Below are 114,857 nucleotides of genomic sequence, written 5' to 3'. Positions count from 1 at the left end.
GACAGCCTCGGGGTCACCGGCGTCCTGGCCGTCGAGCTGTTCGAGACGACGGACGACCGGATCCTGGTCAACGAGCTGGCCATGCGCCCGCACAACAGCGGCCACTGGACGATGGACGGATCGACCACGTCGCAGTTCGAGCAGCACCTGCGCGCGGTCCTCGACCTGCCGCTCGGCGCGACGGGCTGCCGCGATCCGTGGACCGTGATGGTCAACGTGCTCGGCGGCCCGGTGGGGGAGTCGCTGACCGACCGCTACCCGCGGGTGCTCGCCGATCACCCGGGTGTGAAGGTGCACAACTACGGCAAGGAGCCGCGACCGGGCCGCAAGGTCGGGCACGTGAACGCCGGCGGCGACGACCTCGACCTCGTGGTCTACGAGGCTCGCGCGGCGGCGGCCGTTCTCACGGACTGACCCGTACGATGGTCGCCGTGACGAGCCTGCCGACCTCCCCGACCCCTGCCGGAGCCCTCTCGTGAGCGCGGACGCGCTCGTGAACGGGCCCGCGCCGCTCGTCGGCGTCGTGATGGGGTCGGACTCGGACTGGTCCGTCATGCAGGCGGCGTCCACCGTCCTCGCCGAATTCGGCGTGGCGCACGAGGTCCGGGTCGTCTCCGCGCACCGCACCCCGGAGGCGATGATCGCGTACGGCCGCGAGGCCCGCGGCCGCGGCCTGAAGGTCGTCATCGCCGGGGCGGGCGGAGCCGCCCACCTCCCCGGCATGCTCGCCGCCGTGACCTCGCTCCCCGTCGTCGGAGTGCCGGTCCCGCTCGCCCGCCTCGACGGGCTCGACTCCCTCCTCTCGATCGTGCAGATGCCGGCGGGCGTCCCCGTCGCCGCCGTCTCCATCGGCGGAGCGCGGAACGCCGGACTGCTCGCGGTGAAGATCCTCGCGACCGCGGACGACGCCCTCTCCGCAGCGCTCGACGACTTCGCCGCCGACCTCGAGGTGCAGGTCGCCGCGAAGAACGACGCCCTGGTGGCGGGCCTGTGACGGCCGTCGCCCTGCCGCTGCGGCACCCGGACGTCGCCTCCCGCGCCTTCATGACGCGGCGGGCGTGGTGGCTGCTGATCGTCAACCTGCTGGTGCCCGGGTCCGCTCAGGTCCTCGCGGGCAACCGCCGGCTCGGGCGCCTGGGGCTCGGCTTCACCCTCGGGCTCTGGGTCGCCCTCCTGGTCGCGGTGCTCCTCTACTTCGTCTTCCCGACCGGCCTCTACACGCTCGCGACCTTCGACGTCTCGATGCTCGCGCTCCAGGCCGCGCTCGTCGTCTACGGGGTGGTCTGGGCCGTGCTGACGCTCGACACCCTCCGCCTGATCCGCGTCGTCCGGGTGCGCCCGCGGATGCGCGGCGTGCTCGCGTTCGCGACGATCGCGCTGATGGCGATCTCGGTCGGCACCACCGCCTACGGCACCTACCTGCTCGGCGTGACACGGGGGACGCTGTCGTCGATCTTCGGCGGCGGAGCGATCGAGCAGCCGATCGACGGCCGCTACAACGTGATGCTCCTCGGCGGCGACGCGGGAGAGGACCGCGACGGTCTGCGCCCCGACAGCATCTCGGTGGTCAGCATCGACGCGTCGAGCGGCAAGGCCTCGATCATCGGCGTCTCGCGCGAGTTCGTCGACTTCCCGTTCCCCGAGACCAGCCCGATGCACGAGCTCTACCCCGACGGCTACGACACCGACAACTGCGCCGTCGACGTCTGCAAGCTCAATTCGGTCTACACCGAGGTCGAGCTGAAGCACCCGGAGCTCTACCCCGACGCCGTCGACCACGGCAGCGAGCCCGGCATCGAGGCGATGCGCGACGCGGTCGAGGGCATCCTCGATCTGAGGATCCAGTACTACGCGCTGATCGACATGGAGGGCTTCGCCCAGCTGATCGATGCGCTCGGCGGCATCGACATCGACTACGTCGCCGACGAGCCGCTGCCCCTGGGCGGGCTGCCCGACTCCGACGGCGTGATGCAGGGCGTCAACCAGTGGATCGATCCCGGGCACTGGCACTTCAACGGCGAGCAGGCCCTCGCCTACGCCCGGTCTCGCTACACCACGAGCGACTACGACCGGATGGCGCGCCAGCGGCAGGTGCAGGAGGCGCTGCTCGCCCAGTTCGAGCCGGGCAACGTCCTCGCCAAGTTCCAGGACGTCGCGTCCGCCGGGTCCCAGGTCATCAAGACGGACGTCCCGCAGGGGATGCTCGGCTACTTCGTGCAGCTGGGGCTCAAGACGAAGTCGCAGCCGGTGGATCCGATCGAGCTGGTCCCGCCGGCCGTCGACCCGGAGGACCCGGACTACGACGTCGTGCACTCGCTGGTGAGCGCCGGACTGTCGGGCGACTCCGCGCCGTAGACGGCCGGGTGCCGCACGCCTCAGAGGTCGGCGTGCAGCGCCCAGACGCGCTCGGCGGAGTCGCGCCAGCTGAAGGCGCGGGAGCGGTCGCGGCCGGCCACCGACATCCGCTCGCGCAGCCCGGTGTCGGCGAGCACGCTGCTCATGGCGAGGGCGAGGCGGTCCGGGTAGTCCTTCGCGTCGCCGCGCTCGACGGCGACGCCGGCGTCCGCGGCGACCTCCATCAGCGCGGGGTCGTCGGAGTGCACCACCGGCACTCCGAAGTGCATCGCCTCGAGCACGGGCAGGCCGAAGCCCTCGGCGATGCTCGGGTAGACGAAGAGGGTGGCCCGGGAGAGGACGACGGCGAGGTCGGCGTCGCTGAGGACTCCCAGGGCGCGCACGCGCGTCTCGTCGAGGCCCTGCTCGTCGGCGACGGAGGCCACGTCGAGGTCGCCCCAGCCGGTCGGGCCGACCAGGAGCAGCGGGATCGCCGGCGCGGACGCTCCTCCGAAGGCCGCGATCAGCGAGACCAGGCCCTTGCGCGGCTCCAGCGTGCCGACGCTCAGCACGTACTCCGGGGGGAGGCCCAGCGCCGTGGCGCGCTCGTCGGCGTCCTCCGGGACGACCAGGCCGGAGCCGACGGCTCCGCCGATCACGCGCAGTCGATCGCCGAAGTCCATCAGCTGGGAGAGCTGGTGGGCGACCGCGTGAGTGGGGACGACGACGGCGTCCGCGTGCTTGCGGGCGCGCTTGGCCATCGCCCGGTGCCACTTCGCGCCGTGGGGGGTGAGAGTCTCGGGATGCGTCCACGGCACCGTGTCGTGGATCGTGACGGCGATCTGCTCGCCCTCGCTCCCGTCGTGGCTGCGCAGCGGTGCGAAGAGGCTCGGGGCGTGGATCATGCCGCCGCCGGCCGGGATGGCGATCCCGTACTGCCAGGCGCGCGAGAGCTCGCGGCGCCCGAGCGGCAGCCGGTGGATGCGCGCGAGGCCGGGCAGGCGCAGGCGCAGCTCCTCCTCCTTCTCGGGCGGGTGGGCGGAGACGACGGCCTCCACCTCGCAGTCGCGGGGAGCCGTCGCGATCAGCTCGCGGGTGAGCTCCTCGGTGTAGCGGCCGATGCCGCCGGGCACGCGGGCGAGCATCTGGTCGACGACGACGCGGAGAGTGGTGGTCACGGGGTCACCGCCTCGAGGGGTGCGGCGGCGAGCGCGTCCTGCCAGGAGCGCAGCGGCGGCAGGCCCGCCCGCCTCCAGCCGTCGTGTCCGAGGACCGAGTAGGCCGGACGCGGAGCGGGGCGGACGAACGAGCCGCTGTCGGTCGGGCGCAGGCGCTCGGGATCCAGGCCCGCCTTGGCGAAGACGGCACGGGCGAAGCCGAGCCAGGTCGTCTCGCCGGAGCTGGTGCCGTGGTAGACGCCGGCCGGGGCCTCCGCGTCGACCAGCTCGATCAGGCGCGCGGCGAGGTCGGCGGTCCAGGTGGGCTGGCCGTGCTGGTCGTCGACCACGGTCAGCGTCTCGTGCGCGCCCGCCAGTCGCACCATCGTCTTAGCGAAGTTGCCGCCGTGCTCGCCGTAGAGCCAGGCCGTGCGGACGACGTACCCGCGCTCCGGGTTGGCCTCGAGCACCAGGCGCTCGCCCTCGGCCTTCGTGCGGCCGTAGGCCGAGATCGGGTTCCGGGGGTGGTCCTCGGAGTAGGGGGTCGTCGCGGAGCCGTCGAAGACGTAGTCGGTGGAGACCTGCACGAGTGCGGCTCCCGTCTCGGCGGTGGCGAGGGCGAGGTTGCGCGCTCCGACGGCGTTGACGCGGTGCGCCTCCTCCTCGTCGGTCTCGGCGTCGTCGACGCGGGTGTACGCGGCGCAGTTCACCACGGCGTCGTGTCCCGCGACGGCGGCGCGCACGGCGTCGAGGTCGGTCACGTCGAGGTCGGAGCGGCCGAGGGCGGTGCTGGGGCGGGAGCCGAGGGCCGCGCGCAGGTCGGTGCCGAGCATGCCGGAGGCGCCCGTGAGGAGGAAGGTCACCTCCTCATCATGCCCGAGCGGTCCGTCGGCCGACGGTCGGCGCTCCGGCACGCCGCCGGGTGGCGCAGAGAGGCGTCGCGGGCCCGTGACACGCCGTCGTTAAACTGGCGACCGTGCAGATCCGAGATCTCGACATCCCCGACGTCTACGAAGTGACTCCGCGCCAGTTCCCCGACGATCGCGGGGTCTTCTACGAGTTCTACCGCTTCGACCGCCTGGCCGAGAAGGTCGGGCACCCGCTCTCGCTGCGGCAGGGCAACACCTCCGTCTCGCGGCGCGGCACCGTCCGCGGCATCCACTTCGCGCAGATCCCGCCGTCGCAGGCCAAGTACGTCTCGTGCTTCTCCGGCGCGGTCGTCGACTACGTGATCGACGTGCGCGTCGGGTCGCCGACCTTCGGGCGCTGGGAGTCGATCCTGCTCGACGACGTCGACCGCCGCTCCGTCTACATCGCCGAGGGGGTCGCGCACGCCTTCGTGGCGCTGACCGAGGGCGCCGTGGTCTCGTACCTCGTGAACGCCACCTTCGACCCGGTGCGGGAAAAGGGGATCGACCCGCTCGACGAGCAGATCGGCCTGCGCTTCCCGGAGGAGGCCGGCGAGCTGCTCCTCTCGCCGAAGGACACCGACGCACCGACGCTGGCCGAGGCCGAGGCGCAGGGCCTGCTGCCGACCTGGGACGAGGCGCGGGCCTTCTACACGGAGCTCGACTCCGCGTCCTGACCGCCGATCCGGTGGGCGGGCCGCCCGGCGCCGGCCAGGCGGCCCGCCCGATCGGAGCGGATCAGCTCTTCGAGCGCAGGCGCATCAGCGCGACCCGGGCGCCCAGCCCGGCGCGGACCGCCGCGCGGATCGGCGCCTGATACCAGGCGCCGTACTTCTGCGCGAGGTAGAGGTAGGCGCTGCGGTGGTGGACCGCGAGCATCCGCGCCGAGGCCAGGCGGGTGGAGTGCCCGCCGAGGTGGGAGACGACCGCGTCGGCGAGGTAGACGTTGGTCCACCCGCGCTGTCCGAGCGAGTCGCCCAGCTGGACGTCCTCGAAGTACATGAAGTAGCGGTCGTCGAACCCGCCGATCTCCTCGAAGGCCGTGCGGCGCACCATCACGCAGGCGCCGGAGAGCCAGCCCGCCTCCATCCGGCCGTGGCGGAGGGTCTCGACCGCGCGCGAGCGCCGGTAGGTCGCCGACCACGGGTTGCCGGGCCAGACGTGGGCGAAGACGGCGTGCCCGACGCCCGTGCCGAGCGAGGGCAGAGCGCGGGCGGAGGGGTAGATCGTGCCGTCGGAGTCGAGGATCCGGGGCCCGATCGAGCCGATCCGGTCGTCCGCCGTCGCGGCGGCGTAGAGGGCGTCGATCGAGCCGGGGAGGAAGACCGTGTCCGGGTTGGTCACCAGGATCCACTCCACTTCGGGCCCGAGGCGGTCGACCGCGTAGTTGACGGCCCGGCCGTAGCCGAGGTTCTGCCCGGTCTCGTGGAACTCGACCTGCGGCAGGCGCTCGACGACGCTGCGGACGGAGTCGTCCGTGGTCAGGTTGTCGACCACCACGATGCGCACGTCGTGCTCCGTCGCCTCCGGCACGGACTCGAGGCACGCGCGGAGGACCTCACCCGAGAAGTGGGTGACGACGACGACCGCGATGGGCAACGTCGAGCGGGCGATGGGAGCCTCCGGGTGGTGCGGCGTCGACGGGAGGTGTGCCCCGTCGGAAGAACTCGACGAGGCTAGCACGCGGCTCGAGCGGGGCCCGGGAGCCTGCGGCCCTCAGCGGACGATGTCGACGGGCTCGGTGCTGACGGCCACGGCGGCGGGGGAGACCGTCTCGATCGCGGGCAGCGCATCGTGCGCCGGACGGCGGAAGACGACGAACTTGTACATGCAGAAGTTCCACACCAGTCCCACGAGGACGGCGACGGCCTTGGCGATGTTGATCGCGAGGAAGGCGTTCTCGCCGGAGCTGGGGAGGAAGAGCAGCGAGTTGCCGAAGCGGGTGTCGAAGAAGACCTCGAAGCCGTAGATGATCGCCGACTGCAGGACCAGCGAGCTGAACCCGGTGACGAGGAAGAACTTCGCGAACGTGGCGACCGAGACCCTGCCCGGGTGGCGGAAGACGAAGAAGTGGTTCAGCGCGTACGAGATCGTGATGCCGACCAGGACGGAGAAGACGTTGGCGACGAGGGTCGGCAGACCGAGCAGGAGCACGAGCGTGTTGAGGATGAGGAAGTCGATCGCCGTGTTGGTGCAGCCCGCGATGAGGAAGCGGACCTTCTGCGATTCGAGGAGTCTCTTCATCTGCGGTGCTCTTTCCCGTCCCCCTCTGGCGTCGATGCCCGACCGTCGGGCTCCGACGGGCGTCCATCGGGGCAGGCGAACAAGGGGTGAACCGCCGTGCACTGTCGTCCATCGTAACCGCGGACCCCTGCCGGGCGGTCGAACGGCCGGTGCCATGTTCCTGAGAGAGTGCGCGGGCGGGGCGGCGGGCCGCGGGGCGCGCTCGGAGGCTCGCGAGCACCGCCTCGTTATACTCGCAGGGCTCTCACCGGTCAGCCGGTGCACCGGAAGAACGGATCCTCCCCGCCTCATGCGCTCCCTCGCCGTCGTCGTCCCCACCTACAACGAAGTCGCGAACATCGCGACGGCGCTGCCGCGGGTCGCGCTCGCGGCGTCCCGCAACCCCGACTTCCACGTGACCGTCGCCGTCATCGACGACAGCTCCCCCGACGGCACCGCGGACCGCGCGCGCGAGCTCGCGGCCGAGCTCGGATCGGACACCTTCGAGGTCCTCGTGCTCTCGCGCGAGAAGAAGGAGGGGCTCGGCGCGGCGTACATCTGGGCCTTCCAGCACCTCCTCGCGGCCGAGCGCCGCTACGACTACCTGCTGCAGATGGACGCCGACCTCTCGCACGACCCGGACTACATCGACGCCTTCCTCCGCGAGGTGCGCGCGGGCGCCGACTTCGTGGTCGCCTCCCGCTACATCGCGGGCGGGGGCACTCCCGACTGGACGCTCGACCGCAAGCTGCTGAGCGGTGGCGGCAACCTCTACACGCGCCTCTTCCTCGGCTCGAAGATCACCGACTGGACCGGCGGCTTCAACCTCTTCAGCGCGGACCTCCTGCGCACCCTCCACCTCGAGACGATCCGCGCAGCCGGCTACGGCTTCCAGATCGTGCTCAAGTACCGGGCGCTGCGCCGGGCCCGCGGAGTGAAGGAGATCCCGATCGTCTTCCTCGACCGCACGGTCGGCAACTCCAAGATCCCGAGCGACACCCTCCTGAAGAACCTCCTGCTCGTCCTGGCCATCCGGTTCGGCGGGAAGCACCGGTGACGGCGGGTCCGACGGGATCCCCTCGGACCCGGAGGGCCCTCCTCGAGCTCGCCGCCCTCGCCGTCGTCGTCAGCGGGACCCTGCTCGTGCTCGGATTCATGGTCGGCACGCCGTGGCGGCCGCTGCTCTTCCGCGACGGCGACTCGCTGGCGCTGCCGCTGATCCTGCAGTCCTTCGCCGAGGGCCGCCCGGCGGCGTGGGTGATGACGAGCCAGCTCTTCCTCTTCCCCGAGCTCCCCGTCTTCGGCGTCGCGTGGCTGCTGACCGGTGGCGATCCCGCGGCGGCGCTCGCGGTCAACGCCGTGCTCAACGTCGTCCTCCTCTACGGCGTGCTCCGGATGCTCGCGCGACGGCTCGTCGCGGACCGGCACCGCCGGCTGCGGCCCGCCGCCGCGCTCGCCGGCATCGCCGTGCTGCTGGTGCTCTGCCTGACGGAGGGCCGCGCGCTCAACAACGAGGGCGCCCTGGCGACCACCTTCCTCCTCACGACCTACTACTACGGCGCGGTGCTCACAGGCCTCGCCGGGCTCGCCGTCGCCCTGGGCGCGCTGCGCGAGCGCCGTCCGGCCGCGCGTCCGCTGCTCCTGGTCGGAGCGGCCGTCGCCGCGACGACCCTCTCCGATCCGCTCCTCCTCGTGCAGTTCGTCGGCCCCCTGCTGGTGGTCCTCGTCGTGCTGCTGGTGCTCGCTCTCGCTGCTCCCCGAGCGGTGCTGATCGTCGCGGGAACGGTCCTCGGGGCCGCCGCGCTCGGGGCCGCGCTGCGGGTCCCGCTCGGCTTCCTGATCGGGACCGACGCCGGCGGGTACCTCCGGCTGCCGCTCGCCGGGACGGCACTGGACGACCTGATCGTGCAGTTCCTGGTGCTGAAGGCGCCGCTGATCGGCAAGCTCGAGGTGGCGCTGCTGGGTCTGCTGCTGCTGGCGGCCCTCGCCGTCGTCGTGGCCGGTGCCGCCCGACTGGCGCGGGGAGCCGCCCTCGACGAGGCGGCCCGTGCGCGCTTCGCGGTGTGCGCGTTCCTGCCGGCGCAGACGGCGGTGCTCCTGGTGGTGCAGGTCTTCACCGGCAGCTCGGTCAGCCGCTACCTGATGCCGATCCCGGTGACCGCGACCGTGGTCGTGATCGCCCTGATCGGCGCCGCGGCGGCGCACCGGCGTGCTGCGGGCGCGCGGCTGGCGCCGGTCGTCCGCGTCGTCGCTCCGCTGGCTGCGGCAGGCCTCGTCGTGGCCGCCGTGCCGGCCACAACGGCGGTCGCCTCGGCGGCGGCCGAGGCGCGATCGGACCCGGACGCCGACTGCCTGGAGCGCTGGATCGACGGCCGCGAGCTCGCGGGCGTCGGCTCGTTCTGGTCCACGCGGCCGCTGGACCTCTACGGGCCGGCCTCGCTGCACGTCCAGCAGGTCAACTTCGACTTCACGGTGCAGCTGTGGATGAACAACCTGAGCGACTACCGCGACCGGCAGTACAGCTTCGTCCTGGCCGACCGCTCGCCCGACTGGGCGGGGCTCGCGCGCGGGACGCTCGGCGCTCCCTCCGATATCGTCGCCTGCGGGGGGTTCGACATCTACGACTACGCGGGCACCGACGGCGAGACCGAGCTGAACCGGATCGTCCAGACCAGCGTGGAGGAGCAGCGCCGTGAGCGCGGCTACTGACGTGCGCGGCCCGCGGACGGCGAGTCGGCGGCGCCGGACGCTCGTCGAGCTCGGATGGGCCCTCGTCGCCGCCCTCGTCTCGGTCGTCGCCGCCGTGCTCGCGCTCGGGATCGGGCCGCAGGACCTGACGGCCCGCTGGACCGTGGGCGGCGACGACCAGATCCTGCACTACACGCTCTTCACCAGCGCCACGCAGGCGTTCCCGTTCGACGGCAACGCAGCGCTCGGCTTCCCCGACGGGTTCAACGCCTTCTTCAGCGCGCAGTTCGACGTCGCCTCCGCCCTCGCCGTGTCGGTCCTGGCCCTCGTGGTGCGCGACGGGACGACGCTCCTGAACGTCTTCTACCTGGGCACGTTCGCGACGGTCGCCGTCACCGGCTACGTGTTCTTCCGCGCCCTCCGCACGCGGCCCTGGGTCGCGGCGTTCTCCGCGGTCCTGCTGTCGCTGCTGCCGTACCACTTCCTCCGGATCGGATTCGGCCACGCGTTCCTCGCCAACTACTGGGCGATCCCGCTCCTGGGCGTGATGGTGCTGATGGTCGCCGGACCGCGCACCGATCCTCTCCGAGCCTGGGCCGAGCGGGGCGCGACGCGGAGGAGCCGCGTACTGCGCTCCGTCGTCCCGGGAGTCGTGCTCGGGCTCCTGGTGGCGAGCACGGGCGGCTACTACTACGTCTTCGCGGTCCTGGTCCTCGGAGCGACCTGGGCGGTGAGCACGGCCGCCGGGCTCCTCTCCCGCGAGCGGCTGCGCGTGCTCGCGGTCTCGTCGGTGCCGATCCTCGCGCTCGGCGTGTTCGTCGGGCTCTCGCTGCTGCTGCTCTCGCTCGACTTCGGGGAGCGCTACAGCCCGTACTTCACGTCGCGGACCGTGGGGGAGTCGGAGGCCTACGCCGGCAAGCTCGTGCTGCTGGGCCTGCCCTGGTCGGGGACCGGGCTGCCGCAGGGGTACGGCCTGCTCAACACCTACGCGGGCCAGTCCGGCGTGGCGCCGACGACGGAGCCGCCCGGGTTCTCGATCCTCGCCAGCGTCGCGCTCCTGATCACGCTCGTGGCGCTCCCGATCTCCGCGCTCGGCGGCGGACGGGCGCTCCGTGCGACCGCGGTCGGCCGGTTCTTCTCGGACGCCCGCGTGCGCGTCCTCGCCGTGGCGACACTGGCCGCGCTCCTCTTCTACACGGTGACGGGCCTGGGCGTCGTGGTCTCGCTGGTGGCGGGGCCGACGATCCGTGCGTGGGCGCGGATGTCGATCGTCATCGCGGTCCTCGTCCTCGGCGTGCTCGCGCTCCTGCTCGATCGGATCACGGCCCGTGGCGGTGTCCGGATCCTCGTGGCGGCGCTGCTCGCCGCCGTCGCCGTCATCGATCAGCTGGCCGGAGTATCGGCCGCGGTGCCGATCGCTCCGACCGACGACTCCGAGATGCGCTCGTTCGTGTCGGAGGCCGACGCGCAGCTGGACGACGGCTGCGGAGTAGTGGAGCTCCCCCTGAAGAGCTTCCCCGACAGCGGGCGGATCGGAGCGCTCTCCGACTACGACGAGGCGCTGCCCTACCTCGCGACCGAGGAGGGACGCCTCCGCTGGAGCTACGGGGCGGTGGAGGGCACCTACGGCTGGGACGTCTGGGGCGACGTCGACGACCCCGCGGAGTTCGCCGACGCCGTGGCGGGCAGCGGCGCCTGCGCCGTCTACGTGGACACCGCCGGCTACACCGACGACCCCGACGGCTGGCGGGCCTACGTCGAGGCGGCGACGGGGGACGTCGAGCCCGAGGTCGCCTCCGTCTCCGGGCGCTGGCTGCTGTTCACGACCCGGCGCTGATCAGCGGTCGTCGAAGGCCAGCTCGAGCAGGCGCCGGGCGGTGCGGTCCCACCCCGGGATGGGCTCCGGTGCGAGTCGCCGGGGACGGCGCAGCGCCTCTCCGATCGCGGCCGACCACCCGGTGCGGTCCGCCGGGTCGATGAAGACGGCGGTGGACTCCCGCCCGGCGAGCGCGTCGCGGAGGCCGGGGATGTCTGCCGCGAGCACCGGAGTGCCGCAGGCGACGGCCTCGAGGGCGGGCAGGCCAAAGCCCTCGTGCCAGGAGGGCATGGCGACGGCGTCGGCCCCCGTGAGCAGGGCCGGCAGATCCTCGTCGGCGACGTAGGAGGAGGCGAAGCGCACGTCGGCTCCTGCGGCCACCGCGCGGGCGACGGCGGAGTGGACGTCCTCGTTGTCCCAGCCGTCCCCGCCCACCAGGAGCAGGGTGTGGTTCTCCGGCCGCTCGGCCTGCCGGTACGCGTCCACCAGGGTGACGAGGTTCTTGCGGCGCTCGATCGATCCGACGAAGAGCAGGTAGGACCCGAGCCCGTGCTGCGCGCGGACCCGCGACACCTCCTCCTCCCCACGGGCATGGAAGAGGTCGGCGTCGATCGTGGTCGGCAGCACGCGGACGCGCTCGAGAGCGACGCCCAGAGCGCTCTCGACCTCGGCTGCGGAGGACGGGGTGCCGGTCAGGACCAGATCGCTGCGCCGGATCCACCGGGGCACCGACCGCGACAGCAGCTCTCGGCGCTCGCGCGGAACGAGCTCGGGCATCACAGCGAAGCAGACGTCGTGCACGAAGGTGAGCGAGCGGGAGCGGGCGAGCGGCCAGCTCCGGAAGTTCGGGAAGAAGTAGGCGCCGCGGCCGAGCAGGAGGTCGATCCCCGGCGCGGGCACTCGGGTCAGTGCGCTCCACACCGGCCGGGGCAGCGGCACCGGTCGGACGCGCAGCGTACGGAAGCCGAAGCGCTCGATCGAGCCCGCCTCGCTCGCCGGCACGACGAGGAGCACCTCGACCTCTGCGGCGGTCGCGTCGGTGTCCAGCGCGTGCAGCAGGCCGAGCAGGACGCGGCCGACCCCGGTCAGGCGCGGCGCCGCGAGGGCGGTCGCGTCGACCAGGAGGCGGCGGCGCCGCGCGGTCACGGCCTGCTGAGGCGGACGGTGGAGTCGATGTCGACGACGCCGTCGTGCACGGAGGCCCGCTCGACCGTGAAGGTCGCGGCGACCGGGATCCGCATGGTCTCGCCCTGCGAGAAGGTGGCCGAGGAGGCGTGCACGGCGTAGTTGCCGGCGCCGAGGTGCAGGTCGGGGAGGGTGAACGTGACCGTCATCTCTCCGTCGACCGCGCTCAGCGGCGTGCCGATGCGCTCGGTGTTCGTCCCGAAGACGCGCTGGCCGAGGGGGGTGTCGATGCCCATACCGATGTTCCAGTCGTCGACCGGGCGGCTGGTGCGCACCGTGACGTCGAACTCGAGGGTCTCGCCGCTGCGGACGACCGTGCCGCCGTGCTCGATCGATCCGCCGCGCAGTCGGCAGCCCAGGATCTCGATGAGCTGGGGGGCGGGCTCGTCCGCGGCCTCGGCGGCCTCGGCCTCGCGCTCCTGGCGGGCGGCCCGCCGGTCCTCGAAGCTCTCGCGGAGGACCTGGAGTCCCTCGGAGGTCTCGCCGTCGAAGACGACGGTGCCCTTCTCGAGGACGATGGTGCGGTCGCAGAGCTCGCCGACCTGCTCGAGCGAGTGGGTGACCAGCACGATGGTCTTCCCCGCGCGCTGGAAGGCGCGGATGCGGTCCATGCACTTGCGCTGGAACGGCTCGTCGCCGACGGCGAGCACCTCGTCGACCAGCAGCAGGTCGGGATCGGTGTGGATCGCGATAGCGAAGGCGAGCCGCACGTACATGCCCGACGAGTAGAACTTGACCTGGGTGTCGATGAACTCGGCGATCTCGGAGAAGTCGACGATCGAGTCGAACTTGCTGTCCAGCTCGCTGCGCGAGAGTCCGAGGATCGCGCCGTTGAGGTAGACGTTCTCGCGCCCGGTGAGGTCGGGGTGGAAGCCCGCTCCGAGCTCGAGGAGCGCGGCGAGGCGTCCGCGGCGCTCCACGGTGCCGGTCGTCGGCTGCACGATGCCGCCGATGAGCTTGAGGAGCGTGCTCTTGCCCGATCCGTTCGCGCCGATGAGGCCGACGGTCGAGCCCAGTGGGATCTCGAGGTCGACGTCGCGGAGTGCCCAGAACTCGTCGCGGTGCTTGCGCCCGCGGCCGAAGTTGACGATCCGCTCCTTGAACGACTTGTCCTTGCGGATGACGAAGCGCTTGGAGGCGTTGCGCACCCGGACGACGGTCGGGGTGCCGGAGGAGGCGGGCACGGACTCCTGCTTGCTGGTGAGGGTCACGATCAGATCTCCTGGGCGAAGTTGCCCTCGAGGCGGCGGAAGATCCGGTGGCCGATCCACACGAACACCAGCCCGACGACGAGGACGATGAGAAGGCGCAGCTCCATGTCCGGCGGCCACACCTGGGGGGCGATCTCGTTGCCGTCGATGATGCTGACGCGCGAGCCGTCTCCCCAGATCGCGCGCTGGAAGGCGAGGATCGCGTTCGAGATCGGGTTGATCAGGTAGAGCTGCTCGGCCCAGCCGTGGCCCGCTCCGGTGGAGGCGGCGACGACGAAGTTCCACGCGTAGACGATGGGGGAGAGCCAGAAGAAGATCTGCAGCCCGACCTCGACGAGGAACTGGACGTCGCGGAGGTAGACGTTGAGGGCCGAGAGGGCCAGGGCCAGAGCGAGGCCGTACACGAGCACGATCGCCAGCGCGGGCACGATGTAGAGGAGCTGGACGCCGAAGATCAGCGAGCCCGTGAGGACGGCTCCCGCGATCAGGACGACGAACTGCACACCGAAGTTGAAGAGGGCCGAGCCGATGGCCGCCACCGGGAAGATCTCCCGCGGCAGGTACACCTTCTTGATCAGTCCGCCGTTGCCGAGGATCGACGTGGTGCCCGCGGTCACGATCTCGCTGAACAGGCCCCAGAGGGTGAGCCCCGAGAAGACGAAGATCGCGAAGTTCGGGACGCCGCGAGAGGCCCCGAGGATCTGGCCGATCGCCACGTAGTAGATGAGGAGCATGATCAGCGGCCGGACGAGGCTCCAGACGAAGCCCAGGCTGCTGTCCTTGTAGCGCGACTTCAGCTCGCGCCCCACGAGCAGGCGGAGCAGCTCGCGGTGCCGCAGGATCTCGGCGAGGGAGGCGACGAAGCCGCCCGAGCCGCCGCCGACGGCCGACGTGGTGCCGGCGATCTGGAACGGCTCGTCGGCGATCGCGCGCGCGCGATCCACAGCTTTGCTGGGCATGGAACTCCAAGCTCTCGGCCTCCGCCGGGCGACGGACCGCATCATTATACGTGCGGCCCACCCTGGAGCCCCCTGGCTGGCGTGCCGGTGCGCGGCGCATGGCGGGTAGTCTTGCTCCCGCTCGCCGACTGAACGACACGAACGAGGTGTTCGCCATGCCCACGCAGCCTTCCGACGTCCCCCTGGACCCGGCGCCGCAGAGCGCTGGGGACCCCGCCCCCGTCCTCGGCGGCACGGGCGAGGACGCTCCTCCCGCTCCCGACCCGAGCCTCGAGTCGGCCGTCGGCGACGCCGCTCCCGCCGCCGTCCCGGCCGAGCCCGCCCGCACGTCCGGGGCTCCCATCGAGCCCCGTCTCGCCGAGCCCGAGTCCCCGGACGAGGAGCTCGCCCGCCTGCGCGCGCAGGTCGACTCCCTTCTCAACGACCCCTTCGACGAGTGGGTCGAGCGGATCCAGGTGGGCGGAGTGACCGCCTCCGGCTTCGAGCGCACCCTCTCCTGGCGGGTGACGAAGCCGCTCCGCCTGGTGCGCACCTTCCAGATCCGCGTCGAGCAGCTCGGGCTGTCGGGCGCCGTCGGCCACAGCGCGCGCTTCGTGAAGCGCCGCCTGTCCGGTCGGGCGCGATGAGCGACCGGTCGCAGGTCTCGGCCGCCGGCTCGGCCGCCGCGCGCGCCCACCGCACGGAGGCGATGCTGCAGCGCCTGGAGCAGATCGGCGCGCTCCTCTTCGACGAGGAGCGCCGCGCCTCGCTGCGCACCCGCGGGCCCGGCCCGTACCTCGACGAGGTGGCCCGAGAGATCCGCTCGCGCCAGGACGACGAGCTGACCTGGGTCGCGCTGGTGTCGTTCACGGCCGCGTACCCGACGAGCGAGCTGTTCGACTGGTTCCGCCGCGCCCTCGAGCTCGCCCCCGAGGAGGCGGCGCTGCGCATCTTCCTCGAGGCCGGCTCCCGCACCGCGACCGGGTTCGCCGATCTGGACGCCCGCGTCGAGGTCGTCACCGGGGCCGTCCTGATCGACGTCGACTTCCCCGCCCGCCACGGGCACAACACCGGCGTCCAGCGGGTCGTGCGCCAGACCGTGTCCCGCTGGGACGCCGAGCACGAGATCGTCCCGGTCGCCTGGGTCCACGGATCGATGTCCTTCCGGCGGCTGAGCGCGATCGAGCACGAGCGCGTCGTCGACTGGTCCTCCGCCGGGCGGCGCGACTGGGAGCACGGCGATCCGGAGCGCATCGAGTTCGTCGTGCCCTACCGCAGCGTCGTCGTCATCCCCTCGGTGCCCGACTACAACCAGTGCGGGCCGCTCGCGGCCCTCGCCGAGTACTCCGGCAACGAGGTCGTCGTCCTCGGCCACGACGCGATCCCCGTCGTCAGCGCCGACACGGTGCCGCCGGAGGAGACGGTGCGCTTCGTCAACTTCCTCTCCGTGGTCAAGCACGCCGAGCGCGTCGCCACGGTGAGCGCCGCGGCCGCGCTGGAGTTCGAGGGCTTCGTGCGAGCGCTCCCCGCTCAGGGCCTCACCGGCCCGACCGTCGTCCCGGTCCCGCTGCCCGTGGAGCTCCCGGACGGCCTGCGCTCCGAGGGCCGGAGCGCGTCCGGCCTGCCGCTCGTGCTCTGCGTCGGCAGCCAGGAGCCCCGCAAGAACCACCTCGCGGTGCTGCACGCCGCCGAGGTCCTCTGGCGCGAGGGCCTGCGCTTCCGCGTCCGCTTCATCGGCGGGGCCAACCCGTGGGCGCACCAGGTCTTCGATCCCCGCGTGCGCGAGCTGGTCGCCGCCGGACGCCCGGTCGAGGTGCTCCGCGGAGCCGACGACGACGTCCTGATCGCGAGCTACCGGGAGGCGCTGTTCCTGGCGTTCCCGTCGCTGCACGAGGGGTACGGCCTGCCGGTCGCCGAGGCGCTGTCGATCGGGCTCCCCGTGCTGACCTCGCGCTACGGCAGCACGGCGCAGATCGCCGAGCACGGCGGATGCGTCCTGATCGACCCGGAGTCCGACGAGGAGATCACCGACGGCATGCGCCGCCTGCTGACGTCGCCGGAGCTTGTCGACGAGCTCCGCCTCGAGGCGGCCGAGCGGCCCGAGCGCACCTGGGACGACTACGCCCGGGAGCTGTGGGCCGCCCTGATCGGCCCCTCGGCCCTCATCGAGCACGAGGAGGCGCCCCGTGCGCTCTAAGCAGTACCTGGTCGACCGTCTCGCCACCCTGGTGCGCACCCTGGCCCCCTCCGTGGAGCCGCTGGGCAGCGTCGACGCCCTCACCGGACAGCTGAGCGTTCTGCTGCCCGCCCCCACCGACCGCGAGGTCTGGCTGGTGCTCGCCGTCCTCCGCGGCACGCTCCCGCGCCGGGAGGACGTCGTCGACGGCCGCCGCCGGGCCCGGCTGGACGGCACCGCCGGTCTGCTCACCCACGCCGCGTCCACCATCGCCTCGAACCGGGTCTTCGCCCGCTTCCACCACCCCGAGGTCGAGGTGGTCGTCGGCGCGGTCGTCGTCGACGTGCACCACACCGCGCGCACGGGGCTGGCCACGGGCATCCAGCGCGTGGTGCGCCAGAGCCTCGTCCGATGGACGCGCGACCACGAGATCCTGCTCGCCGGCTGGGACTCGACCCACGAGTCGCTCGTCATGCTCACCCCGGAGCAGAGCCGGAACGCCGTCTCGGGCGACGTGCCCGACGCCGCCGAGGACCGCTCCCGCGTGATCGTCCCGTGGCAGGGCACCTACCTCCTGCCCGAGCTCGCCGTGGAGGACGAGCGGACGTCGCGCGTCTCCGCTCTGGCCGAGTTCAGCGGCAACCGCACGGGCACCATCGGCTTCGACTGCGTGCCGGTCACCACCGCCGAGACGGCGAGCACCGGCATCAGCGCCGCCTTCTCGCGCACGCTCGTCGCCGTGTCGCACATGGACCGCATCGCGACCATCTCCGAGGCGGCCGCGACCGAGTACTCCGGCTGGCGCCACATGCTCGGCAGCGTCGGGATGCAGGGGCCGGACATCCGGCCGATCCTGCTGCCCTCGCAGCCGGAGAGGGTCTCGGACGAGGAGCTGGCCACCGCCGCGCGCTCGCTGGTGACCGGTGACCTCCCGCTCGTCGTCTGCGTCGGCAGCCACGAGCCGCGGAAGAACCACCTGGCGGTGCTCCAGGCCGCCGAGCTGCTCTGGCGCCGGGGCGTGCGCTTCAGCCTGGTCTTCATCGGCGGCAACGCCTGGAGCAGCGCCGAGTTCGAGTACCGACTCGAGGTCCTCGAGGGCCAGGGCCGTCCGGTCCGCTCGCTCTCCAAGATCACCGACGCGCTGCTCTGGAGCGCTTACCGCCTGGCCCGGTGCACCGTGTTCCCCTCGATCAACGAGGGCTACGGTCTCCCGATCGTGGAGTCGATCTCGGTCGGCACCCCGGTCGTGACCTCCGGATTCGGCAGCATGCACGAGGTCTCCGCCTCGGGCGGCGCACTGTTCGTCGATCCGCACGACGACCACGACATCGCCGCGGCCCTCGAGCGGCTGCTGACCGACGACGAGCTGCACGCGCGGCTCTCGGCGGAGGCGCTCGCGATCGACGGCGGCACCTGGGACGAGTACGCCGCCCGCGTCTGGTCGTACCTCGTCGAGGGCGAGGGCGTCGACGAGCGGGCCCGGGCCGAGCAGTCGGACGCGACCGCCTAGGCGTCCTCGATCCACCGCGTGCAGAAGGCCCCCGCTCCAGGAGCGGGGGCCTTCTGCACGCGGTGCGCGCGGCTCAGCGGGAGCGGCGCGCCAGCTCGAGGTCGTTCTCGACCATGCGGGCGACGATCTCCTCGAAGCCGACGGTCGGCGCCCAGCCGAGCACCTCGCGGGCCCGGGAGGCGTCCCCGCGCATCTCGGGGGCGTCCACGGGGCGCGCGAACCGCGGGTCGATCGTGACCCGCTGCTCCCAGTCGTCGATGCCGGCCGCGGTGAAGGCGGCACGGACGAAGTCGCGGACCGAGTGCGCGACTCCGGTCGCCACGACGTAGTCGCCCGCCTCCTCGGCACGCGAGGCGCGCACGAGGGCGTCCACGTAGTCGGGGGCCCAGCCCCAGTCGCGGCGCGCGTCGAGATTGCCGAGCGAGAGCTCCGACTCGGCGCCCGTCGCGATCGCCGCGACTCCGGCGGTGATCTTGCGGGTGACGAAGCCGAGCGGCCGACGCGGCGACTCGTGGTTGTAGAGGATGCCGGACGAGGCGTGGAGCCCTCGGCCGCGGTAGACCGCGACGAGGTGGTGCGCGAACGCCTTCGCGGCTCCGTAAGGGGAGACGGGGCGGATCGGGGTCCGCTCGGTCTGCGGGTTCTCGGTCGCGGCCCCGAAGATCTCGGAGGAGGAGGCCTGGACGAAGCGGACCTCCCGGCCCGCCGACTCCTGGAGCGCCAGCGAGGCCTCCAGGAGCGCGGCGACCGCGGTGCCGGTCACCTCGGCCGTGAGCACGGGCTCCTTCCACGAGAGCGCGACGGAGGAGAGGCCGGCGAGGTGGAAGACCGTGTCCGGCTGCGCCTCCGCGACGATACGGCCGAGGCCGGAGGCGTCGCGGAGATCGCCCTCGAAGGCGCGGACGGCGGCGGGAAGAGCGGCGTCGTCGGTCCCGCGCACGAGCGCGGAGACCTCCCAGCCGTCGGCGAGCAGGCGCTCGACGAGGTAGCCCCCGTCCTGACCGCTCGCTCCGGTGACGAGAGCGGCAGGCATGACTACTTGATCAGCGCGGACTGCTCGGCGAGGTCGTTCTCGACCATCATCGCCACGAGCTCGGGGAACGAGACCTTCGGCTCCCAGCCGAGGACGTCGCGCGCCTTCGCCGGGTCGCCGATCAGCAGGTCCACCTCGGCGGGACGCATGAACGCGGGGTTCTGGGTCACGTACGGGGACCAGTCCTCGATGCCGACGTGGTTGAAGGCGATGTCGAGGTACTCGCGGATCTCGTGGGTCTCGCCGGTCGCGACCACGTAGTCGTCGCCCTCGGGCTGCTGCAGCATGCGCCACATCGCGTCGACGTAGTCGCCGGCGAAGCCCCAGTCGCGCTTCGCGTCGAGGTTGCCGAGCTCCAGCGTCTCCTGGAGGCCGAGCTTGATGCGGGCGACCGCGAGGCTGATCTTGCGGGTGACGAACTCCGGGCCGCGGCGGGGCGACTCGTGGTTGAAGAGGATGCCGGAGGAGGCGTGCATGCCGTACGACTCGCGGTAGTTGATGGTCATGTAGTGGCCGAAGACCTTGGCCACTCCGTAGGGCGAGCGCGGCCAGAGCAGCGTCTCCTCGCTCTGCGGGACCTGCTGGACCTTGCCGAACATCTCGGAGGAGGAGGCCTGGTAGAACTTCACGCGCGACATGTCGGAGCCGGCGTAGAGGCGGGTCGCCTCGAGGATGTTGAGGACGCCCTTGCCGGTCACGTCGGTGGTGAGCGACGCGTTCTCCCACGAGTAGGCGACGAATGAGATCGCACCGAGGTTGTAGACCTCGTCGGGCTGGGCGGCGGCGAGCACGCGCACCAGGCTCGACACGTCGGTCAGGTCGCCGGTGAGCAGGGTCACCTCGGGCACGGTGCGGCGGACCAGCTCGTACTTGGGGTTGTTCTGCCCGCGGACGAGCCCGAAGACCTCGTAGCCCTTCGAGAGGAGGAGCTCGGCGAGGTAGAGGCCGTCCTGGCCGGTGATTCCGGTGATCAAAGCGCGGGGCACGTGGTGGTCCAATTCGTCGGGGTCGATGACAGCGGGACACATACTACCCACGGGCACGGCCGGTCGCCGGGAGCGGTGCGGCCCGCCGGTATCCTGGCCGGGCTTCGGACCGATTGGACGCCATGCCGGAACTCCGCCCCGTCACGCTCGCCGTGCTCACCGTCGACCCGGGCGGGATGGGCGGCGGCGAGACCTACGCGCGCGCGCTCACGCGCCTCCTGGCGCCGCGGCCGGGGGAGGAGGGACCCGCCGTGCAGGTGCTCGTCCCGGAGAACGCCCGCGGCTTCAGCGAGGGCGTGCCCGAGGTCGTGGCCGAGGGGGTCGTCAGCGGGGCGGGCCACCGCCGCCGGGCCGTGGGGATGCTCCAGGCGCTCCTGCGCACGCCGCGCCTGCGCCGGCGCCTCGGCCGGGACGCGGTGCTCTACTTCCCGTTCACGGTCCCGCTCCCGTGGCCGTCGCGGCGGCAGGGGCACGTGCAGATGCTATTCGACCTGCAGCACCGCGACCTCCCGCACCTCTTCCCCCGCGTCGAGCGCGTCTTCCGCCGGCTCGCCTACGAGGCGACCGCTCGCCGCGCCGACGCGGTCATCACCATCAGCGCCTTCACCAAGGGGCGGATCGTCGAGCTGCTGGGCATCCCGGAGGAGCGGATCCACGTGTCGCATCTCGGCGTGGACACCCGGCGCTTCGTCGCGAATCTGGGCACACGCGAGGACTTCGTCTTCTACCCGGCGCGCGCCTGGCCGCACAAGAACCACGCCCGCCTGTTCGAGGCGGTGCGCCTCCTGCGGGAGCAGGGGCACGCCCTCCGGCTCGTGCTGACCGGAGGGGATCTGGACCGCCTCGGCCCGCTGCCGGACTTCGTCGAGTGGCGCGGCCACGTCACTCCGGAGGAGCTCGCCGACCTCTACCGCCGAGCCGCGGTGCTGGCGTTCCCGAGCCTCTACGAGGGCTTCGGCCTCCCTCCCATCGAGGCGATGGCGTCGGGATGCCCGGTCGCCGCGTCCGACGCGGGCTCGCTCCCGGAGATCTGCGGGGACGCCGCGGTCTACGTCGATCCGCTCGAGCCGCGCTCGATCGCGGACGGGATCCTCGAGGCGATCGAGCGGACCGGCGAGCTCGGCCCGCTCGGCGTCGAGCGTGCCCGGTCCTTCAGCTGGGAGCGCTGCCGGGAGGAGCACCTCGCCGTGCTCCGCCAGGTGGCGCGGCGGCGCGGGCGCTGAGGAGTCCGGTCAGTCCCGCGGGTGCAGGAGCCGACGCCAGCTCAGTCCCTGGGCCGCGCGCATCGCGCAGAGCACCACGAGCAGCCAGCCGGCGTCGAGCAGGATCGAGCTCTCGGCCAGCGCGGTGACCATCAGCACGGTCAGCACCAGCACCGGCCAGACGTGCACGACCGCCTTGCGCTCGGAGGCGATCAGCCAGGAGCGCCAGAGCGCGAGGCCGATCAGCACGACGAAGAGGACCACCCCGACCGCGCCGACCTGCAGGGCCACGTCGAAGAGCGCGTTGAGGCTCGACGAGTGCGGGCGGCCCGAGAGGTAGTCGATGGCGGTGAAGGGGTAGAGGTCGGGCCGCCAGTAGCCCACCCAGCCCCAGCCGACGATCGGAGCGAGGTCCGTGAAGCGCCAGACCTGCTGCCAGAGCCGCAGCCGGAACTCGAACTCGCTGCCCGCGTTCAGCAGCTCGATCACCCGGTAGCGCAGGAGCCACACGGTGAGGGAGGCCGCGGCGGCGACGCCGAGCACCGTGAGCTGCCGCCGACGGCGGTGGGTGCCGTCGCCGTGGCGCACCCAGCGCAGAGCGAGGGCGACGACGACGGCCACGGCGAGCACGCCCGCGCTCACGGCGGAGCGCGTGAAGAGGAGGGTGACCGCGGCGAGGGCGATCGAGGCGACGGCCGGCCCGCGGGCGACGGAGCGGGTCATCAGCTCCACCGAGAACGTCACGATCGCCAGCAGGCAGACCAGCCCGAGCTGGTTGCGCGTGCCGACGAGTCCCTGGATCGGCCCGCCGACCGCGAGCAGGCCCTCCACGCCGAGGAAGCGCAGCGGCTGGTCGATCAGCACCCCCGAGAGCACCTCCACGGCCAGCGAGGCGATCAGCACGACCCGCAGCACGTCGCCGACCGAGCGGATGATCTGGATGATGTCGCGCGTGAGGCCGATCGCGATCGCCAGGAACGCCAGGGCGAACTGGTAGACGACGCTCGAGACCGTGGCCCAGGTGTAGTCGCTCCACAGCACGCTGAGCGCGATCCAGCCGAGGAACACCAGGATGCTCGTGGGCAGCAGGCCCTCCCAGTCGAGCCGCCCGCGCCGCAGGACGAGCATGACCGCGGCGAGGGCGGTGAGCGTGGCGACGGCGGCGATGTAGCCGGGCCAGCCGAGGAGTCCGCGGACCGCCGGAGCGCAGAGGACGGTGACGAGAGTGGTCTGCGCGAGGGCCGCCGCGAACTGCGGGGACGCCGTCGCGTCGGCGACGGAGGCGGGGAGCGAGGGGCGGCGGGGCCTCATCGCCTCGGGGAGGCGTCGGCGTGGGGGAGCGGGGTCGCGGCGAGGACCTCGGGCGTCTCGCTCGCCGGCCGCTTGGTCTGCACCGCGAAGAGGACGAGGAGCAGCCAGCCTCCCTCGATCAGGATCCGGCTCTCGAACAGCGACTGCGCCAGGAGGGCGACCACGATCAGCAGCGGAGCGAGGCTGACGGCCGTGTAGGGGAGGGTCGAGGTCGCGTCGCGCCGCGGGCGGTCGACCGCGCGGAACCAGGAGCGCCACAGCGTCGAGACGGCGAGCGCCGCGAAGAGGACGAGGCCGACCGCTCCGAGCTGGAGGGCGACGTCGAGCCAGGCGTCGTGGGCCTGCAGGTAGAGCACGCCCTTGCGCTCGGCGAGGGTGTCGAACGGGGCGACCCAGGGAGCCCAGTAGCTGACCCAGCCCCAGCCGAGGACCGGGCGCTGCAGCGTGAGCGCGATCACCGAGTCCCAGATGTCGAGGCGGCCCGTGGCGTCCTCGCTCTTGCCGAGCAGGCCGAGGAGGGCGCCCCAGCCCGCGGCGCCTCCGGCGACGGCGGCCACCGCCAGCCCCGCGGCGGTCAGGTAGACGGGACGGCGGCGGGACTCGCCCCTCCGGCGAGCCCAGAGCGCGAACGCGGCCGCGAGGACGACGGCGACGAGGCAGAGCAGGACGGTGGCCGAGCGGGTGAGCAGGAGGGTCGCGACGAACAGGGCGACCCAGACCGCTCCCCAGCGGCGCCGGACCGAGTGGGCCGCCAGCTCGATCGCGATCACGATCAGGCCGAGCAGGGCGAGGAAGCCGAGGAGGTTGCGGTTGCCGACGATCCCCTGGACGGGCTCGCCGGTGAAGAGGGCTGCCTGCGACCAGTAGAAGGCGTCGGGCGTCGGTCCGTCGGCGGGAGGCTCGACGCCGAACGGCAGGACGGGCTGCCGCACGACGACCGCGATCACGAGCTCGAAGAGGAGCGAGAGGCCGACGGAGAGGCGCAGGGCCCGTCCGAGAGCCGTGAGCAGCTCCCGGCTGCTCAGCGTGACGGCGAGGACGACGCCGCCGAGCGTCGTCGCGAGCTGCGCCGTGACTCCGATCGCGCTCGCTCCCGGATAGGCGGACCACAGCAGCGAGAGCACCGCGAGCCCGAGGAAGAGGACCAGCGACTTCGGCGTGCGGGCCCAGCGCAGGCGGGGGCGGGCGCGGACGAGCACGGCGATCGAGGCGCCCAGGAGCACCGCGACGACGACGCCCCAGCCCCACCATCCGGCGAGGTTCCGCAGCGACTGGCCGGCCAGCAGCACGGCCAGCACCGCCACCGCGAGCGCTCGGGGAGCGGCGGGGGCGGCGCGTCGGATCATGGCGACCAGTCTAGGGAGCGGGGGCGGCGCGGCGGCGTGCCGGGCGCGCCGCCGCACCCTCCCCGGCCGGGGAGGCTCAGACGAACGCAGCGGTGCCGGTGATCGAGCGGCCGACGATCAGCGTGTTCATCTCGCGGGTGCCCTCGTAGGAGTAAAGGGCCTCCGCGTCGGCGAAGAAGCGGGCGACGCCGTAGTCGAGGACGATGCCGTTGCCGCCCATCACCTCGCGGCACCAGGCGACGGTCTCGCGCATCCGGGCCGTCGCGTAGGCCTTCGCGAGGGCGGAGTGCTCGTCACGCTGCTCGCCGGCGTCGAGCATCTCGGACACGCGGGTCGCCAGGGCGATGCTGGCCGTGATGTTGCCGATGCTCTTGACCAGGAGGTCCTGCACCAGCTGGTGCCCGACGAGCGGCTTGCCGAACTGCACGCGCTCCTTCGCGTAGCGCAGCGCCGCGTCGTAAGCGCCGATCGAGACGCCGATGGCCTGCCAGGCGACCTCGGCGCGGGTGAGCCGGAGCACCTTCGCGGTGTCGCGGAACGAGTTCGCGCCCTGCAGGCGCAGCGACTCCGGGACGCGGACGCCCTCGAGCACGATGTCGGCGTTCTGCACCGTGCGCAGGCTCTGCTTGCGCGCGATGGCGGTGGCGCGGTAGCCCGGTGTCGAGGTGGGGACGAGGAAGCCCTTCACCTGGCCGTCCTCCGCGTCCTTCGCCCAGATCACGGTCACGTCGCTGAAGGTCGCGTTGCCGATCCAGCGCTTCTCGCCGTCGAGGATCCAGTCGTCGCCGTCCCGGCGGGCGGTGGTGCGCAGGCCCTGGGCGGAGTCGGAGCCGGAGTGCGGCTCGGTGAGGCCGAAGGCGCCGACGACCTCGCCCGAGGCGAGCTTCGGCAGCCACTCGGCGCGCTGCTCGTCGGAGCCGGCGACGCCGACCGTGCCCATCACCAGGCCGTTCTGCACGCCGACGTAGGTCGCGATGCCCGCGTCCACCCGGCCCAGCTCGAGCGCCACCCAGCCGCGGAACACGGCGGAGTTCTCTATCGCGCGGGTCTCGGGCCAGGAGAGGCCGATGACGCCGGTGGCGTGGATCCCGGGGATCAGCTGCCGCGGGAACTCCGCGCGCTCCCAGTACTCGTCGGCGATCGGCCGCACCTGCTCCTCGAGGAACGCGCGGACGCCGACCAGCAGCTCCTTCTCGGCGGGCGTGAGCGCCGCCTCGAACCCGTAGAAGTCGGCCCCCAGGGTCTCGAAGGTCGTGCTGTCCATGCTCTGTGCTCCCTCGCTCGTCGGATGCGGCACGGCTACCGCTCCGACGGCGACAGTGCTGCGACTCCCAGCGTACGAAGCGCGCCTGCGAGTGCCGCGTCCGCTGGCGGAGAGCACCAACAGGCGGGCCCTCCTCCCGGGCCCGCGTTGTGGATCCTGCTAGCGTCGCAGCGGAGCGGCCCCGGCGCGACCGGCTGAGCGGCTCGGACCCACCCCTCGGACGGAAGGCCAGCGCTCCCGTGTTCATCCCGATCGGCAACACCCCCCGCGACTACGCCTGGGGCTCGCTCACCGGCATCTCGGAGGCCCTCGGCACCGCGCCCTCCGGCGCCCCTGAGGCCGAGCTCTGGCTCGGCGCGCACCCGGGCTCGCCCGCGCGCATCCTCGACCCCGCCTCGGTCGGCGCCGGCACGCTCGCCGAGTGGATCGCCGATCACCCCGAGGCGGCGCTCGCCGGAGTGGAGGGGTCGGTCGATCCGGTCTCGGGCGCTCCCCGTCTGCCGTTCCTGCTCAAGATCCTCGCGGCGGGCGGGCCGCTGTCGCTCCAGGCCCACCCCTCGTCCGAGCGGGCCCGGCGCCGGTTCGTCGAGGAGGAGGAGGCCGGCATCCTCCGCGACGCCGCCGATCGCAACTACAAGGACCCGTTCCACAAGCCCGAGCTGATCTACGCGCTCAGCGAGAGCTTCGACGCGCTCTGCGGCTTCCGCGAGCCGGCGGACGCCCGGGCGCTGCTCGCCGAGCTGGCCGGGCGCGCCCCGGCGGAGGAGGCGGCCGCGATCGCGCGGTTCGCCCGGACGCTCGAGGGCGAGCCCTCGGAGGTCCTCCGCGGCGCCGTGTCGTGGCTGCTCGCCGACGGCGACCGCGCCGAGGTCGCCGCGCTGGTGTCCGCGGTCGTCGCGGCGTCCGCGGGCGACGACCGCCTCGAGACGACCACGGTCCGGGACCTGGCCGAGAGCTACCCGGGCGACCCCGGCATCGTGCTCTCGCTCCTGCTCAACCGCGTCCGCCTCGCCCGTGGCGAGGTGCTCTACCTCCCCGCCGGCAACATCCACGCCTACCTCGCGGGCACGGGCGTGGAGCTGATGGCCGCCTCCGACAACGTGCTGCGCGGGGGCCTCACGCCCAAGCACATCGACGTGCCCGAGCTGGTGAGCGTGCTCGAGTTCTCGCCGCTGCCCGTGCCCTACCTCCCGGCCGAGCAGGCCGGACCGGGCGTGCGCGCCTACCGTCCGGACGTCCCCGACTTCGTGCTCGCCGTCGTGGAGCCGGAGTCGGAGACGCCGGCCCGCGTCGCCCTGCACGGACCCGCCATCGCGATCGCGACCGAGGGCTCGTTCTCGCTCGAGGGCGCCGAGGGCTCGGTCCGCGTCGAGCGCGGCGGCAGCGTGTTCGTGACCCCGTCGGAGGGCACTCTCGCCGTCACCGGACGGGGCACGCTCTTCGTCGCGACGGTCTGATCCCTCCAGCGATCCCGGTGCCGGCCGCTCAGGCGGCGAACGTGCGGCGGTAGGCCGCCGGCGTGGTCCGCAGGACGCGCGTGAAGTGGTGGCGCATCACCGCGGCCGTGCCGAAGCCGACCCGCGCGGCGACCGCCTCGAGGGTCAGCTCCGTCTCCTCCAGCAGCACCTGCGCCCGGAGGAGGCGCTGGCGGGTGAGCCAGGCGAGCGGAGTCGTGCCGAGGTCGGCCCGGAAGCGGCGCGCGAAGGTGCGGGGGGCCATCACGGCGCGACGGGCCAGCGCCTCGATCGAGAGGTCCTCGTCGAGGTGCTCCAGCATCCACTCGGTGACCTCGGCCAGCGAGTCCGCGCGCGCCTCGGGAACGGGGGTCCGCAGGTACTGCGCCTGCCCGCCGTGGCGCTGCGGGGGCACGACCATCCGCCGGGCGACGACGCTCGCCGCCGTCGCGCCCAGCTCCTCGCGCACCACGTGCAGCGCCGCGTCGATGCCGGCCGCGGTGCCCGCGCTCGTCACGATGCGCCCCTCCTGCACGTAGAGGACCTCGGGGTCCACCGTGACGGAGGGGAAGCGCCGGGCGAGCTCGGCGGCGTGCATCCAGTGGGTGGTCGCGCGCCGGCCGTCGAGCAGGCCCGCCTGCGCCAGGGTGAAGGCCCCGCTGCAGACGCTGAGGATCCACGCGCCGCGCTCGTGAGCCTCGCGGAGGAGGTCGAGCACCTGCTCGTCGGCGGGCCCGCGGCCGTGGGCGGGGACGGCGATCAGGTCCGCGTCCCGGGCCGCGTGGAGACCATCGGCGATCAGCAGGTCGAATCCGAGGCTCGTGCGGACGGGGCCCGGATCGGGAGTGGCGATCCGGAAGTCGAGGGCGGGACCTCCGTCGGCGCCGCGGTCGATCCCGAACACCTCGCAGACGACCCCGAACTCGAACGGCGCGAGGCCGGGCAGGGCGAGGAGGGCGACGGAGCGGAGCACGACGGCAGGATATCGCCACCCGTCGTCATCCGGCCGATCCGCGCCGTCGATCCCCGCCGCTAGGGTGTCTTCCGGCGCGCGCAGTCGCGGGCCCGCACCGAGGAGGATCCACATGGCATGGCTGGTCACCGGGGGAGCCGGGTACATCGGGGCGCACGTGGTGCGCGCGTTCTCGGAGCAGGGCATCGACCCCGTCGTCCTCGACGACCTCTCCTCGGGGCACGCGTCGTTCGTGCCCGAGGGCGTCCCGTTCCACCAGGGCTCGATCCTCGACGAGGCCCTGCTCGACCGCGTGCTCGCCGAGCACGACATCGAGGGCGTCGTCCACGTCGCCGGGTTCAAGTACGCCGGAGTCTCGGTGCAGCGCCCCCTGCACACGTACGAGCAGAACGTCACCGGCACCATGCGCGTGCTGGCGGCGATGGAGCGCGCCGGGGTCTCCTCGATCGTCTTCTCCTCGAGCGCTGCCGTCTACGGCGCGGTCGACGTCGAGATCGTCACCGAGGACACCCCCAAGAGCCCGGAGTCGCCCTACGGCGAGTCGAAGCTGATCGGCGAGTGGCTGCTCGCGGACGCGGGGCGGGCGCACGGCGTCCGGCACGCCTCCCTGCGCTACTTCAACGTCGTCGGGTCCGGCTACCCGGACGTCTACGACACCAGCCCCCACAACCTCTTCCCCCTCGTCTTCGAGGCTCTGCTGGACGGCCGCACGCCCCGGATCAACGGCGACGACTACCCGACGCCGGACGGCACCTGCGTCCGCGACTACATCCACGTCGCCGACCTGGCGCTCGCGCACGTCGCCGCGGCGCGCCGCCTGGCCACGAGCGAGCCGATCGACCCGGTCTACAACCTGGGCAGCGGATCCGGGGCCTCCGTCGGGGAGATCATGCGCGCGATCGCCGACAGCACCGGCATCGCCTTCACGCCCGAGGTCGCCCCGCGGCGGCCGGGCGACCCGCCCCGCATCGTCGCCTCCGGTGAGACGGCGGCCCGCGACCTGGGCTGGGAGATGCGGCACACCGTCGCCGAGATGGTGGAGAGCGCATGGCGCGCACGGAGCGCCGCGACGGCCTGATCGGATCTCACGTTCGCGACACGCCGGTGTGTCGTGAACCCTCCACGGCGGGTTGAGGGTTTATGGTCCGCGACTTGACCTGAGCGAATGACACCGCTGTAATTACCTAGGCAGCGGCTCCGGGAGGAGCGGCCGCCGATCATCGGTTCGCAGGCGGGGTAGGAGACGGCATGACGCTTCCGGAACAGCACTCCGGAGTCCCTGAGGACTGGTTCGTCGATCCGGTCCGTCTGGGCGTGCCCGGGGTCCGACCCGGTATCGACACCGCGACCGAGGCGCCGGGGGGCGCGCTCTCCTGGCAGGTCGACTCGCTGTGCGCGCAGACCGACCCCGAGGCCTTCTTCCCCGAGAAGGGCGGCTCGACCCGCGACGCCAAGAAGATCTGCACCTCGTGCGAGGTCCGGGCGCAGTGCCTCGAGTACGCGCTCGAGAACGACGAGCGCTTCGGCATCTGGGGCGGCCTCTCCGAGCGCGAGCGCCGGAAGCTGCGCCGCCGGGCCTAGTCCCCTCCTCGCCGCGACCCGACCGACGGGGCGGCGAGCCGCAGGCGGGCGGCGCGGCGGCATCGCTTAGGGTGGTCCGCGATGTATCCACGAGTCACCGCCGTCCTCGTCGCGCGCAACGGCGCGGCCTATCTGGAACGAACCCTCGCGGCCCTGCGGGCGCAGACCCGTCAGCCCGACGCGACGGTGTTCGTCGACGGAGGCTCGAAGGACACGACCGACGAGCTCCTCGCGTCCTGGGGTCCGACGCAGCTCGTGCAGGTCGCCGAGCACCTCCCCTTCGGCCAGGCCGTGGCCCGCGCTGTCCGCGTGATGCAGCCGCCGGCCGGAGAGGACGAGTGGCTGTGGCTGCTCGCGCAGGACTCCGCCCCCGAGCCCGGCGCCCTCGCGGCGCTGCTGGGAGCCGTCGAGGTCGCCCCCTCCGTCGCGGTCGCCGGCCCCAAGATCATGGACTGGACGCGCTCCGGCTACATCCGCAGCTACGGCGAGTCGATCACCAAGCACGGCACGACCGTCCACCTCGTCGAGGACGAGCTCGACCAGGGCCAGCACGACTCCACGCCCGACGTCCTGGCCGTCGCCGCCGGCGGCATGCTCGTGCGCCACTCCCTCTGGGAGGAGCTCGGCGGATTCGACCCCGGCCTGCCGGTCGTCGACGACGCGCTCGACTTCTCGATCCGCACCCGGCTCGCCGGACACCGGGTCAGCCGCGTGCCGGACGCCCGCGTCACCACCGCCCGCATCGGGCTGCAGCGCCCCGACGGCCGCCGCATCGACAGCGGCGAGCGGCGCCGGGCGCGCCAGCACCGCACCGCGCAGCTGCACCGCCGGCTCGCCTACGCGCCCGTCGCGCTCCTCCTCCTGCACTGGCTCTCGCTCGTCCCCCTGGCGATCGGCCGCGCGGTCGTGCGCCTGCTGCGCAAGCAGCCCGGGCTGGTCGGAGGGGAGCTGCTGGCGGCCCTCGTCGTCGCCTTCGGGGGGACGAAGGTGCTGCGGGCCCGCACCGTTCTCCGCTCGTCGAAGAACGTGGGCTGGAAGGCGATCGCGCCGCTGCGCATCCCGCTGGACGTGGTGCGGCAGCTGCGCTCGGTGCGCCACGACGCCGTGCGCGTGCAGGCCGGGCGGGACCGTCATCCGCTGCACTTCTTCCAGGGCGGGGGAGTGTGGGTCGTCCTCGTCGCCGCGCTCGCCGGCCTGGTGATCTACACGCCGCTCCTCGCTGCTCCCGCGCTCAGCGGCGGTGGTCTGCTGACGCTCTCGCCGACCGTCGGCGAGCTGTGGCGCAACGCGGCCTACGGCTGGCGCGACCTCGGCTCGGGGTTCATCGGCGCGGCGGACCCGTTCGCCTCCGTCCTCGCCGTGCTCGGCTCGCTGACCTTCTGGTCGCCCAGCTACTCGATGGTGCTGCTCTACCTCGTCGCGCTCCCCGCTGCCGCCCTCGGCGCCTGGCTGATGATCGCCCGGCTCACCCCGCGCGCGACCGCCCGCGCCGCCGGAGCCCTCGTCTACATCCTCGCTCCCGCCTTCTTCGCCGCGCAGGCCGACGGGCGCCCCGCCCCGCTGCTGGTGCACGTGCTGCTGCCCTGGCTCTTCTTCGCCGGGTTCGGCGCGTACCGCTCCTGGTCCGCCTCCGCGAGCGCCTCGATCCTGGCCGCGGCCGTCGTGGCGTGCGCGCCGGTGCTGGCCGTGCCGCTCCTGGTGATCTGGCTCGTCGTCGTCGCCACCTCGGGGCGGCGGATCGGCCGCTTCCTCGGCCTGCCGATCCCCGCGGCCGTCCTGCTCTTCCCGCTGGTGGTCGCCCGCGCACCGCGGGGCGACTGGCTCGGCGTCCTCGCGGATCCGGGCGTCCCGCTGCCCTCCGCGCAGTCGGACCTCGTCGCGCTGCTCGCCGGCTTCCCGGCCGGTCTGCCCGACGGATGGCTCGCGTTCCTCGGCGGTCTGGGGATCGGCGCCTCCGCCGCCCCGCTGGTCACGGCCGTGCTCGTCGTGCCGCTGATCGTCGCGGCGCTGGCCGCCCTCCTCCTCCCGAACAACCTCTCGGCCCTCGGCGGAGTCGGCGTGGCGGCGGCGGGTCTCGTGACCGCCTCGCTCGCCCAGGGCGTGCAGGTCGCGACCACCGGCTCCGAGGCGGTCTCCGTCTGGAGCGGCACCGGTCTCAGCCTCTACTGGCTCGGCCTGGTGATCGGCGCGTCGCTCTCGCTCGCCGCCGTGCGCTCCGTGCGCGTGGTGCCGGCGCTCGTCGTCACGGCCGCGGCGGCAGCACTGGTCGGTCCGCTCGCGGTGGCCTTCCCGACCGGCGCCGGCACGTCGGTGTCGACCACGTCGGACCGCTCGCTCCCCGCCTACGTGGCGGCCGAGGCCCGGAACGACCCGCGGGTGGGCACGATCGTGCTCGTCCCGCAGGCGGACGGCGGCGTCCTCGCCCGGCTGGAGCGCGGAGCGGGCGCGACCCTCGACCAGCAGTCGACCCTCGCGAACACCGGCGCCGAGAGCACGGACGCGATCGACGAGCTGGCGGGCAACCTCGTCTCGCGGACGGGCTACGACGTCCCCTCCGCGCTCGAGAGCCTCGGCGTGCGCTTCGTCGTGCTGACCGAGCCGGCCGGCACCCAGGTCGGCGACGCGGCCGCCGCCGTGCGCGCGCGGGCGGCCGTCTCCCTCGACGGCAACGCGGCGTTCTCGGCCGTCGGCGACACCCGCTACGGGCTCCTCTGGACGGCCGTCGACACCGAGGGGACCCGCACCGAGGCCGCTCCGTCCGGCGTGGTCGGGCCCTTCGGGATCGCCTACACGATCGCCCTCCTCCTCGTCTTCGTCGTCGCCCTCCTGCTGGCGGTGCCCACCGGGCTCTCGCTCGAGCGGGGCCGCTCCAGCGGCGCGGTCGCCGGGATCGACGACGAGCCGGGCGAGGCCACCGGCCAGTTCGACGACGGGAACGACGATGTCTGACCCCGCCGACCAGGAGAAGCAGATGCCCGAGTCCTCCGCCCGCCGCTCCCGCGCGGAGCGCCGCGCCGATCGCGCCGCGGCCTCAACGCCCGATCGCGCACCCTCGGCCGCCCGTCGGCGCCGGACGGCCCTGCGCGGTGCGGTGGGCGCGGCCGGAGTCGTGATCGCCGCGGCCGCCGTGGTCGTGCCCCAGCTCCTCCCGTCCCCCCTGGTCTCGAGCGCCGCGGAGGGCGTCGTCGTGACGCCCGTCGCGGCCGACAGCTCGCTGGTCTGCGGCGGCGATCTGATCGACGCCGGAGAGCCGGAGCAGCTGCGTGCCCTCGACGGCGCGGCGACCGCGGTCCGGCCCGAGGGCTCCACCTCGGACCCCACGGTCCTCGACGAGGACGACGTCGCCGCACCGGGCACCGGCATCACCGGTCTGAGCGTGCCCGCGGGCTCCGACCCCGCTCCCGGCGGAGCCACCGTCCAGGGCATCGGCACGGACACCCTCTCCGGACTGTCGGCCCGCGCCTGCGCCGAGCCCTCGGCCGACAGCTGGCTCGTGGCCGGCTCGACCGACGTCGGGCGCACCTCCGTGCTGATCCTGGCGAACCCGAGCGAGGTCGCCTCCACCGTCGACCTCACGCTCTTCTCCGAGACCGGCACCGTCCAGGCCACCGGCGCCACGGGCATCGTCGTTCCGGCCGGAGCGGTCCGCGCGCTCCCGCTCGCGGGGCTCGCCCCCGGGGTCGTCCAGCCCGTCGTGCACGTGACCGCCCGGGGCGGCGAGGTCGCCGCGAGCATGCAGAGCAGCGCCATCTCCGGCCTCACCCCGGAGGGCGTCGAGACCACCGGCCCCTCCGCCGGCCCGGACACGCTCGCCGTGATCGCCGGCTTCACCGTCACGTCGCCTCCGGCCGAGACCGCGAGCGACGACGGCAGCGGCGGCGCGGGCAGCCCCGTGCTGCGCATCCTCACCCCCGGCGACGCCGACAGCACGGTCTCGGTCGAGGTCACCAACGAGGACCCGAGCGGGTCGGGCGCCTCCACCCAGGTCGTCGTCCCCGCCGGCCTCGTCGGCGAGGTCCCGCTCACGGGCCTGGCGGACGGCTCCTACCGCATCGTCCTGCGGGCCGATCAGCCGATCGTCGCGGCGGGGCGGACGACCTCGACCGGCTCGGCCGGCACGGACTTCGCCTGGTTCGCCTCCGGCACCGCGACCACGACGCCCTTCGGCGTCGCCGGCACGAGCGAGGGCGACGCGCGGCTGCACCTGGTCAACGGCAGCGACTCGACCGCCTCGGTGGAGATCGAGGCCCCGGGCGGCACCCGCACGCTCGAGCTCGGCCCGTTCGCGGCTCTCGCGACCCCGCTGGACGGCGACGGCGCGGTCGTCAGCAGCACCCAGCCGGTGCAGGCCTCGGTCTCGATCGCGCGCGACGGGCGGATCGCCTCGTACACGATCGTCCCGCCGGGACCGCTCTCCTCGCCGATCACGGTCTACTCGCACTGAGACGCGGGGCGGCGGCGCCTCGGCCGTGCCGACGCCTCGGGGGTGCCGGCACCTCAGAGCTGCCGGCGCCTCAGGGGTGCCGGTAGCGGTCCGGGGAGATGTCCCACGGGTCGCGGCCGAGCAGCTCCGCGACGGCGCGGAACACGTAGCTCTCGATCAGCATGCGCTGGTGCCACTCGTCGCGGCGGTGCAGCTTCGCCAGGCGCTCGATCGGCACGCGGTAGAGCGTGATGCGGCGCGCGGCGTGGTCGACGCGCCACCGCGCGATGCCCGTGCCCTGCAGCCGGTCGGGGTCGACGTCGGGAGTCGCCGCGACGTCGACGCGGATGCCGGCGAGCTCCTCCGGCCAGGTGCCGCGGAGGTAGTCGAAGGCCGAGCCGATCGTCGCCTCGAAGAAGTCGGAGCGGGTCTGCAGCAGGGGGAGGTGCGGACCGGTGATCGGCCCTCGTGCGCCGCGGCCGTGCCGGTCGCGGGAGCCTCCGCGCGACCCGCTCGTCGGGCGAGCGGCGGAACGACGAGCACGGGGCATGGCTCCAGCCTATTGCTACTGTGGGCGGCGATGACCGGACGGCACTGCTCGCGGACGGGCTGCCGCGCGCAGGCCGTCGTCACGCTGACCTACGACTACCGCGACTCGCTGGTGGCGGTCGGGCCGCTGAGTCCTGCGCCGGATCCGCACGGCTACGACCTCTGCGCCGAGCACGACCGGCGGCTCCTCGTCCCGCGCGGCTGGGAGACCGTCCGCTACGGCGCGGGGCCCGCCTAGGCCGCTGCCGCGCGCGTCAGGGCCGCTCGGGGAAGCCGCGCGGCGTGCTCGAGAGCACCGGGGCCAGCCGCTCGAGGCGCTGGTCGGAGAGGAGAAGGGCGCGCTCCTCCCGCGCCCGGCGGAGGGCCGCCACGGCGAGGAGGAAGTCCTCCGCGGGCGCGGCGGGCAGCGGGGAGACGTGGACCGCGGTCTCGTCGGCCAGCGCGGCGGCGAGCTGCGAGCGCGAGGGCTCCGTCATGCCGTGGCGCTGACGGAGGAACTGCGCCAGTCGGCGCGCCAGTGCGTCGGGGAGGCGCGCGGTGTCCGCCGTGACGGCCCAGCCCCGCAGCGGCTCCGGGATCTCGACGACCAGCGGCTCCGCGCGGGGAACGCGCTCGAGCTGGCTGTGCGTGCCCGCGAGGACGTCGCCGAGACGGCGCGATCGGCGCGAGAGGAGGCCGACGACCGCGGCGAGCCCGCCGAAGGTCATCAGGATCTCGAGGACGCCGGTGAGGCCGCGCACGAGGGCGTGCCGGAAGCCGATGGAACCGCCGTCGTCGCGGACGACGCGAGCGCCGACGGTGAGCTTCCCGAGCGAGCGGCCGCGACTGGCCGTCTCGACGGTGACCGGCACGATCACCACGGCGATGACGAGGGCCGCGATCGCCACGGCGGCCGAGGCGGCGGGGTCCAGGCCGCCGTCCCCGGAGAGGGAGGAGACCAGCAGGAACAGGCCCAGCGCGAGCAGGAGCTCCGCGATCAGGTCGATGATCGCGCCGACCGCGCGGAGCACGAACGAGGTGACGGGCACCTCGAGCGCGATCGCCTCGCCGGTGACCAGGTCGGCGTCGTCGAACTCGGTGCGCTGCTCCTCCACGGTGCTCCTCCCGGATGCTCGGCCTCGGCGGCGTGCCTGGCTATCCTGTCAGGAGATGGACATCGACGCTCTCTCGGCCGCCCGCACTGCGCAGTGGACCCGCCTCGACGAGCTCTCGCGCAGGCGCCGCCTGACCGGAGCCGAGGCGGACGAGCTGATCGAGCGCTACCAGGCGGCATCCGCGGACCTCGCCACGATCTCCTCCACCGCCGGATCGACGGCCGTCGGCACGCGGCTCGCCGTCTCGCTCTCGCGGGCTCGGGGACGCCTGACCGGCACGCGAGACGAGCCGCTCGCCGCGGTCTCCCGCTTCGTCGTCCTCTCGCTCCCGGCCGCTCTGCACCGGCTGCGCTGGCTGACGCTCGCCGTCGCCCTCGCGACCGCGGTGGTGGCGACGCTCTACGCGCTCTGGATCCTCGGCGACCCGCGCCTGCTCGCCGCGCTGGGCGACGACGAGGAGCTGCGGCGCTTCGCCCGAGGCGACTTCATCGACTACTACTCCGAGAACCCCGCCGCCTCGTTCGCCGGGCAGGTCTGGACCAACAACGCCTGGATCGCGGCGCAGTGCGTGGCCTTCGGGATCGTCGGCGTCTACGTGCCGTACATCCTGCTGCAGAACGCGCAGAACCTCGGCACGTCGATCGCGGTGATGTTCCATGTGGGGGAGGGCGACACGTTCTTCCTCTACATCGCGCCGCACGGCCAGCTCGAGCTGACGGCCGTGTTCGTCGCCGCGGCCGCGGGACTGCGGATCTTCTGGGCCTGGATCGCTCCCGGCGCGCGCACCCGCGGCCAGGCGCTCGCCGAGGACGCGCGGAGCCTGTTCACGGTGGCGATCGGCCTGGTCTTCGTGCTGCTCGTCTCGGGCGTGATCGAGGGGTTCGTCACTCCGGCGCCCTGGCCCTGGTGGCTCAAGATCGGGATCGGGGCGCTCGCCCTCGGCGCGTTCCTCTTCTACATGATCGTCGTCGGCGGGCGCGCGGTGCGGGCGGGGGAGACGGGCGACCTCGACCGGTTCGAGGCCGGGTCGCGGAGCATCGCGGCCGGCTGAGCCGAGCCGGACGAGCACGGCCGTCGAGTCGCGCTCCCGGGAGCGGCGACGGCCCCTCTCGCAGGTCAGAGCCGTCCGGCCGCCTTGAGGGCGAGGTAGCGGTCCGCGAGCGCCGGCGGGAGCGCGGAGGGGCTGCCGAGCACGACGTCCCCGCCGAGACGGCGGACGGCGGCCGAGAGCCGGTCGACGTCCGCGAGCGAGCGCTCCGCGGCGGCGGCGGAGTAGACCGCGGCCCGGTCGCTCCGGTCCTCCGCCATCCGCTGCAGCTCGGGGTCGAGCGCGCAGGCGACCACGACCGTGTGCACGCGGGTGAGCTGCGGGAGCACCGCGAGGAGCCCCTCCGCCGAGCCGACCGAGTCGAGCGCGGTGAGGAGCACCACCAGCGAGCGCTGGGAGACCAGGGTGCGCACCTGCGCGGGGACCGCCGCCCAGTCGGTCTCGATGAGCTGGGGCTGCACGGGGGCGAGGGCGTCCACGACGCGGGTCAGCACCTCCGTGCCGGTGGCGCCGTGCACGCGGGCTCGCCGGGTGCGGTCGAACGCGAGCACGTCGACCCGGTCGCCGGCCGAGGCCGCGAGGGCCGCCAGGAGGAGCGACGCCTCGATCGCCGTGTCCAGGCGCGGCTCGTCCTCGATCCGTGCGGCGGACGTGCGGCCCGTGTCGAGCACGACGATCACGCGCCGGTCGCGCTCCGGGCGCCAGGTGCGGACGACCGGCTCCCGGCGCCGCGCGGTCGCCCGCCAGTCGAGCGAGCGGACGTCGTCGCCGCGGACGTACTCGCGCAGGCTGTCGAACTCGGTCCCCTGGCCGCGGATCATCACGCTGGTCCGCCCCTCCAGCTCACGCAGCCGCGCCAGGCGCGAGGGCAGGTGGCGGCGGGAGCGGAAGGCGGGCAGCACCCGGACGACGGCCGGCGCGGCCCGCGTCGCCTGGCGGCCGGCCATCCCGAGCGGCCCGCGGGAGCGGATGGTGACGTGGAGTGCCCGGCGCTCGCCGCGGCGGATCGGCTCCAGGACCGTGGTCACCGCGCGGCGCTCGCACGGCGGCAGACGCAGGGGCGACCGGGTCTCGAGGGCACCGGCCGAGGGCTCCCAGGCGTCGCGGAGGACCCCCGTGATCCTCCTGCGGCCGGTGCTCGTGACCAGGAGGGTCGCCTCGGCCCTCTCGCCGAGCCGCACCCGGTCCGGCACCCGCCGCTCGAGCACCACGGCCCGGGGCGAGCCCGCGACCGCGACGTCGATCCCGACGAGGACCGCCCAGGCCAGGAGCCAGAGGCCGAGCACGGCGAAGGCGACCTCGGGGCGGCCGCCCAGGAGGACGACCGGCACCAGGCCGACGAGGAGGACGAGGACACTGCGTCCGGTGAGGTGCACGGCTCAGACCGGGACGCGGACCTGCTGCAGGATCCCGCCCAGGACGGCCTCGGTGCGGACGCCCTCGAGCTCCGCCTCCGGCTCCAGCTGGATGCGGTGGCGCAGCACGGGCAGGACCATCGCCTGCACGTGGTCGGGGGTGATCGAGCCGTAGCCGTTGAGCCAGGCCCAGGCGCGGGACGCCGCGAGCAGGGCGGTCGAGCCGCGGGGGCTGGTGCCGAGCTTGACGCTCGGGCTCTCGCGGGTGGCGCGGGCGAGGTCGACGATGTAGCCGAGGACGTCGGGACCGGCTCCGACTCGCCGGGCCGAGGCCTGGGCGGCGCGCAGACGGGCGGCGTCGAGCACGGGTCGCACGCCCGCGGCGTCGAGGTCGCGCGGGTCGAAGCCCGCGGCGTGGCGCGAGAGCACCTCCACCTCGACGTCGCGCGGCGGGATGTCGAGCACGAGCTTGAGCAGGAACCGGTCCAGCTGGGCCTCCGGGAGCACGTAGGTCCCCTCGTACTCGACCGGGTTCTGGGTGGCGGCGACGAGGAACGGGTCCGGCAGAGGCAGGGTGCGCCCGTCGACGCTGACCTGGCGCTCCTCCATCGCCTCGAGGAGCGCGGCCTGGGTCTTCGGCGGCGTGCGGTTGATCTCGTCCGCCAGCAGGAGGTTCGTGAAGACCGGGCCCTCGCGGAAGGCGAAGCCGGAGGTGGAGGCGTCGTAGACGAGGGAGCCGGTGATGTCGCCGGGCATCAGGTCCGGCGTGAACTGCACCCGGCGGGTGTCGAGGCCGAGCGAGACGGACAGGGCGCGCACGAGCAGCGTCTTCGCGACTCCGGGGACGCCCTCGAGCAGGACGTGGCCGCCCGCGAGGAGGGCGATCAGGAGCCCGGAGACGGCGCCGTCCTGGCCGACGACCGCGCGGCCGACCTCGGAGCGGACCCGGTCGAGCTCGGCGCGCAGGTCGTCGTCGGAGACCGGCGCTCCGTCGCGGGCGGAGGGGGTGGTGTCGCTCATCGGGAGGGGCCTTCCGGTCGTCGGGCGGTCGTCGGGGAGAGGGCGGCGCGGAGCGCGCTCTCGAAGCGGAGGAGCTCGTCGGAGGCGGCGACGAGGGCGGCGTCGTCGCCCGGCAGGTCGTCGACGAGCAGACGGCGCAGCGCGGCCTGATCGCGGCCGAGGCGCTCGGCGGCGACGGCGACGATCTCGTCGACCCCGGTCGCCGGAGCGAGTCCCAGGAGCGCGGCCGTCCGCCGGAGGGTGCCGATGCGCAGTGCGTCGAGGGCGCGGGGCCGGAGGGCTCCGCGCGCGTAGAGCCGCGCGCGGCCGCGGGCCGTCTCGCTCGCATGCACGACGACCGGCAGCGGCTCGACCGCGAGCGGGCCGAGCCGGCGGCCGCGCCAGACGGCGGAGGCGACGAACACGGCCACCAGCAGCAGGAGAGCCGGAGTCACCCAGCCGGGGGCGAGGTCGGCGGGTGCAGGGGTGGTGCTCGCCGAGTCGGCGGCTCCGGCGCGGTACCAGACCAGCCGGTCCTCACCGCCGAGCAGTCCGAGTGCGAGAGCGGCGCGGCCGTCCTGGCCGATGGTGCCGTTGCGGAGGAGGTCGGCGTCGCCGATCGCGGTGACGTCGGCGCCCTGCGGGAACCCGGTGCTCACGAGCAGGAAGCCGTCGTCGCCTGAGGGGAAGCAGCCGACCGCGTCGCCGTCGTCGAGGATCCGGTACGTGTTCCCTCCGGCGGGGAGCGTGCCGGCGCGCTCAGCCGCGGGGAGCGGGCACTCGGCGCGGAAGGGGCCGTCGCCGGCTGGGGAGCCGGCGAAGCGGACGTCCGGCAGCAGGGCGTCGAGCGCGGCTCCTCCCGGGGTCACCAGGACGAGCGAGGCCGAGGCGCGGGCGAGCCGGCGGTACTTCCCCTCGTCGAGGGCCACGTCCGGGTCGTCGACGAGCAGTGTCGCGTCCGGGGAGGAGGCGGCGAGAGCGGAGTCCAGGTCGTCGGCGCGGACGACCTCGACGCCCTGATCGCGCAGCACCTGGGCGAGCGCGCGGGCGCCGTCCGGGGTCGCGCTGTCGACGTCGAGGTCCGGGGCGGCCACCCGGGTCCCGGTCGCGACGGTGAGCAGCAGAGTGCCGACCGCGACGATCACGAGCAGGAGCACCCACACCCGTCCGCGGCGCAGCAGCGCGCCGAGGGTCTGGCTGGAGACCGTGTCGGCGCTCACCGGGGCGCCGCCAGGGCGTCCAGGACCGGCGAGGCCGCGGCGAGCTCGCGGTCCAGAGCCGCGACCCGCTCGTACTCGGCCGGGCCGCAGGGCTGCCCGAGGTAGCGCACGCGGTCGAAGTCGTCGGCCGTGCGGCGCAGCGCGGCGGCGGAGGAGGGGAAGGCCGCGGAGGCGCGCGACGCCAGGCCGAGCGCGGTGGTGCCGGGCGAGACCCGCAGGACGGTCCGCTCGTCGAGGGAGCGCACCAGGGCGCGGAAGCGCTCGACGAGCGCCTCGTCCCAGTCCCCGCGGGCGGCCGCGGCCTCGGCGAGCGAGCGGAGGATCGCGGCCGAGCGGGTTTCGTCGTCGGCGAGCACCGCTCCCGTGACGGTGCTGCGGCGACCGGCGCGGGGCCGTCCCGCGATGACGAGCGCGGCGACCACGAGCGCCACCAGCACCAGCACGCCGATCACGGCGGCGATCGGCACCGGCGGGCCGTCGCCCTGCAGCGTGAGGGAGGCGAACCAGTCGCGCACCGCCTGCACCACCCGGTCGAAGAGGGTCGGCTCGGCCGCCCGGTAGCGCGGGTCGGCGAGCTCCTCGAGGAGGAGTCGGCGCGCCTGCTCCGCGTCGGGCTCGAGAGGGGCCGCGGCGAGGATCACGGGCGCTCCGGCACGGGGAAGGGATCGGGGGAGGGGCGGCCCGCCGCGCGCTCCTCGACGTGGCGCATCAGCACCAGGTCGAAGCCCTCGCGGCGCATCCGTCGGTCGAGGTAGACGAGGCCCGTCACGGCCGACTGGAGCACGGTGCCGACGGCGCCGATCACGAAGCCCACGGCGACGGAGGCGATCGTCACCACGAGCGAGGTGACGAGCTGCGCGTCCGGGTCGGTCGGGGCGATCAGGGCGCCGGCGATCGGGATGAGCAGGCTGAACGGCGTGGCCACGATCTGGCCGGCGACCTGGATGATCACGGTCATCAGCGCGAGCGCGCCGAAGGTGCGCCAGAAGCCGCCCGCCACCAGCCGCCAGGAGCGCGCCACCGCACGGCGCAGCGGCAGCCGCTCGACGACGATCAGGCTCGGAACCAGGGCGAGCTTCGTCGACAGCCAGACCCCCAGCCCGAGGGCGACCAGGCCGGAGCCGACGAGCACCAGGATCCCGCCGACGATCGCGCTCGACGTCCCGTCCATCGCTCCGATGACGAACAGCGGCACGGCGAGCGCCACGGCGAGGAGCACCAGGAGGAGGTAGCCGACGCCCTGCAGGACCGTCCAGCCGATCAGCGCCCAGAAGCGGCCCCGCAGCCGGGCGAGCAGCTGTCGGAAGGTCGCCCGCTCGCCGAGGACGCCGCGGGTGACCTCGAGCACGACCACGCCCTGCACGAGGGCACCGCTGGCGAGCGAGACGGCGAGGGGGATGAGGGCGGCCAGGACCACGACCGCGAGGGAGCCCGCGCCGACGGCGTCGCGGTCGGCGGACTCCGCCTGCGCGATGCGCCCGACGGCGAGCACCGCGATCAAGCCGTAGACCGCCAGGGCGAGCACCGACCCGAGGCCCTGCACCAGCAGGGCGACGCCCAGGGTCGTGCGGGGGCTGCGGCGGAGGACCTGGAACGGGGCGCCGAGCAGGGTACCGAAGCCGAGCGGGCGCAGCGGCACGAGACCGGGCTTGGGCGGGGGAGTCCAGCCGGGCGCTGGGCGTCCGGGCGACCAGGGGCCGGCGCCGGCGGGCGACCAGGAGCCCCCGGCGGGACCGGGTGGTACGGGGCCTGCGCTCGGCGGCGCGGGCGACCAGGCCGGGGCGACGGGAGCGGGCAGCGGCCTGCGCCGGTCGCCGTCCTGCGCCGGGACGGCCGCGTCGTCCGGACGCCCTGCGGGCGGGGGCCACTGAGCTGCGTCGGTCATCCCCTCCATGCTGTCACAGGCGTGCGGGCGGGGTCTTCCCCCGAGCGGACCCCCTTCGCCCGCAGAGCCCGCTCCCCGCCCACGGAGAGGTGCGTCGGTTAGCCTGGGTCGGGTCACCGTGCGCGCCGTGGGCGGGCGCGACCCGAGACGAGGAAGAGCAGACCGATGAGCGCGCGCATTCTGGTGGTCGACGACGACGCCGCCCTGGCCGAGATGATCGGCATCGTCCTGCGCGCCGACGGGTACGATGTCTCCTTCTGCGCGGACGGCTCCGGCGCCCTCGAGGCCTTCCGGCGGGCCCGGCCGGACCTGGTCCTGCTCGACCTGATGCTGCCCGGGATCGACGGGATCGAGGTGTGCCGCGCGATCCGCGCCGAGTCCGGAGTCCCCGTCATCATGCTGACGGCCAAGTCCGACACCTCCGACGTCGTGCAGGGCCTCGAGTCCGGCGCCGACGACTACATGGTCAAGCCGTTCGACCCCAAGGAGCTCGTCGCGCGGATCAGGACGCGCCTGCGTCCCGCCACCGCCGCCGCGAACGCGGTGCTGCAGGTCGGGGACCTGAGCCTCGACGTCGCCGGCCACGAGGTCCGCCGCGGCGAGACGCGCATCGGCCTGACCCCGCTCGAGTTCGACCTCCTCCTCGCCCTCGCCTCCAAGCCCCAGCAGGTCTTCACCCGCGAGATGCTGCTCGAGCAGGTCTGGGGCTACCATTACAAGGCCGACACCCGCCTCGTGAACGTGCACGTCCAGCGCCTGCGCGCCAAGGTCGAGAAGGACCCGGACGACCCCCGCATCGTGATGACCGTGCGCGGCGTCGGCTACCGCGCCGGCGCCGTCCTCCCGGGCTGACCGTGCCCCGCCTCGCCGCTCCCGACGTGCGCCGGTGGCCCCGCCGCGTGCTCGGGGTGTGGCGCACGTCGCTGCAGTTCCGCGCGGTCGCGATCACGGTCCTGCTCAGCGGCATCGCCATCGGCTCGACCGGCGTCTACCTCTCGTACAGCATCAGCGACAACCTGTTCCAGTCGCGGCTGACGCAGGTCACGGGCGACACGTCGCGCGCGACCCGGGCCGCGCAGGGCTACCTCGACGCCGCCACCGTCTCCACCCGCCAGGACATGGAGGAGGTGATGAGCTCGGTGCGCACCGCCGTCCGGGACGCCTCCTCCTCCGCGCTGATCGCCGTCGTGCGCTCGCCCGACCAGGAGGCGTCCTCGCTGGCGCCTCAGGACATCTACAACCGCGAGCTGCAGAACGGCGTGATCAGCGACGCGCTGCGCGAGCGGGTGCAGGCGGGCTCCGACGGGCAGTACTGGCAGTCGGTGACGCTCGACGCCTCCGGTCAGCAGCAGCCCGGCATCCTCGTCGGCTCGACCCTCGAGCTGCCGAGCTCGGCCGGGCGCTACGAGCTGTACATCGGCTACTCCCTCGCGGACGCGGAGCGCACGCTCCAGTTCGTGCAGCAGGTGCTCAACGTGGCGGGGATCCTGCTCATCCTGCTGATCGGAGCGGTCAGCTGGGTCGTCGTGCGGATCGTCGTCGCCCCGGTCCGGGTCGCGGCCGAGACGAGCCAGCGCCTCGCCGCCGGCGACTTCGACGTGCGGATCCCCGAGCGGGGCCAGGACGTGATCGCGACCCTCGCCCGGTCCTTCAACGGCATGGCCGACAGCCTGCAGGACCGGATCAGCGAGCTCGCGACGCTCAGCCAGGTCCAGCAGCGCTTCGTCTCGGACGTCTCGCACGAGCTCCGGACGCCGCTGACGACGATGAAGCTGGCCGGGGACGTGCTGTACGACCAGCGCGAGGACTTCGCCCCGGTCGCCGAGCGCACGGTCGAGCTGCTGCACAGCCAGATCGACCGCTTCGAGAGCCTCCTCGCCGACCTGCTCGAGATCTCCCGCCACGACGCGGGATCGGCCGAGCTCGAGCTCGAGCCGGTCAACCTGGTGAAGCTGGCCGGCGACGAGATCGAGGCGATGCGGGGGATCGCGGAGGCGAACGGCTCCCGGCTCACTCTCTCCGCCCCGGGCGGCTACTTCGACGCCGACCTCGATCCGCGCCGCATCCGCCGGATCGTCCGCAACCTGCTGGGCAACGCGATCGAGCACGGCGACGGCCGCGAGGTCGTCGTCACCGTCGACAGCAACGCCAGCGCGGTCGCCCTCGCGGTGCGCGACTACGGGCACGGCATGAGCAGCGAGGAGGTGGTGCGCGTCTTCGACCGCTTCTGGCGCGCCGACCCGTCCCGCCGCCGCACGCTCGGCGGCACCGGCCTCGGCCTCTCCATCGCGCAGGAGGACACCGCCCTGCACCACGGCTGGCTGCAGGTCTGGTCCGTGCCCGATCGCGGCGCCTGCTTCCGCCTGACCGTGCCCCGCCACCGCGGCGAGCGGATCGAGGCCTCGCCGCTCCCGCTGCCCCCGGTCGACGCGGGCGAGCAGGCCTACAGCGGCCCGATCGTCCTCCCGCCGCTGCAGGCTCCTCCGGTCGGGGCCGCGGGGGTGCTCCCGTGAGGCGCGGCGTCCTCCGCGCCGTCGCGGCCGCCGCGCTGCTCGCGCTCGGGCTGGCCGGGTGCGCCGGCATCCCGCGGGACGGCGACGTCGGAGTCGGACGGCCCGACACCGCGCCGCAGGACCTCCAGTACGACTTCCTCCCGTCGGGACCCGCCGTCGGTGCGTCGCAGCGCGACATCCTGACCGGCTTCATCGACGCCGCGTCGAGCCCGCAGAACAACTACAAGATCGCCCGCGAGTTCCTCTCCACCGGAGCCGACTGGACGCCGGGCGAGCACGTCACGGTCGACGAGGGCCAGCGCTCCGCCTCGCCGCAGTCGGGATCCACGCTCTCGCTGACGATCACGCCCGTCGCCGAGGTCGACGCGACCGGCGTCTACACCGACGTCGCCACCACGGCCGGCCTGACCCTCGACTACGGCTTCGTCCAGGAGAACGGCGAGTGGCGCATCAGCGCGCCGCCGAGCGGCGTGGTGATCGACCGCACCACCTTCGAGCAGGTCTTCTCGACGCACGCGCTCTACTTCTTCGACCCCGGATACCAGTACCTCGTGCCGGACCTGCGCTGGTTCGCCTCGCGCGCCGACAGCTCCACCAGCACCACGATCGTCACGGAGCTGCTGCGCGGCCCCACACCGTGGCTGCAGGACTCCGCCGCCGTCGTGTCGGCCTTCCCGACCGGCACGACGCTGGCGGCCGAGACCGTGCCGGTCGAGTCGCAGCGCGCCGTGGTGGACCTGAACCCGGCCGCTCTCGAGGCCGATCCGGCGCAGTGGCGGCTGATGGCGCTGCAGCTGAACCGGAGCCTCGCGAACGTCTCGAACGTCACCGGAGTCGCGCTCTCCGTCGAGCAGAACCCGATCGACGTCCCCTCCGAGGTCACCGGGCTGCCGACCTCGCCCCGCGTCGACACCCGGCCGCTCGTGCTGACCGACGACGCTTTCGGATTCCTCGGCTCCTCCGGGCTGGCCGGCCTCGGGATCTCGGATCGGATCGAGGCGCTGCAGCCGCGGGCCGCGGTCCTCGGCGAGCAGCGCGGGGCCGACTCGGACGCGTCGGCCGCCGTGCTCACCGCCGCGGGCGTGAGCCTCGTGGAGCCCGACGGCGCCGACGTCCTCCTCGACGCGCGGTCGGGCCTCGTCGCGCCGACGATCGATCCGCTCGGGTACGTGTGGTCCGTGCCGTCGGCCTCGCCCGGGCAGCTGGTGGCGTACTCCGCGGACGGCTCGCGCTCGATGCAGGTCGCGACGGCCTGGAGCGAGGTAGAGTCGCTCGCCTCGATCGCCGTGTCGCGCGACGGCACCCGGATGCTGGCGCTCGCCCAGGACGGGCAGCAGGCGACGGTGCTGGTGGCCGGCATCACCCGCTCACGGGACGGCGACCCGGTGGCGGTCGGCGAGCCGGTCGTCCTCCGCTCGACCCTGGGGACCGCGGTCGCCGCGGCCTGGACGGACGAGCTCGACGTGGTGTCGGTCGTGCGCGGCTCGACGGGGGAGGACGCCGTCACGATGAACCTGCTCGGCGGAGGCGCCACGGCGCTCGGCACGACGACGGGCACGGTCCAGATCGCCGCGGGCAACACCTCGACCCAGGTCCGCATCCTCGCCGAGGGCGGGGAGCTCCGGCAGCAGCGGGGCTCGGCCTGGCAGACGACCGCGACGGACATCCGGCTGCTCGCGGCGCAGACCGGCATGGGGTCCTGACCGGTCCTGTCGGCGGCGACGAGCCCTGTCGACGACGGAGCGCTCCCCGGATGCTCCTCCCCAGGCGCGTCGGGCGGGCGGATCGTCCCGATCCGACGGATCCACCCCCCGCGCCGCGGCCCGGACGGCGAACGTGGAGGCATGCTCTCCGATCACCTGCTCGACGCCCTCGCCGTCCTCCTCCCGCTGGAGTGCCCCGCCTGCGGAGAGCCGACGAGCCGGGCGCCCTGTCCGGACTGCTCGGCCGACGCGGCCGCCTCGGCCTGCCTGCTGACCCGCGTCGTCGGGCCGCCGGACGATCCGCTCCTCGTCGTCACCGGTGCCCCCTACGAGGGCACGGTGCGCCGCCTCGTCGTCGCGCTGAAGGAGGAGGGCCGCACGGCCTGCCTCGCCCCGCTCGGCGCGCTGCTGCGTCCCGCCCTGGGTGCGGCGCTCGCCGGCAGCCCCGCGATCCTGGTCGTCCCGCCCGGCTCCTGGCTCGGCCGCGTGCGGCGGGGCGCCGATCCCGTCGCGCAGCTGGTCGCCGCGGCGGGAGGGCGGGCGGCGCGTCCTCTCCGGCGGTCGCGGATGGTCCGCGACCAGGTCGGGCTCGGCCGCATCGAGCGGCGCGGCAACCTCGACGGGGCGTTCCGCGCCTGCCGTCCGCTCTCGTCGTGGCCGCCGGTGGTCCTCGTCGACGACGTGGTCACCTCCGGCGCGACCCTGCTCGAGCTCCGGCGCGCCGTGCGTGCGGCCGGCGGGACGGTCCGGGCCGCGGCGGCCCTGGCCGGCACCGCGCAACGAGGAGGGAACGTAGCAGCAGAATCCGGACGAACTCCCGGTGACGATCCGGTGGCCGGGGTCTACGGTGGGGGCACGGCGTGAACGGTCCGCCCCGGAGAAAGGCGGCACGCCGTACTCGACTGGGAGGTTGTCATGGACATCGACATCACAGGACGCAACATCGACATCACCGATCGCTTCCGCGCGTACGCGACGGAGAAGTCGGACAAGGTGGCGCACCTCGCCGATCGTGCTCTCGCACTCGAGATCAAGGCGAGCAGGCACGCCGAGGGCAAGGGCTCGGCCGGCGGCGACCGCGTGGAGCTGACGCTGATCGGCAAGGGGCCCGTGGTCCGGGCCGAGGCGAGCGGAGCCGACAAGTACGCGGCGTTCGACGTCGCCATCGGCCGGCTGCTCGAACGGGTGAGACGCGCCAAGGACCGGAAGAAGGTCCATCGGGGCCAGCATCGGCCGACCTCGCTCCGCGACGCGGCCGCCGACGACTTCAGCGTCGTCGCCATCCAGCCGGCCGACGCGGCGGTGCTGGAGCAGCTGAGCACAGGCGTCATCCCCGTGCAGGAGGCGCCGGAGCCGGTCGAGGACGAGGTCGAGGAGCCGTACTGCCCCGTCGTCATCCGCAAGAAGGTCTTCGCCTCCGTCTCGATGACCGTCGACGACGCCGTGGACTACATGGAGCTGGTCGGACACGACTTCTACCTCTTCATCGACTCCGACACGAACCGCCCGAGCGTGGTCTACCGCCGCAAGGGCTGGGACTACGGCGTCATCGGCCTCGGCGACGAGGCCGACGAGCTCGCCGAGCAGGCCGCCGGCTGAGATCCGACCCCGGGCCCCGGAGCATCCGCTCCGGGGCCCTCCCCGTGCCCAGGCAGGGAGTCCGCCCAGGGCGGACGCGTCGCCCCGACCGCTCGCCGCCCGCCCCGGCTAGGCTGGTCGCGGTCCGCGCTCCGGCGCGCGACTCCTGTCTTCTACTTTTTTGGAGTACCCCGTGGCCTCTGTCCTCGAAAAGGTCCTTCGCGTCGGGGAGGGGCGGGTCATCCGCCGCCTCGAGAACTACGCGAAGGCCGTCAACGCCCTCGAAGAGGACTTCACGCACCTCAGCGACGAGGAGCTGAAGAACGAGACCGTCGAGCTGCGCGAGCGCTACTCGAACGGCGAGTCCCTCGACGACCTGCTGCCGGAGGCGTTCGCCGCCGTCCGCGAGGCCTCGCGCCGGACGCTCGGCCTCCGCCACTTCGACGTGCAGCTCATGGGCGGCGCCGCCCTGCACCTGGGCAACATCGCCGAGATGAAGACCGGAGAGGGCAAGACGCTCGTCGCGACCCTCCCGGCCTACCTCAACGCGATCGCCAGCCGCGGCGTGCACATCGTCACGGTCAACGACTTCCTCGCGTCGTACCAGTCCGAGCTGATGGGGCGTGTGTTCCGCGCCCTCGGCATGACGACCGGAGTGATCCTCTCGGGCCAGACCCCGGAGCAGCGCCGTGAGCAGTACTCGGCCGACATCACCTACGGCACGAACAACGAGTTCGGCTTCGACTACCTCCGCGACAACATGGCGTGGCAGGCGCAGGACATGGTCCAGCGCGGCCACTTCTACGCCATCGTCGACGAGGTCGACTCGATCCTCATCGACGAGGCCCGCACCCCGCTGATCATCTCCGGACCGGCGTCGGGCGAGGCGAACCGCTGGTTCGCGGAGTTCGCCAACCTAGCCATGCGCCTCGACGAGGGCGAGGACTTCGAGGTCGACGAGAAGAAGCGCACCGTCGGCGTCCTCGAGCCCGGCATCGAGAAGGTCGAGGACTACCTCGGCATCGACAACCTCTACGAGTCGGCGAACACCCCGCTGATCTCGTTCCTCAACAACGCCATCAAGGCGCGCGCGCTGTTCAAGAAGGACAAGGACTACGTCGTGCTGAACGGCGAGGTCCTGATCGTCGACGAGCACACCGGCCGCATCCTGGCCGGACGCCGCTACAACGAGGGCATCCACCAGGCCATCGAGGCGAAGGAGGGTGTGCAGGTCAAGGCCGAGAACCAGACACTGGCCACCGTCACGCTCCAGAACTACTTCCGCCTCTACGCGAAGCTCTCCGGCATGACCGGAACGGCCGAGACCGAGGCCGCCGAGTTCATGTCGACCTACAAGCTCGGCGTCGTCCCGATCCCGACGAACCGCAAGATGCAGCGGATCGACAACGCCGACCTCGTCTACAAGAACGAGCAGGTCAAGTTCGCCCAGGTCGTCGAGGACATCGCGGAGCGCCACGCGGCCGGGCAGCCGGTCCTCGTCGGCACGACCAGCGTCGAGAAGAGCGAGTACCTCTCGCGCCTGCTCGCCAAGAAGGGCGTGCGCCACGAGGTCCTGAACGCCAAGAACCACGCGCGGGAGGCGGCCATCGTCGCCCAGGCCGGCCGCCTCGGCGCCGTCACCGTCGCGACCAACATGGCCGGTCGAGGCACCGACATCATGCTCGGCGGCAACGCCGAGTTCCTGGCGGTCTCCGAGATGACGGCCAAGGGCCTGAACCCCTCCGAGACCCCGGAGGAGTACGAGGCCGCGTGGGACGAGGTCTTCGCCGCCGTCAAGGAGAAGGTGGGCGAGGAGGCCGAGAAGGTCCAGGCCGCCGGCGGCCTCTACGTGCTCGGCACCGAGCGCCACGAGTCGCGCCGCATCGACAACCAGCTCCGCGGACGCTCGGGCCGCCAGGGCGACCCGGGGGAGAGCCGCTTCTACCTCTCGCTCACCGACGACCTCATGCGCCTGTTCAACTCCGGCGCCGCCGAGGCGCTCATGGGCCGGGGCAACGTCCCGGACGACATCGCCATCGAGTCGAAGGTCGTCTCGCGCGCCATCCGCAGCGCCCAGTCGCAGGTCGAGGCCCGCAACGCCGAGATCCGCAAGAACGTCCTCAAGTACGACGACGTCCTCAACCGCCAGCGCGAGGCGATCTACTCGGACCGCCGCCACATCCTCGAGGGCGACGACCTGCACGAGCGCACCCAGAAGTTCCTCGTCGACGTGATCGACGAGATCCTCGAGGTGCACACCGGCGACGGCAACGGCGACGACTGGGACTTCGACGCCCTCTGGACCGAGCTGAAGACGCTGTACCCGATCAGCCTCACCATCGACGAGGTGGTGCAGGAGGCGGGCAGCCGCGGCCGCATCAACAAGGAGTTCATGCGCCGCGAGATCCTCTCGGACGCGCAGCTCGCCTACCAGCACCGCGAGGAGCAGCTGGGCTCTCCCGCCATGCGCGAGCTCGAGCGCCGCGTCGTGCTCTCGGTGATCGACCGCCGCTGGCGCGACCACCTCTACGAGATGGACTACCTCAAGGACGGCATCGGCCTGCGCGCGATGGCCCAGCGCGATCCGCTGGTCGAGTACCAGCGCGAGGGCTTCGCCCTGTTCCAGCAGATGATGGGGCAGATCCGCGAGGAGACCGTCGGCTTCCTCTTCAACCTCGAGGTCGAGGTGACCCAGAAGCAGGGCGAGGTCGCCGGAGTCGCGGCCAAGGGCCTCGCTCAGCCGGTCGCTCCGGCCGAGAAGCTCAGCTACTCGGCCCCGAGCGACACCGGCGGCGTCGAGGTCCGCGACCAGCGCGGACAGGTGCAGCAGGCGGCCACCGCGAAGGCCCGCGCCGAGGAGGCCCGCAAGGCGCTCCCCGAGGGCGAGGCGGAGGAGACTCCGACGACCGGCGCCTTCGGCCAGAAGCCGGGCGGCTCGGACGCCCCCGCCAACCGCGAGGAGCGACGCGCGCAGTCCAAGCGCCGCTGAGTCCTCCCCGGACGACGCCCTCGGCCCCGGTCCCGCAGCAGCGGGTGTCCGGGGCCGTCGGCGTTCCTGCGGAGGCTCGGAGCCCGGCCTCGCCCGCCGTCAGGACTCGCCGCGCGCGAGAGCCGAGACGAAGCCGCCGGCGAAGGTGTCGCCGAGGCCGATCGTCGTCGGCCGGTCCGTCTCGAGGACGAGCCCGGGGACGCAGCAGGCCTCGAGCGCCGACTCCACCGCTGCGCACACCGCTTGCGAGCCGGGCTGGGGAGGGAGTCCGCCGATGTGGTCGTAGTCGGCGGCGGTGAAGCCGTCCCCGAGGAGGTCGCGGAGCTCGGTCGCGCGGATCATCTCGTCACCGCCGCCCCCGGAGCTCGAGGAGGCCCTGCGCGACAGGGGAGTGGAGATCGTGCTCCCGGCCGGTGCGGCCGTCCGGGAGCGCTGACCCGCTCCTCACAGCACGTTGATCGCGGTGGCACGCCAGCGCGCGTCCGTGCCCTCGAGCCGGATCGCGACGGCCCGGCTCCGTGCGCGGTGATGCACCAGGACCACTCCCTCGACGACGCCGTCCCGCGGCTCCGTGACGATCACCCGTCCGACCGTGAACGGGACGCGCTGCGCCGTCCGCTTCCGCAGGCTGCGGGCGCGGGCCGCGAGCACGACCCGCTTCTGCAGGTGGTGGTAGACCTCGTCGCTCAGCCACCGCGCGATCTGGTCGATCTCGCGCGAGCCCTCCAGGATCTCGATCACGAGGTGCGTGAGCCGGGCGAGCAGGGGCTCCGGGTCGGGCAGCTCCGCGCGGGTCGCAGGCTGCGGGGCGAAGAACTCCGCGAGGGTGAGCCGCTCCACGGCCGCCTCGGGGTCGAGGGGGAGGGTGCGGTAGTCGAAGGCGTGGAGGGGAAGGCTCATGCGGCGATCTCCTGGGGCAGGACGAGCTGTTCACGGGTCCGGGTCACCTCTCTGCTCGACGGGCGGGGCGCGCTGGGTCGGCACGCGAGGACGAGCTCATCGAAGCAGTCGAGGGATGCTCATGGAGTGCAGAGGCGCAGACTGTGGATAATCGTCGGCCGTCCCGAGCTGTGGACAGCGAGCCCGGCGTGCACCGCCCGGCCGCGCCCTAGGCTTGTCGGGTGTCGACCCTCAGTGACCTCGTCCTCTCCCACGGCCGATCCGACGAAGCGGACGTCGAATGGCTGCACCTGCTCGTCGGCGACCTGCAGCTGCTCGCCGACCTGGCCTTCGCCGACATCGTGCTCTGGGTGCCCACGGCCGACGACAGCTTCGTCGCCGTCGCCCACGCGCGCCCCAGCAGCGCGGCGACGCTCTTCTACCGCGACTTCGTCGGGCAGAGGATCAAGTCGGAGTGGCGCGCCCAGGTCGTCGAGGCGTTCGAGACCGCGCGGATCGTCGACACCTCCGCCCCGGACTGGTTCGAGGAGACGCCCACCCGCGTGCGCGCGGTGCCCGTCCTGCGCCGCCTGGGGGCCTCCGACGGCGGGACGACGGACCGCCCCATCGCGGTCGTCACGCGCCACACCAACCTCAGCGAGACGCGCACGCCGAGCCGGCAGGAGCTGACGTTCAACGACTGCGCGAACGACCTCTTCTCGATGATCGCCTCGGGCGACTTCCCCGATCTGGGCGCGCCGACCGGTCCTCGCCGCGGGGCGCCGCGCGCGTCCGACGGCCTGATCCGCCTGGACGTCGACGGCGTCACCACGTTCGCGAGCCCCAACGCCCTCTCGGCGTTCAACCGCATCGGCTTCGCCGACGAGCTCGAGGGGGAGTCGCTCGCCGAGGTCACCACGAAGCTGATCGCGGGGAAGGTCGTCATCGACGAGTCGCTCCCGCTGGTCGTGACCGGCCGGGCGCCGTGGCGCACCGACATCGAGGCCCGCGGAGTGACGGTGTCGCTGCGCGCGATCCCGATCCGCGACCGCGGCGAGCGGGTCGGCGCCGTCGTCCTGTGCCGCGACGTGACGGAGCTGCGCCACCAGGAGCGGGAGCTCATCACCAAGGACGCGACGATCCGCGAGATCCACCACCGCGTGAAGAACAACCTGCAGACCGTGGCCTCGCTGCTGCGGATCCAGGCCAGGCGCACCCACTCCGACCTCGCCCGGGAGGCGCTCACGCAGGCGATGCGCCGCGTCGCCGCCATCGCGGTCGTGCACGACACGCTCTCGGAGGGGCTGAACCAGAACGTCGACTTCGACGCGGTCTTCGACCGGGTACTGCTGCTGATCGCCGAGGTCGCCTCGACCCACAACACCACGGTGCACCCGAAGCTGACGGGGAGCTTCGGCAATCTGCCCAGCGAGTACGCGACTCCGCTCGCCCTCGCCCTGACCGAGCTGGTCACCAACGCCGTCGAGCACGGCCTGGCCGGACGGGAGGGCGACGTGGAGATCGTCGCCTCGCGCAGCGATGACGAGCTCACGGTGAAGGTGCGCGACACGGGCGTCGGGCTGCCGGAGGGCAAGGTCGGATCGGGCCTGGGCACGCAGATCGTGCGCACGCTCATCCAGGGCGAGCTCGGCGGCACCATCGACTGGCACACGCTGGTCGGGCGCGGCACCGAGGTCACCATCGAGGTGCCGCTGCGGTGGCTGGAGCGCGCCCGCTCCTGAGCCCGGAGACGACGCGACCCCCGCTGCCGAGAGGCGACGGGGGTCGGGATCGTTCGTGCCGCCGAGCGGCTCGTGCGCCTAGGAGGCGCGGCGTGCGCGGGCGGCGCGGCGCTTCAGGGCGCGACGCTCGTCCTCGCTGAGGCCGCCCCACACGCCCGAGTCCTGGCCGGTCTCGAGGGCGTACTGGAGGCAGACCTCGGTGACGGTGCAGCGTGCGCACACCGACTTCGCCTTCTCGATCTGGTCCACGGCCGGGCCGGTGTTGCCGACCGGGAAGAAAAGCTCGGGGTCTGCGGTGAGGCAAGCGGCCTTGTCGCGCCAGTCCATGCGGGTGCTCCTTGTGTGAAGGCGTGCGTGGAGGAACCACGCAGTGTTCGGGTGGGATGATCGATCCACGCCGACGATCCCGACCAGTACTCGACCTCCGCGCCCTCACCGGCGCACGCCACGAGGCCCCGTGCTGGAGCGCGGGGTGGATCGGGGTGGTGGACGGGAGAACGCTCGGTTCTTGCCGGTGCACTCGACGCGATGCGTGAGCACTGCGTCGGCCACCCGGCTCCAGTGCTGGTCATCCGGCTCGCCCCCGTGCCTGACGGCGCGGCGGGATCGGATGTTCACATCGGCGGAAACCCACGACCCTGTGAGCGGTGAAACGAACTGGACTAGCCTGTCACGGGGATGAGCCCGAATCAAGAGTCCTGGATGGGATGTGCCTGTGACCGCTGACGCGAACGGGTCCCGCGGACCCCGCCCGACCGCCTCCCGGCCGCTCGGTCTGATGGTGCTGATCGCGGTCCTGGCCCTCGAGACGCTCGCCGTCGCCGGGGTCGCGGCGTGGCTCGTGCTCGAGCTGCTGACGACCCGGGCCGACACGGTCGGCGGAGGGATCGCCATCGTCGTCCTCGCGCTGATCGCCGTGTGCTGGGCCGCCGCGACGACGCTCGGCGCCGTGCGACGGCGCGGCTGGATGCGCGCGTCGGCGCTGACGATCCAGCTGGTGATGATGGCCGTGGCGCTCGGCGCCTTCCAGGGCCAGTACGCCGTGCCCGACATCGGCTGGGCGCTGCTGGCGCCGGCCGCGGTGGCCGTCGTCGCGCTGTTCCTCCCGAGCGTGGTCGCCGCCACTCGTCGCGATCCGGCCGTGTAGCCGGACGGCTGGCGCGCCGCCGCTCGCGGGTGCGACGCTGGAGGGACCCCCTCCTCGACACGGAAGCGACGCGCATGGACTCCACCCGACTCGGCTCCAGCGGCCTGCAGATCTCCTCGATCGTCCTCGGCTGCATGAGCTTCGGCGCTCCCGACCGCGGTGCCCACGGCTGGAGCATGGGCGAGGAGGAGTCGCGGACCTTCCTCCGGCGGGCGCTGGAGCTCGGCGTCACCACGTTCGACACGGCGGACGTCTACTCCGACGGCACGAGCGAGGAGTTCGTCGGCCGGGCGCTCGCGGACTTCGCGGTCCGCGAGGAGGTCGTGATCGCCACGAAGGTCCACGGGCGGATGCGCCCCGGCCCCAACGGCGGCGGCCTCTCGCGGCGGCACATCCTCAGCGCGATCGACGACAGCCTCCGGCGTCTCGGCACGGACTACGTCGACCTCTACCAGATCCACCGCTGGGACCCCGAGACGCCGATCGAGGAGACGATGGAGACGCTCCACGACGTCGTCCGCTCGGGCAGGGCGCGCTACATCGGCGCCTCGAGCATGTGGGCGTGGCAGTTCGCGAAGGCGCAGTACACCGCGGATCTGGGCGGCTGGACGCGGTTCGTCTCGATGCAGGACCAGTACAACCTGATCCAGCGCGAGGACGAGCGCGAGCTGCACCCCTTCTGCGTCGACCAGGGAGTCGGCGTGATCCCGTGGTCGCCGCTCGCCCGGGGCCGGCTCACCCGCGACTGGGACGAGACCACGGCGCGCACCGAGACCGACGTCTTCGGCGGCACCCTCTACCGCCAGCAGGAGGAGGCCGACCGGCGGACCGTCGCGACCGTCGCACGCATCGCCGAGCAGCGCGGCGTGCCCCGTGCGCAGGTGGCGCTCGCCTGGGTCCAGCAGCAGGAGGCGGTCACCGCTCCGATCGTCGGAGCCACGAAGCTCCACCACCTCGACGACGCGGTCGCGTCGCTGGACGTGGAGCTGACCGCCGACGAGCTGGAGGCGCTGGGCGCCGACTACGCACCGCGCGCCAACGAGGGGTTCTGATCAGGCCGATGCGCCACCGCTGATCCGCCCGAGCGGTCTCCGCTATGTTTCCTCTCGAAGATGACGGAAGCTCGGATCGGGAGGCGGCATGGCGAGGAGTGCCGGGGATCCGTTGGGGGCGCGCTACCGCCTGCTCGAGCGGATCGGCTCGGGTGCCGCGGGCGAGGTGTGGCGCGTCGCCGACGCGCAGGGGCCGGACCGCGCGGCGAAGCTCCTCCGCGGTGAGCACGTGCACGACGCGGGCCTGGTCGAGCGGTTCGTCCGTGAGAGGTCGGTGCTCACCCGTCTGCGACACCCGCACGTCGTGGAGGTGCTCGACCTCGTCGTGGAGGGGGAGACGCTCGGGATCGTGATGGAGCTCGTCGGCGGCGGATCGCTGCGGGAGCTGCTGCGGGACGAGGGCACCCTCCCGGCGGTCGATGCGCTGCCCGTGGCGGCCTCGATCCTCGACGCTCTCGCCGCCGCGCACGCGATCGGCACGGTCCACCGGGACGTGAAGCCCGACAACGTCCTGCTCGCGGAGGGTGCGGACGATGCGGGCTCCGCCGTCCGCGTCTCCGACTTCGGCATCGCTCACGTGGTCGCCGAGGGGCCGCGCGCGACGACGGGCGTCATCGGGACGCCGGAGTACCTCTCGCCCGAGATGCTCGCCACCGGACGAGCCGGTCCGCCGAGCGACGTCTACTCGACGGGGATCCTGCTCTACGAGCTGCTGTGCGGCCGGACCCCGTTCGCGGGCCCCGGCGCCGACGTCGCGGTCGCCTACCGGCACGTCGCGATGCTCCCGCCGCCGCTGGAGCTGCCGCCGCGGCTCGTGTCGCTCCTGGACCGGATGCTCGCGAAGGATCCGGCGTCGCGGCCGACGGCTGCGGAGGCGGCGGGGATCCTGCGACGCCTCTCCCCGGCGCTGGCCGGGCTGCCGGCGCTGCCGCTTGCGGCGGGCGCGGCGGAGTTCGAGGAGGCCGAGCGTCCGGGCACGGTCCTCCGCGGGATGGCGGTGGAGATGTCGTCGGAGCCGGTGGAGGAGGGGCCCGCTCCCGAGCTCGGCCCGTCGTCGCAGGCGACCGTGCTCCGCCCGGTGCCGCGCCGCGAGCTGCGCCTGGCGGAACGGCCGTTCGAGGCTCCAGCTCGGCGGGGGCGCGGCGGACGTCTGCGGATGATCCTCGCCGCCCTCGGCGCCGGCGTCCTGCTCATCGGGGCGGTGCTCCTCGCCGTCCAGCCGCGCGGCGGCGGAGCACGGGCCTCGGCGCCGGATGCCGACCTGTCGGCCCGGCAGCAGGACCGGCCGCTGCCGACGGGCCTCGGAGTGACGCGATCGGCCACCTGGGACGCGGAGCGACGGGCCGTGGTCGTCGAGATCTCCTACTCCGCCCAGAGCGCGCCCCTCTCGGGGTCCTTCCTCGAGGTGCTGCCGGGCCCGGACGCCGCGGCGGCGTGCCCCGCGGCCAGCTGGTCCGGAGTGACGGCGGTGCGCAACCGGCCGAGCGTCACCGGAGTCGGGGTCGGCTGCGGTTGGAGCCTGACGGACCTGCACGTCCCGGCGCAGGGGATCGTCGACGTCACGGCGACCGTGCCGATCGCGGTGGCCGAGCAGAGCGCCCTGGACGGGTGGCTGGCGGCGGCAGCGTCTGCGACGGCACAGGCCGTGGCCGACCCTGCGGTCACCGGGACGGCGTATCCCGTGCAGCGGCTGCGGGATGTGCGGATCGAGACTCCCGCGCGGACGGTCGGCCGGACCCCGCTGCCGGTGACGCTGGTGCCGGTCTGGCCGAGCGGGGCCGACCCCGTGAACCCCCTGCTCGCGACGCCGTCGTCCGCGCCGGCGAGCAGCATGCTCGACGCGATCGCGGGCGGAGTGGAGGGCGTGCGGTTCAGCGACGGCTGCGGCGGCGCGGTCGCCGTGTCGTCCGACGGGCTGACGGTGACCGCCCTCACGGTGACTCCGTCCTGCGAGCTGCGCGCCCGAGTGGGCGCGTTCTCGGACCTCTCGAGCAGTCCCTTCGCGATCACCACTCGCGAGTGAGTCGACCTCCCGCGCCAGTGTCGAGCCGTCGACGCCACGCGAGCCGTTTGTGCTGTCTTGCCTTCTACCATGACGAGACATCCTCATGAAACGACGGTGGAGTGGGGAGCGGGCGGGACGGTCCCGTCCGCAGGGGTAGAAAGGTGTGATCCATGTCACGTGTTCTCTCGACCGACGAGGCGAAGTCCGCGATCCAGCAGATCCAGTCGATCGTCAACGGCGGCCTCGCCGATCAGATCAGCCGGCTCGACGCACAGGGGCGGACACTGTCCGATCCGAACGTCTGGGACGGTCCGCTGGCCTCGCAGTTCCGCTCGTCGACCTGGCCGGAGACGAAGTCGGCCCTCGAGAAGGCCAAGCAGGAGCTCGAGGAGCTGCGCAGCCAGCTGGCGACGATCTCGCAGAACATCTTCGCCGCCGGCGGAGGGAGCTGACCGGCCGTCCCGCCCCTGCGTGCTCCGGCGAGCGGGGGCGGGACGTGCTCGTCGTCTCCGCGCTCCTTCCTCCGCGCACCTCCATCGGTGCGTCTAGGAGTGATCGGAGCGCTCTCGAGGAGGACGCGCCGATCGACTCGGTGGCGGAGGCGCGATCACCCGCCCGAGGGCGCTGATCAGCCGCCGTCCGCCGGCGTCGGCGAGACCGACTGCACGAAGTGGATCTCGCCGTCGAGGCTGACGAAGCCCCGGCCCACCGTGAGCGGGACGGGGAAGCGCCGCGGGATCTGCGCGCCGAGGAGAGTGCCGTCGTTGTCGACGTCGGGCTGGAGCAGCAGCACGGAGCGGGAGGCCGCCGCCTTCTTCGTCCAGTTCCCGAAATGGCTGCGGAGCTCGCTCGACCGGCCGGCCAGCACGACGCAGAGTCCCGGGCGACCCGACGAGACCAGCCTCATCAGCGCCTGGTCGGTGTCGTCCCAGCGCTCGGCGTCGTCAAGGAGGAGCAGCACGGGACCCTCCTCCGTCGACAGCGACGCGAGGAGGGTGCGGAGCTCCTCCGCGCCCACAGCGAGTCGGTCGAGGTCGGCGCCCCTCAGCGGGGAGCGTCGATCGCACACTCCCCAGACGGCGACCGAGCCGGCGGCCCGCGCCGCCTCGGCCAGGGCGAGCAGCACGGTCGACTTGCCCGATCGGGCGGGTCCGGCGATGACGACGTGCTCGCCCTCGAAGACCTGGAACGCCAGCGGGGCGAGGTCCGACTCGCCGAGGCCGATCGGGAGCAGCCACGGCTCGCGATCGAAGCGAGCCTCGATCCCGAGCGCGCTCACGGCGACCCTGTCAGGAAGCGTGCCGACCGTGCTCGTCCTGCCGCGCGCATCCGGCCAGGCGGCCGCGAGCTCGGCGATCGCGTCGTCGAGACCGGCCCTCGGAGTCGCGACCTGCGTCTGCAGGAGCGACGAGGTGAGAACGCAGCGCCCCGGCACCGCTGCCGGCGCCTGCACCGGCTTCACCCCGGCGGCGGCGTAGTCCTGCGGGTCGGCGAGGCGGAACAGCCACTTCTGCGTCGTGACCTCCTCCATCACCGAGGGGATCGCCCTCGCCCGGGTGCTCGTCACCGCGAAGTGCAGGCCGAGCTCCGGTCCGTCGGCGTAGGCGCGGGTGAACGCCTCCATCAGAGCCAGGCCCTCCCAGTCCTGGAACTCGTCCTTCAGAGTGGCGAGACCGTCGACGAGCACCAGCGCACGACGGTGGCCCCCGGGCGATGCTCGGCGCCGGCGCACCTCGTCGCGCAGGTGACGGAGGAACCGGGTCTGCTTCTCGTGGGATCCGCCACCTGCGCCGACGTAGGAGACGGTGTGCGGGAGTCGCGCAAGCGGGGCGGAGTCGCGGGAACCGGCAGCGAGGACGTAGAGGTCGAGCTCGTCCGGGGGGAAGTGGCGGGCGGCTGTCAGCGCGATCGACGCGAGCGCCGTGCTGGTGCCGCTGCCGGGGATGCCGATGAGGAGCAGGTTCCCCTCGCCCAGATCCCAGCCGGTCGGCGTCCGGCGCTGCCGGTCGGGGTCGTCCGAGAGTGCGACGTGCAGGACGTCGCCGACGACGCGACCGAGGTCGGACTCCTCCGCACCGAACCCGCTGAGTGCCACGGTGTCCTCGAGCGGCTCCGGCCAGATCGGGCGGGGAGGGCCGAAGCCCGAAGCGACGTCCGCCTCGACCACCGCGTCGATCAGGAGGTCGAGATCGGTCGGGGCCGTCTCGTCGGCGGCGACCGGGGAGGGGCCCTCGACGGGGACGCCCGTGGGTCCGACCGGGCGGACCTCGATCGCCTCGACGGCCGCCGCCTCCGCGCGACCGGTGACCAGCGCCGTCTGGACGGGCGAGATGTCGTTCTGGCCCCGCTTCACGTACGCCCGGCCGGTCTGGGAGCGGGAGATCCCGGCCGCGCTCGCGACTCCGATCACGTCGGCGGAGTCGTCCCGGCTCTGCACCCGGAGGGCGACGCGGAGGTTGGTGTTGGCGAGGATGTCGTCGTTCACCACTCCGGCCGGACGCTGGGTGGCGAGGATCATGTGCACGCCGAGCGTCCGGCCGACCGCGGCGACGCTCACGAGGGACGTCAGGACGTCGGGATGCTCCTTCGCGAGAACGGCGAACTCGTCGACGACGAGCAGGAGCCGCGGCATCGGCTCCGGCGGCGAGGTGGCCCAGTACGCGTCGAGGTCGTCGACACCCTCGCCGGCGGCGGCGAAGAGACGCTGACGACGCCGCATCTCGGCCTCGAGCGAGCGCAGCGCGCGGTCGGCGAGCTGGGCGTCGAGGTTGCTGATGGTGCCGATCGTGTGCGGGAGCCGCTCGCAGGACGCGAACGCTGCACCTCCCTTGAAGTCGATGAGCACGAAGGTGAGGCGCGTCGGATCGTTCCAGGCCGCGAGGCCGGCCACGAAGGAGCGCAGGAACTCGCTCTTGCCCGAGCCCGTGGTGCCGCCGACGAGGCCGTGCGGGCCGTCGGCGACGAGATCGAGCACGAGCGGACCGTGCTCGGACGAGCCGACGGGCGCGCGCACGCCCCGGGCGCTCGACCACCACCCCCGGACGTCCGCGGCGGTCGGACGATCGGCGCCCAGCAGGGGCGGCAGCCGCACGAGCGCGGGGAGGGCCGCCCCCGCAGTGACGAGCTCCGGGTCCTCGAAGCGCGCCAGGTCGCGCGCACAGCGCTCGGCCGTGGAGGAGGCGAGACCGGCGAGCACCACGTCCTCGACGGTGATCCGCTCGTCGGGCCGGGAGAGGACCGCCGAGGCGTCCGCTCCGACCCGGACGACGACCGTGCAGGAGGCGGGGAGCTGCTCCTCCGACGCCGCGAGCACGAGGCCGGAGATCCGGGTCGCCGCCTCGCGCTCGCCGCGGCCGAGTCCGAGGAGTTCGCGCGCCGGAGCGGCGCGTCCCTCGGTCAGCACGTCGGAGTCGAGCACCAGGAGCACGCGCGGCGAGTCCTCGTCGCGGAGGGCGCGGAGGAGCTCGGAGCTGCGGTCGCGCCGGTCGGAGAGACGGCGTCCGCCCCCGGGCAGACGCGTATGGGGGAGCCAGGAGGCCCAGCTCCAGTCGGAGTCGCGTCGCCGGTCGCAGAACACCCCGATCGCCAGGTCGGCCGGACCGCAGTGGACCGCCGCCTGGCAGAGCAGGCTCCTCGCCAGAGCGAGGCCGCCCTCGCGGTCGCCGACGATCCCGACGACGCCCGAGTCCGCGAGATCGATGGACACGGGCGCGCTCGGGACGACGCTCACCGCCAGGATCGCGCGCACCTCCTCCTCGAGCCGCGGCACTCCGCGCTGATCGAGCGGGGGAGACCACGGGACGTCGCCGACGCCGATGTGCAGGCGGAGCACATCGGCGGAGGTCGCGCGCCGCTGCCACAGCGACGTGGCGGGCAGCGCCGCCCGGCGGATCGTCGTCGCCGGGTCGGGCGCGTCCTCCTCGAGGCGGGCCCGTTCGACACGCGCGGAACGGGCGATGTCGTCGCGGAGCGTCTGCAGCGCCTCGCCGTAGCGCTGCTCCTCGGACCGGGTCGCTCGGGCGTGCCGGTGCCGCTGCTCGAACCACAGGCCCACCCCGGCCACGGGGCTGAGCGCGGCGAAGAGGGCGTAGCGCGCATCGCCCATGATGAGGACCATCGCGAAGGCGAGGACGAGCGGCGCGGCGACGGTGATCACGCTGAAGGTCGTGGCGGAGGCGATCTCGAGGCGGGCCGGCGGGACGACCGCCTCGCCGGCCGCCGGACGTCCCGGTCGCGGCGGCCGGTTGAAGGGCACGGTCGCCGTCGCGGAGACGTTGTCCGCGCTCCCCGGCTCGGGCGCGAGGAGCTCGGGGGGCGCGGGGCGCAGCAGGAGGGCCGCCCCACCGGCGATCACGACCGCGGCGTCGGAGACGAGGACCCCGTCCCCGGTCGCGGAGACGCCGTCGACCAGGGTGCCGTTGGTGCTGTCGGCGTCGTGCACCCGCAGGCCGTCGCCCTCGCGGGTCACCGAGAAGTGCTCCCAGGAGGCGCTCGCCGTGTCGAGGACGACGTCGGCGTGCGGGGAGCGGCCCACGGTCAGCGCGCGGGCCCGCGGGATCTCGACCACGGCTCCCGCGCCGAGACCGCCCGACAGCACGGCCGTCCACCCGCGGGCCGCGGCAGGTCGGGGCAGGGGGGAGCGGGCGATCCGCGTTCCCTCGAGCAGCAGCAGATCGGCCAGCCGGGTCTCCACAGGATGCAGGGCGGTGCCGACGGCGAGGGCCGTCCCGGGCGGGAGGCGGTGCCCGGTGGCGGTGGCGATCAGCTCGCCGAGTGTCGCGGAGTCGCGGTGGCGGCCGAGGTCGATGTCGGAGCGGGTGCCGTCGAGATCGAGGAGGAGTCGCACCGGGGGCTCACGGTCGGGGCTGTCCGGCGAACCAGAGCAGCGGCGGGTCGGCGGGCCGCAGGCCGAGACGCTGCGGCGAGGAGTGGAGGGGGAGTGCCGGGGCGTCCAGAGCGTGCGCGGCGCCGAAGTCGAGCGGCGGACCGGCGAGGCCGTCCGCCGGTCCGATCGTGGATCCCCGGAGTGCGGCGGCGACCGCCGCGGGTTCCCTGCTGCCTGCGACGGCCGCGGCTCGCACCAGCGCCACGACGGCGTCGTGGCTGGGGGCGTCCGCGACCGCGGCGAGATCGCGGAACGCACGGTCGCCGAGGAGGGTCGCCCGCGCGGCATCGTCGGCGGTCATCTCCACGGCCCCCAGGAACGCGGAGGCGGCGCGTCCGCGCTCGTCGCCGCGGAGGGCGACCGCGTCGCCGGTATCCGTGCCGATCGTCGTCAGATCTCCCGAGAGGGTGCCTCCGGCCGCGGCCAGGGCGGGAGCGAAGGCGGGGCTCAGCGCGTCGGGCGTGAGCAGGATCGGGACGGACGCCCCCGCCGCCTGCAGAGCGGCGACCGCCGTCGCCTGCGCCGCGGCGGGACCGGACACGACGACCCGCTCGACCGCCAGCTCGCCCTCGAGGTGCGGGCGGGCGGCGGTGATGATCACGTCCGCGGTGGCGCCGGGATCGGCGGTCACCGTCGCGGCGGGCGAGAGACCGGTCGGGGTGCCTCCACCGGTGTCGACGAGGAGTACCCGGGCGCCTCCGCCGGCCTCCTCCACGAGTGCCGCGTCGGCCGAGGCGGTGTCGGGTCCGAGGGACCAGACGCCGTCGCCGGGCAGGGCGGGGCCGCCTCCGTACGGGAGGACGGCCGCTGTCCCCGCGGCCCGAGCGGCGTCTGCGGCCGCAGCGGTGTGCGCGCCACCGGTCGCGAGGACGAGGCCGGACACGCCCTGCCCCGTCAGCTCCTCGACGGCGGCGCGGGCACCCTCGGGCGTCCCGTGGTCGTCGACGGCGACGAGACCGATCTCGCAGCCGCCCATCGCTGACCGGTGCGCGGCGACGACGGCGCCGTTCGCCGCGTCTTTCCATTCCGCGCCCTCGCCCGGAGCCGAGCTGAGCGAGACCACCACCCCGAGCGTCATCCGCTCGGGCACCCGGGCGCACGAGAAGCCGACAGGCAGAGCGGCGACCTCCGTCATCGGAGCCGACTGCGGCGGCAGAAGGGAGACGAGGGCACCGCTGACGCCGAGGAGGGCGACGGCGCCGCCGACCAGCATCGTGGTCCGTCGAGCGGTGCGGGGGTGCTGCGCCGCGCGCCTGCCCGGGCGGGTCATCGCTCGTCCCCGATCCGGAAGGAGTAGACCGTCCGAGTCCGCGTGCCCTCGGGCAGGTCGAGGTGGAACGCGGGAAGCGCATCCCCGGCTCGGAGGGAGGCCCGCTCCTGAGCCTGCGCCAGCAGGATGCCCGAGACGTCCTCGGACCGCACCGCGGCGTAGCCCCGTGCGCTCTGCGAGGCGAGGGCGAGCTGCACGTCGGCGGTGCCGACCTTCGCGGCACTCGTGGTCATCGATCCGAGCAGGCCGGAGCCGCCGACAGTCCGGTCGCCGAGGTCCAGGAGCACCTTGTGCAGATCGGCTGCGAGGAGCGCGGCGGCCGCGTCGGTGTCGCGGGTCGAGGCGTCGATCGTCGTCGCGATGCCGGCCAGGGAGGCACGCGTCCGCTCGGAGACGGCCCCGCCGATCCGGGCCTCCGCGGTGCGGAGAGCCCGGTTCCCGGCGTCCACCGTCGCCGCACCGTCGGAGCGGATGCCGGAGGAGGCCGTGCGCAGGCTCGAGACCGACCGGTCGAACATCGCGACGACCGCGTCGGCGTCGGCGCCGGAGCGCGTCGAGATCCGCCGCACCTGCTCGTCGAGGAGTGCGGTGACCGCGGATGCGGCGGCCGTGTCCGCCTCAGCGAACGCCTTCTGGATCGCCGGTGCGAGAACGTCCTGCTGGGCACCGAGAGCGTCGATGCGGGTGCCGAGTGCGTCGCGCTGAGCGGTCAGCGCGCCGATGCCGGTGCGGAGGGAGGCGAGCAGGCCGGTGAGGCGCGTGTCGTCCGAGCCGGCCGTCGCGCCGGCCTCGGCCACGCCTCCGCGGACCGTGGTGAGCGCGGCGCGCAGGGCGGCGAGGTCGGCACTAGCGCCGGTGCTGCCGACGGTGGAGGCGACGGCGGTCCACGCGTGGACCTGGTCGCTCAGCCGGTCGGCCAGGGGGGCCGGATAGCCGTCGGGAGCGTCGAGGCGGCCCGTGCCGGAGCAGGGCCTCGCGGTCAGGTAGGCGCGGAGCTCCTCGACGGAGCCCCGCGCCACCTCCACGGGTGCCCGCGTCGGGCGCGCGGTCGGCGTGGGTGCGGCAGCGGGGGACTGTGTCGCCGGCGACAGCTCGCAGAGCCGGTCGGCCAGCTCCTGGCTCTGCGCCGACAGCGACCCCGCACTGGTCGGCGTGCCGAGCTCGTCCAGGGCGGTCGTGGCGGCGGCGCCGACCGAGGCGACCGTCGTCTCCAGGCCAGCGGTGTCCGCGTCGAGCCCGTCCAGCGTCGCCGACAGGGCGGCGAGCGCCCGGGTGACGGATCCCTCCGGGTCGGCCAGGGTGTCCACAGAGGCCGACGCGGCGTCCACCCTGCTCGAGAGGGCGGCGAACCCGGCCTGCACGCCGTCCATCAGCTCCGGCTGCAGGGAGTCGACGAGGTCCTGCCCGCGATCGAGCATCCCGAGCAGCACGGTGTCGACGGCGGCTCCGGAGGCGGCGAGGGAGCAGGTCGTCGAGGGTGCAGTGCAGGTCTCGGCGGAGGGCTGTGCCGGCCCCGCGGCAGCACGGAGAGCCGCGACGACCTCGTCGCGGCAGGACTCGGCCGCCGTCCCGTACGCGTCGAGCTCGGCCGTGAGCCGTAGCAGCTCCGAGTGGATCGAGCCGGAGCGGCCGCCGTCGACGGCGACTCCGCATCCGCTGCCCGAGACCGTCGGCGGCGGCACCGCGGCCGATGTGTCGCCCAGCAGGGCGTCCACCGCGTCGATCGCCTCGGACAGCTGCGCCAGCAGGTCGGACTCGGTGCCCGAGACCGTCGACGACAGCTGTGCCCGGAGCGCGCCGAGCTGCACGGAGAGGCTCTGCATCGAGGCCGCTGTCGAGGCGGCGCCGGCCCGCAGCTCCTCGGCCGTGCGGACACCGAGAGTCTCGGACGTCGCGTCGAGCGAGGCCCGCACCTCGGCGACGGTGGTGCCGGCCTGCGTCAGCAGATCGTCCACCGCGGTGACGACCTCGATCGTGCGGCGCTCGAGGGCGAGCGGCGAGGCGTCGGAGGAGTCGAACGCGGCGCCCAGCGCCCCCTCGGTGGTCGGGTCGGTGCTCAGGCCGGGCTGGACCGCCAGGTCGAAGGCGGGGACGGAGAAGTCGGCGACGTCGGCGACGAGGGTCAGCGTCGCCGTCGCGCCACCGCCCGGGGGAGCGAGGAGAGAGGCCCACTGCACGACGGCGTCTCCGTGCTCGTCGCGGCTGAGCACGCCGTTGGTGACGGCACCCGACTCGCTCTCGGTGACGACGCGGCTCGGCGGGACGCCCGGCAGGACCGCGGAGGCTGCGATCGTCAGCGGAGCGCCGACGAGTGCGCTGCGGCGGGCTGCGCGACCGGCCGCGTCGAACGCGACCTCCTCGGGCCGGACCGTCAGGTTCTCCACCGCGAGCGAGATCTCGATCCGACCCGAGCGCCCGGCGAGCTCGGCCGGATCGGTGCCCGAGGCGTCGGCGGTGCGCCACGAGGGCCGGACACGGACCGGCAGGTCCGCGGAGACCTCGGCGGGATCGTAGACGGTGGTGGTCGCCGAGGTGTCGGACGGGTCGTCGCCGACGCCGAGGGCCGTCCCCTCGATCGCACGGACACCCCCGTCGGACGAGACGGCGACGGACACCGCCTGCAGCACCCTGGCGGCGGTGAGCGCCGGCTCCGGTGGCGTGCAGCCCGCCAGCACGGCGGCCACGACCGCGATCGCCGCTCCGGCCGTCGTCCTGCGAGCATTCGAGCGCACCCTGACCACCCCTCGTCCCGACGGGGCACCGGGCGGTGCCGCTCACGTCGATATGAGAGATGCTCGCAGATGAGCGGCAACCCGAGAGCCGGTGGCGCGCGATGACCCGCACCGCGCGCCCCGGGGTCAGACGAGCTTCAGCTTCTTGCGGAGCGCCTGCACGTGCCCGGTCGCCCGGACGCCGTACTGCGCGAACTCGAGTGCTCCCTCGGCTCCGACGACGAACGTCGAGCGCAGCACGCCGACGACGGTCTTGCCGTAGAGGCTCTTCTCGCCCCACACCGCGTACGCGCGGTGCACGGTCATGTCGGGGTCGCTCAGCAGCGGGTACGCGATTCCCTGGGCGTCGGCCCAGCGGCGCAGCGCCTCCGGAGCGTCCCGCGAGATCCCGAGGACCTCGTAGCCGGAGTCGCGGAGGGACGCCGCGTTGTCGCGGAAGTCGCAGGCCTCCGTGGTGCAGCCGGGGGTGTCGGCCTCGGGGTAGAAGAACAGGATGACGCGCCGTCCGCGGTAGTCCGCGAGCGAGACGGGCTCGCCGTCCTGGTTCGGCAGCGTGAAGTCCGGAGCGGAGTCGCCGGCGGCGAGGCGCGCCTCGGCGGGGAGGGGGGAGAGGTCGGTCATCGTCTGCTTCCGTCGGTCGTGGCGAAGGTGGTCAGGAGGCGCTGGAGCGAGTCGAGGCGCTCCGGTCCGCTGGCGCCCAGCAGTCCGCCCTCGACCGCCTCGATGATGGCGCAGTCGGGGGAGTCGGGCAGGTGCGTGCAGCCGCGCGGGCAGTCCCGGGCGATCACGGCGAGGGTCGTGAACGCGCCGAGGATGTTGTCGGTGTTCACGTGGCCGAGTCCGAACGAGCGGACGCCGGGGGTGTCGATCACCCAGCCGTGCCGGTCGCCGCGCTCCACGCGCAGCGAGACGGTGGAGGACGAGGTGTGCCGGCCGCGGCCCGTCACCGTGTTCACGCGCCCGATGGCCCGGTGCGCGTCCGGGACGAGCTTGTTCACGAGGGTGGACTTGCCGACTCCGGAGTGCCCGACGACCACGGTCTCGTGGCCGAGGAGGGCGTCGGCGATCTCGTCGACCGGCGGCTCGTCCTGGCTCGAGAGGAACACGCGGAGGTCGAGCCCCTCGAAGTTGCGGAGGAACGGGGCCGGGTCCGCGAGGTCGGTCTTGGTGATGCAGAGCATCGGAGTGATCCCGGCGTCGAAGGCGGCGACCAGGTAGCGGTCGACCAGCCGGGTCCGGGGCTCGGGGTCGGCGGCGGCCACCACGCAGAGCATCTGGTCGGCGTTGGCGACGATCACGCGCTCGATCGCGTCGGTGTCGTCGGCGCTGCGGCGGAGGAGGGTCGACCGCTCGCGGATGCGGACGATGCGGGCGAGCGTCCCCTCGTCGCCGCTGGAGTCCCCGACCACGTCGACGCGGTCGCCGGCCACGATCGCCTGGCGCCGCAGCTCGCGGGCCCGGGCCGCCGTGAACTCGTGCTCCTCGGGCGTCCCGTCGCCGATCATCACCGTGTAGCGACCCCGGTCGACGCCGAGCACCATCGCGATCTCTGCGTCCTCGTAGGCGGGCCGGTTCTTGGTCCGGGGCTTCGTGCCCTTCGGGTTCGGGCGCACCCGCGCGTCCGACTCGTCGTACCCGTCGAAGTCGTCGAGAGCACCGTCGGCGTCGAGGCCGCTGTCCGTCCACCACGACACGGGTCAGACCGATCCGGCGAGGGTCGTCCACAGCTCCGGGAACTGCGGGAGGGTCTTCGCTGTCGTCGCGACGTCCTCGATCACCACGCCGGGGACCACGAGGCCGATCAGAGCGCCGGCGTGGGCCATGCGGTGGTCGGAGTAGGTGCGCCAGCGGCCGCCGTGGAGCTCGGCCGGCTCGATGCGCAGACCGTCCTCGAGCTCCGTGACCCGGCCGCCGAGGCCGGTGATCTCGGCGGCGAGGGCGGCGAGGCGGTCCGTCTCGTGGTGACGGATGTGGCCGATCCCGGTCAGGGTGCTGGGAGTGGAGGCCAGCGCGGCGAGGGCGGCGAGGGCGGGGGCGAGCTCGCCTCCCTCCGACAGGTCGAGGTCCACGCCCAGGATCTCGTCGCCGCCCGTGACCACGAGGTCCTCGCCGTCGCGCTCGACGCGGGCGCCGAACAGCGGCAGGATCCGCTCGAGGTGCGCCCCGACCTGCGTGGTGACGGCCGGCCAGTGGCGAAGCCGGACGCGGCCGCCCGTTACGAGGGCCGCAGCGAGGAACGGCGCGGCGTTCGAGAGGTCGGGCTCGATCAGCACGTCGGCGCCGGCGATGGGCTGCGGCGCGACGGTCCACTCGCCGTCGGCGGGCGTGCCGACCTCGACGCCCCGTGCCGCCAGTGCGGCGACGGTCATGTCGATGTGGGGCCGGGAGGGGACGGCGCTGCCCTCATGGCGCAGGTGCAGTCCCTCCTCGAAGCGGGCGCCGGCCAGCAGGAGCGCCGAGACGAACTGGCTCGACCGCGAGGCGTCGACGACGACGTCGCCGCCCCGGACGGCCCCGGAGCCGTGGACGGTGAAGGGGAGCGCGCCGCGGCCGTCGTCGGCGACGTCGACGCCGAGCGCGCGGAGGGAGGCGATCGTCGCCCCCATCGGCCGCTTCGCCGCGTACGCGTCGCCGTCGAAGGTGGTGGGGCCGAGCGCGAGGCCGGCCAGCGGCGGGACGAAGCGCATCACGGTGCCCGCGAGCCCGCAGTCGATCGTCGTCGAGCCGAGCAGCTCCTCCGCGGGCTCCACGACCAGGTCGGCGCCGAAGCCGCCGGTCGAGCCGGACTCCCGGATCGTGGTGCCGAGCGAGCGCAGCGCCTCGATCATCAGGGCGCTGTCGCGGGAGTGCAGCGGCGCCCGCAGCGTGGAGGGTCCGTCCGCCAGAGCGGCGAGCACCAGCTCCCGGTTGGTCAGCGACTTGGAGCCGGGCAGGCCGACCTCGGCGTCGAGAGCGCCGGCCGCGAGGGGTGCGGGCCAGGCGTCGTCGCCGGGGAGCGCACGGGCGTCGCCGTACGCATCGAACTCGGGGGCGGAATAACGCGAGAAGACCATCGGTTGTCAGAATAGTCGGCGCGCAGGGCGTCGTCAGGAGCGTGACGGAGGCGGAGCATGACGGCAGCACCCCCGGTCCTCCGGAGCAGCAGGCCCGTCGCCCGGAGGCGCCCTCGCGCCGCAACCCCGGTCGTCCGCCGCGCCGCCGCTCTAGAATCGCTCGTGATGACTCGCGACGACGAACCCCGCACCACCCCCGCCGACGAGGCTCCCGAGCCCGCCGACGCGGAGCAGACGATCGTGGAGACCGTCGAGGAGTCGCTGGACGACGCCCCGGTCGAGGCTCCCGTCGATCTCCGCTCCCTCTTCGAGCAGCAGGCGCTGCCCTTCATCGACCAGCTCTACGCGGCCGGTCTGCGGATGACGAAGAACCCCTCCGACGCGCAGGACCTCGTACAGGAGACGTTCGCGAAGGCGTTCGGCGCGTTCCGCCAGTTCGAGCAGGGCACCAACCTGAAGGCCTGGCTCTACCGCATCCTCACGAACACGTTCATCAACTCGTACCGCAAGAAGCAGCGCGAGCCCTACCAGAGCGCGATCGACGAGCTCGAGGACTGGCAGCTGGGCGGCGCCGAGTCGACCACGGCCACCTCCAGCCGCTCGGCCGAGGCGGAGGCGATCGACCACCTCCCCGACACCGCGGTGAAGGAGGCGCTCCAGGCGATCCCGGAGGACTTCCGGCTCGCCGTCTACTTCGCCGATGTCGAAGGCTTCTCCTACCAGGAGATCGCGGACATCATGAAGACCCCCGTCGGGACCGTCATGAGCCGGCTGCACCGCGGCCGGCGCATGCTGCGCGAACGACTCACCGACTACGCACGCGAGCGCGGATTCCGCGCCGCATTCACTTCCGGGAGCACGAAATGACCGACAGCGGCTGCACGAAGGCGAAGGCCGAGCTCGAGGAGTACCTCCACAACGAGCTGTGCAAGGAGGACGCCGCCGACATCCGCGAGCACATGGCGGGATGCGTCGACTGCGCCGATGAGGCGAAGGTCGGCGTGGTGCTCACGGTTGCCGTGCAGCGGGCGTGCAAGGAGACGGCGCCGGAGGACCTCCGCGCCCAGGTGCTCGGCATGCTCCGCGACGAGCACGCCGCGCACTCGCAGGCGCCCGCCCGCCTCTAGGCGCCGCACGACCCGGGGAGCCCCGGCCGTTCGAGACCTCCCGCGCACCGCGGGCCCTCGAGGGGCCGGGGCTCCGTCGTGTCCGGCGGCCTCCGGTCGCCGCGGTACTCGCACGTCGTGAGCGCCTCTGCCGGTTTCTGCGGGCCTGCGGTCAGGCACGGTCCGCCCGCAGCGCGACGGGCCCGCCGGAACACGAGGTTCCGACGGGCCCGACCGCGTCGTGCGGACCGCGGGTCAGCGGGTGAGCGCCCGCGACAGCAGGTCGGCCTGCTCGGAGGCGTGCCGCTTGGCCGAGCCGGCCGCGGGGGAGGCCGCGGACGGGCGCGAGACCACGCGCATGGACCGGCCCAGCTTCGGAGCGACCTCGAGGGCCATGAACGGCCAGGCGCCCTGGTTCTCGGGCTCGTCCTGCACCCAGACGAGCTCCGCGTCCGGGTAGCGCTCGGCGATGCCGCGCAGCTCCTCGATCGGCGCCGGGTAGTACTGCTCGACCCTGACCAGCGCGATGCCGTCGTCGGGCTTCTTCTCGAGCTCCGCCTTGAGGTCGTAGTGGACCTTGCCGGCGTGGAGCAGGACGCGCTTCACGGCGGAGGCGTCGTGGATCCGCGCGTCGTCGATCACCGGCTGGAAGCGGCCCGAGGTGAAGTCCTCGACCGGGCTCGAGGCTCCGCGCAGGCGCAGCATCGCCTTCGGGGTGAAGACGATCAGCGGGCGGCGGGGCCGGGAGTAGGCCTGGCGGCGCAGCAGGTGGAAGTAGGACGCCGGCGTCGACGGGCGCGCGACGGTCATGTTCCGCTCCGCGCACATCTGCAGGTAGCGCTCGATCCGGGCCGACGAGTGGTCGGGGCCCTGGCCCTCGTAGCCGTGCGGAAGCAGGAGCACGAGCGACGAGCGCTGGCCCCACTTCTGCTCGGCCGAGGAGATGAACTCGTCGATCACGATCTGGGCGCCGTTCGCGAAGTCGCCGAACTGCGCCTCCCACAGCACGAGCGAGTCGGGCCGCTCCACCGAGTAGCCGTACTCGAACGCCATCGCCGCGTACTCCGAGAGCAGCGAGTCGTAGATCCAGAGCCGGGCCTGCTGGTCGGACAGGTTCATCAGCGGCAGCCACTCCTGGCCGTTCTCGCGGTCGTGGAGGACAGCGTGGCGCTGGACGAAGGTCCCGCGGCGCGTGTCCTGGCCGACGAGGCGCACCGGGGTGTCCTCGAGCAGCAGCGAGCCGAGCGCGAGCAGCTCGCCGAAGGCCCAGTCGATGGAGCCGGAGCGGCTCATCTCCTGGCGCTTCGCCAGCAGCTGCTGGAGCTTGGGGTGCACGGTGAAGCCCTCGGGCGGCGTCGTGAACGCGTCGCCGATTCGCGTGACGACCTCGGTCTTCACGCCGGTGACCTCGGGCTCGCCCGGGTAGTCCTCGCCCTGCTGCGCGTCGGGCAGCTCGAGGTCGGCCACGGAGTCGCCGTCGGCGGTGATCACGGGGATCGCGCCGGTCTGCGCGGCGTGGGTCTCGGCGAACGCGCGCTCCAGGCGGTCCTGGAAGTCCTGGTGGGCGCGGTCGTACTCCTCCTCGGTGATGTCGCCGCGGCCGACGAGCGCCTCGGTGTACAGCTTGCGGACCGAGCGCTTGGCCTCGATCAGGCTGTACATCAGCGGCTGGGTCATCGAGGGGTCGTCGCCCTCGTTGTGCCCGCGCCGGCGGTAGCAGATCAGGTCGATGACCACGTCGCGGTGGAACCGCTGGCGGTACTCGAACGCGAGCTGCCCGACATGGACGACCGCCTCGGGGTCGTCGCCGTTCACGTGGAAGATCGGCGCCTGGATCGTCTTCGCGCCGTCGGTCGAGTAGATCGAGGTGCGGGCCTCGTGAGGGGGAGTCGTGAACCCGACCTGGTTGTTGATGTTGATGTGGATCGTGCCGCCGGTGCGGTACGCCCGCAGTTGCGACATCTGCAGGGTCTCGACCACCACGCCCTGGCCCGCCATCGCGGCGTCGCCGTGGACGAGGATCGGCAGCGTGGTGAAGGTGCCGATGGGCTTGCGGTCCTGCTTGGCGCGGACGATGCCCTCGAGCACGCCGTTCACGGCCTCGAGGTGCGAGGGGTTCGCCGCCAGGTAGACCGGGATCTCCTCGCCCGCCGCGCCGCGGAAGGTGCCCTCGGTGCCGAGGTGGTACTTCACGTCTCCGGAGCCCTGGACCGTGCGCGGGTCCTGGGTGCCCTCGAACTCGCGGAAGATCTGGCCGTAGGTCTTGCCGGCGATGTTGGTCAGCACGTTCAGGCGGCCGCGGTGGGCCATGCCGATCGCGACCTCGTCGAGGTGCTCGTCGGCCGCGCCCTGCAGGACGGCGTCGAGCAGCGCGATGAGCGACTCCCCGCCCTCGAGCGAGAAGCGCTTCTGGCCCACGTACTTGGTCTGCAGGAAGGTCTCGAAGGCCTCGGCCTCGTTGAGCTTGCCCAGGATGCGCAGCTGCTCGTCGTGGCCCGGCTTCTCGTAGCCGCGCTCGAGCTTCTGCTGCATCCAGGCGCGCTGCTCCGGGTCCTGGATGTGCATGTACTCGACGCCGACGGTGCGGCAGTACGAGTCGCGGAGGATCCCGAGGATGTCGCGCAGCTTGAGCTGGCGCTTGCCGCCGAAGCCGTCCGTGACGAACTCGCGATCGAGGTCCCAGAAGGTGAGGCCGTGGCTCTCGATGGCGAGGTCGGGGTGCGAGCGCTGCACGTACTCCAGCGGGTCGACGTCGGCCATCAGATGCCCGCGGACGCGGAACGAGTTGATGAGCTCCTGCACGCGGGCGGTCTTGGAGACGCGCTCGGCGAGGTCGACGGCGATGTCCGTGGACCAGTGGATCGGGTCGTAGGGGATGCGCAGCGCGGCGAAGATGTCCTCGTAGAAGCCGCGGCCGCCGAGCAGGAGCTCGTGCACGATCTTGAGGAACTCGCCCGAGCCGGCGCCCTGGATGACGCGGTGGTCGTAGGTCGAGGTCAGGGTGATGGTCTTGCCGATGCCCAGCTCGACCAGCGTCTTCTCGGACGCGCCCTGGAACTCCGCCGGGTACTCGAGGGCGCCGGCTCCGATGATGCAGCCCTGGCCCTTCATCAGGCGGGGGACGGAGTGGACCGTGCCGATGCCGCCGGGGTTCGTCAGCGAGAGCGTGGTGCCCGCGAAGTCGCCGGCGACGAGCTTGTTGCCGCGCGCGCGCTTGACCAGGTCCTCGTAGGCCGAGAGGTAGGCGGTGAAGCTCAGCGTGTCGGCGCGCTTGATGCTCGGCACGAGCAGGGCGCGCGTGCCGTCGGGCTTCGGCATATCGATCGCGATGCCGAGGTTGACGTGCGCCGGGGCGACGACCGCGGGCTTGCCGTCGACCTCGTCGTAGAACACGTTCTGGCTCGGGAAGTCCTTGAGCGCGCGGATGAGCGCCCAGCCGATCAGGTGCGTGAACGAGACCTTGCCGCCGCGGGTGCGGCGCAGGTGGTTGTTGATGACGATGCGGTTGTCGATCATCAGCTTCGCCGGGATCGTGCGGACGCTCGTCGCGGTGGGGATGCTGAGGCTGGCGTCCATGTTGGTCGCGAGGCTCTTCGCCATGCCGCGGAGCGGGGTGACGACGTCCTCGTCCGGCGTCGAGTCCTCGGCGGAGGGCTTGCTCACCGGAGCGTCGGCCGGGATCGGCTGCGCCTTCGGCTGCTTCGACGTGGTGCGGGAGGCGGGGGTCGACTCGGAGGAGGAGGCCGCGGCGGGATGGGTCACGGCGCCTCCGCCGCTCGACGAGACGCGCTCGGCGGCAGCGGCGGGCTTCGAGGCGGCGGGCGCGGGGGCCGCGGCGGGAGCCGGAGCCGGAGCGTCCTTGCCGGAGTTCGCGAGCTGGGCGCCGTAGCGCTCCAGGATGGGCCACCAGGACTCGTCCACCGAGGCGCGGTCGGCGCTGTACTGCTCGTACAGCTCCTCCACGAGCCACTCGTTGGCTCCGAAGTCCTCCGCGCCCTGCTCTGTTCCTGCTCCGGTCAACTGGCTCGACACAGCCGATCGCCCACTCTCTCCGTTGATTCGTCCTCGATCATCCGGACGGGCCCGTCGCATCCCTCGGCGCCTGCCACCGCGGCGGAGGAGGTCGTCCTCGCACCAGCGGGAACCGGTGCCGTCGCCTGGTCCCGTCCCGGTCGCCAAGCCTAGCCCCGTTCCCTGCACGGCCGACCCGGGGCCGCGCCGGAGTAGCGTTTCCCCCATGCGTTTCTCCGGCGGAACACCCTCAGGCGACCTCACCTACTCGGACGTCTTCCTCGTCCCCGGCCGCTCGTCGGTGACGAGCCGCCTCGACGTCTCGCTCGCCCCGGGCGACGGCACCGGGGCGACGATCCCCGTCGTCTCCTCCAACATGAACTCGGTCACCGGTCAGCGCCTCGCAGCGACGCTCGCGCGCCGGGGCGGGCTCGGCGTCCTCCCGCAGGACATGCCCCTGCAGGCGCTGGACGCCGCGATCCGCTGGGTGAAGCGCCAGCCGGTCGCCTTCTCCGGCGCCCTCACCGCTTCGCCGGCGACGACCGTGGAGGAGGCGCTGCGCATCCTGCCGGCCGTCGCCGGCCACGGCTTCGTGGTGCAGGAGGAGGGCGGCGCGATCCTCGGCTGCGTCCCGGCCTCGCGCCTGGCGACCGCGCTGCCGGACGCGCGCCTGGGCGACCTGGTGCACTCCGCCACCCCCTCGATCGACGCCGACGACGTGCCCACCGCGCGGGCCGCCTTCGACCTCATGGTGGCCGCCGACCTCGACTTCGCCCCCGTGCTGCACCACGGCGCCCTGGTCGGCACGCTGTCGCGCACCGGCGCCCTCCGCTCCACCGTCTACGACCCGGCGCTCGACGCGGACGGGCGTCTGCGCGTCGCGGCGGCGATCGGCATCAACGGCGACGTCGAGGCGAAGGCGCGCGCGCTCGTCTCCGCGGGCGTCGACGTCCTCGTCCTCGACACCGCGCACGGCCACCAGGAGGGGATGCTCCGGGCGCTCCGGACGGTCTCCGCGCTCGATCTCGGAGTGCCGATCGCGGCGGGCAACGTCGTCACGGCCGACGCGGTGCACGATCTCGTCGACGCGGGAGCGGGCATCCTCAAGGTCGGCGTCGGCCCCGGCGCGATGTGCACCACCCGGATGATGACCGCGGTCGGCCGCCCGCAGTTCTCGGCCGTCCTCGAGACGGCCGAGCGCGCGCACGAGCTGGGCGCCCACGTCTGGGCGGACGGCGGTGTGCGCTACCCGCGCGACGTCGCCCTCGCGCTGGCCGCGGGCGCCGCCTCCGTGATGATCGGCTCCTGGTTCGCCGGCACGATCGAGGCTCCGGGGGAGCTGCGCAGCGACGCGGCCGGCCGGGTCTACAAGGAGAGCTGGGGCATGGCCTCGGCCAAGGCGGTGCAGGAGCGCTTCGACCGCCTCGACGCCTACGAGCTCGCCCGCAAGCGCCTCTTCGCCGAGGGCATCTCCTCCTCCACCATCTACCTCGACCCGCTGCGGCCCTCGGTCGAGGACCTGCTCGACATGATCACCTCGGGGGTCCGCTCGTCCTTCACCTACGCCGGCGCCCGGAGCGTGGCCGACTTCCACGAGCGGGCGCACGTGGGCCTGCAGTCGGCCGCGGGCTACGAGGAGGGCAAGGCGCTGCCGGTCAGCTGGTGAGCGGGCGCCGCGTGCTAGAACCGAGCCCATGACCATCGTCGACAACGCCGTGTACGTCGACGGCCGCCGCATCCGGAACCCCGACTCGCTCGAGGACACCTTCGAGCTGATGCGCGACGAGCACGGCATGGCCTGGATCGGCCTCTACCGCCCGACGCGCGAGGAGGTCGAGGCGGTCGCCGAGGAGTTCGGGCTGCACCCGCTCGCCGTCGAGGACGCGCTGAGCGGGCACCAGCGGGCCAAGCTCGAGCGCTACGACGACGGGCTCTTCGTCGTGCTGCGGCCGGCGCGCTACGCGGATGCCGCCGAGACGGTCGTCTTCGGCGAGCTGCACGTCTTCGTCGGCCCCGACTTCGTGGTCACCATCCGGCACGCCGACTCCCCGGACCTCGCCCGCGTGCGCCGCCGCCTGGAGGAGGATCCGGCCCTTCTCGCCCGCGGGCCCGAAGCGGTGCTCTACGCGATCCTCGACCAGGTCGTCGACGAGTACGCGCCGGTGGTGTTCGGCGTCCAGGGCGACGTGGACGAGATCGAGGACCAGCTCTTCGGCGACGACTCGGACGACGGGCTCTCCGAGCGCATCTACCGGCTCTCGCGCGAGGTCATCCACTTCCAGCGCTCGGTGCAGCCGCTGACCGCCCTGCTGCACGAGCTGCTGCAGGAGTCGACGCCCGTGGAGGGGGAGCCCTCGCCCTCGCCGGAGCGGATCGAGCTGCGCCGCTCCCTCCGCGACGTGCTCGACCACACCATCCGCGTGACGGAGGCGGTCGACTCCCTGCGCGCGATCCTCGACAAGGCGCTCACGGTGCACTCGACGCTCGTCTCGCGTCGGCAGACCGAGACCGGGCTCGCCCAGAACGACGTGGTCCGCAAGATCTCCTCGTGGGCGGCGATCCTCTTCGCCCCGACGCTCGTGGCCGGCATCTACGGGATGAACTTCGACGACATGCCGGAGCTGCACTGGCGCCTCGGCTACCCCTGGGCGCTGGGCCTGATGGTGCTGTTCGGCTTCGCGCTCTACGCGGTGTTCAAGCGGAAGAAGTGGCTCTGAGCCGCCGCGTCGGAGCACGCCCGGCGGCGCTCCGCGGCGGGTAGACTCGGCGCCACAATGGACGACCCTCCCTCTGCGCATCCGGCCCGTTCCGCTCGCCGCCGTGCTCCTCGGACTCCCGCCCGCCGCTCCGGTGCCGCCGCTGCGCCGGCCCGCACTGTCCGGCCCTCCTCGCACCTCCCTCTCGTGACCGGGGGCGACCACCGTGGGAACTGAGTGGCTCCTCCTCGGCGTCGGCCTGCTGCTGACCCTGGGCACCGGCGTCTTCGTCGCCAGCGAGTTCGCGCTGGTGAACCTCGACCGGGCCGACCTCGAGGCCCGTCGCGACCGCGGCGAGACGCGCCTGGGCATGACCATCGCGGCCCTGCGCGTCACCTCCACGCACCTCTCGAGCGCGCAGCTGGGCATCACCCTCACGACGCTGCTCACCGGCTACACGATGGAGCCCGCCCTCTCGACGCTGCTCCAGGAGCCGTTCAGCGGATTCGGCATCCCGGAGGAGGCGCTCGCGCCGGTCATGACGGTGGTCGCCATCGTCATCGCGACCCTGCTGTCGATGATCCTCGGCGAGCTGGTCCCCAAGAACTTCGCCCTCGCCCTGCCGCGGGCGACCGCGAAGCTCGTCGTGCCGCTGCAGACCGCGTTCACGACGGTGTTCCGCCCGGCCGTCGCCCTGCTGAACGGCAGCGCGAACGCCCTGCTGCGCCTGGTCGGCATCGAGCCGAAGGAGGAGCTCTCGGGCGCCCGCAGCGCCGAGGAGCTCTCGAGCCTCGTGCGCCACTCCGCCAGTGCCGGACTGCTCGAGGAGGACACGGCCGACCTGCTCGGGCGCACCCTCCGCTTCTCCGCCCTCACCGCGGGCGACGTGATGACGCCGCGCCTGCGCCTGTCGACGGTCGAGCGCGCGAGCACCGCGCAGGACGTGCTCGACCTCGCCCGCACCACCGGGTTCTCGCGCTTCCCGATCACGGACGACGACATCGACGACATCGTCGGAGTCGTGCACGTCAAGCAGGCCGTCGCCGTGCCCCGCGGCAAGAGGTCCGACGTGCCCGTCACGGCGCTGCGCTCCGAGCCGCTCCGCGTCCCCGAGACCATGAAGCTCGACGTGCTGCTCACGGAGCTGCGCGGACGCGGCTTCCAGCTCGCGGTCGTCGTCGACGAGTACGGCGGCACGGCGGGCGTCGCCACGCTCGAGGACCTGGTCGAGGAGCTGGTCGGCGAGGTCGCCGACGAGCACGACCGCTCCCGGGCCGACGTGGTCAAGCTCCCCGGCTCCACCACCTTCCCCGGCATGCTCCGCCCCGACGAGGTCCTCGACCGCGCCGGCGTGCACATCCCCGAGGAGGGGCCCTACGAGACGGTCGCCGGATTCGTGATGAGCGAGCTCGGCCGCCTCCCCGCCGTCGGCGACCGGGTCGACGTCGAGGGCGGCTCGCTGCGCGTCGAGCGCCTGGACGGCCGCCGCATCGACCGCCTCCGCTTCACGCCCGACCCCGACGCGGATCCCGACGGGATCCCCGACCCACTCGCCGACGTCGCCCGCGGACACCGCGGACGGAAGGAGTCCGACGATGAGTGACTGGGCCGGAATCGCCTGGCTCGTGGTGCTCCTCGCCGCGAACGCCTTCTTCGTCGGAGCGGAGTTCGCGGTCATCTCCGCGCGCCGCTCCCAGATCGAGCCCCTCGCGGAGAGCGGACGCCGCAGCGCGATCACCGCGCTCGCCGCGATGGAGCACGCCACACTGATGCTCGCGACCACGCAGCTGGGCATCACCGTCTGCTCGCTGCTGATCCTCAACGTGAGCGAGCCGGCGATCCACCACCTGCTCGAGGTGCCGCTGCACGCCGTCGGCATCCCCGACGAGCTCTCCGGCACCGTCGCCTTCGTCATCACGCTGCTGATCGTGTCGTTCCTGCACGTGGTGCTCGGCGAGATGGTCCCCAAGAACATCTCGTTCTCGATGCCCGACCGCGCCGTGCTCCTCCTGGCGCCGCCGCTCGTCGCCATCGCCCGGGTCCTCCGCCCGATCATCGTCGCCCTCAACGCGGTCTCGAACGGAGTGCTCCGCCTCTTCAAGGTGGAGCCCAAGGACGAGGCGAACAGCACCTTCACGCTCGAGGAGGTGCAGACGATCGTCGACCAGTCCACCCGCGAGGGCACGCTCCGCGACTCGACCGGGACCCTCCTCGCCGCGTTCGAGTTCACCGAGAAGAAGGTCCACGACGTCGCCCTGCCCCTCGACGGGATCGTCAGCCTCCCCAGCGGAGCGACCCCCGCCGACGTCGAGCGCGCCGTCGCCAAGCACGGCTTCTCGCGCTACGTGATCCTCGGCGAGGACGGCACCCCCGAGGGCTACATCCACCTCAAGGACGTCCTCGACCTCGACGGCGACACGGAGGGCGCCAAGTTCCGCCTCCCCGTCCCCGCCAAGCGCATCCGCCAGCTCGCCTCGATCTTCGAGGCCACCGACCTCGAGGACGCCCTCGCGATCATGCGGCGCACCGGCGCCCACCTCGCCCGCGCGTTCGACGAGCAGGGCCGCGCCACCGGAGTGCTGTTCCTCGAGGACATCATCGAGGAGCTCGTCGGCGAAGTCGACGACGCCACCCGCCGCTAGGCGCGGGCCGCGGAGGGGCCGTCTGCGGCGTTGTCGTCGGGCGCGATACCGCCGGTATCGCTTCCTCCTCCGCCTTGCATCCGACCCCTCCGCGGCCCGCGCCCGCGGGTGCTGGAGGCGGCGTTGTCGTCGGGCGCGATACCGCCGGTATCGCTTCCTCCTCCGCCTTGCATCCGACCCCTCCGCGGCCCGCGCCCGCGGGTGCTGGAGGGGGCGTTGTCGTCGGGCGCGATACCGCCGGAATCGCTTCCTCCTCCGCCTTGCATCCGACCCCTCCTCGGCCCGCGCCCGCGGGTGCTGGAGGGGGCGTTCGCGGCGTTGTCGTCGGGCGCGGTACCGCCGGTACCGCTTCCTCCTTCGCCCAGCGACTGCCCCCTCCAGCACACGCGCCCCCCTGCAGAAAGGGGAGAGGGGTGCGGCTGCGCCGGCACCAGTGCGCCGCGCCGGCATCAGTGCGGCTGCGCCGGCACCGGGCGGATCCGTCGCAGGGCGACGTAGGGTGGCGGGATGGGTGAGCGGGTCGGGACGGCGGAGGCGGCGCGGAGCATCAGGGTGCCGCGGGAGGACGACGACAAGTACACGCGCGGGGTGCTGGGGATCGCGACCGGGTCGGAGCGGTACCCGGGAGCGGCGGTGCTCGGCGTCGAGGCGGCGGTGCGGACGGGAGTCGGCATGGTCCGGTACCTCGGACCGGAGCGGCCCGCGGGACTGGTGCTCGCCCGGCGGCCGGAGGTCGTGACCGCGGTGGGGCGCGTGCAGGCCTGGCTCGTCGGCTCCGGCACCAGCGCCGAGGACCGCAGCGACGAGGAGCGGCGCACCCTGATCGAGCAGCTGCGCTCGGGAGTCCCGGTGGTGCTCGACGCGGGCGCGCTCGACCTGATCGACGAGGCCGCAGGCCCGGTCGTCATCACGCCGCACTACCGCGAGCTCGCCGGAGTGCTCGGCCGAGCGGGTCTGGACGCGGACGCCGCGACGATCGCCGAGGCCCCGGGGGAGTGGGCGCGCCGGGCGGCGGACCGCCTCCGAGTCTGCGTGCTCCTCAAGGGCGGCACCACCCACGTCGTCGCGGGCGGCGTCGAGCTCGAGGTCTCCGGATCCACGCCCTGGCTGGCGACCGCGGGCAGCGGCGACGTCCTCGGCGGCGTGCTCGGCGCACTCCTCGCCGGTCGGGCCGCGGACACCGAGGCGGCCGGGGCGGCTCTGACGGCGGAGGACCTCGCCCCCGTGGCAGCCGCGGCCGCCGTCCTGCACGCGGAGGCCGGACGGAGCGCCTCCGCCGGCGGCCCGATCGCCGCGCTCGACATCGCGGAGCACCTGCCCGGAGTGGTCGCCGCGCTCCTGCGCTGACACGCCCGTCGGACGAGCGCTGAACCGAACCGGGACCGCCGCCGTTGTCCTGGAGGAAGCGACGCCCGCTGCCCGGCTCACCGGCTCCGCACCGCCGCCTCATCGGGTGCTCGAAGCGAGCACCTCTACCGTCGGATCCGCCGCGTCCGGCTTGACCAGGAGAACAGACATGACCGCGAAGACCACGACTCCCGCCCGCTACGCCCTGACCCTCCTCGCCGGCGCCGGCACCCTCGCCGCGCTCGCCGCCTGCTCCAGCACCACCACGACCGGGAGCGACGCCGCCGACGCGGCGACCACCACCGCTCCGAGCACCGCCACCAGCTCCGCCCCCGAGGCCACCGGCGCCGCGTCCTCCGCCGCGAGCGGCAGCAGCTACGCCGACGGCACCTACGAGGCCGAGGGCGCCTACACCTCGCCCGGAGGGAACGAGAAGGTGGGCGTCTCGCTGACCCTCGCCGACGGCGTCGTCACCGACGTGACCGTGACCCCGGAGTCGGAGAACCCCACCGGCCAGCAGTACCAGTCGCGCTTCGCGGGCGGCATCGCGGGCGAGGTCGTCGGCAAGCAGCTCGACGAGCTGAAGGTCTCTAAGGTGTCGGGGTCCTCCCTCACCTCCGGCGGCTTCAACGACGCCGTCGAGACCATCAAGGCCGATGCCACGGCCTGACGCCCCGACGGTCCTCGGCCACGCGTGGCGGTTCGACGCGATCGGCACCGGCTGGCAGATCGACACCGCCGAGCCGCTCGGGCCCTCCCACCGCTCGCGGGTCGAGGCGCGCATCGCGGAGTACGACCGCACCTGGTCGCGGTTCCGTGACGACTCCGCCGTCTCGCAGCTGCGGGTCGGAGGCGAGCACGTCTTCCCCGACGAGGCGGTCGACCTCTTCGCACTGTACGACGTGCTCGACGAGCTGACCGGCGGGGCGGTCACCCCCTTCGTCGGCGGCTCTCTCGAGCAGCTCGGCTACGACTCCGCGTACACCCTCGTCCCGCGCGGACCCGCCGTCCCCGCTCCCTCCTGGGCCGCCGCCCGACGCGGGGCGGCGGGACTGCGGGTCGAGCCCGGGACCGTCGTCGACGTCGGCGCCGCGGGCAAGGGCCAGCTCGTCGACCTCGTCCTCGAGGAGCTCGACGGAGTCGGGCCCGCCGTCGTCGACGCGAGCGGCGACCTCCGGGGCATCGGAGCCGGACCCGTCCGGGTCGGCCTCGAGCACCCGTGGGACCCGAGCAGCGCACTGGGAGTGGCGGTGCCCGGCGACCGCGCGCTCTGCGGCTCGGCGAGCAACCGCCGCGCCTGGGGCAGCGGCCTCCACCACGTCCTCGACGGGCGGACCGGAGCTCCGGTCGAGAGCATCGTCGCCGCCTGGGCGGTGGCCGACACGGCCCTCGTCGCCGACGGGCTCGCGACCGCGCTGTTCGTCTGTCCGCCCGAGGCCCTCGCCGAGCGCTTCGACTTCGAGTTCGTCCGCGTCCGCAGCGACGGCACCCTCCACTACTCGCCTTCCCTCCCCGGAGAGGTCTTCCGATGATCGGCACCTTCGACCGCGCCCTCGGCCGCGTCACCACCTACCGGCTGGTCTGGATGACGCTCGCCGCGCTCCTGCTCGTCGCCGTCGGCTACGCCGCAGCCGGCCTGATCTTCTCGACGCCGCTCGAGATCCTCGGCACGACGCTCGTCGCCGTCGCCTCGACGGCCCTGGTCAGCGCGGTCCTCGCGAGGCTGTTCCGGAGCCGCGCGCACCTGGAGTCCTCGCTCGTCACCGGTCTGCTGATCGCCTGCCTCCTCTTCCCGACGGCCGATCCCCGCGGGCTCGCCGTGATCGCGCTCGTCGGCGCGATCGCCGCCGCGTCCAAGTACGTCCTCGCCTGGCGGGGCCGCCACCTCTTCAATCCGGCCGCGGTCGCCGTGCTGATCATCGGCTTCACCGGGCTCAACGCCGGAGCCTGGTGGATCGCCAGTGGCGCGATCTGGCCGTTCGTCGTCGTGGGTTCCCTCCTGATCGTCGCGCGGGTCCGCCGCTTCGCCGTCTTCGCCGTCTTCGTCGTCGTCGCCGGCGGGGTGTCCGTGCAGCAGGCGGTGCAGAACGGCCAGGACCTCGGCGCCGCGGCGGCCCTGGTCCTCACGGCCTACCCCTTCGTCTTCGCCGGCGCCTTCATGCTGACGGAGCCGCTCACGCTCGCGCCGCGCCGCTCGCAGCAGCTGATCATCGCGGTCGTCGCAGCGCTCGTGGCGAGCGTTCCCTTCCACATCGGCGTCGTCTCCGCCACTCCGGAGCTGGGCCTCGTGGTCGGCAACGCCCTCGCGTTCGCCTTCGCATTCCGCCAGCGTCGGCGGCACACGCTCGAGCTCGCCTCGACTCGCGTGCTGGCGCCGGGCATCGCGGAGTACCGCTTCCGCTCCCGCTCGCCGCTGGCCTTCGAGCCGGGCCAGTGGCTCGAGCTCGACCTGCCGCACCGCGCCGACAGCCGGGGCAGCCGGCGCACCTTCTCGGTCTCCTCCGCTCCGTCCGACGGCGAGATCGCGATCGCCCTGCGGATGCCGGAGAAGGCGAGCAGCTTCAAGCGCGCCCTCGCCGCGCTGGAGCCCGGCGACTCGCTCCGGGCGACGAGCGTCGGCGGTGACTTCGTCCTGCCGGCCGATCCCGCCGTGCCGCTGCTGCTGGTGGCGGGCGGCATCGGGATCACCCCGTTCGCCAGTCAGCTCCGCTCGCTCGCGGACGGTCCGCGGCGGGACGTCGTCGTCGTGGTCGCCGCGCCGAGCCTCGCCGAGGTCGCGTACCGCGACCTGCTGCAGGAGTCGGGGGCCCGGGTCGTGCTCTGCTCGAAGGAGACGCCGACCGACCTGCCCGCACGGTGGTCGCACGTCACAGGCCGACTGACCGCCGAGCTGCTCGCGGACGCGGTGCCGGACGCCGGCCGCCGCGTGGGCTACGTCTCCGGGTCGCCGTCGTTCGTCGACTCGGTCCGCGGCGCCCTGCGCGGTGCCGGGGCGAAGCGGATCCGCACCGACGCGTTCGCCGGCTACTGAGTTCGTCGGGTCGCGACGCCGTCTGCCGACGCCCGGCGGCGACCGACGCCGCCGGGGGGACCGATGCCCGGCGGGAGCGGCGCTCTCAGGCGGGCTCAGGTGCTGCCAGGGTCCCGTTCAGCGGCCCCTCTACAATGACGCGGTGCCGTCCTCCCCTCCTCGAGCGTCCTCCCGCCCCCTCGCCCGGCTGCGCGAGAACCGCGACTCCGTCGCCGTGCTCTGGGGCGCCTTCGCGCTGGTGCACGTGGTGCTCTCCCTCCTGGCGCTGTTCGCTCCGGGTCTGCCGATGGGCGACGTCAGCATCGTCTACAAGGAGTGGATGAGGACCGCCGTCGAGGGCGGCGGCATCGCCGGGATCGACACGGGCTGGGTCTACCCGATCCTCGCCTGGGGCCCGATCGCCGCCTCCTGGCTCTTCGGCTCGGCGGGCTACGACCTGATGTGGCTCGTCCTCGTCGCGCTCGCCGACGCCGCCGCCTTCGCCCTGCTGCTGCGCGGCCGGTCGGCACCGCGCCTCGCGGCGGCGCGCTGGTGGCTGCTGTTCCTCGTCCTCCTCGGGCCGATCGCCATCGGCCGCATCGACGCCTTCACCGCGCCGCCGGCCATCGCCGGGATGCTCTGGGCGGCGACCCGTCCGGGCGTCGCGGCGCTGCTGCTGACCGTGGCCACCTGGATCAAGGTGTGGCCGGCCGCGATCCTCGCCGCTGCCGTGCTGGTCCTGCGCGGACGGCTGCGGATGGTCCTCGTCCCCGCGGTCGCCTCCGTGATCATCGTGCTCGCGGTCGTCCTCGTCGGCGGCGGGGACCAGGTCTTCAGCTTCGTCACCGACCAGACCGATCGGGGCCTCCAGATCGAGGCCGTCGTGAGCACTCCCTGGATGTGGCTGTCGGTACTCCCGGGATCGGGGAGCTACGTCTACTACGCCGCCGACATCAACACCTTCGAGATGCACGGGCCCGGCACCGAGTTCGCGGCGAGCCTGATGACCCCGCTGCTCGCTCTGGCCATGCTCGGCGTGGCCCTGCTGGGTGCCCGTGCTCTCGCCCGCCGGGCCGACCCCGCCAGGTTGTTCCCGCTGCTCGCGCTGACCTTCGTGGTCGTGTTCATCGACACCAACAAGGTGCTCTCGCCGCAGTACATCGTCTGGCTCGCGCCGCCGGTGATCGCCGGGCTGATCGCGTGCCGCGACGGCGCGTTCGACCGGCCCGCGAAGCTGACGCTCGTCACTGCGGCTCTGACCCAGGTGGTCTACCCGTACCTCTACCTCTTCCTCCTCTGGTCGCACTGGTGGATGGTGCTCGTGCTGACCGTGCGGAACATCCTCCTCGTGGTGCTGCTCGGCTGGCTGCTGCGCGAGCTGTGGAGGATGGGGACGGCGCGGGTCGTCGCACTCGGCGCCACGACTTCCGCGTCGTCGCTGACCGGCGAGACCCGCTTGGCGCCCCAGGGCTCGTAGGCTCGGAGGGCGCGGGGCCGGCACGCGGTGCGCGCAGTCAAGGAGGCTCCCATGCTCGTCGCATTCTCGGTCGCACCGTCCGGGGGCGAGGCGCCCGACGCGTCCGTCCACGACGCCGTCGCCGCCGCCGTCCGCATCGTCCGCGAGAGCGGCCTGCCGTCGCGGACGACCTCGATGTTCACCGAGATCGAGGGGGAGTGGGACGAGGTCTTCGACGTCGTCAAGCGCGCGACGGAGGCCGTCGGAGCGTTCGGGACGCGCGTGTCGCTCGTCCTGAAGGCGGACATCCGCCCCGGCTACTCGGGCGAGATCGACGGCAAGATCGCCCGGCTGAACGACGCGCTGGGGGAGTAGCGGGTCCGCGCCGAGACCTCTCGTGTCCGGGCTTTCTCGAATCGATTCGACATCCGCCCGATCCTGAGTAGCCTTGACCGGTGACGCTCTCGCCCGCTCGGACCCGCCTCGCCCTGCTCGCCCTCGCGATGGGGGGCTTCGGCATCGGCTCGACCGAGTTCGTCGCGATGGGGCTCCTCCCGCAGCTCGCCGCCGACCTCCTCCCCGGGGTCTGGGCCGCGAGCCAGGAGCAGGCCGTCTCGCAGGCGGGGATGCTGATCTCGGCCTACGCGCTCGGTGTCGTGGTCGGCGCCCCCACCATCGCCGCCGCAGCGGCGCGCTGGCCGCGCAAGAGGCTCCTCCTGACCCTCCTCGTCGCCTTCACCGTCGGGACGATCGGCTCGGCGCTGCTCCCGAGCTTCCCGCTCGTCCTCGCCGCGCGCTTCGTCGCCGCGCTCCCGCACGGCGCCTACTTCGGCATCGCCTCCCTGGTCGCCGCCGACCTGATGGGTCCCGGCAAGCGCGGCAAGGGAGTCGCGTTCGTCCTCTCCGGGCTCACGATCGCGAACGTCATCGGCGTGCCCGCGATCACCTGGGTCGGGCAGGTGGCCGGCTGGCGCAGCGCCTACCTCGTGGTCGCGGTGCTCTTCGCGCTGACCGTCGTGGCCGTCCAGCTTCTGGTGCCCGCGCAGCCCGGGAATCCGGCGGCGACCGTCCGCAACGAGCTGCGGGCGTTCGGGCGCCTGCAGGTCTGGATGACCCTCCTCGTCGGCGCCATCGGCTTCGGCGGACTCTTCGCGATGTACAGCTACATCTCGCCGCTCGCGACCGAGGTGACGGGCCTGCCGCTCGGCGCGGTCCCGTGGATCCTGGTCGTCATCGGCCTCGGGATGACCGTCGGCAACCTCGTCGGCGGCTGGGCCGCCGACCGCGACGTGCGGCGGGCGCTGGTGGTGTTCTTCGCCGGCGTCGGCGTCTCGCTGATCGGGCTCGCGCTGTCGGCCTCGTCGGTCGTCGGGCTGGTGGTGTTCGCGTTCCTCTCGGCGGGCTTCTCGGCGGCCGCGTCGCCCGCGATCCAGACCCGGCTGATGGACGTGGCGCGCGACAGCCAGACGATCGCGGCCGCGCTCAACCACTCCGCCCTCAACATCGGCAACTCGGTGGGTGCCGCGCTCGGCGGCCTGACGATCGCCGCCGGACTGGGCTACCTGTCGCCCATCTGGGTCGGCGTGGGCCTGACCGCGGCCGGAATCGTGCTCGCCGTCGGCAGCATCGCGATCGACCGCGCCCGGGGCACCGTCTACCCGGTCCACCGCGAGCCCGCCCAGCCGGGCACCGGCGGCATCCCGGTCGACGCACTGTAGGCAGAGCGCCGCCCGGGCCTCTGGAAGACTCTCGGCATGCGCGCCGTGAGCTACTCGTCCTTCTCCGCCCTCCCCGCGATCGTCGAGGTCCCGGAGCCCGTCTGCCCCGTCGACGGCGTCGTCGTCCGCGTCGCGGCGACCGGGGTGTGCCGGAGCGACTGGCACGCGTGGAAGGGGCACGACGACTCGGTCGTCCTGCCGCAGATCCCCGGGCACGAGTTCGCCGGGACGGTGATCGCGACGGGAGCCCAGGTGTCGCTCTTCGCGGTCGGTGACCGGGTCACGGCGCCGTTCGTGTTCGCCTGCGGCGACTGCGAGCAGTGCCGGGAGGGGGCGACGCAGGTGTGCCTCCGGCAGCAGCAGCCGGGATTCACCCTCGACGGGTCGTTCGCCGAGGCGGTGGCCGTGCCGGGTGCGGACCTGAACCTGGTGCGCCTGCCCGACTCCGTCGGCTTCGTCGAGGCGGCCGGTCTCGGCTGCCGCTTCGGGACCGCGTACCACGCCCTGCACGAGCGCGGCCGGGTCGCCCCGGGGGAGTGGGTCGCGGTGCTGGGCTGCGGCGGAGTCGGCCTCTCCGCGGTGATCGTCGCGCTCGCGGCCGGGGCCCGTGTGGTGGCGTCGGACGTCTCCGCCCCGGCGCGGGAGGCCGCAGCCGCGCTCGGGGCGGTGACCGTCCCCGGAGGCGAGGGTGCCGCCGAGGCGATCCGTGCGGCGACCGGAGGGGGTGCGCATCTGGCGGTCGACGCCGTCGGAAGCAGCGTCACGGCGGAGGCGTCGATCGCCGCCCTGCGTCCGCGCGGCCGGCACGTGCAGGTGGGTCTGCTCCTCGGGCCCGACGCGGCACCGGCGATCCCGCTCGGCCGGGTCATCGCCCAGGAGCTGGAGCTGCTGGGCAGCCACGGCATCGCCCGGAGTGGCTACACGGCCCTCCTCGACGACATCGTCGCCGGCCGTCTGCGCCCCGCCGACTCCGTCGGCCGCACCATCGCCTTCGAGGACCTGCCCGCCGCCCTCGCCGCGATGGACGCCCCCGCCGCCACGCCCGGCCTGACGGTCGCCGTCCTGGCCCCCTGACGCGGGCCCGCAGCAGCACGGGCAGTCCCGGTCCGGTGGGTCTCGATGCCCCGCGTCCCGCGGCCTCTCGACCAGCATCGACCCGTTGCCCGTGCCTGGCGGGTCTCGATACGCCGCGTCCCGCGGCGACTCGACCGGCACGACTCAGGCACGCCCGCCCTGCTCGACCGCAGGAGCAGGTGGCCGCCGCTCGACGAGGTGGAGCCCGCCGACAGTGATCCGCGTGCCGGCGGATCGATGCCGGGCGACGCATCCCGCTCTGCGGAACGCACCACGTCGTGAAGCCGACCGCGCCGTGGCGGGCGGGGACCGCCGCCCCCCCCTGGAGCCCGCCGACAGTGATCCGCGTGCCGGCGGATCGATGCCGGGCGACGCACCCCGCTCTGCGGAACGCACCACGTCGTGAAGCCGACCGCGCCGCGGCGGGCAGGGACCGCCGCGCCCTCGTGGAGCCCGCCGACAGTGATCCGCGTGTCAGCGGATCGATGCCGGGCGACGCATCCCGCTCTGCGGAACGCACCACGTCGTGAAGCCGACCGCGCCGCGGCGGGCGGGGACCGCCGCGGAAGAGGACTCAGTCCGTCTCGATGAGGATCCCGTCGTGGATGGCGCGCTTGCGGAGCGCCACCTTCGTGCCGACGTCGATGCCGACGACGCGGTACTTCTCGCGGATCCGCTTGAGGTACGACTTCGCCGTCTCCTCCGAGATGCCCAGCTCGAACGCGACCGACTTCACCGGCTCGCCGCCGCCGTAGAGGGCCATCACGCGGCGCTCCTGCGCGCTGAGCTTCGGCGCTCCGTCGGAGTCGCCGGTGGAGAGCGCCATGTCGAGCTCGTGCGAGATGTAGGAGTGGCCGTCCTTGGCCGCGCGGATCGCCTCGACGATCATGTCCGCGTCCTCGGTCTTCACGAGGTAGCCGAGGGCTCCGGAGGCGAGTGCCTCGCGGACCACGGCGGGCTCGGAGTAGGTGCTCATCAGCACGGTCTTCACCCCGGTGGTCTTGAGGGTCGAGAGCTTCACCGAGATCGGGATGTTGTCCTTGAGGTCGAGGTCGAGGAGCACGACGTCGACGGGGAACTCGGGGTGCGTGAGCAGCTCGGGCCAGGAGGCGACCGCGGCCACCAGCTGGATGTCGGAGGCGGCTCCGCGGATCCACTCCGTGAGCGCCCCGAGGAGCATCTTGTGGTCGTCCACGACCGCGAGAGTGATCTTCGCGTCAGCGGTGGGTGTCATCGGTGTCCTTCGGTCGGCGGTCGTCGGCGGTCTCTCGGCGGCTGCTCACCGGTCGGCGGGATTCTCGACCAGGCAGTCGATCTCGATCCGGAGCTCCCCGTCGCGCGAGGTGTCGCGGAAGACGCCGACCTGAGCGATAGCCTCCCACGTCGCAGGATCGACGCCGCGCAAGGGCGCGCCTGAGGAGCGGAGCGTGATCGGCACGAGCAGTCCTCGGGCGGCCGTCCCGGCTCCGGGATCGCGGGGGCTGCCCGACTCGACGTGGAGGACCACGGCGAGCCCGGTCGCGCTGTCGGCGATCAGCCAGATCGCCGAGAGGAGCCCGTCGCGCTGCTGGTGCCCGAGGAGCCCGGCGGTGCCGTCCGGGTCGTCGAGCTCGACGAGCGGCGCGAGCAGCTCGGACTCGAGCACGGCGTGGTGCAGCCAGGTCTCGCGCCGCCCCTCGATGAGGTGGAGGCGGAGCTGGGTGGCGAGCGAGGTCGCGTGCGCGGCGCGCTGGGCGTCGAGGGGCAGGCGGACCGAGCCGTCGCCCACCTCGGCGAGGAGGCGCTCGGCGGCGAGGTCGAGCCGTGCGAGCTCCTCCGAGGCGAGCATCCCGACCGCGTAGCGCGGGCCGAGCGTGGTGCTCTGCACGAGGGCGCGGTCGATCTCGAGCTGGACCATCCGGCGGAACCCGCGCATCATCACGACCACGACGACGGCCGGCGCGATCGTCACCACGAGGGCGCTGATGCGCACCGAGAGCGCGCCCGCGCCGCCCGACTCCATCGAGAGGAACGCGATCACCTCGGCGATCGCGACGAGGGCGCTCACCGCGAGGATCTCGATCCCGCGCCGGTGGACGATCAGCGCGGCGTGCGCGACGGCGCCCGCGACCGCGGCGGTGGGGACGGTGCGGGCCGCGCCGGAGTCGGTCACGGCCACCAGGTCGAGCACGACGGCGGCTCCGACGGCGACGAGGAAGCAGAGGTAGACCGGGAGCGGCAGGCGGCGTCCGCCGAGGTGGATCGCGAGGACGGTGGACCCGAAGGCCAGGACGACGAGGACCCAGGCGATCGCCGCGGGCGCGAGGTCGCTGTAGCGGGCGGAGGTCGAGAGGAAGATCAGCAGCTCGTAGGCGAGGATCGCGGCGGCGATGCCGTTGAGGCCGCTGCCGAGGTAGTTGGTGCCGAGCCCCTCCTGCTGGCGGCGGACCGAGCGGGCGGACCGGGAGGAGCGGCCGTGCGTCGCGGGCACGCGTCCCAGCAGCGGGGCCCGCGACTCCGGCGCGGGGCTCACTTGGGGACCTCCAGCACCACGGTCGTCCCCGATCCGGGGGCGCTGAACAGTCTGGTGCGGCCGCCGACGTCGCCGAGCCGGGCGATCACCGACTCCTTGAAGCCGAGCTTCGTGTCGGGGACGGTCGCGATGTCGAAGCCCGCGCCCGCGTCCGTGACCATCGCGCGGACGGTCGTCTCGTCCTCGGTGATCGTCACGTCGGCCGAGGCGACGCCGGAGTGGCGGCGCACGTTCTCGAGGCACTCCGCCAGGGCGAGCACGAAGGAGTCGAGGGCCGCGCCGGTGAGCGCCACCTGGCCGGAGCCGTGCCAGATCACGTCGAGCCCCATCCGGCCGAAGCGGTTGCGGACGGTCTCGAGGGTGTTGGCCGCGGGGGCGGAGGTGACGCTGGTCAGCTGGTAGGAGCCGGACGCGCTCGGGGTGGGGGTCCCGCCGAGCCGGAGCTGGCGCAGGAGCTGCGCGTCCTGCGCCGCCTGCTGCCGGAGCGCGTCGACCGACACTCCGCGGCCCGAGTGCGCGAGGAGCGTGAGGGTGGCCAGCACCGTGTCGTGCAGGAGCCGCGCACCCTGCCGACGCTGCGCCTCCGTCTCGCTGGCGAGGCGCTCCACACGGTGCGCGTTGCCGATGCTGTCGATCCGCCGCACCACCCGAGGGACCGCTGTGCCGATCCAGAGGGCGAATCCGCAGAGCGTGCCCCAGGGCAGCAGGCTCTGGACGACCACGGTGGGGATCATGGTGCCGCTCGAGACGAGCACCGACGGGATCAGGCTCGGGAGGAGCACCGGCAGCAGCAGGAGCAGTCGGCGCGCGGACGTCGTCACGACCACGGCGATGCTCGCGGTCACGGCGTTCGCGGTGTTGACCAGGACGAACCCGGCGAAGTCGGCGCCCGGAGCGAGCCCAAGCGCGAGGCCCCAGCCCAGCAGCAGGCCGCCGACGGCGACGGCGATCACTCGGCTGCGGCGCCCCGTCCGGGCGAGCTCGACGTGGGCGGCCATCATGCCCAGGAGCAGCGCGACGGCGAACGGCACGGCGGCGGGCTGGAGCGTCCCGGGGATGAGGGCCATGCCGAGCGCCCCCGCCTCCGTGAGCAGGCCGATCCCGCAGGCGGAGTGGCGCAGCAGCCGATCGCGCTCGCGGGCGCTGCGGATCATCGGCACGCTCTGGCCCCCTCCGGTCGTGGCGCGGGGCTGGCCCCCGTCTCACGATAGCCACTGGCCGGGCCGGTCGGCGCGGTTCGGGGCGTCGAACCGCGCCGGGGTCGGGCGGGTCAGGCCGTCGCGGGATGCGCCAGCAGCCGGGCGAGGTGCGCGCCGACCGCGTCGTCCTCGATGAGGAACCCGTCGTGGCCGAACGTCGAGGTGATCACCGCGACCTCTCCGCCGTCGAGAGCGCCGGGAGCGTGCGCCGCGATGATCCGCTGGCCCTCGACCGGGAAGAGCCGGTCGCTGTCGATGCCGAGGACGAGGGTCGGGCTGGTGATCCGGGAGAGGGCGGCCGCCTCGCCGCCCCGGCCGCGGCCGACGTCGTGCGAGTTCATCGCCTCGACGAGCGTGATGTAGCTGTTCGCGTCGAAGCGGCGCGTGAACTTGTTGCCGTGGAAGTCGAGGTACGACTCCACGGCGAAGCGGCCGCCGCCGCCGAGCGGGCTGAGCCCCGACTGCCAGCTGCGCTCGAAGCGGTCGTTGAGCTCGGAGGGGCTGCGGTAGTTGAGCAGTGCCATCCGGCGGGCGAGCGCGAGGCCGTGGTACGGGCCCTGGCCGTCGCCGGCGTCGTAGTAGGAGCCGCCCGCGAAGGCCGCGTCGTTGCGGATCGCCTCGAGCTGCACGAAGTTGAGGGCGATCTGGTCGGCCGTGGCCCGCGGGGGAGCTGCGAGGACCGCGAGGCGCGCGACCCGCTCCGCGTGGTCGATCCCCCACTCCAGCGCCTGCATCCCGCCCATCGAGCCGCCGATGACGGTGTGCCAGCGCTCGACGCCGAGCAGGTCGCTGAACTGCACCTGCGCCCGCACCTGGTCGCGGATGCTCGTGTACGGGAACCGTGCGCCCCACTCGTGGCCGTCGGGGGCGAGGGACGCGGGCCCGGTGGAGCCCTGGCAGCCGCCGAGCATGTTCGGGGCGACCACGAAGAAGCGGTCGGTGTCGATCACGAGGCCGGGGCCGACGAGTCCCGACCACCAGCCGTCCGTCGCGTGGCCGGGATCGCCGCGGCCGAGCAGGTGGGAGTCGCCGGTCAGCGCGTGCAGGACGAGGACGGCGTTGTCGCGGCGCTCGTTCAGAGCGCCCCAGCTCTCGTAGGCGATGCGGGCGTGGGGGAGGCGGCCGCCCGCCTCGAAGTCGAACGGGCCGAGGTCGACGAAGCGGCGTCCGCCCGGGTGGTCGCCGTCGCGCCAGGCTCCGGTGGCGGGCGGCTTGCCGATGACCGAGAGGAGCTGGCGCTCGGTGACGAACGCCGACGGGACCGTGTCCTCGAGTGTCTGCTGCCAGTCCATAGCGCTGTCCATCGTGTCAGAGCGCCGCGGGGCGGAGCCGTTTGTTACGCCCTGCTCCCGCGCTCCTCCGCCCGCGCGCGGAGCGCCCCGACGCGATCCCCGCGGACGGGGACCCCGTCAGGGCGCCGAGGGGCCTCAGGCGTTCGCGCGGGAGGCCTCGACGACGGCGCGCGCGGCGCGGAGGGCCTGGTCGAGGTCGGCGCGGAGGTCGTCGACGTTCTCGAGTCCCACCGACAGGCGCACCAGGCCCGGAGTGACGCCGGCGGTCAGCTGCTGCTCGGGCGAGAGCTGCGAGTGCGTGGTCGACGCGGGGTGGATGACGAGCGAGCGGACGTCGCCGATGTTGGCCAGGTGCGAGAACAGCTCCAGCGAGTCGACGAAGGCCCGGCCGGCGTCCACTCCGCCCTTGAGCTCGAACGAGAGCACCGCGCCCACGCCCTTCGGCGCGTAGCGGTTGGCCGCGGCGTACCAGGGCGAGGTGGGCAGGCCCGAGTAGTTCACCGAGGCGATGTCGGAGTGGTTCTCGAGGTACTCCGCGATCTCCTGCGCGTTCTGCACGTGGCGCTCGATCCGGAGCGAGAGGGTCTCGATGCCCTGGATGAGCTGCCAGGCGCTCGCCGGGGCGATCGAGGCGCCGAGGTCGCGCAGCAGCTGCACGCGGGCCTTGATGATGTAGGCGAGGGAGTCGCCGACCGCGGCTGTGTAGACGGCGCCGTGGTACGACTCGTCCGGCGTGGTGAGGCCGGGGAAGCGCTCGGCGTTCGCGGTCCACGAGAAACGGCCGCCGTCGACGATCGCTCCGCCGATGACCGTGCCGTGGCCGCCGAGGAACTTCGTCGCCGAGTGCACGATGATGTCCGCGCCGTGCTCGAAGGGGCGGATCAGGTAGGGCGTCGCGATGGTGTTGTCGACGATCAGGGGCACGCCGACGTCGTGCGCGACATCGGCCACGGTGCGGATGTCGAGGATGTTGATCTTGGGGTTGCCGACGGTCTCGGCGAAGAACAGCTTCGTGTTCGGACGGACGGCGCGGCGCCACTCCTCGCGGTCGTCCTGGTTCTCGACGAAGGTCGTCTCGATGCCGAGCTTGGCGAGGGTGTACTTGAAGAGGTTGTAGGTGCCGCCGTAGATCGAGGACGACGAGACGATGTGGTCGCCGGCCTGGGCGATGTTCAACACGGCCGCGGTCTCGGCGGCCTGGCCCGAGGCGAGCAGCAGGGCGCCGGAGCCGCCCTCGAGGGCGGTGAGCCGCTCCTCCACGACCGCCTGGGTCGGGTTCTGGATGCGGGTGTAGATGTTCCCGAACTCGGCCAGCGCGAACAGGTTCTGGGCGTGCTCCGCGTTGTCGAAGACGTAGGACGTGGTCTGGTAGATCGGCGTCGCGCGGGCCTTGGTCACCGGGTCCGGCGCGGCGCCCGAGTGGATCTGCTTGGTCTCGAACTGCCACTTCTCGGAGTCGGTCATGGTGCTTCCCATCGGATCGTCGGGGTCGGGGACGGGGCCGTTCTCCGTCGCGACGAGCGTACGCGGGGGCCCGCCGGGCGGCCAGAACCGCCGACACACGGGGTAACGGCCGTCAGCGCCGCTCGGGCTGCCGGTCGCGCTTGGCGCCCGTGGGGTCGGCGCGGTCCGGGCGCCGGGGCCTCTCGTCGGCCACCGGGGCGAAGAGCCAGGCCGCGCGGGGCTCGACCAGCCGGTGGAAGACGGTGCGGGTCCAGCCCAGCGAGAGCGCGACCGAGACCGCGATGCAGAACACGATCATCAGCACGAGGGCGAGCGTGCTCTCCGTCCGCGAGAGGATCCCGGACTCCCGCAGCGGATAGAGGACGAAGCTGTGGAGGAGGTAGACGTACATCGTCGACTGCCCCCAGGCGGTGAGCGGGGTGCGGCGGCGCGGAACCAGCGCGAAGAGCGCGAGCGAGAGCACGACCGCTCCGGCCATCAGGGCCAGCCGCACCAGCCCGGCCCACCACTGGGTCTCGCCGAGGGCGTCGTAGGGGCGGTCGTAGAAGAACCAGTAGCGCAGGTCCGCCGCTCGGAACGCCTCGATGTTGACGGTCATGACGACCGCCGTGACCGCGAAGAGGACGACGGCGAGGATCCGGGCGAGGAGCACCCGCGACGGCGGCTGATCGAGCCAGCGCTCGACGGCGGAGCGGCCGCCGGGGGAGAAGCCGCGCAGCCGCCAGCCGAACACGAAGAACGGCAGGATCCCGATCGCGCGTGCGAGCGAGAAGGTCGAGTCGATGTTGTCGTAGTAGCTGACCCCGACCGCGAGCACCACGCTGATCAGAAGCGGCCAGCGCAGCAGCGCCAGGTAGGGGAGGACGAGGCGGAAGATGCCCAGCGCGAGCAGGAACCACAGCGTCCAGCTCGGCTTCGTCGGGTTGAACTCCTGCTTGCCCTCGACCAGGAACTGCACCAGGGTCCAGATCGTCTCCATGATCAGGTAGGGCAGGAGGATGTCGGTCAGCACCCGCCGCATCGCGCGCCCGCTCGGGGCGCCGCTCTTGGAGAAGTAGCCCGAGATGATCGCGAACGCCGGCATGTGGAAGGCGTAGATCGTCAGGTAGACGATGAGCGAGGTGTCGGAGTTGGCCGTCAGCCTCTGGACGCCGTGCCCGATCACGACGAGGGTCACGCAGACGAAGCGCGCGTTGTCCCAGAGGGGAACGCGGCGCTTCGGGGTGACGGCTGTTCCGGCGGTCGCGGGAACCGGGTCGGCGGGCGGCACGCGGCCAGACTAGCGTTGGGCTGCGACGACGGAGTCGAGGGTGTCCGAGGCTTGACGGAAGGGGACGGGCGTGGATCGACGCGTTGTCGTGACAGGAGCGAGTTCAGGGATCGGGGCGGCCACGGTCCGCCTGTTCCGCGAGCACGGCTGGGAGGTCGTCGCCGTCGCGCGCCGGCGCGACCGGCTGGAGGCGCTCGCCGCCGAGACCGGCGCCGGGTACTTCGCCGCCGACCTCACCGACGCCGCCCAGGTCGACGCTCTGCGCGACCACCTCGCCTCCTCCGGGCCCGTGCACGCCCTCGTGAACAACGCGGGCGGCGCGCTCGGACTCGACTCGGTCGAGAGGTCCGACCCCGAGGACTGGCGCCGCATGTTCGAGATCAACGTGCTCTCGGTGAAGCTCGTGACCAGCGCGCTGCTCCCGCTGCTGCGCGCCGGGATCCGGGGGAGCGGCACCTCCGCGGACATCGTGACGGTCACCTCGATCGCCGGCCACGTCGCCTACGAGGGCGGAGGCGGGTACAACGCCGCCAAGCACGCCGCGCACGCGCTGGTCGCCGTGCTGCGGCTCGAGCTGGCCGGCGAGCCGATCCGCGTGATCGAGATCGCGCCGGGGATGGTGCACACGGACGAGTTCTCGCTGGTCCGCTTCGGCGGCGACCGGGAGCGCGCCGACGCGGTCTACGCCGAGGTCCCCGACCCGCTCGTCGCGGAGGACGTCGCCGCTGCGATCGTCTCCTCGGTGGAGCTCCCCGCCCACGTCAACCTCGACCTGGTGACCATCAAGCCGGTCGCGCAGGCGGCCCCGCACAAGGTCGCGAAGGGACCCCTGGCCCCGCGCGCCTGACCGATGTGACGCGGAGGCCCGCGACGGCCTAGCCTGTCCCTCATGGTTTCCGACGCCGACGACTCCGCCGCCCTCCTCGCCGCCACGGAGAAGGAGGTGCTCGGCTGGCTCGAGTTCGGCGACGCCGCTCGGCACCTGGCCGACGACGTGGTCGCGTCGGGCTACCGGCCGGAGCTGGTCGTCGCCATCGCGCGCGGCGGTCTGCTCCTCGCGGGCGCCGTGGCCTACGCGCTCGGCATCAAGAGCTGCGGCGCGCTGAACGTCGAGTTCTACACCGGCGTCGAGGCGCGCCTGGCGGAGCCCGTGGTGCTGCCGCCGCTGCTCGACGAGGCGTCCGTGCGCGGCAAGCGCATCCTCCTGGTCGACGACGTCTCCGACTCCGGCCACACCCTCGCCCTCTCGGTGAAGCTCATCCGCGCGATGGGTGCCGAGGTGCGCACCGTGACCCTCTACACGAAGCCGCGCACGGTGCTCGAGCCCGATTTCTTCTGGCGCCGCACCCCGCGCTGGATCGTCTTCCCCTGGTCGGCTCTGCCCCCGGTGGACGGAGCCCTCGCCGAGGACGACGAGTGAGCGTCCACCTCATCGGCGGCGGAGGCGGCGTCGAGCACGACCAGCAGCTGTACGGGGCGTTCCTCGCGGAGGCGCGCGCCCACGCGGTCGACGCCGGCCGGATCGAGGGCCCGCGCATCGCGATCGTCGTCGTCCACGACGGGCTGGGCCCCGAGGCCTACGCCGGCTACGCGGCACTGCTCGCGACGGTCGGCCCACTCGACGCGTTCGCCGTGATGAAGCCGGAGGGCGGCCGGATCGATCCCGCGGTCTTCGACGACGTCGACGGGATCTTCGTCGGCGGAGGCCTGACCCCGGCCTACCGCGACGCGCTCGAGGCCTGCTTCCCGCGGCTGCGCGATCTCGTCTCCTCCGGGGTGCCGTACGCCGGCTACTCGGCGGGAGCCGCCGTCGCGGCCGATCGCGCCCTCGTCGGCGGCCACCGGATCGGCGGCGTCGCCGTCGTCCCTGAGGGTGCGGCGGAGGAGCTCGACGAGGTCACGGTGCTCGAGGGCATCGGCCTCATCGACGTGACGGTCGACGTGCATGCGGCGCAGTGGGGGACCCTCGGCCGCCTGGTCGCGGCCGTCGAGGCGGGCCTGGTCGACGGCGGCGTCGCGCTCGACGAGTCCACCGTGCTGATCGTCGGGACCGGCGCGCTCCGCGTCGGCGGCGCCGGCTCGGTGTGGCGCGTGAGCGGCAGCGACGCCGGAGTCGTCGTCGCGACGCTCGCGGCGGGCTGACCGGGTGGACCTCGCGGAGCTCGCGGCCTCGGGACTGATCGACAGGGGCTGGGCGGAGGCGCTCACCCCCGTCGCCGGGGACATCGCCGCGATGGGCGACTTCCTCCGCGGCGAGGTCGCGGCCGGTCGGCCTTACCTCCCCGCGGGCCGCGACGTGCTCCGCGCCTTCGCCGCCCCGCTCGCGGACGTGCGCGTCCTCATCGTCGGACAGGACCCGTACCCGACGCCCGGGCACCCGATCGGGCTGTCCTTCGCGGTCGAGCGCCACGTGCGCCCGCTGCCGAGGAGCCTGCAGAACATCCACCGCGAGCTCCGGGACGATCTCGGCGTCGAGCCGCCCGAGCACGGCGACCTCAGCGGCTGGACCTCGAGCGGCGTGATGCTGCTCAACCGGGTCCTCACCGTCGCCCCCGGCGCTCCCGCCTCGCACCGCGGGAAGGGCTGGGAGGTGGTCACCGAGCACGCGATCCGCACGCTGGCCGCCCGGGACGCGCCTCTCGTCGCGATCCTCTGGGGCCGCGACGCCGCGTCGCTCCGCCCGATGCTGGGGGAGGCCGGAGTGATCGAGAGCGCGCACCCCAGCCCGCTGTCGGCCTCGCGCGGCTTCTTCGGCTCCCGGCCGTTCAGCCGCGCCAACGCCCTCCTGGAGGAGCGCGGCGCGGAGCCGGTCGACTGGAGCGCTCTTGCGTGACCGGGCGCTCGCCCGCGGGGCGGCTACGCTGGCCCGGATCGATGGGCGGAGCCGAAGGGGAGCCGGATGCTTGAGGAAGAGTACGAGAGCCGGCGCGTCCTGCCGCCGCACCTGCGGAAGGCGCCGCCTCCCGAGCCCGGCTTCTCGTTCGAGATCCGCGACGCCCGCGACGCCGACCTCCCGGACATCCGCGAGATCTACAACCACTACGTGCGCAACACGGTGGTGACCTTCGACGAGGACGACTCGACGCTGAAGGAGTGGCGCACGAAGTTCTCCCGCAACCAGAAGCTCGGGCTGCCCTTCATCGTGGCCGTCTCGCCGTCGGGCCAGATCCTCGGCTACGCGATGGTGTCGCCGTGGTCCTCCAAGCGGGCGTACCGCTTCACCGTGGAGAACTCGATCTACCTGCGGGCGGCCTCCACCGGCAAGGGCCTCGGCCGGGCGCTGATGGCCGAGCTCCTCGAGCGCGCGAAGGCCGTGGGGATCCGTCAGATCATGGCCGTGATCGCCGACAAGGGCGCGGAGGCGTCGCTGGCGATGCACGCGCAGTTCGGATTCGTCGAGGTCGGCCGGATGGGCCGCGTCGGCTTCAAGTTCGAGCGCTGGCTCAGCACCGTCCTGCTGCAGAAGACCCTCAAGTAGGGCCGACCCGCCCCTGCGAATGCGCCTCATCGACAGGTGCCGGGGAGTGCACCGTCCCTACACTGGACGGCATGGAATGGCTCGTCCCGCTCATCGTCGTCGTCGCGCTCGTCGTCATCCTCGGGGTCTACCTCTGGGCGACGTACAACTCGCTGGTCACCCTCAACGTCCGCGTGGACGAGGCGTGGAGCGACATCACCGTTCAGCTGAAGCGCCGCGCGGATCTGATCCCCAACGTGATCGACTCCGTGAAGGGCTACGCCTCGCACGAGCGCCAGGTCTTCGAGTCGGTGACGCAGGCTCGCGCCGAGACGCTCCAGGCCCAGGGCCCGGCGGAGGCGTCGGTCGCCGAGGACCACATGCAGAACGCGCTGAAGTCGATCTTCGCGGTCGCGGAGGCGTACCCCCAGCTGCAGGCGAGCCAGAACTTCCTCCAGCTGCAGGGCGAGCTGGTCGACACCGAGGACAAGATCCAGTCGGCCCGGCGCTTCTACAACGGCGGTGTGCGCGAGATGAACACCAAGGTGAAGGTCTTCCCGAACACGCTCTTCTCGCGCCGGCTCGGCTTCTCGGAGCGCGAGTTCTTCGAGGTCGGCGATCTCGCCGCGATCTCGGAGCCCCCGCGCGTCCAGTTCTAGGCAGCCGCCGTGTACAGCGCGATCGCCCGCAACAAGCGCAACACGGTCCTGATCCTCGTCCTGTTCCTGGCGATCATCGGCGGCCTGGGCGCCCTGGCTGCAGCGGTCTACCGCAGCACGACGATCGTCGTGGTGGTGCTCGTGATCGCCGCCGGGTACGCGTTCTTCCAGTACTTCTTCGCCGCTCGCCAGGCGGTCGCGCTCAGCGGCGGCGTGGCGGTGGAGAAGGCGGACGAGCCGAGGCTGTACCGCATCGTCGAGAACCTCTCGATCGCGACGGGCACGCCGATGCCGAAGGTGTACCTGATCGACGACCCGGCGCCGAACGCGTTCGCGACCGGCCGTGATCCCGAGCACGCCGTCGTGGCTGCGACGACGGGCCTGCTCGCGATCATGGACGACGCCGAGCTGGAGGGCGTGATGGCCCACGAGCTGGGCCACGTCCGCAACTACGACATCCGCGTCTCGATGATCGTCTTCGGTCTCGTCGTCGCGGTGGGCTTCCTCTCGGACGCCTTCCTCCGCCTGGCCTTCTTCGGGCGGGGCGGCAACGGCAACGGCGGGGGCAACCCGGCGCTCCTGGTCGTCGGGCTGGTGTCGATGGTCCTCGCGCCGATCGTCGCCTCGGTCGTGCAGCTCTCGATCTCCCGCCAGCGCGAGTACCTCGCCGACGCCACCGGTGCGCTGACGACCCGCCACCCCGACGCCCTCGCCCGCGCCCTGCTGAAGCTCGAGTCCGCGGGCCGGCCGATGCAGCGGCAGAACAGCTCGATGGCGCACCTCTGGATCGCCGACCCGTCGAAGCCGGGAGTGGTCGCGCGCCTCTTCGCGACCCACCCGCCGATCGCGGACCGCGTCGCCCGCCTCTCCGAGATGGGCTCGCGCTTCTAGCAGGCCGATCCGGCCGACGCCCCGTCGACGATCGCCGCCCGCCCGGATCCCGCCCCTGGCAGCGGGGCACGCGCCACCGCGCCGGACGGGACGTCATCCGGTCGGAGCCGCCAGCGGACCGCCGTCGACGGTCGTCAGGTACTCGGCGAAGACCGGCGCCGGGTCGATGCCGCTCGCCGCCGCGTCGACCAGCGCCCGCCGGACCAGGGCGAGGACGACGGTGGCCAGGACGGCCGCCCGGTGCGGGGACGTGCGGCCGAGCCCCATCCGCTCCGCGAGGAACGGCGTCAGCGCCTCCTCGCCGTCGTGCAGCGACTGCGCCCAGACGGCGCGCATCGCCGAGGTCTCGGTGAGCAGGGGGATCAGCCGGAGGGTGCGGTCGAGCTGGGGACCGGAGGCCGCCGCGGCGAAGGCGTGGCCGAGCGCCGCGTTCAGCGGCTCGGCGGCCGGGCGCTCGAGGAGGGCGCGTCCCATCGCGGCGATCGCGGCGGCGAGCACCGGGCGCACGCAGTCCTCCTTCCCGCCGAGGTACCGGTGGAAGGTCCGGAGGGAGACGCCGGCCGCGTGGGCGAGCTCGCCCGTGCCGACCCCGACGACGCTCCCGCGCTCGAGCAGACGGGCGACGCAGCGCTCCGAGAGCGCCAGCGCCAGGACGCCGCCGGGCGCGCTCACGCGATCCTCCTCAGTGCTGCGGCGAGGGCGGCCGCGAGGTCGCCGCGACCGACGACCTCGACGGCGTCGAGGCCCTGCCAGGCCGCCGCCTCGACCAGCAGTGCGGCGAGCCGCTCCGGCGTGTCGGCCGGGGCCCCCGGCTCGAGCCAGGCGGCCTGCACGAGGAGGACCCGGCGCTTGCGCTCGCTCTTGAGGTCGACCCGGGCAGCGATCACGTCGTCGAGGAGCACGGGGAGGACGTAGTAGCCGTGGACCCGCTGCTCGGCCGGGGTGTAGATCTCGATCCGGTAGTGGAAGCCGAAGAACAGCTCGGCCCTCGGCCGGTGCCAGACCACGGGGTCGAACGGCGAGAGGAGCGCGTCCGCCCGGAGCGTGCGGGGGCGTCGGGCGTCGACGTGCCGCCAGAGCGGCACGGATCGCCCGCCCCGCTCCCAGCCGCGCACCTCGACGCGCTCGAGCTCGCCCGCCTCGACCAGCTCGTCGATCGCGACGCGCGTGGGGGACTGGAGCAGCCGGTGGTAGTCGGCCAGGTCGCCGAGGGTGCCGATCCCGTGGGCCCGGGCCGCCCGGCGCACGAGCTCGCGGACGGCGTCGGGGAGGGGCACGTCGGCATCGAGCACCGCGCTCGGGAGGAGCCGCTCGGCGAGACCGTAGGAGCGCTCGAAGCGCGTGCGCCCCGCCGTCACCACCTCGCCCCAGCGGAACAGGACCTCGAGGCCGCGCTTGATGTCGGACCAGCCCCACCAGGGGCCCGTGCGGACGTTGGCCTCGTGCTCGATCTCGGAGGCGCGGAGGGGACCGTCGGCGAGCGCGGCGCGGAGCCAGTCGAGGGTGGCGCGGTTCTCGTGGGCCCAGCCCTCGTGCTCGGGCAGGCGGACCCGGCGGTAGTGCTCCATCCGCCAGCGGTAGAGCGGGAGATCCTCGCGGCGGACGAGGGCGGCCTCGTGTGCCCAGTACTCGACGTAGGGGCCGTCGGGGGAGAAGGCCGCGGCGTCGAGGAGGGAGCGCTCGTAGGGGCCGAGCCGCGCGAGCAGCGGCAGGTAGTGGCTCCGCTCGAAGACGTTCACCGAGTCGAGCTGGAGCGGGCGGATCCGGTCCACGGCGGCGCGCACCCGGCGCGCGTCGACCCGGGACGGACGGGGGCCGAACCCCTGCGCCGCCAGGGCGATGCGGCGCGCCAGCGCGGGGGAGAGCTGCTCGGTCATGGTCCGCCCACGCTAGCGAACGCCCCCGACATCGCCGTCCCCGATTCGGCCCCCGGCGTTCGCCCGGCATTCACCGCCGCGCTCCCTCGCCGACTCGCGGCGCTCCTACCGTGCCCGAGGCCGTCCCACCGGGGCGGCCCACCCGACTCCTGGAGGACCCTTGACCATTCAGCGCCTGTCGCGCACCGCCGCGGTCGCCGCCGCCGGCACCGCCCTCGTCTTCACGCTCTCGGCCTGCTCCGGCGGCGCCACCGCCTCGTCCGACGGCGGCGGCGCGGACGCGGCGTCCGCCACATCCGCCGCGGACCTCGGCGGGCTGGACGCCCTGGTCGAGGCCGCGAAGGCCGAGGGCGAGCTCAACGTCATCGCCCTGCCCGACACCTGGGCGAACTACGGCGAGCTGATCAGCGGCTTCGAGGACGAGTACGGCATCACCGTGAACTCCGCCGACCCCGACGTCTCCTCCGCGGAGGAGATCAGCACGGCGGAGAACCTCGCCGGGCAGGACACCGCTCCCGACGTGTTCGACCTCGGGCCGGCCGTCGCTCTGGCGAACACGGACGTGTTCGCGCCGTACAAGGTCGAGTCCTGGGACGACATCCCCGAGGGGAACAAGGAGGAGTCGGGCCTCTGGGTGAACGACTACACCGGCCTGATGTCGATCGGGTTCGACGCGGCCGCGGTGCCTGCGCCCACGTCGCTCGAGGACCTCCTCGGCGCCGACTACCGCGGCTCGGTCGCGATCAACGGCGACCCGACCCAGGCGGGAGCCGCCGCGGCCGCAGTGCAGCTCGCGGCTCTCCAGTCCGGCGGCTCCGCCGACGACGTCCAGGCGGGGATCGACTTCTTCGAGAAGCTGAACGACGCCGGCAACTTCCTGCCGCTGGACCCGACCGACGCCACCATCGCCTCGGGCGAGACCCCTGTCGTCTTCGACTGGAGCTACAACAACCTCGCCGCCGGGAAGGCGAACGAGGGCACCCGCGAGTGGACGACGACCGTCCTCCCGGGCTCCGCCGTCGGCAGCTACTACAACCAGGCGGTCAACGCCGACGCTCCGCACCCCGCGGCCGCGCGGCTCTGGCAGGAGTACCTCTACTCCGACGCCGCGCAGAACCTCTACCTCGCCGCCGGCGCCTACCCGGTGCGCCTGGCCGCGATGACCGAGGCCGGCACGGTCGACCAGGACGCGCTCGACGCCGTCGGCGCCGCTCCCTCCGACCTCGTCCAGTTCACGGAGGAGCAGACCGAGGCGGCCTCGTCGCTCCTCGCCGAGAAGTGGGCCGCGGCGATCCAGTGACCACCGCTCCCGCTGAGGCCGTCTCCGGGGCGTCCGCGCTCCGGGGACGGCGCGGCACCCCGGCCGTGCTGGGCGTCGCCCCCTTCGCGCTCTACGTCCTGCTGTTCCTGGCCGTCCCCACGGTCCTCGCGGTGGCGACCGGATTCACGGACGGAGACGGCCGCTTCACCACGGCGAACGTGCTGGCGCTCGGGGATCCTGTCGTGCTGTCCGCCTTCGGCGCGTCGCTCGGGCTCTCGGCCGTCACCGCCGTCGTCGGCGCGGTGCTGGGCGCGGTCGTGTGCCTGGCCCTGCTCGGCTCCGATCCGCGCGGGGCGCTCCGGACCGTCGTCGATGCGGCGGCGAGCGTCCTCGCGCAGTTCGGCGGTGTGATGCTCGCGTTCGCCTTCATCGCGACGATCGGCGTGCAGGGGCTGGTGACCACCCTCCTCGCGGGAGCGGGCGTCGACCTCTACGCCGACGGCGTGTGGCTCTACCAGCTTCCCGGGCTCGTCCTGCCCTACCTCTACTTCCAGGTGCCCCTGATGGTGCTCACGTTCCTGCCCGCGCTCGAGGGTCTGCGCCCGGAGTGGGCCGAGGCGAACGCGGTGCTCGGCGGGGGCCGGCTCGGCTACTGGCTGCACGTCGCCCTCCCGGTGCTGGCGCCGTCGTTCCTCGGCTGCGTCCTGCTGCTGTTCGCGAACGCGTTCTCCTCCTTCGCCACCGCGGCGGCGCTGATCAGCCAGGGCGCGCAGATCGTCCCCCTGCAGATCCGCGCCGCGCTGGTCAGCGAGACGGTGCTGGGCCGCGAGAACCTCGCGGGCGCCCTCGCGCTCGGGATGCTCGCGGTGATGGTGGTCCTGATGTCCGGGTACGCGCTGCTGCAGCGCCGGGCCCGGCGGTGGCAGCGATGAGGCCCGCGCGGCTCCTGTCCGGGGCGGTGCTCGTGATCACCGGGCTGGTGTTCGCCGTCCCGATCGTCGCGATGGCGGAGTTCACGCTCCGCGGCGCCGGCGGCCACGACCTCTCGCACTGGACGGCGATCCTCGACCCGGAGAACGAGCGCGCCTACCGCTCGCTGTTCCAGGGGATCGGCAACTCGCTGGTCCTCGCCGTCGTCACCGCCCTCATCGTCCTGGTCCTGCTGGTGCCGACGATGCTGCTCGTCGAGATCCGGCTCCCGCGCCTGCGCCGGGCTCTGGAGCTGGTCTGCCTGCTCCCGCTGACCGTGCCCGCCATCGTCCTCGTCGTCGGCCTCGCGCCGGTCTACTCCGTGGTCACCCGGCTCGCCGGCTCCGCGCCGTGGACGCTCGCTCTCGCCTACGGGGTGCTGGTCCTGCCCTACGCCTACCGCGCCGTGGCGGCGGACCTCGCCGGTCTCGACGCCGTGACGCTCTCGGAAGCGGCCCGCTCGCTCGGCGCGGGCCCGCTCGCGGTGCTCGGGAGGGTCCTCCTGCCGAACCTGCGCCGGGGCCTGGTCGCGGCCGCGCTGATCACCGTCGCAGTCGTCCTCGGCGAGTACACGATCGCCTCGCTCCTCAGCCGCACCACCCTCCAGACCGGCCTGGTGCAGGTGTCGAAGTCCGACGCCTACGTCGCCGTGATCTTCTCGCTGCTCTCGCTCCTCTTCGCCTTCGCCCTCCTGCTCGGGATCGGCCGCCTCGCGCGGATCGGCCTGCCGACGGGCCGGGCGCGCTCCTCGAAAGGCTCCTCGTGACCGCTCCCACCCTCCCCGGCGCCCGCGTGCGCTTCGTCGACGTGGAGCGGCACTACGGCTCCGCGCGAGCGCTCGACGGCGTCTCGTTCGACGTGGCCCCGGGTGAGTTCATCGCGCTGCTCGGCCCCTCCGGCTGCGGCAAGACCACAGCCCTGCGCGCCCTCAGCGGTCTCGAGCGGATCGACGCGGGGCGGATCCTCGTCGACGAGGAGGACGTCGCCCACGTTCCCGTCGCGAAGCGCGACATGGGCATGGTCTTCCAGTCGTACTCGCTCTTCCCGCACCTGCGGGCGCGCGAGAACGTCGAGTTCGGGCTGCGCACCCGGGGAGTCGGGGCGCGCGAGCGCCGGGCGGCCGCGGGGGAGGCGCTGGAGGTCGTGGGCCTCGGCGCCCTCGGCGACCGCTACGCGCACGAGCTCTCCGGCGGCCAGCAGCAGCGGGTGGCGCTCGCGCGCGCCCTCGTCACGCGGCCGCGGGTGCTGCTGCTGGACGAGCCGCTGTCTGCCCTCGACGCGAAGGTCCGCGTCCAGCTGCGCGACGAGATCAAGCGCCTGCAGTCCGAGATCGGGATCACCACGTTCTTCGTCACGCACGACCAGGAGGAGGCGCTCGCCGTCGCCGACCGCGTCGCGGTGATGAACGCCGGGCGGATCGAGCAGCTGGGCGCGCCGGAGGACCTCTACGCGCGCCCGGCGACCGCCTTCACGGCCCGCTTCGTCGGCCTCTCGACGGTGGTCGCGGGGACGGTCTCGTCGGGATCGGTCCTCGCGCTCGGCGTGCGCCTGCCGCTCGTCGACGCGGCGGTAGCGGACGGGCCCGTGTCGGTGTTCCTCCGCCCCGAGGACCTCGCCGTCGTGGCCGACGGCGCTCCCGACTCCCTGTCCGGAGTCGTCCTCGCCTCGAGCTTCCTGGGGCCGGTGCGGCGCTCGACAGTCCGGCTGTCGACGGGCGAGGAGGTCACGGTCCAGCACGCGTCGGGGCATCGCCTCGAGCCGGGGGAGCGGGTCGGCGTGCTGCCCGCGCGGCGCCCGGTGGCGGTCGGTCCGGCACCGGAGCAGGCGGCGGTCGGCGCCGCCGCATGAGCACTCCCCGGGGATACCGCGCGGGGTATGCGCCGGGGCCTAGTCTGGACAGATGAGACTCGGCAGGTCCCGCCGCACCTCCGGCCCGCGCGCCGTCCAGCCCGCCGCGCCCGCCGCCCCGGCCGCCCCCTCCCGGCCCGCTCCCGTCGCCGATTCGGCCTTCGTGAGCGACGGGATGCGCATCGCCGGCGCCTGGGCCTGGCGCGTCCTCGTCGTGGTCGCGGCGCTCGCGGTGCTGGTGCTGCTCGTCATCGAGCTGCGGCTGATCGTCATCCCGCTCCTGCTCGCGATCGTGATCGCCGCCCTGCTCGTGCCGTTCTCGAGCTTCCTCCAGCGCCACCGCTGGCCCAAGTGGGCCGCCGTCGTCCTGGCGGAGCTGGGGATCGTCTTGGTGATCGGCGGGCTCCTCTTCCTCGTCGTCACCCAGGTCTACTCCGGCTTCGACGACCTCAGCCGGCAGACGGTGCAGTCCTACGACGACTTCAAGGCCTTCCTCCTCGAGTCGCCGCTCCACCTCACCGAGACCGACATCAACCAGTACGCGCAGCAGGCGCTCACGGCCCTGCAGCAGGACTCGGGGATGCTGGTCAGCGGCGCGCTCAGCGTCGGCTCGACCGTCGGCCACCTGCTGACGGGCGTGCTGCTCACCCTCTTCTCGACGCTGTTCATCCTCATCGACGGGCCGAACATCTGGAGCTGGGTCGTCCGCCTCTTCCCGCGCCGCGCCCGCGGAGCCGTCGACGGCGCCGGCCGCGCAGGGTGGGTGACGCTGACCAACTTCGTGAAGGTGCAGATCCTGGTCGCCTTCGTCGACGCGGTCGGCATCGGCCTCGGCTCCTTCCTCCTCGGCGTCCCGTTGGCCATCCCGATCGGCGTGCTCGTCTTCCTCGGCTCCTTCGTGCCGGTCATCGGCGCCGTGGTGACCGGGGCGCTGGCCGTCTTCATCGCGCTGGTCTACAACGGACCGCTGATCGCGCTCTTCCTGCTGATCGTCGTCCTCGCGGTGCAGCAGCTCGAGGGCCACATCCTCCAGCCGCTGATCATGGGGTCGGCGGTCAAGGTCCACCCGCTGGCCGTCGTGCTCGCGGTGGCAGGAGGCTCGATCATCGGCGGCATCGCCGGCGCCTTCTTCGCGGTGCCCGTCGTGGCCACGCTCAACGTCATGGTCAAGTACGTCGCGAGCGGAGCCTGGCGCTCGCCGACCCGAACCCCCGAGAGAGTTGCCGCAGAGCATGCAGACTAGCCGCGTCGTCGGACCCGCCCTCCACGAGTTCGAGGCGGCCCGCGCCGTCCTCGCCCCCGTCATCGCCGCCACCCCCATGGAGACGAGCACCTTCCTCGCGCAGGTCCTCGGCTCGCCCGTGTTCCTCAAGTGCGAGAACCTCCAGCGCACCGGCTCCTACAAGATCCGCGGAGCCGTGTTCCGGATGTCGCGGCTCACCCCGGAGGAGCGGGCCCGCGGAGTCGTGGCGGCCTCGGCCGGCAACCACGCGCAAGGCGTCGCCTACGCGGCGCGGGAGCTGGGGATCAAGGCCACGATCTTCATGCCGATCGGCGTCGCGCTGCCTAAGCTCGCGGCCACCCGCGACTACGGCGCGGACGTGGTGCTGAGCGGGCACATCTTCAACGAGGCGCTCGCGGCGGCGGCGGAGTTCGCCGAGCGCACCGGCGCGGTCTTCGTTCCTCCCTACGACCACCCCGACGTGATCACCGGGCAGGGCACGGTCGGCCTCGAGATCCTCGAGCAGGCCCCCGCCGTCGAGACCATCGTGGTGCCCATCGGCGGGGGCGGCCTCATCGCCGGGGTCGCATCGGCGGCCAAGCAGAAGGCGGCCGAGGAGGGGCGCACGCTCCGCGTCATCGGCGTGCAGGCGGCCAACGCGGCGCCGTACCCGCTCTCGCTCGCGAGCGGCGAGCCGACCGCGATCACGATCTCTCCGACGATCGCCGACGGCATCGCCGTGGCGAAGCCCGGGCAGCTGAACTTCGCGATCGTCCGCGAGATGGTGGACGAGGTCGTCACCGTCGAGGACGACGACATCGCCCGGGCTCTGCTGGTGCTGCTGGAGCGGGCGAAGCTCGTGGTGGAGCCCGCGGGCGCGGTGGGCATCGCGGCGATCCTGACGGGGAAGATCCGCGACGCCGGAGCGACCGCGGTCATCCTGTCGGGCGGCAACATCGATCCGCTGATGATGGAGCGGGTGATCAGCCGGGGCCTGGCCGCGTCGGAGCGCTACCTCAAGATGAGCATCGGCCTGCCGGATCGTCCGGGGCAGCTGTCGCGCATCGCGGAGCTCATCTCGGAGGCGAACGCGAACGTGGTCGAGGTGCTGCACACCCGACACGGCCGGGGCCTGCAGATCAGCGAGGTCGAGATCGAGATCAGCGTCGAGACCCGCGGCCCCGAGCACGCCGACCGCGTCATCCAGGTCCTCACCGACGCCGGCTACGCCCCCCGCATCTCCCGCAACTGACCGCCTGTGGGCGCCGCGGTGTTCTCCGCAGAGCGGAGGACGAAGCCGGTACCGGCGATCTCGCGCCCTCGCCCTCGCCGCGAAGCCGGCGCCCCCCCCGTCTGGAGAGGGCTGATCGTGTGTCGTGGCGTTCTCCGCAAGGCGGAGGAGGAAGCGGTACCGGCGGTGTCGCGCCCGACGCTGTCGCCGCGAAGCCGGCGCCCCGCTGCTCCCGTCTGGAGAGGGCTGATCGTGCGTCGCGGCTTTGCGAGGCGGAGGAGGAAGCGGTACCGGCGGTGTCGCGCCCGACGCTGTCGCCGCGAAGCCGGCGCCCCCTGTCTGGAGAGGGCTGATCGTGCGTCGCGGCGTTCTCCGCAAGGCGGAGGAGGAAGCGGTACCGGCGGTGTCGCGCCCGACGCTGTCGCCGCGAAGCCGGCGCCCCCCGTCTGGAGAGGGCTGATCGTGCGTCGCGGCGTTCTCCGCAAGGCGGAGGAGGAAGCGGTACCGGCGGTATCGCGCCCGACGACAACGCCGCGGAGAGCGCCGCGACGTGCGATCAGTGGCCGGACCAGGTCTCGACGTTGGCGACGCGGACCTCGATCTCCCGCCCGTTGGGTGCCGTGAAGCGGGCGGTGTCGCCGACGTTCAGGCCCATGATCGCCGATCCGAGGGGGCTCTGGGGGCTGTAGACGTCGAGGTCGCTCTCGCCCGCCATCTCGCGGTTGCCGAGGAGGAAGCGGGACACGTCGCCGGCGATCTCGGCGGTGATGATGGTGCCGGCCTCGACGACTCCGTGGCTCTCGGGGGGCGTGCCGATCTCGGCTTCGCGGAGGAGGGAGGTCAGCTGGCGGATGCGGGCCTCGATCTTGCCCTGCTCGTCCTTCGCGGCGTGGTAGCCGCCGTTCTCCTTCAGGTCGCCCTCCTCGCGGGCGACCTCGATGCGCTTGGCGATCTCCTCGCGTCCGTTGGTGGACAGCTCGGTGAGCTCCGCCTCGAGGCGGTCGTACGACTCCTGGGTCATCCAGGTCACCTGTGACTGGTCGGCCATGGTGGGCTCCTGCTCTGCGGGCCGCGCTCGCGGCGCCCGGCAGCACCGTGCGGAGGTGTCCGCGTCCGGCGGTGGGGACGGCCGGCGTCAGGCGGCGGTGGGAATGGCGAGGCCCCGACGAGTCCGTCAGGGCTTCGGGCAAGCCTACGGGAGCCAGCAGGAGGAGATCAAACCTGTGTTCGCGAGCTCGGTGGTGCGGACGGTCTCCGTGTAGGAGCGGAAGCGCTCCGTCGAGGCGGGGTACTCCACGACCAGCCAGCCGACCACGGCGGACTGCTCGTTGAGGGCCTGGACCGCGCAGGCGACCTCGCGGCCGACGGGCGCGGTGAGGTCGAAGGAGACGGTGACGGTGCGGTCGTCCACGACCTGGTGCGCGGTGTCCTGGACGTCCACCCCGCCGCGTGCTCCGTCGAGTCCGGCCCAGACGACCCAGGCGGCGAAGACGGCGACGAAGGCGAGCGCGACACCGCCGAAGAGCCAGCGGTTCCCGCGGCGGGTGCGCGTCGTGCGGCCGTAGCGGGTGGCGAGGGGTCCAGCGGCGCGGACGGCGTCCGGATCGAGCGCGGGCGCGGCGGCTCCCTCGACGCTCTCGGACGTGCGGGCGGCCACGGAACTCCCTGGGTGATGCGTCTACTCTGGACGGGTGGCGCGCGTCCTTCGCGGACAGGAGCGCCGATCCCATTAAACCCCGAGGAATCGAGCGATCGTGTCCCAGGCCGTCGAGGTCTCCGTCGATTCGGAGGTGCGGGACACTCCGCGCCTCCTCGCCGTGCACGCCCATCCTGACGACGAGTCGAGCAAGGGCGCGGCGACACTGGCCGCCTACGCCTCGCGGGGCGCCGAGGTCATGGTGGTCTCCTGCACCGGAGGCGAGGCCGGCTCCGTGCTGAACGAGGGCCTCGAGGCCCGCGCGCACGCCGAGCGCGACATCGGCGGCCTCCGCCGCTACGAGATGGCGGCCGCTCGCGAGGCGCTCGGCGTCGAGCACGCCTGGCTCGGCTTCGTCGACTCCGGCATGCCCGAGGACGGGAAGGTCGACGCCGCCTCGTTCGCGGGTCTGCCGCTCGCCACGGCCGCCGCTCCGCTCGTGCGCCTGGTCCGCCGGTTCCGGCCGCACGTGATCATCAGCTACGACGAGAACGGCGGCTACCCGCACCCCGACCACATCCGCGCCCACCAGGTCGCCGTCGAGGCCTACCGCGCGGCGGGCCTCGCCGAGGAGTACCGGGACACGGGCGCTCCGTGGTCGGTCTCGAAGCTGTACTACGACCGCGTCTTCAGCGGCCAGAAGCTGCGGGCGATCGCCGAGCACCTGCGCTCGATCGACCCGGAGGACCCGCGCCTGTCGGTCTTCGAGGAGATGAAGCGCTGGAACGAGGACACCCCGTACCTCGCGACCACGCGGGTCGTGATCTCCGGCTTCCACGATCGGCGCGATGCGGCCCTGCTGGCCCACGCCAGCCAGGTCGCTCCGGACAACGCCTTCTTCTTCCTCCCGCACGAGGCGATCGACGCCGCCTGGCCGACCGACGACTTCCAGCTCGTCGAGAGCCGGGTCGACGCGCCGACGCCCGAGACGGATCTCTTCGCCGGTCTCGACCTGGCCGAGCTCGCCCCGGGCCCGACCGCGGTCGTCCCGCCGATCGCTCCCGACCCCGAGCCCTCGGGGGACGCCCCGGTGCCCCCGGAGCCCGACGGCTCCGGCGTCGTCGTCGCCGACGAGGTGCGCGCGTGATCGCCGCGCTGCTCGAGGGCGCCCAGCGCGCCGTCGTCCTCGCCTCCACGACGGTGCCGACCCCCGGCCCCGAGTTCAACGAGGACACGGTCACGCCGGGCCTCTTCGGCTTCATCACGATGCTCGTGATCGCTCTGGCCGCCGTCCTCCTCGCGCTCGACATGGTCCGGCGCGTGCGGCGGACCACCTACACCGCCCAGGTGAAGGAGCGGCTCGACGCCGAGGAGGCGGAGCGCAGCGAGGGCTGAGCCCGGCCCACAGCGGTGGGCCCGGGCCTTTCTAGGCGTTGTACGCGGGGTGGAGCGAGACGATCAGCGCCGCCGTCCAGTGGCAGAGGAACGCCACGGCAGTGAGCGCGTGGAAGATCTCGTGGAAGCCGAAGACGCCCGGGACCGGGTTGGGCTTCTTGATCCCGTAGATCACGGCTCCGGCGGAGTAGCAGAGCCCGCCGACGAGGACGAGCACCATCATCGTCGCGCTGGCCTCGAAGAGCGGACCGAGGTACATCACGGCCGCCCAGCCCAGCAGCAGGTAGAGCGGCACGTAGAGCCAGCGCGGCGCCCCGATCCAGAAGACGCGGAAGCCGATCCCGAGCAGCGCCCCCGCCCAGACCAGGACCAGCAGGAGCGTGCCCTGCGCGGGCGGCAGGGCGAGCACGGCCAGCGGCGTGTAGGTGCCGGCGATCAGCAGGAAGATGTTGGCGTGGTCGATCCGCTTGAGGATCATCTTCGTCCGCGGCTTCCAGTCGAAGCGGTGGTACAGAGCGGAGTTCCCGAAGAGCAGGAGCGACGTGGTCGCGAACACCGCGGCCGCCCACTTCGCCGCGGTCCCCTCCGCGACCACGATCAGCACCACTCCGGCGACGATCGCGAGCGGGAAGAGGCCGGCGTGGATCCAGCCGCGCCAGGTGGGCCGGACCTCCGCCGAGGAGTCGTGCTCGATCGCGTCCTCGATGAGGGGGAGGGCGGGCAGGTCCGGGCCGTCCGCTCCGACGGCGTCTCCGCCGCGGTCGGTGCGGGCGCGGGGATCGGACGGGGGAGGCGTCGGCCGCTGGCTCATGCCGGACAGACTACGACGCCGTCCCGGGCCGACGCCGAGCGCCGCCGGGCTTCGAGGAGCGCCCCGGGTCGACTACCGTGTCACTGTGCCGAAGCCGAGACTGCCTGTGGGAAGGGACCTCCTCTACGGCGTCTACAAGAAGCGCCTCCGCTCGAGCCTTCCCCCCGACTCCCTGCCGAACCACGTCGCGATGATCATCGACGGCAACCGGCGCTGGGCGCGGCAGCGGGCCCTCGAGACCGCCGCGCACGGCCACCGGGCCGGAGCCGCCAAGGTGCACGAGTTCCTGCAGTGGTGCGACGAGCTCGGTGTGCGCCACGTCACCCTCTACCTGCTCTCGCAGGACAACCTCGTCGGCCGCGACAGCAGCGAGCTGACCGAGCTGATCGCGATCATCGCCGACCTCGCCGAGGAGGTCTCGCAGCAGCCCGACTGGCGCGTGCAGCACGTCGGCTCCGACGAGGGCCTCCCGCCCTCGCTCGTGGCCGCGCTCGACACGGCGGAGGCGCGCACCGCCTCCCACACGGGCCTGCACGTCAACCTCGCGGTCGGCTACGGCGGGCGGCACGAGATCGCCCAGGCCGTGCGGAGCATCCTGGAGGAGCACGGCAAGCGCGGCTCCTCCATCGAGGACGTCGCGGGCCTGCTGACCCCGGAGCTCATCGGCGAGCACCTGTACACCAGCGGGCAGCCCGACCCCGATCTGGTCATCCGCACCTCGGGGGAGCAGCGCCTCTCCGACTTCATGCTCTGGCAGAGCGCGCACAGCGAGTTCTACTTCATGGAGGCGCTCGGCCCCGACATCCGCGAGGTCGACTTCCTCCGCGCGCTCCGCGACTACGCCGGACGGCACCGCCGCTTCGGCAGCTGACCTCGCGGCTCCTGCCGCACCACCGATCGGAAGGGCCGGCATGAGCTCGAACGAGGCCACCTCCACCACGACCGAGGACTACCTCGCCGGTTTCGGCGAGGAGACCGGGTACCTCGACTTCGGCCGGGTGGGCCCGCTCTCGGCGACCGTCGCCGCCGAGCAGGAGGCGGCCGTCGAGCTGCTGGTGCGCGCGCGCAGCGGCACCCTCGACGAGCTGTTCCGGCAGGACGAGCGCGTCCGGGAGGCGGCGGCGGCGCTCGTGCGCGTCCCCGCCGACCGCGTCGTCTTCCAGCCCAACACCTCGACCGGCCTCCTGCACGCGCTGTTCGGCGCCTCGGGCGCGGTGCTGCTGTCGGCCGCGGAGTTCCCGAGCCTGCCGTTCGCGGCGGTGCGTTCGGCGCAGGCTCTCGGCTCGGTGGAGCCCCGCTGGCTGCGGACCGAGCAGGGACGGGTGACGCCGGAGGCGGTCCGCGAGCAGCTCACGGACGACGTGACGACCGTCGCGGTGAGCCTGG

The 114,857-nt window shown here is 73.3% G+C and carries 101 protein-coding genes (2 of these 101 running past the window's edge); 60 read left to right on the top strand and 41 right to left on the bottom strand.

The window, feature by feature from the left end:
• The 3 genes from C5C29_RS01525 to C5C29_RS01515 all read left to right on the top strand — a co-directional run.
• Positions 1-414 carry the end of a 5-(carboxyamino)imidazole ribonucleotide synthase gene (locus tag C5C29_RS01525; protein WP_104223161.1) on the top strand. The gene continues 717 nt to the left of window position 1, outside the view, so only the last 414 of its 1,131 coding nucleotides appear in the window; its start codon lies off the left edge, out of view; its stop codon occupies positions 412-414.
• Between the two features lie 112 nt (positions 415-526).
• Positions 527-994: a 5-(carboxyamino)imidazole ribonucleotide mutase gene (gene purE, locus C5C29_RS01520; protein ID WP_104223226.1), complete on the top strand. Its 468-nt coding sequence runs from the start codon at positions 527-529 to the stop codon at positions 992-994.
• Positions 991-2,355: an LCP family protein gene (locus C5C29_RS01515; protein WP_258062231.1), complete on the top strand. Its 1,365-nt coding sequence runs from the start codon at positions 991-993 to the stop codon at positions 2,353-2,355. Before purE ends, C5C29_RS01515 begins: the two co-directional genes overlap by 4 nt.
• A 20-nt stretch (positions 2,356-2,375) precedes the next feature.
• Here the strand turns inward: C5C29_RS01515 and C5C29_RS01510 are convergent, their stop codons facing one another.
• Both C5C29_RS01510 and rfbD read right to left on the bottom strand, forming a co-directional pair.
• A complete protein-coding gene (locus C5C29_RS01510) occupies positions 2,376-3,512 on the bottom strand; it encodes a glycosyltransferase family 1 protein (RefSeq protein WP_244229467.1) in 1,137 nt (378 codons plus the stop codon).
• Entirely contained in the window at positions 3,509-4,354 is an 846-nt protein-coding gene (rfbD, locus tag C5C29_RS01505) for a dTDP-4-dehydrorhamnose reductase (RefSeq protein WP_104223160.1), read from the bottom strand. The genes C5C29_RS01510 and rfbD overlap by 4 nt, the downstream gene beginning before the upstream one ends.
• A gap of 113 nt (positions 4,355-4,467) precedes the next feature.
• Here rfbD and C5C29_RS01500 point away from each other — a divergent pair, with 113 nt between their 5' ends.
• Positions 4,468-5,076, top strand: a complete 609-nt coding sequence (locus tag C5C29_RS01500; RefSeq protein WP_104223159.1) for a dTDP-4-dehydrorhamnose 3,5-epimerase family protein — start codon at positions 4,468-4,470, stop codon at positions 5,074-5,076.
• A 61-nt stretch (positions 5,077-5,137) separates the two neighbouring features.
• On the opposite strand, the gene C5C29_RS01495 is transcribed toward C5C29_RS01500, so the two are convergent.
• Together C5C29_RS01495 and C5C29_RS01490 are read right to left on the bottom strand one after the other, a co-directional pair.
• Entirely contained in the window at positions 5,138-5,998 is an 861-nt protein-coding gene (locus tag C5C29_RS01495; RefSeq protein WP_244229466.1) for a glycosyltransferase family 2 protein, read from the bottom strand.
• Positions 5,999-6,115: 117 nt separating this feature from the next.
• Positions 6,116-6,643, bottom strand: a complete 528-nt coding sequence (locus C5C29_RS01490; RefSeq protein WP_104223158.1) for a GtrA family protein — start codon at positions 6,641-6,643, stop codon at positions 6,116-6,118.
• 289 nt (positions 6,644-6,932) lie between these two features.
• On the opposite strand from C5C29_RS01490, the gene C5C29_RS01485 reads away from it, so the two are divergent.
• The 3 genes from C5C29_RS01485 to C5C29_RS01475 are packed head-to-tail and all read left to right on the top strand — an operon-like array spanning position 6,933 to position 11,147.
• On the top strand, positions 6,933-7,679 hold the full coding sequence (locus C5C29_RS01485; RefSeq protein ID WP_104223157.1) for a polyprenol monophosphomannose synthase: 747 nt from the start codon (positions 6,933-6,935) through the stop codon (positions 7,677-7,679).
• Positions 7,676-9,331 carry a hypothetical protein gene (locus C5C29_RS01480; protein ID WP_104223156.1) on the top strand — a complete coding sequence of 552 codons (1,656 nt, stop codon included), beginning with the start codon at positions 7,676-7,678 and terminating at the stop codon, positions 9,329-9,331. The genes C5C29_RS01485 and C5C29_RS01480 overlap by 4 nt, the downstream gene beginning before the upstream one ends.
• Positions 9,315-11,147 carry a hypothetical protein gene (locus tag C5C29_RS01475; protein ID WP_146082230.1) on the top strand — a complete coding sequence of 611 codons (1,833 nt, stop codon included), beginning with the start codon at positions 9,315-9,317 and terminating at the stop codon, positions 11,145-11,147. Before C5C29_RS01480 ends, C5C29_RS01475 begins: the two co-directional genes overlap by 17 nt.
• Here C5C29_RS01475 and C5C29_RS01470 read toward each other — a convergent pair whose 3' ends face one another.
• From C5C29_RS01470 to C5C29_RS01460, 3 genes are read right to left on the bottom strand one after another with little or no spacing between them, the layout of a single operon-like run.
• Positions 11,148-12,272: a glycosyltransferase family 1 protein gene (locus C5C29_RS01470; protein ID WP_104223154.1), complete on the bottom strand. Its 1,125-nt coding sequence runs from the start codon at positions 12,270-12,272 to the stop codon at positions 11,148-11,150.
• Positions 12,269-13,522 carry an ABC transporter ATP-binding protein gene (locus tag C5C29_RS01465; protein ID WP_244229465.1) on the bottom strand — a complete coding sequence of 418 codons (1,254 nt, stop codon included), beginning with the start codon at positions 13,520-13,522 and terminating at the stop codon, positions 12,269-12,271. The genes C5C29_RS01470 and C5C29_RS01465 overlap by 4 nt, the downstream gene beginning before the upstream one ends.
• A 2-nt stretch (positions 13,523-13,524) precedes the next feature.
• Entirely contained in the window at positions 13,525-14,481 is a 957-nt protein-coding gene (locus tag C5C29_RS01460; protein ID WP_104223153.1) for an ABC transporter permease, read from the bottom strand.
• A gap of 155 nt (positions 14,482-14,636) precedes the next feature.
• Here C5C29_RS01460 and C5C29_RS01455 point away from each other — a divergent pair, with 155 nt between their 5' ends.
• From C5C29_RS01455 to C5C29_RS01445, 3 genes are read left to right on the top strand one after another with little or no spacing between them, the layout of a single operon-like run.
• Complete coding sequence (locus tag C5C29_RS01455) at positions 14,637-15,107, top strand: hypothetical protein (RefSeq protein ID WP_104223152.1); 471 nt, start codon at positions 14,637-14,639, stop codon at positions 15,105-15,107.
• Positions 15,104-16,657 (top strand): glycosyltransferase, encoded by a 1,554-nt coding sequence (locus tag C5C29_RS01450; protein WP_104223151.1) that lies wholly within the window; start codon positions 15,104-15,106, stop codon positions 16,655-16,657. Before C5C29_RS01455 ends, C5C29_RS01450 begins: the two co-directional genes overlap by 4 nt.
• Positions 16,647-18,146 carry a glycosyltransferase family 1 protein gene (locus tag C5C29_RS01445; RefSeq protein WP_104223150.1) on the top strand — a complete coding sequence of 500 codons (1,500 nt, stop codon included), beginning with the start codon at positions 16,647-16,649 and terminating at the stop codon, positions 18,144-18,146. Before C5C29_RS01450 ends, C5C29_RS01445 begins: the two co-directional genes overlap by 11 nt.
• Before the next feature lie 73 nt (positions 18,147-18,219).
• On the opposite strand, the gene C5C29_RS01440 is transcribed toward C5C29_RS01445, so the two are convergent.
• Positions 18,220-19,179, bottom strand: a complete 960-nt coding sequence (locus C5C29_RS01440) for a GDP-mannose 4,6-dehydratase (protein ID WP_104223149.1) — start codon at positions 19,177-19,179, stop codon at positions 18,220-18,222.
• A gap of 2 nt (positions 19,180-19,181) precedes the next feature.
• Positions 19,182-20,165, bottom strand: coding sequence for a GDP-mannose 4,6-dehydratase (locus C5C29_RS01435; RefSeq protein ID WP_181074919.1), 984 nt, complete (start codon positions 20,163-20,165; stop codon positions 19,182-19,184).
• A 122-nt stretch (positions 20,166-20,287) separates the two neighbouring features.
• On the opposite strand from C5C29_RS01435, the gene C5C29_RS01430 reads away from it, so the two are divergent.
• Positions 20,288-21,388, top strand: coding sequence for a glycosyltransferase family 1 protein (locus C5C29_RS01430; RefSeq protein WP_104223147.1), 1,101 nt, complete (start codon positions 20,288-20,290; stop codon positions 21,386-21,388).
• Positions 21,389-21,397: 9 nt separating this feature from the next.
• On the opposite strand, the gene C5C29_RS01425 is transcribed toward C5C29_RS01430, so the two are convergent.
• The 3 genes from C5C29_RS01425 to C5C29_RS01415 all read right to left on the bottom strand — a co-directional run bounded on the left by C5C29_RS01425 (position 21,398) and on the right by C5C29_RS01415 (position 25,288).
• Complete coding sequence (locus tag C5C29_RS01425) at positions 21,398-22,678, bottom strand: O-antigen ligase (protein WP_104249499.1); 1,281 nt, start codon at positions 22,676-22,678, stop codon at positions 21,398-21,400.
• Positions 22,675-24,024, bottom strand: a complete 1,350-nt coding sequence (locus C5C29_RS01420) for an O-antigen ligase (protein WP_104224150.1) — start codon at positions 24,022-24,024, stop codon at positions 22,675-22,677. The genes C5C29_RS01425 and C5C29_RS01420 overlap by 4 nt, the downstream gene beginning before the upstream one ends.
• Before the next feature lie 76 nt (positions 24,025-24,100).
• Positions 24,101-25,288 carry an acyl-CoA dehydrogenase family protein gene (locus C5C29_RS01415; RefSeq protein WP_104224149.1) on the bottom strand — a complete coding sequence of 396 codons (1,188 nt, stop codon included), beginning with the start codon at positions 25,286-25,288 and terminating at the stop codon, positions 24,101-24,103.
• A gap of 239 nt (positions 25,289-25,527) precedes the next feature.
• Between C5C29_RS01415 and manA the strand changes: the two genes are divergently transcribed.
• Positions 25,528-26,745 carry a mannose-6-phosphate isomerase, class I gene (gene manA, locus C5C29_RS01410; protein WP_104224148.1) on the top strand — a complete coding sequence of 406 codons (1,218 nt, stop codon included), beginning with the start codon at positions 25,528-25,530 and terminating at the stop codon, positions 26,743-26,745.
• A 28-nt stretch (positions 26,746-26,773) separates the two neighbouring features.
• Here the strand turns inward: manA and C5C29_RS01405 are convergent, their stop codons facing one another.
• Positions 26,774-27,715 carry a GlxA family transcriptional regulator gene (locus C5C29_RS01405; protein ID WP_104224147.1) on the bottom strand — a complete coding sequence of 314 codons (942 nt, stop codon included), beginning with the start codon at positions 27,713-27,715 and terminating at the stop codon, positions 26,774-26,776.
• A gap of 112 nt (positions 27,716-27,827) precedes the next feature.
• On the opposite strand from C5C29_RS01405, the gene galE reads away from it, so the two are divergent.
• The 4 genes from galE to C5C29_RS01385 all read left to right on the top strand — a co-directional run bounded on the left by galE (position 27,828) and on the right by C5C29_RS01385 (position 33,740).
• Entirely contained in the window at positions 27,828-28,793 is a 966-nt protein-coding gene (galE, locus tag C5C29_RS01400) for a UDP-glucose 4-epimerase GalE (RefSeq protein ID WP_104224146.1), read from the top strand.
• Between the two features lie 170 nt (positions 28,794-28,963).
• Positions 28,964-29,296, top strand: a complete 333-nt coding sequence (locus C5C29_RS01395) for a WhiB family transcriptional regulator (protein WP_104224145.1) — start codon at positions 28,964-28,966, stop codon at positions 29,294-29,296.
• Between the two features lie 81 nt (positions 29,297-29,377).
• The gene (locus tag C5C29_RS01390; RefSeq protein WP_104224144.1) at positions 29,378-32,245 is read left to right on the top strand and encodes a glycosyltransferase family 2 protein; all 2,868 of its coding nucleotides are present in this window, start codon (positions 29,378-29,380) and stop codon (positions 32,243-32,245) included.
• Positions 32,238-33,740, top strand: a complete 1,503-nt coding sequence (locus tag C5C29_RS01385) for a DUF5719 family protein (protein WP_146082261.1) — start codon at positions 32,238-32,240, stop codon at positions 33,738-33,740. Before C5C29_RS01390 ends, C5C29_RS01385 begins: the two co-directional genes overlap by 8 nt.
• Positions 33,741-33,810: 70 nt before the next feature.
• Here the strand turns inward: C5C29_RS01385 and C5C29_RS01380 are convergent, their stop codons facing one another.
• Positions 33,811-34,269 (bottom strand): metallopeptidase family protein, encoded by a 459-nt coding sequence (locus tag C5C29_RS01380; RefSeq protein WP_104224142.1) that lies wholly within the window; start codon positions 34,267-34,269, stop codon positions 33,811-33,813.
• A gap of 30 nt (positions 34,270-34,299) precedes the next feature.
• Here C5C29_RS01380 and C5C29_RS01375 point away from each other — a divergent pair, with 30 nt between their 5' ends.
• Positions 34,300-34,506: a DUF3499 family protein gene (locus C5C29_RS01375; RefSeq protein WP_104224141.1), complete on the top strand. Its 207-nt coding sequence runs from the start codon at positions 34,300-34,302 to the stop codon at positions 34,504-34,506.
• 16 nt (positions 34,507-34,522) lie between these two features.
• On the opposite strand, the gene C5C29_RS01370 is transcribed toward C5C29_RS01375, so the two are convergent.
• On the bottom strand, positions 34,523-35,362 hold the full coding sequence (locus C5C29_RS01370) for an RDD family protein (protein ID WP_104224140.1): 840 nt from the start codon (positions 35,360-35,362) through the stop codon (positions 34,523-34,525).
• A 55-nt stretch (positions 35,363-35,417) separates the two neighbouring features.
• On the opposite strand from C5C29_RS01370, the gene C5C29_RS01365 reads away from it, so the two are divergent.
• A complete protein-coding gene (locus tag C5C29_RS01365; protein ID WP_104224139.1) occupies positions 35,418-36,413 on the top strand; it encodes a stage II sporulation protein M in 996 nt (331 codons plus the stop codon).
• A 65-nt stretch (positions 36,414-36,478) separates the two neighbouring features.
• Here the strand turns inward: C5C29_RS01365 and C5C29_RS01360 are convergent, their stop codons facing one another.
• The 5 genes from C5C29_RS01360 to C5C29_RS01340 are packed head-to-tail and all read right to left on the bottom strand — an operon-like array spanning position 36,479 to position 41,869.
• Positions 36,479-37,786 (bottom strand): DUF58 domain-containing protein, encoded by a 1,308-nt coding sequence (locus C5C29_RS01360; RefSeq protein WP_104224138.1) that lies wholly within the window; start codon positions 37,784-37,786, stop codon positions 36,479-36,481.
• Between the two features lie 3 nt (positions 37,787-37,789).
• Positions 37,790-38,785 (bottom strand): MoxR family ATPase, encoded by a 996-nt coding sequence (locus C5C29_RS01355; protein ID WP_104224137.1) that lies wholly within the window; start codon positions 38,783-38,785, stop codon positions 37,790-37,792.
• The gene (locus C5C29_RS01350; RefSeq protein ID WP_104224136.1) at positions 38,782-39,984 is read right to left on the bottom strand and encodes a DUF4350 domain-containing protein; all 1,203 of its coding nucleotides are present in this window, start codon (positions 39,982-39,984) and stop codon (positions 38,782-38,784) included. Before C5C29_RS01350 ends, C5C29_RS01355 begins: the two co-directional genes overlap by 4 nt.
• Positions 39,981-40,625, bottom strand: coding sequence for a DUF4129 domain-containing protein (locus C5C29_RS01345; protein WP_104224135.1), 645 nt, complete (start codon positions 40,623-40,625; stop codon positions 39,981-39,983). Before C5C29_RS01345 ends, C5C29_RS01350 begins: the two co-directional genes overlap by 4 nt.
• The gene (locus tag C5C29_RS01340) at positions 40,622-41,869 is read right to left on the bottom strand and encodes a hypothetical protein (RefSeq protein WP_146082260.1); all 1,248 of its coding nucleotides are present in this window, start codon (positions 41,867-41,869) and stop codon (positions 40,622-40,624) included. The genes C5C29_RS01345 and C5C29_RS01340 overlap by 4 nt, the downstream gene beginning before the upstream one ends.
• A gap of 165 nt (positions 41,870-42,034) precedes the next feature.
• Between C5C29_RS01340 and mtrA the strand changes: the two genes are divergently transcribed.
• The 6 genes from mtrA to secA all read left to right on the top strand — a co-directional run bounded on the left by mtrA (position 42,035) and on the right by secA (position 50,652).
• Complete coding sequence (gene mtrA, locus C5C29_RS01335; protein WP_104224133.1) at positions 42,035-42,721, top strand: MtrAB system response regulator MtrA; 687 nt, start codon at positions 42,035-42,037, stop codon at positions 42,719-42,721.
• Between the two features lie 2 nt (positions 42,722-42,723).
• Positions 42,724-44,382, top strand: a complete 1,659-nt coding sequence (gene mtrB / locus C5C29_RS01330) for an MtrAB system histidine kinase MtrB (RefSeq protein ID WP_244229464.1) — start codon at positions 42,724-42,726, stop codon at positions 44,380-44,382.
• Entirely contained in the window at positions 44,379-46,085 is a 1,707-nt protein-coding gene (locus C5C29_RS16950) for an LpqB family beta-propeller domain-containing protein (protein ID WP_181074965.1), read from the top strand. The genes mtrB and C5C29_RS16950 overlap by 4 nt, the downstream gene beginning before the upstream one ends.
• A 141-nt stretch (positions 46,086-46,226) precedes the next feature.
• Entirely contained in the window at positions 46,227-46,949 is a 723-nt protein-coding gene (locus tag C5C29_RS01320; protein ID WP_104224132.1) for a ComF family protein, read from the top strand.
• A gap of 51 nt (positions 46,950-47,000) precedes the next feature.
• On the top strand, positions 47,001-47,684 hold the full coding sequence (hpf, locus tag C5C29_RS01315) for a ribosome hibernation-promoting factor, HPF/YfiA family (RefSeq protein WP_104224131.1): 684 nt from the start codon (positions 47,001-47,003) through the stop codon (positions 47,682-47,684).
• Positions 47,685-47,856: 172 nt separating this feature from the next.
• The gene (secA, locus tag C5C29_RS01310) at positions 47,857-50,652 is read left to right on the top strand and encodes a preprotein translocase subunit SecA (RefSeq protein ID WP_104224130.1); all 2,796 of its coding nucleotides are present in this window, start codon (positions 47,857-47,859) and stop codon (positions 50,650-50,652) included.
• Positions 50,653-50,751: 99 nt separating this feature from the next.
• Here the strand turns inward: secA and C5C29_RS01305 are convergent, their stop codons facing one another.
• Positions 50,752-50,994: a hypothetical protein gene (locus C5C29_RS01305; RefSeq protein WP_104224129.1), complete on the bottom strand. Its 243-nt coding sequence runs from the start codon at positions 50,992-50,994 to the stop codon at positions 50,752-50,754.
• A gap of 102 nt (positions 50,995-51,096) precedes the next feature.
• The gene (locus tag C5C29_RS01300) at positions 51,097-51,552 is read right to left on the bottom strand and encodes an Rv3235 family protein (RefSeq protein WP_219812326.1); all 456 of its coding nucleotides are present in this window, start codon (positions 51,550-51,552) and stop codon (positions 51,097-51,099) included.
• A 221-nt stretch (positions 51,553-51,773) separates the two neighbouring features.
• Between C5C29_RS01300 and C5C29_RS01295 the strand changes: the two genes are divergently transcribed.
• The gene (locus C5C29_RS01295) at positions 51,774-53,273 is read left to right on the top strand and encodes a sensor histidine kinase (RefSeq protein WP_104224128.1); all 1,500 of its coding nucleotides are present in this window, start codon (positions 51,774-51,776) and stop codon (positions 53,271-53,273) included.
• Positions 53,274-53,351: 78 nt separating this feature from the next.
• Here the strand turns inward: C5C29_RS01295 and C5C29_RS01290 are convergent, their stop codons facing one another.
• Complete coding sequence (locus C5C29_RS01290) at positions 53,352-53,600, bottom strand: WhiB family transcriptional regulator (protein ID WP_055788231.1); 249 nt, start codon at positions 53,598-53,600, stop codon at positions 53,352-53,354.
• Positions 53,601-53,988: 388 nt separating this feature from the next.
• Here C5C29_RS01290 and C5C29_RS01285 point away from each other — a divergent pair, with 388 nt between their 5' ends.
• The 4 genes from C5C29_RS01285 (at position 53,989) to C5C29_RS01270 (ending at position 57,929) form a co-directional block, all read left to right on the top strand.
• Positions 53,989-54,420, top strand: a complete 432-nt coding sequence (locus C5C29_RS01285) for a hypothetical protein (RefSeq protein WP_104224127.1) — start codon at positions 53,989-53,991, stop codon at positions 54,418-54,420.
• Positions 54,421-54,494: 74 nt separating this feature from the next.
• A complete protein-coding gene (locus C5C29_RS01280; RefSeq protein WP_104224126.1) occupies positions 54,495-55,472 on the top strand; it encodes an aldo/keto reductase in 978 nt (325 codons plus the stop codon).
• A gap of 88 nt (positions 55,473-55,560) precedes the next feature.
• Positions 55,561-57,495 carry a serine/threonine-protein kinase gene (locus C5C29_RS01275; protein ID WP_104224125.1) on the top strand — a complete coding sequence of 645 codons (1,935 nt, stop codon included), beginning with the start codon at positions 55,561-55,563 and terminating at the stop codon, positions 57,493-57,495.
• A 152-nt stretch (positions 57,496-57,647) separates the two neighbouring features.
• A complete protein-coding gene (locus C5C29_RS01270) occupies positions 57,648-57,929 on the top strand; it encodes a pyrophosphorylase (protein WP_104224124.1) in 282 nt (93 codons plus the stop codon).
• Positions 57,930-58,105: 176 nt separating this feature from the next.
• Here the strand turns inward: C5C29_RS01270 and C5C29_RS01265 are convergent, their stop codons facing one another.
• The 6 genes from C5C29_RS01265 to aroA all read right to left on the bottom strand — a co-directional run bounded on the left by C5C29_RS01265 (position 58,106) and on the right by aroA (position 69,417).
• Entirely contained in the window at positions 58,106-62,323 is a 4,218-nt protein-coding gene (locus tag C5C29_RS01265) for an FtsK/SpoIIIE domain-containing protein (RefSeq protein WP_104224123.1), read from the bottom strand.
• 7 nt (positions 62,324-62,330) lie between these two features.
• A complete protein-coding gene (locus tag C5C29_RS01260) occupies positions 62,331-63,632 on the bottom strand; it encodes an ABC transporter substrate-binding protein (protein ID WP_104224122.1) in 1,302 nt (433 codons plus the stop codon).
• A complete protein-coding gene (locus tag C5C29_RS01255) occupies positions 63,629-66,364 on the bottom strand; it encodes a hypothetical protein (RefSeq protein WP_146082259.1) in 2,736 nt (911 codons plus the stop codon). The genes C5C29_RS01260 and C5C29_RS01255 overlap by 4 nt, the downstream gene beginning before the upstream one ends.
• 126 nt (positions 66,365-66,490) lie before the next feature.
• Entirely contained in the window at positions 66,491-66,985 is a 495-nt protein-coding gene (gene bcp / locus C5C29_RS01250) for a thioredoxin-dependent thiol peroxidase (protein ID WP_104224120.1), read from the bottom strand.
• Positions 66,982-68,058, bottom strand: coding sequence for a ribosome small subunit-dependent GTPase A (gene rsgA, locus C5C29_RS01245; RefSeq protein WP_104224119.1), 1,077 nt, complete (start codon positions 68,056-68,058; stop codon positions 66,982-66,984). Before rsgA ends, bcp begins: the two co-directional genes overlap by 4 nt.
• A 3-nt stretch (positions 68,059-68,061) precedes the next feature.
• The gene (gene aroA / locus C5C29_RS01240) at positions 68,062-69,417 is read right to left on the bottom strand and encodes a 3-phosphoshikimate 1-carboxyvinyltransferase (RefSeq protein ID WP_104224118.1); all 1,356 of its coding nucleotides are present in this window, start codon (positions 69,415-69,417) and stop codon (positions 68,062-68,064) included.
• A 165-nt stretch (positions 69,418-69,582) separates the two neighbouring features.
• On the opposite strand from aroA, the gene C5C29_RS01235 reads away from it, so the two are divergent.
• Both C5C29_RS01235 and C5C29_RS01230 read left to right on the top strand, forming a co-directional pair.
• A complete protein-coding gene (locus tag C5C29_RS01235; RefSeq protein WP_104224117.1) occupies positions 69,583-70,284 on the top strand; it encodes a sigma-70 family RNA polymerase sigma factor in 702 nt (233 codons plus the stop codon).
• On the top strand, positions 70,281-70,544 hold the full coding sequence (locus C5C29_RS01230) for a zf-HC2 domain-containing protein (protein ID WP_104224116.1): 264 nt from the start codon (positions 70,281-70,283) through the stop codon (positions 70,542-70,544). The genes C5C29_RS01235 and C5C29_RS01230 overlap by 4 nt, the downstream gene beginning before the upstream one ends.
• A 234-nt stretch (positions 70,545-70,778) precedes the next feature.
• Here the strand turns inward: C5C29_RS01230 and C5C29_RS01225 are convergent, their stop codons facing one another.
• The gene (locus C5C29_RS01225) at positions 70,779-74,555 is read right to left on the bottom strand and encodes a multifunctional oxoglutarate decarboxylase/oxoglutarate dehydrogenase thiamine pyrophosphate-binding subunit/dihydrolipoyllysine-residue succinyltransferase subunit (protein WP_181074964.1); all 3,777 of its coding nucleotides are present in this window, start codon (positions 74,553-74,555) and stop codon (positions 70,779-70,781) included.
• A 205-nt stretch (positions 74,556-74,760) separates the two neighbouring features.
• Between C5C29_RS01225 and C5C29_RS01220 the strand changes: the two genes are divergently transcribed.
• The 12 genes from C5C29_RS01220 to C5C29_RS01165 all read left to right on the top strand — a co-directional run bounded on the left by C5C29_RS01220 (position 74,761) and on the right by C5C29_RS01165 (position 88,477).
• Positions 74,761-76,200 (top strand): GuaB1 family IMP dehydrogenase-related protein, encoded by a 1,440-nt coding sequence (locus C5C29_RS01220; protein WP_104224114.1) that lies wholly within the window; start codon positions 74,761-74,763, stop codon positions 76,198-76,200.
• A 28-nt stretch (positions 76,201-76,228) separates the two neighbouring features.
• On the top strand, positions 76,229-77,251 hold the full coding sequence (gene corA, locus C5C29_RS01215) for a magnesium/cobalt transporter CorA (RefSeq protein WP_104224113.1): 1,023 nt from the start codon (positions 76,229-76,231) through the stop codon (positions 77,249-77,251).
• 205 nt (positions 77,252-77,456) lie between these two features.
• Positions 77,457-78,833 (top strand): hemolysin family protein, encoded by a 1,377-nt coding sequence (locus tag C5C29_RS01210; protein WP_104224112.1) that lies wholly within the window; start codon positions 77,457-77,459, stop codon positions 78,831-78,833.
• Positions 78,826-79,872 (top strand): hemolysin family protein, encoded by a 1,047-nt coding sequence (locus C5C29_RS01205; protein WP_104224111.1) that lies wholly within the window; start codon positions 78,826-78,828, stop codon positions 79,870-79,872. Before C5C29_RS01210 ends, C5C29_RS01205 begins: the two co-directional genes overlap by 8 nt.
• Positions 79,873-80,379: 507 nt before the next feature.
• The gene (locus tag C5C29_RS01200) at positions 80,380-81,219 is read left to right on the top strand and encodes an ADP/ATP-dependent (S)-NAD(P)H-hydrate dehydratase (RefSeq protein WP_104224454.1); all 840 of its coding nucleotides are present in this window, start codon (positions 80,380-80,382) and stop codon (positions 81,217-81,219) included.
• Between the two features lie 169 nt (positions 81,220-81,388).
• Complete coding sequence (locus C5C29_RS01195; protein WP_104224453.1) at positions 81,389-81,889, top strand: FMN-binding protein; 501 nt, start codon at positions 81,389-81,391, stop codon at positions 81,887-81,889.
• Positions 81,876-82,751 carry an FAD:protein FMN transferase gene (locus C5C29_RS01190; protein WP_104224452.1) on the top strand — a complete coding sequence of 292 codons (876 nt, stop codon included), beginning with the start codon at positions 81,876-81,878 and terminating at the stop codon, positions 82,749-82,751. Before C5C29_RS01195 ends, C5C29_RS01190 begins: the two co-directional genes overlap by 14 nt.
• Positions 82,748-84,250 carry an oxidoreductase gene (locus C5C29_RS01185; protein ID WP_104224451.1) on the top strand — a complete coding sequence of 501 codons (1,503 nt, stop codon included), beginning with the start codon at positions 82,748-82,750 and terminating at the stop codon, positions 84,248-84,250. The genes C5C29_RS01190 and C5C29_RS01185 overlap by 4 nt, the downstream gene beginning before the upstream one ends.
• A 142-nt stretch (positions 84,251-84,392) precedes the next feature.
• A complete protein-coding gene (locus C5C29_RS01180; protein WP_104224450.1) occupies positions 84,393-85,706 on the top strand; it encodes a glycosyltransferase 87 family protein in 1,314 nt (437 codons plus the stop codon).
• A gap of 51 nt (positions 85,707-85,757) precedes the next feature.
• Positions 85,758-86,060 (top strand): thiamine-binding protein, encoded by a 303-nt coding sequence (locus tag C5C29_RS01175; RefSeq protein ID WP_104224449.1) that lies wholly within the window; start codon positions 85,758-85,760, stop codon positions 86,058-86,060.
• 128 nt (positions 86,061-86,188) lie between these two features.
• Entirely contained in the window at positions 86,189-87,403 is a 1,215-nt protein-coding gene (locus C5C29_RS01170; protein ID WP_104224460.1) for an MFS transporter, read from the top strand.
• 36 nt (positions 87,404-87,439) lie between these two features.
• On the top strand, positions 87,440-88,477 hold the full coding sequence (locus C5C29_RS01165; protein ID WP_104224448.1) for an alcohol dehydrogenase catalytic domain-containing protein: 1,038 nt from the start codon (positions 87,440-87,442) through the stop codon (positions 88,475-88,477).
• A gap of 574 nt (positions 88,478-89,051) precedes the next feature.
• Here the strand turns inward: C5C29_RS01165 and C5C29_RS01160 are convergent.
• From C5C29_RS01160 to C5C29_RS01135, 6 genes are all read right to left on the bottom strand, one after another.
• A complete protein-coding gene (locus C5C29_RS01160; protein ID WP_104224447.1) occupies positions 89,052-89,711 on the bottom strand; it encodes a response regulator in 660 nt (219 codons plus the stop codon).
• A 45-nt stretch (positions 89,712-89,756) separates the two neighbouring features.
• On the bottom strand, positions 89,757-90,947 hold the full coding sequence (locus C5C29_RS01155) for a hypothetical protein (protein WP_104348244.1): 1,191 nt from the start codon (positions 90,945-90,947) through the stop codon (positions 89,757-89,759).
• Positions 90,948-90,985: 38 nt separating this feature from the next.
• Positions 90,986-92,143, bottom strand: coding sequence for a sensor histidine kinase (locus C5C29_RS01150; protein WP_104224445.1), 1,158 nt, complete (start codon positions 92,141-92,143; stop codon positions 90,986-90,988).
• Between the two features lie 116 nt (positions 92,144-92,259).
• A complete protein-coding gene (locus C5C29_RS01145; RefSeq protein ID WP_104224444.1) occupies positions 92,260-93,480 on the bottom strand; it encodes a homoserine O-acetyltransferase in 1,221 nt (406 codons plus the stop codon).
• Positions 93,481-93,615: 135 nt separating this feature from the next.
• Positions 93,616-94,944, bottom strand: coding sequence for a bifunctional o-acetylhomoserine/o-acetylserine sulfhydrylase (locus C5C29_RS01140; RefSeq protein WP_104224459.1), 1,329 nt, complete (start codon positions 94,942-94,944; stop codon positions 93,616-93,618).
• Between the two features lie 112 nt (positions 94,945-95,056).
• Positions 95,057-96,214: an acyltransferase family protein gene (locus C5C29_RS01135; RefSeq protein ID WP_104224443.1), complete on the bottom strand. Its 1,158-nt coding sequence runs from the start codon at positions 96,212-96,214 to the stop codon at positions 95,057-95,059.
• 70 nt (positions 96,215-96,284) lie between these two features.
• Here C5C29_RS01135 and C5C29_RS01130 point away from each other — a divergent pair, with 70 nt between their 5' ends.
• The 7 genes from C5C29_RS01130 (at position 96,285) to C5C29_RS01100 (ending at position 101,221) form a co-directional block, all read left to right on the top strand.
• Entirely contained in the window at positions 96,285-97,061 is a 777-nt protein-coding gene (locus tag C5C29_RS01130) for an SDR family NAD(P)-dependent oxidoreductase (RefSeq protein ID WP_244230607.1), read from the top strand.
• Between the two features lie 42 nt (positions 97,062-97,103).
• Positions 97,104-97,634, top strand: coding sequence for a phosphoribosyltransferase (locus C5C29_RS01125; RefSeq protein ID WP_104224441.1), 531 nt, complete (start codon positions 97,104-97,106; stop codon positions 97,632-97,634).
• Positions 97,631-98,356 carry a peptidase S51 gene (locus C5C29_RS01120; RefSeq protein ID WP_104224440.1) on the top strand — a complete coding sequence of 242 codons (726 nt, stop codon included), beginning with the start codon at positions 97,631-97,633 and terminating at the stop codon, positions 98,354-98,356. Before C5C29_RS01125 ends, C5C29_RS01120 begins: the two co-directional genes overlap by 4 nt.
• Before the next feature lie 4 nt (positions 98,357-98,360).
• The gene (locus C5C29_RS01115; protein ID WP_104224439.1) at positions 98,361-99,047 is read left to right on the top strand and encodes a uracil-DNA glycosylase; all 687 of its coding nucleotides are present in this window, start codon (positions 98,361-98,363) and stop codon (positions 99,045-99,047) included.
• A gap of 66 nt (positions 99,048-99,113) precedes the next feature.
• Positions 99,114-99,692, top strand: a complete 579-nt coding sequence (locus C5C29_RS01110; RefSeq protein WP_104224438.1) for a GNAT family N-acetyltransferase — start codon at positions 99,114-99,116, stop codon at positions 99,690-99,692.
• A gap of 71 nt (positions 99,693-99,763) precedes the next feature.
• Positions 99,764-100,330: a LemA family protein gene (locus C5C29_RS01105; protein WP_104224437.1), complete on the top strand. Its 567-nt coding sequence runs from the start codon at positions 99,764-99,766 to the stop codon at positions 100,328-100,330.
• Positions 100,331-100,339: 9 nt separating this feature from the next.
• Positions 100,340-101,221 carry a M48 family metalloprotease gene (locus C5C29_RS01100; protein WP_104224436.1) on the top strand — a complete coding sequence of 294 codons (882 nt, stop codon included), beginning with the start codon at positions 100,340-100,342 and terminating at the stop codon, positions 101,219-101,221.
• 93 nt (positions 101,222-101,314) lie between these two features.
• Here C5C29_RS01100 and C5C29_RS01095 read toward each other — a convergent pair whose 3' ends face one another.
• The gene (locus C5C29_RS01095) at positions 101,315-101,893 is read right to left on the bottom strand and encodes a TetR/AcrR family transcriptional regulator (RefSeq protein ID WP_104224435.1); all 579 of its coding nucleotides are present in this window, start codon (positions 101,891-101,893) and stop codon (positions 101,315-101,317) included.
• Entirely contained in the window at positions 101,890-103,098 is a 1,209-nt protein-coding gene (locus tag C5C29_RS01090) for a winged helix-turn-helix domain-containing protein (protein ID WP_104224434.1), read from the bottom strand. Before C5C29_RS01090 ends, C5C29_RS01095 begins: the two co-directional genes overlap by 4 nt.
• 160 nt (positions 103,099-103,258) lie before the next feature.
• On the opposite strand from C5C29_RS01090, the gene C5C29_RS01085 reads away from it, so the two are divergent.
• The 6 genes from C5C29_RS01085 to ilvA are packed head-to-tail and all read left to right on the top strand — an operon-like array spanning position 103,259 to position 109,650.
• Positions 103,259-104,398, top strand: a complete 1,140-nt coding sequence (locus C5C29_RS01085; protein ID WP_104224433.1) for an ABC transporter substrate-binding protein — start codon at positions 103,259-103,261, stop codon at positions 104,396-104,398.
• Positions 104,395-105,291: an ABC transporter permease subunit gene (locus C5C29_RS01080; protein ID WP_104224458.1), complete on the top strand. Its 897-nt coding sequence runs from the start codon at positions 104,395-104,397 to the stop codon at positions 105,289-105,291. Before C5C29_RS01085 ends, C5C29_RS01080 begins: the two co-directional genes overlap by 4 nt.
• Complete coding sequence (locus C5C29_RS01075; protein ID WP_104224432.1) at positions 105,288-106,094, top strand: ABC transporter permease; 807 nt, start codon at positions 105,288-105,290, stop codon at positions 106,092-106,094. The genes C5C29_RS01080 and C5C29_RS01075 overlap by 4 nt, the downstream gene beginning before the upstream one ends.
• Complete coding sequence (locus C5C29_RS01070; RefSeq protein WP_104224431.1) at positions 106,091-107,176, top strand: ABC transporter ATP-binding protein; 1,086 nt, start codon at positions 106,091-106,093, stop codon at positions 107,174-107,176. Before C5C29_RS01075 ends, C5C29_RS01070 begins: the two co-directional genes overlap by 4 nt.
• A 52-nt stretch (positions 107,177-107,228) precedes the next feature.
• Positions 107,229-108,419: an AI-2E family transporter gene (locus C5C29_RS01065; RefSeq protein WP_104224430.1), complete on the top strand. Its 1,191-nt coding sequence runs from the start codon at positions 107,229-107,231 to the stop codon at positions 108,417-108,419.
• The gene (gene ilvA / locus C5C29_RS01060) at positions 108,409-109,650 is read left to right on the top strand and encodes a threonine ammonia-lyase (protein WP_104224429.1); all 1,242 of its coding nucleotides are present in this window, start codon (positions 108,409-108,411) and stop codon (positions 109,648-109,650) included. Before C5C29_RS01065 ends, ilvA begins: the two co-directional genes overlap by 11 nt.
• Positions 109,651-110,185: 535 nt before the next feature.
• Here ilvA and greA read toward each other — a convergent pair.
• Together greA and C5C29_RS01050 are read right to left on the bottom strand one after the other, a co-directional pair.
• Positions 110,186-110,677, bottom strand: coding sequence for a transcription elongation factor GreA (gene greA / locus C5C29_RS01055; protein ID WP_104224428.1), 492 nt, complete (start codon positions 110,675-110,677; stop codon positions 110,186-110,188).
• 144 nt (positions 110,678-110,821) lie between these two features.
• Positions 110,822-111,286, bottom strand: coding sequence for a DUF4307 domain-containing protein (locus C5C29_RS01050; protein WP_104224427.1), 465 nt, complete (start codon positions 111,284-111,286; stop codon positions 110,822-110,824).
• A 97-nt stretch (positions 111,287-111,383) separates the two neighbouring features.
• On the opposite strand from C5C29_RS01050, the gene mca reads away from it, so the two are divergent.
• Both mca and C5C29_RS01040 read left to right on the top strand, forming a co-directional pair.
• Entirely contained in the window at positions 111,384-112,412 is a 1,029-nt protein-coding gene (gene mca / locus C5C29_RS01045; RefSeq protein WP_258062346.1) for a mycothiol conjugate amidase Mca, read from the top strand.
• Positions 112,409-112,660: a hypothetical protein gene (locus C5C29_RS01040; RefSeq protein ID WP_104224426.1), complete on the top strand. Its 252-nt coding sequence runs from the start codon at positions 112,409-112,411 to the stop codon at positions 112,658-112,660. The genes mca and C5C29_RS01040 overlap by 4 nt, the downstream gene beginning before the upstream one ends.
• 31 nt (positions 112,661-112,691) lie before the next feature.
• Here C5C29_RS01040 and C5C29_RS01035 read toward each other — a convergent pair whose 3' ends face one another.
• A complete protein-coding gene (locus C5C29_RS01035; protein ID WP_104224425.1) occupies positions 112,692-113,471 on the bottom strand; it encodes a hemolysin III family protein in 780 nt (259 codons plus the stop codon).
• A 106-nt stretch (positions 113,472-113,577) separates the two neighbouring features.
• Between C5C29_RS01035 and C5C29_RS01030 the strand changes: the two genes are divergently transcribed.
• Positions 113,578-114,342, top strand: coding sequence for an isoprenyl transferase (locus tag C5C29_RS01030; protein WP_279630826.1), 765 nt, complete (start codon positions 113,578-113,580; stop codon positions 114,340-114,342).
• A gap of 40 nt (positions 114,343-114,382) precedes the next feature.
• A protein-coding gene (locus C5C29_RS01025; protein ID WP_104224424.1) for an aminotransferase class V-fold PLP-dependent enzyme crosses the window boundary here: on the top strand, positions 114,383-114,857 show its 5' portion. It continues 668 nt past the right edge of the window; the window shows 475 of its 1,143 coding nt (coding positions 1-475); its start codon is at positions 114,383-114,385; its stop codon lies off the right edge, out of view.

Source organism: Rathayibacter sp. AY1H2, assembly GCF_002931985.1.
Taxonomy (GTDB): domain Bacteria; phylum Actinomycetota; class Actinomycetes; order Actinomycetales; family Microbacteriaceae; genus Rathayibacter.
Note: the sequence above shows the minus strand (reverse complement) of the source record. Positions and strands in the feature narration are given on the sequence as shown.

Bases quoted from the DNA above. Each gene is read 5' to 3' on its own strand.
- purE (WP_104223226.1), top strand. From the start codon at position 527: ATGGGGTCGGACTCGGACTGGTCCGTCATGCAGGCGGCGTCCACCGTC.
- C5C29_RS01490 (WP_104223158.1), bottom strand. From the start codon at position 6,643: ATGAAGAGACTCCTCGAATCGCAGAAGGTCCGCTTCCTCATCGCGGGC.
- C5C29_RS01485 (WP_104223157.1), top strand. From the start codon at position 6,933: ATGCGCTCCCTCGCCGTCGTCGTCCCCACCTACAACGAAGTCGCGAAC.
- C5C29_RS01460 (WP_104223153.1), bottom strand. From the start codon at position 14,481: ATGCCCAGCAAAGCTGTGGATCGCGCGCGCGCGATCGCCGACGAGCCG.
- C5C29_RS01455 (WP_104223152.1), top strand. From the start codon at position 14,637: ATGCCCACGCAGCCTTCCGACGTCCCCCTGGACCCGGCGCCGCAGAGC.
- C5C29_RS01450 (WP_104223151.1), top strand. From the start codon at position 15,104: ATGAGCGACCGGTCGCAGGTCTCGGCCGCCGGCTCGGCCGCCGCGCGC.
- C5C29_RS01440 (WP_104223149.1), bottom strand. From the start codon at position 19,179: ATGCCTGCCGCTCTCGTCACCGGAGCGAGCGGTCAGGACGGGGGCTAC.
- C5C29_RS01430 (WP_104223147.1), top strand. From the start codon at position 20,288: ATGCCGGAACTCCGCCCCGTCACGCTCGCCGTGCTCACCGTCGACCCG.
- C5C29_RS01425 (WP_104249499.1), bottom strand. From the start codon at position 22,678: ATGAGGCCCCGCCGCCCCTCGCTCCCCGCCTCCGTCGCCGACGCGACG.
- C5C29_RS01420 (WP_104224150.1), bottom strand. From the start codon at position 24,024: ATGATCCGACGCGCCGCCCCCGCCGCTCCCCGAGCGCTCGCGGTGGCG.
- C5C29_RS01415 (WP_104224149.1), bottom strand. From the start codon at position 25,288: ATGGACAGCACGACCTTCGAGACCCTGGGGGCCGACTTCTACGGGTTC.
- galE (WP_104224146.1), top strand. From the start codon at position 27,828: ATGGCATGGCTGGTCACCGGGGGAGCCGGGTACATCGGGGCGCACGTG.
- C5C29_RS01395 (WP_104224145.1), top strand. From the start codon at position 28,964: ATGACGCTTCCGGAACAGCACTCCGGAGTCCCTGAGGACTGGTTCGTC.
- C5C29_RS01390 (WP_104224144.1), top strand. From the start codon at position 29,378: ATGTATCCACGAGTCACCGCCGTCCTCGTCGCGCGCAACGGCGCGGCC.
- C5C29_RS01385 (WP_146082261.1), top strand. From the start codon at position 32,238: ATGTCTGACCCCGCCGACCAGGAGAAGCAGATGCCCGAGTCCTCCGCC.
- C5C29_RS01380 (WP_104224142.1), bottom strand. From the start codon at position 34,269: ATGCCCCGTGCTCGTCGTTCCGCCGCTCGCCCGACGAGCGGGTCGCGC.
- C5C29_RS01375 (WP_104224141.1), top strand. From the start codon at position 34,300: ATGACCGGACGGCACTGCTCGCGGACGGGCTGCCGCGCGCAGGCCGTC.
- C5C29_RS01365 (WP_104224139.1), top strand. From the start codon at position 35,418: ATGGACATCGACGCTCTCTCGGCCGCCCGCACTGCGCAGTGGACCCGC.
- C5C29_RS01355 (WP_104224137.1), bottom strand. From the start codon at position 38,785: ATGAGCGACACCACCCCCTCCGCCCGCGACGGAGCGCCGGTCTCCGAC.
- C5C29_RS01340 (WP_146082260.1), bottom strand. From the start codon at position 41,869: ATGACCGACGCAGCTCAGTGGCCCCCGCCCGCAGGGCGTCCGGACGAC.
- mtrA (WP_104224133.1), top strand. From the start codon at position 42,035: ATGAGCGCGCGCATTCTGGTGGTCGACGACGACGCCGCCCTGGCCGAG.
- C5C29_RS01320 (WP_104224132.1), top strand. From the start codon at position 46,227: ATGCTCTCCGATCACCTGCTCGACGCCCTCGCCGTCCTCCTCCCGCTG.
- hpf (WP_104224131.1), top strand. From the start codon at position 47,001: ATGGACATCGACATCACAGGACGCAACATCGACATCACCGATCGCTTC.
- C5C29_RS01305 (WP_104224129.1), bottom strand. From the start codon at position 50,994: ATGATCCGCGCGACCGAGCTCCGCGACCTCCTCGGGGACGGCTTCACC.
- C5C29_RS01300 (WP_219812326.1), bottom strand. From the start codon at position 51,552: ATGAGCCTTCCCCTCCACGCCTTCGACTACCGCACCCTCCCCCTCGAC.
- C5C29_RS01290 (WP_055788231.1), bottom strand. From the start codon at position 53,600: ATGGACTGGCGCGACAAGGCCGCTTGCCTCACCGCAGACCCCGAGCTT.
- C5C29_RS01280 (WP_104224126.1), top strand. From the start codon at position 54,495: ATGGACTCCACCCGACTCGGCTCCAGCGGCCTGCAGATCTCCTCGATC.
- C5C29_RS01275 (WP_104224125.1), top strand. From the start codon at position 55,561: ATGGCGAGGAGTGCCGGGGATCCGTTGGGGGCGCGCTACCGCCTGCTC.
- C5C29_RS01270 (WP_104224124.1), top strand. From the start codon at position 57,648: ATGTCACGTGTTCTCTCGACCGACGAGGCGAAGTCCGCGATCCAGCAG.
- C5C29_RS01260 (WP_104224122.1), bottom strand. From the start codon at position 63,632: ATGACCCGCCCGGGCAGGCGCGCGGCGCAGCACCCCCGCACCGCTCGA.
- bcp (WP_104224120.1), bottom strand. From the start codon at position 66,985: ATGACCGACCTCTCCCCCCTCCCCGCCGAGGCGCGCCTCGCCGCCGGC.
- aroA (WP_104224118.1), bottom strand. From the start codon at position 69,417: ATGGTCTTCTCGCGTTATTCCGCCCCCGAGTTCGATGCGTACGGCGAC.
- C5C29_RS01235 (WP_104224117.1), top strand. From the start codon at position 69,583: ATGACTCGCGACGACGAACCCCGCACCACCCCCGCCGACGAGGCTCCC.
- C5C29_RS01230 (WP_104224116.1), top strand. From the start codon at position 70,281: ATGACCGACAGCGGCTGCACGAAGGCGAAGGCCGAGCTCGAGGAGTAC.
- C5C29_RS01220 (WP_104224114.1), top strand. From the start codon at position 74,761: ATGCGTTTCTCCGGCGGAACACCCTCAGGCGACCTCACCTACTCGGAC.
- corA (WP_104224113.1), top strand. From the start codon at position 76,229: ATGACCATCGTCGACAACGCCGTGTACGTCGACGGCCGCCGCATCCGG.
- C5C29_RS01205 (WP_104224111.1), top strand. From the start codon at position 78,826: ATGAGTGACTGGGCCGGAATCGCCTGGCTCGTGGTGCTCCTCGCCGCG.
- C5C29_RS01200 (WP_104224454.1), top strand. From the start codon at position 80,380: ATGGGTGAGCGGGTCGGGACGGCGGAGGCGGCGCGGAGCATCAGGGTG.
- C5C29_RS01195 (WP_104224453.1), top strand. From the start codon at position 81,389: ATGACCGCGAAGACCACGACTCCCGCCCGCTACGCCCTGACCCTCCTC.
- C5C29_RS01190 (WP_104224452.1), top strand. From the start codon at position 81,876: ATGCCACGGCCTGACGCCCCGACGGTCCTCGGCCACGCGTGGCGGTTC.
- C5C29_RS01185 (WP_104224451.1), top strand. From the start codon at position 82,748: ATGATCGGCACCTTCGACCGCGCCCTCGGCCGCGTCACCACCTACCGG.
- C5C29_RS01175 (WP_104224449.1), top strand. From the start codon at position 85,758: ATGCTCGTCGCATTCTCGGTCGCACCGTCCGGGGGCGAGGCGCCCGAC.
- C5C29_RS01170 (WP_104224460.1), top strand. From the start codon at position 86,189: ATGGGGGGCTTCGGCATCGGCTCGACCGAGTTCGTCGCGATGGGGCTC.
- C5C29_RS01165 (WP_104224448.1), top strand. From the start codon at position 87,440: ATGCGCGCCGTGAGCTACTCGTCCTTCTCCGCCCTCCCCGCGATCGTC.
- C5C29_RS01160 (WP_104224447.1), bottom strand. From the start codon at position 89,711: ATGACACCCACCGCTGACGCGAAGATCACTCTCGCGGTCGTGGACGAC.
- C5C29_RS01150 (WP_104224445.1), bottom strand. From the start codon at position 92,143: ATGATCCGCAGCGCCCGCGAGCGCGATCGGCTGCTGCGCCACTCCGCC.
- C5C29_RS01145 (WP_104224444.1), bottom strand. From the start codon at position 93,480: ATGGACTGGCAGCAGACACTCGAGGACACGGTCCCGTCGGCGTTCGTC.
- C5C29_RS01140 (WP_104224459.1), bottom strand. From the start codon at position 94,944: ATGACCGACTCCGAGAAGTGGCAGTTCGAGACCAAGCAGATCCACTCG.
- C5C29_RS01125 (WP_104224441.1), top strand. From the start codon at position 97,104: ATGGTTTCCGACGCCGACGACTCCGCCGCCCTCCTCGCCGCCACGGAG.
- C5C29_RS01110 (WP_104224438.1), top strand. From the start codon at position 99,114: ATGCTTGAGGAAGAGTACGAGAGCCGGCGCGTCCTGCCGCCGCACCTG.
- C5C29_RS01105 (WP_104224437.1), top strand. From the start codon at position 99,764: ATGGAATGGCTCGTCCCGCTCATCGTCGTCGTCGCGCTCGTCGTCATC.
- C5C29_RS01090 (WP_104224434.1), bottom strand. From the start codon at position 103,098: ATGACCGAGCAGCTCTCCCCCGCGCTGGCGCGCCGCATCGCCCTGGCG.
- C5C29_RS01075 (WP_104224432.1), top strand. From the start codon at position 105,288: ATGAGGCCCGCGCGGCTCCTGTCCGGGGCGGTGCTCGTGATCACCGGG.
- C5C29_RS01065 (WP_104224430.1), top strand. From the start codon at position 107,229: ATGAGACTCGGCAGGTCCCGCCGCACCTCCGGCCCGCGCGCCGTCCAG.
- ilvA (WP_104224429.1), top strand. From the start codon at position 108,409: ATGCAGACTAGCCGCGTCGTCGGACCCGCCCTCCACGAGTTCGAGGCG.
- greA (WP_104224428.1), bottom strand. From the start codon at position 110,677: ATGGCCGACCAGTCACAGGTGACCTGGATGACCCAGGAGTCGTACGAC.
- C5C29_RS01035 (WP_104224425.1), bottom strand. From the start codon at position 113,471: ATGAGCCAGCGGCCGACGCCTCCCCCGTCCGATCCCCGCGCCCGCACC.